At 44.4% G+C, this 115343-nt stretch carries 92 protein-coding genes, 2 pseudogenes and 1 other annotated feature (2 of these 95 running past the window's edge); of the genes and pseudogenes, 46 read left to right on the top strand and 48 right to left on the bottom strand.

Going from position 1 to position 115343, the window contains the following annotated elements; all coding sequences use genetic code 11:
- The 4 genes in view from pqiB to rlmKL are tightly spaced (at most 49 nt apart) and all read right to left on the bottom strand, a layout consistent with a single transcriptional unit that may run on beyond the window.
- A protein-coding gene (gene pqiB, locus Xbed_RS02170; RefSeq protein WP_086111303.1) for an intermembrane transport protein PqiB crosses the window boundary here: on the bottom strand, window positions 1-948 show its 5' portion. It extends 702 nt beyond the left edge of the window; 948 of the gene's 1650 nt are visible here — the first part of the coding sequence; the start codon lies at window positions 946-948; its stop codon lies off the left edge, out of view.
- 1 nt (window position 949) lies between these two features.
- Window positions 950-2218: a membrane integrity-associated transporter subunit PqiA gene (gene pqiA, locus Xbed_RS02165; RefSeq protein ID WP_086111302.1), complete on the bottom strand. Its 1269-nt coding sequence runs from the start codon at window positions 2216-2218 to the stop codon at window positions 950-952.
- A 49-nt stretch (window positions 2219-2267) separates the two neighbouring features.
- Complete coding sequence (locus Xbed_RS02160; RefSeq protein WP_086111301.1) at window positions 2268-4178, bottom strand: ABC transporter ATP-binding protein; 1911 nt, start codon at window positions 4176-4178, stop codon at window positions 2268-2270.
- Between the two features lie 4 nt (window positions 4179-4182).
- Complete coding sequence (gene rlmKL, locus Xbed_RS02155) at window positions 4183-6300, bottom strand: bifunctional 23S rRNA (guanine(2069)-N(7))-methyltransferase RlmK/23S rRNA (guanine(2445)-N(2))-methyltransferase RlmL (RefSeq protein WP_086111300.1); 2118 nt, start codon at window positions 6298-6300, stop codon at window positions 4183-4185.
- A 118-nt stretch (window positions 6301-6418) separates the two neighbouring features.
- On the opposite strand from rlmKL, the gene Xbed_RS02150 reads away from it, so the two are divergent.
- Window positions 6419-7531 carry a YcbX family protein gene (locus tag Xbed_RS02150; RefSeq protein WP_086111299.1) on the top strand — a complete coding sequence of 371 codons (1113 nt, stop codon included), beginning with the start codon at window positions 6419-6421 and terminating at the stop codon, window positions 7529-7531.
- A gap of 213 nt (window positions 7532-7744) precedes the next feature.
- Here Xbed_RS02150 and Xbed_RS02145 read toward each other — a convergent pair whose 3' ends face one another.
- The 3 genes from Xbed_RS02145 to pepN all read right to left on the bottom strand — a co-directional run bounded on the left by Xbed_RS02145 (window position 7745) and on the right by pepN (window position 12711).
- Window positions 7745-8296 carry a cell division protein ZapC gene (locus Xbed_RS02145; RefSeq protein ID WP_086111298.1) on the bottom strand — a complete coding sequence of 184 codons (552 nt, stop codon included), beginning with the start codon at window positions 8294-8296 and terminating at the stop codon, window positions 7745-7747.
- A 492-nt stretch (window positions 8297-8788) separates the two neighbouring features.
- The gene (gene pyrD, locus Xbed_RS02140) at window positions 8789-9799 is read right to left on the bottom strand and encodes a quinone-dependent dihydroorotate dehydrogenase (RefSeq protein ID WP_086111297.1); all 1011 of its coding nucleotides are present in this window, start codon (window positions 9797-9799) and stop codon (window positions 8789-8791) included.
- Window positions 9800-10092: 293 nt separating this feature from the next.
- Entirely contained in the window at window positions 10093-12711 is a 2619-nt protein-coding gene (pepN, locus tag Xbed_RS02135; protein WP_086111296.1) for an aminopeptidase N, read from the bottom strand.
- A gap of 339 nt (window positions 12712-13050) precedes the next feature.
- Between pepN and pncB the strand changes: the two genes are divergently transcribed.
- The 4 genes from pncB to Xbed_RS02115 all read left to right on the top strand — a co-directional run bounded on the left by pncB (window position 13051) and on the right by Xbed_RS02115 (window position 18756).
- The gene (gene pncB / locus Xbed_RS02130; RefSeq protein ID WP_086111295.1) at window positions 13051-14280 is read left to right on the top strand and encodes a nicotinate phosphoribosyltransferase; all 1230 of its coding nucleotides are present in this window, start codon (window positions 13051-13053) and stop codon (window positions 14278-14280) included.
- 207 nt (window positions 14281-14487) lie between these two features.
- The gene (gene asnS, locus Xbed_RS02125; RefSeq protein ID WP_086111294.1) at window positions 14488-15888 is read left to right on the top strand and encodes an asparagine--tRNA ligase; all 1401 of its coding nucleotides are present in this window, start codon (window positions 14488-14490) and stop codon (window positions 15886-15888) included.
- 307 nt (window positions 15889-16195) lie between these two features.
- Window positions 16196-17317 (top strand): porin, encoded by a 1122-nt coding sequence (locus Xbed_RS02120; protein ID WP_086111293.1) that lies wholly within the window; start codon window positions 16196-16198, stop codon window positions 17315-17317.
- Between the two features lie 248 nt (window positions 17318-17565).
- Window positions 17566-18756: an amino acid aminotransferase gene (locus tag Xbed_RS02115; protein WP_086111292.1), complete on the top strand. Its 1191-nt coding sequence runs from the start codon at window positions 17566-17568 to the stop codon at window positions 18754-18756.
- A gap of 137 nt (window positions 18757-18893) precedes the next feature.
- Here the strand turns inward: Xbed_RS02115 and Xbed_RS02110 are convergent, their stop codons facing one another.
- The 4 genes from Xbed_RS02110 to aphA all read right to left on the bottom strand — a co-directional run bounded on the left by Xbed_RS02110 (window position 18894) and on the right by aphA (window position 23228).
- The gene (locus Xbed_RS02110) at window positions 18894-19526 is read right to left on the bottom strand and encodes an MBL fold metallo-hydrolase (RefSeq protein WP_086111291.1); all 633 of its coding nucleotides are present in this window, start codon (window positions 19524-19526) and stop codon (window positions 18894-18896) included.
- 45 nt (window positions 19527-19571) lie between these two features.
- Window positions 19572-20120: a peptidoglycan L,D-endopeptidase MepK gene (gene mepK / locus Xbed_RS02105; protein WP_086111290.1), complete on the bottom strand. Its 549-nt coding sequence runs from the start codon at window positions 20118-20120 to the stop codon at window positions 19572-19574.
- A 415-nt stretch (window positions 20121-20535) separates the two neighbouring features.
- Window positions 20536-22257: a L,D-transpeptidase gene (ldtD, locus tag Xbed_RS02100; protein WP_086111289.1), complete on the bottom strand. Its 1722-nt coding sequence runs from the start codon at window positions 22255-22257 to the stop codon at window positions 20536-20538.
- 257 nt (window positions 22258-22514) lie between these two features.
- Window positions 22515-23228, bottom strand: a complete 714-nt coding sequence (gene aphA, locus Xbed_RS02095; protein ID WP_086111288.1) for an acid phosphatase AphA — start codon at window positions 23226-23228, stop codon at window positions 22515-22517.
- Window positions 23229-23474: 246 nt separating this feature from the next.
- Between aphA and Xbed_RS02090 the strand changes: the two are divergent.
- A pseudogene (locus tag Xbed_RS02090) lies at window positions 23475-23555 on the top strand (IS1 family transposase); the annotation flags it as partial.
- A gap of 61 nt (window positions 23556-23616) precedes the next feature.
- Here the strand turns inward: Xbed_RS02090 and Xbed_RS02085 are convergent.
- The 5 genes from Xbed_RS02085 to cmoM form a co-directional block, all read right to left on the bottom strand.
- Window positions 23617-24204 (bottom strand): GrpB family protein, encoded by a 588-nt coding sequence (locus Xbed_RS02085; protein ID WP_086111287.1) that lies wholly within the window; start codon window positions 24202-24204, stop codon window positions 23617-23619.
- Between the two features lie 149 nt (window positions 24205-24353).
- The gene (mukB, locus tag Xbed_RS02080) at window positions 24354-28817 is read right to left on the bottom strand and encodes a chromosome partition protein MukB (RefSeq protein WP_086111286.1); all 4464 of its coding nucleotides are present in this window, start codon (window positions 28815-28817) and stop codon (window positions 24354-24356) included.
- Window positions 28814-29536, bottom strand: a complete 723-nt coding sequence (gene mukE, locus Xbed_RS02075) for a chromosome partition protein MukE (RefSeq protein WP_086111285.1) — start codon at window positions 29534-29536, stop codon at window positions 28814-28816. Before mukE ends, mukB begins: the two co-directional genes overlap by 4 nt.
- Window positions 29517-30839: a chromosome partition protein MukF gene (gene mukF / locus Xbed_RS02070; RefSeq protein ID WP_086111284.1), complete on the bottom strand. Its 1323-nt coding sequence runs from the start codon at window positions 30837-30839 to the stop codon at window positions 29517-29519. The genes mukE and mukF overlap by 20 nt, the downstream gene beginning before the upstream one ends.
- Window positions 30836-31621 (bottom strand): tRNA uridine 5-oxyacetic acid(34) methyltransferase CmoM, encoded by a 786-nt coding sequence (cmoM, locus tag Xbed_RS02065; protein WP_086111283.1) that lies wholly within the window; start codon window positions 31619-31621, stop codon window positions 30836-30838. The genes mukF and cmoM overlap by 4 nt, the downstream gene beginning before the upstream one ends.
- Window positions 31622-31820: 199 nt before the next feature.
- Between cmoM and elyC the strand changes: the two genes are divergently transcribed.
- Complete coding sequence (elyC, locus tag Xbed_RS02060; protein ID WP_086111282.1) at window positions 31821-32669, top strand: envelope biogenesis factor ElyC; 849 nt, start codon at window positions 31821-31823, stop codon at window positions 32667-32669.
- Window positions 32670-32858: 189 nt separating this feature from the next.
- Here the strand turns inward: elyC and kdsB are convergent, their stop codons facing one another.
- The 5 genes from kdsB to Xbed_RS02035 form a co-directional block, all read right to left on the bottom strand.
- Window positions 32859-33608: a 3-deoxy-manno-octulosonate cytidylyltransferase gene (gene kdsB, locus Xbed_RS02055; RefSeq protein ID WP_086111281.1), complete on the bottom strand. Its 750-nt coding sequence runs from the start codon at window positions 33606-33608 to the stop codon at window positions 32859-32861.
- Window positions 33609-33611: 3 nt separating this feature from the next.
- Window positions 33612-33791: a Trm112 family protein gene (locus tag Xbed_RS02050; RefSeq protein WP_086111280.1), complete on the bottom strand. Its 180-nt coding sequence runs from the start codon at window positions 33789-33791 to the stop codon at window positions 33612-33614.
- Window positions 33792-33874: 83 nt separating this feature from the next.
- The gene (gene lpxK / locus Xbed_RS02045; protein ID WP_086111279.1) at window positions 33875-34855 is read right to left on the bottom strand and encodes a tetraacyldisaccharide 4'-kinase; all 981 of its coding nucleotides are present in this window, start codon (window positions 34853-34855) and stop codon (window positions 33875-33877) included.
- Between the two features lie 48 nt (window positions 34856-34903).
- The gene (gene msbA / locus Xbed_RS02040; RefSeq protein WP_086111346.1) at window positions 34904-36652 is read right to left on the bottom strand and encodes a lipid A ABC transporter ATP-binding protein/permease MsbA; all 1749 of its coding nucleotides are present in this window, start codon (window positions 36650-36652) and stop codon (window positions 34904-34906) included.
- 34 nt (window positions 36653-36686) lie between these two features.
- Window positions 36687-39047 (bottom strand): ComEC family protein, encoded by a 2361-nt coding sequence (locus tag Xbed_RS02035; protein ID WP_086111278.1) that lies wholly within the window; start codon window positions 39045-39047, stop codon window positions 36687-36689.
- 432 nt (window positions 39048-39479) lie between these two features.
- On the opposite strand from Xbed_RS02035, the gene movA reads away from it, so the two are divergent.
- From movA to Xbed_RS02015, 5 genes are all read left to right on the top strand, one after another.
- The gene (movA, locus tag Xbed_RS20805) at window positions 39480-39551 is read left to right on the top strand and encodes a methanobactin-like peptide MovA (protein ID WP_479688287.1); all 72 of its coding nucleotides are present in this window, start codon (window positions 39480-39482) and stop codon (window positions 39549-39551) included.
- 61 nt (window positions 39552-39612) lie between these two features.
- Window positions 39613-40716: a multinuclear nonheme iron-dependent oxidase gene (locus tag Xbed_RS02030; protein ID WP_086111277.1), complete on the top strand. Its 1104-nt coding sequence runs from the start codon at window positions 39613-39615 to the stop codon at window positions 40714-40716.
- Window positions 40700-41485, top strand: a complete 786-nt coding sequence (locus Xbed_RS02025) for a multinuclear nonheme iron-dependent oxidase (protein WP_167371856.1) — start codon at window positions 40700-40702, stop codon at window positions 41483-41485. Before Xbed_RS02030 ends, Xbed_RS02025 begins: the two co-directional genes overlap by 17 nt.
- Entirely contained in the window at window positions 41478-42020 is a 543-nt protein-coding gene (locus Xbed_RS02020) for a hypothetical protein (RefSeq protein WP_086111275.1), read from the top strand. The genes Xbed_RS02025 and Xbed_RS02020 overlap by 8 nt, the downstream gene beginning before the upstream one ends.
- Window positions 42010-43254, top strand: a complete 1245-nt coding sequence (locus Xbed_RS02015) for an MATE family efflux transporter (RefSeq protein WP_167371855.1) — start codon at window positions 42010-42012, stop codon at window positions 43252-43254. Before Xbed_RS02020 ends, Xbed_RS02015 begins: the two co-directional genes overlap by 11 nt.
- A 118-nt stretch (window positions 43255-43372) precedes the next feature.
- Here Xbed_RS02015 and ihfB read toward each other — a convergent pair whose 3' ends face one another.
- The 6 genes from ihfB to ansB form a co-directional block, all read right to left on the bottom strand.
- Window positions 43373-43663, bottom strand: coding sequence for an integration host factor subunit beta (ihfB, locus tag Xbed_RS02010; protein WP_038237207.1), 291 nt, complete (start codon window positions 43661-43663; stop codon window positions 43373-43375).
- Window positions 43664-43736: 73 nt separating this feature from the next.
- The gene (rpsA, locus tag Xbed_RS02005) at window positions 43737-45410 is read right to left on the bottom strand and encodes a 30S ribosomal protein S1 (RefSeq protein ID WP_086111273.1); all 1674 of its coding nucleotides are present in this window, start codon (window positions 45408-45410) and stop codon (window positions 43737-43739) included.
- Between the two features lie 194 nt (window positions 45411-45604).
- Window positions 45605-46291 carry a (d)CMP kinase gene (cmk, locus tag Xbed_RS02000; protein ID WP_086111272.1) on the bottom strand — a complete coding sequence of 229 codons (687 nt, stop codon included), beginning with the start codon at window positions 46289-46291 and terminating at the stop codon, window positions 45605-45607.
- A 145-nt stretch (window positions 46292-46436) separates the two neighbouring features.
- Window positions 46437-47753: a 3-phosphoshikimate 1-carboxyvinyltransferase gene (gene aroA, locus Xbed_RS01995; RefSeq protein WP_086111271.1), complete on the bottom strand. Its 1317-nt coding sequence runs from the start codon at window positions 47751-47753 to the stop codon at window positions 46437-46439.
- Window positions 47754-47859: 106 nt separating this feature from the next.
- On the bottom strand, window positions 47860-48948 hold the full coding sequence (gene serC, locus Xbed_RS01990) for a 3-phosphoserine/phosphohydroxythreonine transaminase (RefSeq protein WP_086111270.1): 1089 nt from the start codon (window positions 48946-48948) through the stop codon (window positions 47860-47862).
- Between the two features lie 368 nt (window positions 48949-49316).
- A complete protein-coding gene (ansB, locus tag Xbed_RS01985) occupies window positions 49317-50360 on the bottom strand; it encodes an L-asparaginase 2 (protein WP_086111269.1) in 1044 nt (347 codons plus the stop codon).
- A gap of 148 nt (window positions 50361-50508) precedes the next feature.
- Between ansB and ycaO the strand changes: the two genes are divergently transcribed.
- The 7 genes from ycaO (at window position 50509) to Xbed_RS01955 (ending at window position 58714) form a co-directional block, all read left to right on the top strand.
- Complete coding sequence (ycaO, locus tag Xbed_RS01980; protein ID WP_086111268.1) at window positions 50509-52269, top strand: 30S ribosomal protein S12 methylthiotransferase accessory factor YcaO; 1761 nt, start codon at window positions 50509-50511, stop codon at window positions 52267-52269.
- A 329-nt stretch (window positions 52270-52598) separates the two neighbouring features.
- Complete coding sequence (gene focA / locus Xbed_RS01975) at window positions 52599-53456, top strand: formate transporter FocA (RefSeq protein WP_086111267.1); 858 nt, start codon at window positions 52599-52601, stop codon at window positions 53454-53456.
- A gap of 55 nt (window positions 53457-53511) precedes the next feature.
- On the top strand, window positions 53512-55794 hold the full coding sequence (gene pflB / locus Xbed_RS01970) for a formate C-acetyltransferase (RefSeq protein ID WP_086111266.1): 2283 nt from the start codon (window positions 53512-53514) through the stop codon (window positions 55792-55794).
- A gap of 121 nt (window positions 55795-55915) precedes the next feature.
- Window positions 55916-56656, top strand: a complete 741-nt coding sequence (pflA, locus tag Xbed_RS01965) for a pyruvate formate lyase 1-activating protein (RefSeq protein WP_086111265.1) — start codon at window positions 55916-55918, stop codon at window positions 56654-56656.
- A 72-nt stretch (window positions 56657-56728) separates the two neighbouring features.
- On the top strand, window positions 56729-57031 hold the full coding sequence (locus Xbed_RS19940; RefSeq protein WP_208612172.1) for an endonuclease/exonuclease/phosphatase family protein: 303 nt from the start codon (window positions 56729-56731) through the stop codon (window positions 57029-57031).
- Between the two features lie 50 nt (window positions 57032-57081).
- On the top strand, window positions 57082-57318 hold the full coding sequence (locus tag Xbed_RS19935) for a hypothetical protein (RefSeq protein WP_208612171.1): 237 nt from the start codon (window positions 57082-57084) through the stop codon (window positions 57316-57318).
- A gap of 580 nt (window positions 57319-57898) precedes the next feature.
- Window positions 57899-58714: a BPSS1780 family membrane protein gene (locus tag Xbed_RS01955; protein WP_086111264.1), complete on the top strand. Its 816-nt coding sequence runs from the start codon at window positions 57899-57901 to the stop codon at window positions 58712-58714.
- Between the two features lie 99 nt (window positions 58715-58813).
- Here Xbed_RS01955 and serS read toward each other — a convergent pair whose 3' ends face one another.
- The 5 genes from serS to lrp form a co-directional block, all read right to left on the bottom strand.
- A complete protein-coding gene (serS, locus tag Xbed_RS01950) occupies window positions 58814-60103 on the bottom strand; it encodes a serine--tRNA ligase (RefSeq protein ID WP_086111263.1) in 1290 nt (429 codons plus the stop codon).
- A gap of 102 nt (window positions 60104-60205) precedes the next feature.
- Window positions 60206-61549, bottom strand: coding sequence for a replication-associated recombination protein A (locus tag Xbed_RS01945; RefSeq protein WP_086111262.1), 1344 nt, complete (start codon window positions 61547-61549; stop codon window positions 60206-60208).
- A gap of 7 nt (window positions 61550-61556) precedes the next feature.
- Complete coding sequence (gene lolA / locus Xbed_RS01940) at window positions 61557-62168, bottom strand: outer membrane lipoprotein periplasmic chaperone LolA (RefSeq protein ID WP_086111261.1); 612 nt, start codon at window positions 62166-62168, stop codon at window positions 61557-61559.
- A 131-nt stretch (window positions 62169-62299) separates the two neighbouring features.
- Window positions 62300-65671, bottom strand: a complete 3372-nt coding sequence (locus Xbed_RS01935) for a DNA translocase FtsK 4TM domain-containing protein (protein ID WP_086111260.1) — start codon at window positions 65669-65671, stop codon at window positions 62300-62302.
- A gap of 136 nt (window positions 65672-65807) precedes the next feature.
- Window positions 65808-66302: a leucine-responsive transcriptional regulator Lrp gene (gene lrp / locus Xbed_RS01930; RefSeq protein WP_004256338.1), complete on the bottom strand. Its 495-nt coding sequence runs from the start codon at window positions 66300-66302 to the stop codon at window positions 65808-65810.
- A 633-nt stretch (window positions 66303-66935) separates the two neighbouring features.
- Between lrp and trxB the strand changes: the two genes are divergently transcribed.
- The 5 genes from trxB (at window position 66936) to infA (ending at window position 72586) form a co-directional block, all read left to right on the top strand.
- Window positions 66936-67895: a thioredoxin-disulfide reductase gene (gene trxB / locus Xbed_RS01925; RefSeq protein WP_086111259.1), complete on the top strand. Its 960-nt coding sequence runs from the start codon at window positions 66936-66938 to the stop codon at window positions 67893-67895.
- A gap of 103 nt (window positions 67896-67998) precedes the next feature.
- Window positions 67999-69768 (top strand): heme ABC transporter permease/ATP-binding protein CydD, encoded by a 1770-nt coding sequence (cydD, locus tag Xbed_RS01920; RefSeq protein ID WP_086111258.1) that lies wholly within the window; start codon window positions 67999-68001, stop codon window positions 69766-69768.
- A gap of 2 nt (window positions 69769-69770) precedes the next feature.
- Complete coding sequence (gene cydC, locus Xbed_RS01915; RefSeq protein ID WP_086111257.1) at window positions 69771-71507, top strand: heme ABC transporter ATP-binding protein/permease CydC; 1737 nt, start codon at window positions 69771-69773, stop codon at window positions 71505-71507.
- Between the two features lie 14 nt (window positions 71508-71521).
- A complete protein-coding gene (aat, locus tag Xbed_RS01910; RefSeq protein WP_086111256.1) occupies window positions 71522-72211 on the top strand; it encodes a leucyl/phenylalanyl-tRNA--protein transferase in 690 nt (229 codons plus the stop codon).
- A 153-nt stretch (window positions 72212-72364) separates the two neighbouring features.
- Window positions 72365-72586: a translation initiation factor IF-1 gene (gene infA, locus Xbed_RS01905; RefSeq protein WP_086111255.1), complete on the top strand. Its 222-nt coding sequence runs from the start codon at window positions 72365-72367 to the stop codon at window positions 72584-72586.
- A gap of 93 nt (window positions 72587-72679) precedes the next feature.
- Here the strand turns inward: infA and clpA are convergent, their stop codons facing one another.
- Together clpA and clpS are read right to left on the bottom strand one after the other, a co-directional pair.
- Window positions 72680-74965 carry an ATP-dependent Clp protease ATP-binding subunit ClpA gene (gene clpA / locus Xbed_RS01900; RefSeq protein ID WP_086111254.1) on the bottom strand — a complete coding sequence of 762 codons (2286 nt, stop codon included), beginning with the start codon at window positions 74963-74965 and terminating at the stop codon, window positions 72680-72682.
- A 31-nt stretch (window positions 74966-74996) separates the two neighbouring features.
- Entirely contained in the window at window positions 74997-75317 is a 321-nt protein-coding gene (gene clpS, locus Xbed_RS01895) for an ATP-dependent Clp protease adapter ClpS (RefSeq protein ID WP_086111253.1), read from the bottom strand.
- Window positions 75318-75641: 324 nt separating this feature from the next.
- Between clpS and cspD the strand changes: the two genes are divergently transcribed.
- Window positions 75642-75863, top strand: a complete 222-nt coding sequence (gene cspD / locus Xbed_RS01890) for a cold shock-like protein CspD (protein ID WP_086111252.1) — start codon at window positions 75642-75644, stop codon at window positions 75861-75863.
- Between the two features lie 68 nt (window positions 75864-75931).
- On the opposite strand, the gene macB is transcribed toward cspD, so the two are convergent.
- Window positions 75932-77875 carry a macrolide ABC transporter ATP-binding protein/permease MacB gene (gene macB / locus Xbed_RS01885; RefSeq protein WP_086111251.1) on the bottom strand — a complete coding sequence of 648 codons (1944 nt, stop codon included), beginning with the start codon at window positions 77873-77875 and terminating at the stop codon, window positions 75932-75934.
- 2 nt (window positions 77876-77877) lie between these two features.
- Complete coding sequence (gene macA / locus Xbed_RS01880; RefSeq protein ID WP_086111250.1) at window positions 77878-78993, bottom strand: macrolide transporter subunit MacA; 1116 nt, start codon at window positions 78991-78993, stop codon at window positions 77878-77880.
- Window positions 78994-79350: 357 nt separating this feature from the next.
- Between macA and Xbed_RS01875 the strand changes: the two genes are divergently transcribed.
- The 5 genes from Xbed_RS01875 to artM all read left to right on the top strand — a co-directional run bounded on the left by Xbed_RS01875 (window position 79351) and on the right by artM (window position 83466).
- On the top strand, window positions 79351-80253 hold the full coding sequence (locus Xbed_RS01875; RefSeq protein WP_086111249.1) for a LysO family transporter: 903 nt from the start codon (window positions 79351-79353) through the stop codon (window positions 80251-80253).
- A gap of 194 nt (window positions 80254-80447) precedes the next feature.
- Window positions 80448-81176 carry an arginine ABC transporter ATP-binding protein ArtP gene (artP, locus tag Xbed_RS01870; RefSeq protein ID WP_086111248.1) on the top strand — a complete coding sequence of 243 codons (729 nt, stop codon included), beginning with the start codon at window positions 80448-80450 and terminating at the stop codon, window positions 81174-81176.
- 156 nt (window positions 81177-81332) lie between these two features.
- Window positions 81333-82070 carry an arginine ABC transporter substrate-binding protein gene (gene artJ, locus Xbed_RS01865; RefSeq protein WP_086111247.1) on the top strand — a complete coding sequence of 246 codons (738 nt, stop codon included), beginning with the start codon at window positions 81333-81335 and terminating at the stop codon, window positions 82068-82070.
- 11 nt (window positions 82071-82081) lie between these two features.
- Window positions 82082-82798, top strand: a complete 717-nt coding sequence (artQ, locus tag Xbed_RS01860; RefSeq protein ID WP_086111246.1) for an arginine ABC transporter permease ArtQ — start codon at window positions 82082-82084, stop codon at window positions 82796-82798.
- Window positions 82798-83466 (top strand): arginine ABC transporter permease ArtM, encoded by a 669-nt coding sequence (gene artM / locus Xbed_RS01855; RefSeq protein ID WP_086111245.1) that lies wholly within the window; start codon window positions 82798-82800, stop codon window positions 83464-83466. The genes artQ and artM overlap by 1 nt, the downstream gene beginning before the upstream one ends.
- Before the next feature lie 106 nt (window positions 83467-83572).
- Here artM and rlmC read toward each other — a convergent pair whose 3' ends face one another.
- The 3 genes from rlmC to Xbed_RS01840 form a co-directional block, all read right to left on the bottom strand.
- A complete protein-coding gene (gene rlmC / locus Xbed_RS01850) occupies window positions 83573-84706 on the bottom strand; it encodes a 23S rRNA (uracil(747)-C(5))-methyltransferase RlmC (protein WP_086111244.1) in 1134 nt (377 codons plus the stop codon).
- 23 nt (window positions 84707-84729) lie between these two features.
- Window positions 84730-85251, bottom strand: coding sequence for a type III secretion system chaperone family protein (locus tag Xbed_RS01845; RefSeq protein ID WP_086111243.1), 522 nt, complete (start codon window positions 85249-85251; stop codon window positions 84730-84732).
- Between the two features lie 89 nt (window positions 85252-85340).
- Entirely contained in the window at window positions 85341-85646 is a 306-nt protein-coding gene (locus Xbed_RS01840) for a YbjC family protein (protein WP_086111242.1), read from the bottom strand.
- Window positions 85647-85874: 228 nt separating this feature from the next.
- Here Xbed_RS01840 and Xbed_RS01830 point away from each other — a divergent pair, with 228 nt between their 5' ends.
- From Xbed_RS01830 to Xbed_RS01820, 3 genes are all read left to right on the top strand, one after another.
- Window positions 85875-86138 (top strand): GrxA family glutaredoxin, encoded by a 264-nt coding sequence (locus Xbed_RS01830; protein ID WP_086111240.1) that lies wholly within the window; start codon window positions 85875-85877, stop codon window positions 86136-86138.
- A 515-nt stretch (window positions 86139-86653) separates the two neighbouring features.
- A complete protein-coding gene (ybjG, locus tag Xbed_RS01825) occupies window positions 86654-87262 on the top strand; it encodes an undecaprenyl-diphosphate phosphatase (RefSeq protein ID WP_086111239.1) in 609 nt (202 codons plus the stop codon).
- 1024 nt (window positions 87263-88286) lie between these two features.
- The gene (locus tag Xbed_RS01820) at window positions 88287-89594 is read left to right on the top strand and encodes an HAAAP family serine/threonine permease (RefSeq protein WP_086111238.1); all 1308 of its coding nucleotides are present in this window, start codon (window positions 88287-88289) and stop codon (window positions 89592-89594) included.
- Between the two features lie 88 nt (window positions 89595-89682).
- Here Xbed_RS01820 and Xbed_RS01815 read toward each other — a convergent pair whose 3' ends face one another.
- A complete protein-coding gene (locus tag Xbed_RS01815) occupies window positions 89683-90888 on the bottom strand; it encodes a serine hydrolase (protein WP_422641358.1) in 1206 nt (401 codons plus the stop codon).
- A gap of 311 nt (window positions 90889-91199) precedes the next feature.
- Between Xbed_RS01815 and Xbed_RS01810 the strand changes: the two genes are divergently transcribed.
- A complete protein-coding gene (locus Xbed_RS01810) occupies window positions 91200-91820 on the top strand; it encodes a glutathione S-transferase family protein (RefSeq protein ID WP_086111237.1) in 621 nt (206 codons plus the stop codon).
- A 3-nt stretch (window positions 91821-91823) separates the two neighbouring features.
- Here the strand turns inward: Xbed_RS01810 and Xbed_RS01805 are convergent, their stop codons facing one another.
- The gene (locus tag Xbed_RS01805; RefSeq protein ID WP_167371858.1) at window positions 91824-92654 is read right to left on the bottom strand and encodes an SDR family oxidoreductase; all 831 of its coding nucleotides are present in this window, start codon (window positions 92652-92654) and stop codon (window positions 91824-91826) included.
- Between the two features lie 277 nt (window positions 92655-92931).
- Between Xbed_RS01805 and hisL the strand changes: the two genes are divergently transcribed.
- The 9 genes and pseudogenes from hisL (at window position 92932) to hisIE (ending at window position 100298) form a co-directional block, all read left to right on the top strand.
- Entirely contained in the window at window positions 92932-92979 is a 48-nt protein-coding gene (gene hisL / locus Xbed_RS19320) for a his operon leader peptide (protein ID WP_139837445.1), read from the top strand.
- Window positions 92955-93077 (top strand) — a sequence feature (His leader region). It overlaps the preceding gene by 25 nt.
- A gap of 57 nt (window positions 93078-93134) precedes the next feature.
- Window positions 93135-94034: an ATP phosphoribosyltransferase gene (hisG, locus tag Xbed_RS01795; RefSeq protein WP_086111234.1), complete on the top strand. Its 900-nt coding sequence runs from the start codon at window positions 93135-93137 to the stop codon at window positions 94032-94034.
- Window positions 94035-94039: 5 nt separating this feature from the next.
- Window positions 94040-95344: pseudogene (gene hisD, locus Xbed_RS01790) on the top strand (histidinol dehydrogenase); the annotation flags it as partial.
- Entirely contained in the window at window positions 95324-96493 is a 1170-nt protein-coding gene (gene hisC / locus Xbed_RS01785; RefSeq protein WP_339373807.1) for a histidinol-phosphate transaminase, read from the top strand. The pseudogene hisD and the gene hisC, both read left to right, overlap by 21 nt.
- On the top strand, window positions 96490-97557 hold the full coding sequence (gene hisB, locus Xbed_RS01780; RefSeq protein ID WP_086111233.1) for a bifunctional histidinol-phosphatase/imidazoleglycerol-phosphate dehydratase HisB: 1068 nt from the start codon (window positions 96490-96492) through the stop codon (window positions 97555-97557). Before hisC ends, hisB begins: the two co-directional genes overlap by 4 nt.
- Before the next feature lie 24 nt (window positions 97558-97581).
- On the top strand, window positions 97582-98169 hold the full coding sequence (gene hisH, locus Xbed_RS01775) for an imidazole glycerol phosphate synthase subunit HisH (RefSeq protein WP_086111232.1): 588 nt from the start codon (window positions 97582-97584) through the stop codon (window positions 98167-98169).
- 4 nt (window positions 98170-98173) lie between these two features.
- Window positions 98174-98911 (top strand): 1-(5-phosphoribosyl)-5-[(5-phosphoribosylamino)methylideneamino]imidazole-4-carboxamide isomerase, encoded by a 738-nt coding sequence (hisA, locus tag Xbed_RS01770; protein ID WP_086111231.1) that lies wholly within the window; start codon window positions 98174-98176, stop codon window positions 98909-98911.
- Window positions 98893-99669: an imidazole glycerol phosphate synthase subunit HisF gene (gene hisF, locus Xbed_RS01765; protein WP_086111230.1), complete on the top strand. Its 777-nt coding sequence runs from the start codon at window positions 98893-98895 to the stop codon at window positions 99667-99669. The genes hisA and hisF overlap by 19 nt, the downstream gene beginning before the upstream one ends.
- Entirely contained in the window at window positions 99663-100298 is a 636-nt protein-coding gene (hisIE, locus tag Xbed_RS01760) for a bifunctional phosphoribosyl-AMP cyclohydrolase/phosphoribosyl-ATP diphosphatase HisIE (protein ID WP_086111229.1), read from the top strand. The genes hisF and hisIE overlap by 7 nt, the downstream gene beginning before the upstream one ends.
- 197 nt (window positions 100299-100495) lie before the next feature.
- Here hisIE and Xbed_RS01755 read toward each other — a convergent pair whose 3' ends face one another.
- Window positions 100496-101578, bottom strand: a complete 1083-nt coding sequence (locus tag Xbed_RS01755; RefSeq protein ID WP_086111228.1) for a methyltransferase domain-containing protein — start codon at window positions 101576-101578, stop codon at window positions 100496-100498.
- 84 nt (window positions 101579-101662) lie between these two features.
- Window positions 101663-102667, bottom strand: a complete 1005-nt coding sequence (locus Xbed_RS01750; protein ID WP_086111227.1) for a permease — start codon at window positions 102665-102667, stop codon at window positions 101663-101665.
- A gap of 120 nt (window positions 102668-102787) precedes the next feature.
- Here Xbed_RS01750 and Xbed_RS01745 point away from each other — a divergent pair, with 120 nt between their 5' ends.
- Window positions 102788-103075 (top strand): ArsR/SmtB family transcription factor, encoded by a 288-nt coding sequence (locus Xbed_RS01745; RefSeq protein ID WP_086111226.1) that lies wholly within the window; start codon window positions 102788-102790, stop codon window positions 103073-103075.
- A gap of 235 nt (window positions 103076-103310) precedes the next feature.
- Here Xbed_RS01745 and yiaY read toward each other — a convergent pair whose 3' ends face one another.
- Both yiaY and gndA read right to left on the bottom strand, forming a co-directional pair.
- Complete coding sequence (gene yiaY, locus Xbed_RS01740; protein WP_086111225.1) at window positions 103311-104462, bottom strand: L-threonine dehydrogenase; 1152 nt, start codon at window positions 104460-104462, stop codon at window positions 103311-103313.
- Window positions 104463-105117: 655 nt separating this feature from the next.
- A complete protein-coding gene (gndA, locus tag Xbed_RS01735; protein ID WP_086111224.1) occupies window positions 105118-106524 on the bottom strand; it encodes an NADP-dependent phosphogluconate dehydrogenase in 1407 nt (468 codons plus the stop codon).
- Window positions 106525-106844: 320 nt separating this feature from the next.
- Between gndA and Xbed_RS01730 the strand changes: the two genes are divergently transcribed.
- Entirely contained in the window at window positions 106845-108425 is a 1581-nt protein-coding gene (locus Xbed_RS01730) for a TerC family protein (RefSeq protein ID WP_086111223.1), read from the top strand.
- Window positions 108426-108677: 252 nt separating this feature from the next.
- Window positions 108678-112610 (top strand): phage tail protein, encoded by a 3933-nt coding sequence (locus Xbed_RS20090; RefSeq protein WP_244182385.1) that lies wholly within the window; start codon window positions 108678-108680, stop codon window positions 112608-112610.
- A 113-nt stretch (window positions 112611-112723) separates the two neighbouring features.
- Here Xbed_RS20090 and asmA read toward each other — a convergent pair whose 3' ends face one another.
- The 3 genes from asmA to udk form a co-directional block, all read right to left on the bottom strand.
- The gene (gene asmA, locus Xbed_RS01720) at window positions 112724-114592 is read right to left on the bottom strand and encodes an outer membrane assembly protein AsmA (protein ID WP_086111222.1); all 1869 of its coding nucleotides are present in this window, start codon (window positions 114590-114592) and stop codon (window positions 112724-112726) included.
- Window positions 114593-114691: 99 nt separating this feature from the next.
- Entirely contained in the window at window positions 114692-115273 is a 582-nt protein-coding gene (gene dcd / locus Xbed_RS01715; RefSeq protein WP_086111221.1) for a dCTP deaminase, read from the bottom strand.
- 47 nt (window positions 115274-115320) lie between these two features.
- Window positions 115321-115343, bottom strand: partial view of a uridine kinase gene (gene udk / locus Xbed_RS01710; protein WP_086111220.1) — the 3' portion only. Its footprint extends 619 nt past the window's final position; the window shows 23 of its 642 coding nt (coding positions 620-642); the start codon falls outside the window, past its right edge; the stop codon is at window positions 115321-115323.

The following is a 115343-nucleotide window of genomic DNA, read 5'->3' as shown; positions in this document are numbered from 1 at the left end:
CCCAACCCTGATACCACGAAATTCGACCGGTGCCCCCACCTGCAAACCTCGTACTGAGTCAGAGAAAAATAATAAAAAGCCTTTATACTCGGTATAAAGTGAATTTTGGATACTCTTCTCACTATCATAAAGTTTGAAAACTTCTTTTTCTTTTACCGGGTTACCCAATCCCCAACCTTTCGGTACATCAAAACTCACACCACCACCAAATAAGGTTGATAATGAGGCAACTTCAACCCGTAGTCCTTGTGATGACATGTCAAAAGCGATACCACTGTCTTTCCAAAACCTGACGTTGGTTGTCAGTAGACCGTCGTAAGGTGAATTAACGAAAATTTGGTAGCGAACCAACCGGGATTCCGGATCAAAAGTGCCGGCTTCAACCGATCCCACACGATATCCGCGAAATAACACCGGATCGCCGGGAGAGAGTTGCCCTGCTTTTTCACTCATCAGTACAATACGAATACCTTTCGCATCCGGGGAAGCTAGGGGTGGTGAATCCAGCAATGAAAATTGCCGTTCTTCACTACCTTGTGTACCCGGTTGCAATTCAATAAATACACCCGACAATAATGTACTCAGGCCAGAAACCCCCTCACGCCCAACCTGAGGTTTGACCACCCAGAATGCGGTGTCTGTATGTAAAAGCCGCTCCATGCCATCATTCAGACGAGCTTTAATAATGACCTGTCCCAAGTTATCACTTAGTGAAACTTTTTCGACAACGCCAATGTCAACGCTGCGGCTTTTGATTTTCGTTTTTCCCGCTTCAATACCTTCAGCGTTGGATGTGAACAGTATCACTTCCGGTCCTTGGTGACTAAAATGGTAAAACAGTATCCAGGCCCCGATAAGCACAGTGATAACGGGGACTATCCATATAGGTGACCAACTCTTGAGTTTGCTGATCCTGGCCTGAGCCAGATCTTCTTCTTTATCCGTCACCTTACGACTCCTCATGGTTATGTAACGCAAATTGACTATTGGCTTTGTCCCAAGTTAAACGCGGATCGAATGTCATTGACGCAAACATCGTCAAGATAACCACCAGAGCAAACAACACGGCTCCGATAGCAGGATAGATACTCATGAATTGTCCCATGCGAACCAGTGCCGAGAGTACGGCAATAACGAACACATCAATCATTGACCAACGCCCCACAAATTCCACCATTTCGTAAATAAAATGCATCGTTTCGGAATCATGGTGACGTTGACTTTTGGCATCCCAGCACAACCAACTGATGGCCAGCATTTTCAGTATAGGCACCATGATGCTGGCAATAAAAATCACCATTGCCACAGGGTAAGAGCCTGAGCTCCAAAGTAAAATAACACCTTCCAGGATATTGGAATTAATGTGGTTTCCCAATGCCTGTGTGACCATGATCGGTAAAACATTCGCCGGAATATACAGTATGGCTGATGTCATCAGCAGCGCCATGGTGCATTGAAGGCTATGGCGACGACGGGCATGTCCCGTTGTGTGGCAACGAGGGCATTCGGATTGCCGGGCAGGCAAAATGGCAGTACAGCATTGACACAATCTGACACCTTGCACCAAACCCGGTTTGCCGGCCTGTACAGGCCGGCAAACTTTAGGCGCGGGTTCTATTTCATTCCAAAACCAGTGCCGGTCAAGGCATTGAAAAGCCCTGACCTGAAATAAACAGAAAAGACAATAAGGCAGGAAACTCAAGCCAATGTTAACTTCGCCATATGCCATCAGCTTCACAAAGCTCACCAGCACTCCCGCGAGGAAAATTTCTGCCATGCACCAGGTTTTCATCTTGAACAAAATGCGCGCCAGTTCTATTTTCAAACGACGCGCCATCTTGACGTGCTGGCACAGGAGGATAATCGCCACCATGCAAAATGTCGGGACAAGCTGCACAAAGATCAGGAAAAACACGGCCATGCTTGAGTAGTCTTCGCTATACATCACCTTGGGGATTTGGGGCAGTGTGATTTCACTGACCATCCCCGCGACACTCATGCTGACAAAAGGAAACAGGCAAGCAAGCAAGAGCATCACTAATGCGCTTATTGCATAACCTGTTGGCTGGTTGCGTGGCTCTTTCCACTTTGCTGTCAGCACCGTGTCACACCGGGGGCAAACCGCCTTTTTCCCTTGTTCCAAATCAGGCACAGCCACCAGCATGTCACACTGGGGACAAAGAACCAGCTTGTCATGCTGATGGTTATTGGAACACAAAGTTTTTCTCCTTAAGCAAAGCCTACAAGGTTATTTTATGCAGCCGCCATTATCCATTTTTCATCATTTCTAATTCCTGCCAGCGATCGAACGTTTTTTCCAATTCTTGCTCTTTATTGGCCAGTTCAATCAGAATGTTTTGTGTAATTTCGTGAGATTGGTTGAAGAATTCAGGGTCACTGACCTGAGATTGCAATTTCTCTATTTCTTCTTCTAACTTTTCCAATAATGAGGGTAGTTGCTCTAACTCACGCAGTAAATGGTAACTTATCTTATTATTCGCCTTTTTAGACGTCTCTTTCGGTTTTACGGCCTTAGTTTCAGTATTTGCTTTCTTCTCTGAGACCTGACGCAGTGAAACGGTTTGTGATCGTTGCTGCTGGGCATCGTAATAACCCCCGACATAATTGTTGATTTCACCGTTACCTTCAAAAATCCAGCATTCGGTGACTGAGTTATCAACAAATTGACGATCATGGCTCACCAAAATCACGGTTCCGGTATAACTATCAACCAGTTCTTCAAGTAATTCCAATGTTTCAACATCAAGATCGTTGGTCGGTTCATCGAGAATCAGCAAGTTGCTTGGTTTCAGAAATAAGCGTGCCAGTAACAGACGGTTGCGTTCGCCACCGGAAAGCGCTCGCACAGGCGTCATTGCCCGTTTGGGATGAAAAAGAAAATCTTGTAAATAACCCAGTACATGGCGGGAGCGTCCGTTAACCGTCACTTCCTGTTTACCACCCGCAAGGTTATCCATGACCGTTTGATCCGGATCCAATGCCACACGATGCTGATCAAAGTAGGCAACTTCAAGTTTTGTCCCGCAGTGAATGCGCCCACTTTCTGCCGACAAATCTCCCAACATCAGCTTCAATAGTGTGGTTTTGCCACAACCGTTTGGCCCCACCAACGCAATTTTGTCGCCACGCTGAACCTGAGCCGAGAAATTTTTGACCAATGTCTTATCACCAATCCGGTAATTGACATTTTCCATTTCAAACACGATCTTACCGGAGCGTGTCGCTTCTTCGACCTGCATTTTTGCCGTGCCCATCACATTGCGGCGTTCAGAACGCTCTGTACGCAGGGCTTTCAATGCCCTAACCCGCCCTTCATTACGGGTGCGTCGTGCTTTAATGCCCTGACGGATCCACACTTCTTCCTGCGCCAGTTTTTTGTCAAATTCGGCATTTTGCATCTCTTCAACCCGCAACGCTTCTTCTTTGCCTTCCAGATACTTATCATAGTTTCCCGGCCATGATGCCAGTTTTCCACGATCCAGATCGATGATGCGGGTTGCCATATTGCGAATGAATGACCGATCATGGGAAATAAAAACCAGACTCCCATTAAAATCTTTCAGGAAATTTTCCAACCACTCGATGGTATCAATATCAAGGTGGTTAGTCGGTTCATCCAGAAACAGCACCCTTGGCGAACAGACCAGTGCCCTACCCAAAGCCGCCTTGCGCAACCAGCCCCCGGACAGTGAAGAAAGTTTTGCTTCTGCGGGTAAGGACAATTGTTTCAAGACATCACTAATCCGGCTATCCAGTGACCACAGGCCCTGGATATCCAACACTTCTTGTAATTCTGCAAGATGGTTGAGATTTTTTTCGCTGGGATCAGTTTCCACCAAATGTGAAACATGATGGAACGCTTTAATGTATTCAGCCTGCTCTTTTACCCCTTCGGCAACAAAATCAAAGACCGTACCTTCTACGTCACGGGGAGGATCTTGCTGTAAGCGCGCAACAATCAGATCCTGCTCATAAATGACCTGACCATCGTCCAAGGGTTGCTCTTTTGCCAGCACGCGCAATAACGTTGATTTTCCCGCACCATTGCGCCCGACCAGGCAAACTCTTTCGTTTTCTTCTATATGCAGTTCAGCATAATCCAACAACGGTGCATCACTGAAAGATAACCAGGCACCGGATAAGCTAATCAATGACATAATATTATTTTTCCTCGCCAACGTGATGTAGCAACCAGCAATTATGAATCTGGCGGTTACGGGCAAAATCCTGAGATAACGTTTTTTCTGTTATTTCTTCTGCAACCAAGCCTAATTTCTCCAATTCGGCAAGATCCATTTTGAAACCCCGTTTATTATTGGAAAACATCAACGTCCCACCCCGACGCAACAGATGTTTTAATTGCTTCATTAATTCAATGTGGTCGCGCTGAACATCAAAAGAGTCTTCCATTCGTTTGGAATTGGAAAATGTTGGGGGATCAATAAAGATCACATCAAATTGTTCACGGGATTGAGCCAACCATCCCAAACAATCCGCCTGAATGAGACGATGCTGACGTCCGGTTAAGCCGTTTGCCTGTAAATTTTTTTCTGCCCATTCAAGGTAAGTGCGGGACATGTCTACCGTGGTTGTCGAACGTGCTCCGCCCAACCCTGCATGCACTGTCGCTGAACCGGTATAGGCAAACAAATTGAGAAAATCCTTGCCTTGGCTCATTTCACCCAATTTCCGGCGGGCAATACGGTGATCAAGAAATAATCCCGTATCCAGATAATCGGTCAAGTTAACCCAAAATTTCGCCCCATATTCATTAACCAAAAAGAACTCTTTCTTTTCAGCCATTTTTTCATATTGGCTATTGCCTTTCTGACGTTGGCGGGTTTTCAGGATCAACTGGCTGGAGGACAGGCCAAGTACATTCATTGTTGCGCTGATGACATCAAATAAACGTTGGCGTGCTTTATTGGCATCGACAGTTTTAGGTGGCGCGTATTCTTGAACAATGACTTTATCCGCATAGCGATCAACAGCAACATTGTATTCCGGTAAATCCGCATCATATAACCGATAGCAATCAATACCCTGCTGTTTGGCCCATTTACTGAGCTTTTTCTCATTTTTACGTAACCGGTTTGCGTAATCCTCAGCGATACCCAGATCCAAAGACTGAGGTTTATCTGATAACTGATAGTTTTTCTGGACACAATCCAGCGGGCCATTTTTCGCCTTGAACTCACGTTCTGCCCGCAATTGCAGGCAACTCAACAGTTCTGGCGAAGCACTGAACAGTGATAAGCGCCAGCCGGGGAAGCGGCTTTTCATCACGCGGCCAAAGACACTATGCAATGCAATCAAAGCCGGTTCACTTTCAAGGCGTTCGCCATAAGGCGGGTTGCTGAGTATCGTTCCCGTCACCCCTTCTGGCAATGGGTTTTCCAGTTTGCTGGCATCGCCCTGCTGGAACTGAATCAGTTGGGCGACTCCCGCCCTGCGCGCATTTGAACGCGCCATATCCATGACCCGACGATCAATATCCGTTCCAAAGAAACGGGACGTGGTTTCCTGTAACCCCTTACGGAAACGCACCTGTGCTTCAGTGGTCATTTCACGCCAGAGGGTTTCATCGAATTTCAACCATGATGTGAATCCCCAATATTTACGGTGTAAACCCGGTGCACAATCGGTCGCCATCATAGCGGCTTCAATTAACAATGTGCCTGAACCGCACATGGGATCAACCATTGGCGTTCCCGCATTCCAGCCAGAACGCAAAATAATCGCGGCCGCCAGGCTCTCTTTCAGTGGGGCTTGCCCAGCCAGGTCACGGTAGCCACGGATGTGCAGACTATCGCCACTCAAGTCGAGTGAAACCGTGGCTTTTTCTTTATTTAAGAAGACATTAACACGGATATCGGGTTGTTGTTTCGCCACATCAGGGCGTTGATTTATTTTACGGACAAAACTGTCAACAATGGCATCTTTAACTTTCAGTGCGCCATATTGTGTATTTCTGATCTCTTCATTGGTGCCGCTGAAATGCACAGCAAACGTGCTATTGACCGAAAACACTTCACTCCAATCAATGGCCTGGACACCAAGATACAGGTCTAAATCGCTATAAACTTTGAACTCATTAAGTGGCTTCATGATGCGGGATGCCAATCTGCTCCACAGCAGACTTTTATACATCACCCGATCATCGCCCTGAAAATGAACCCCACCCTGGGCAATCTTACAGGAGTGCGCTCCCAGCATTTCCAGTTCGTTCTTTAACAGTTCTTCCAGTCCACGTGCCGTGCTGGCAAAGAGAGAGTTCATTTTATTAATCACCACATAAGTTCACTACAAAAAAATTGTGGCACATTATAGCCAATACCGACGACATGTCATAAAGTTGCTTACACAATTAAAAATAAAGATATTCTGGAGATAATCGGTGATAACCCTGTCGCGACTCTATACCCATCCCGTCAAGTCTATGCGTGGATTGCAACTTTCACATGCCCTTGTCAATGAAAGTGGCCTGACATTTGATCGCAATTTCATGATCACCACGCCGGACGGCACGTTTATCACCGGCCGCCAATATCCACAAATGTTGCTATTTACACCAACGATGCTCCACAACGGCCTATATCTACGGGCACCCAATGGAGACAGTGCAACCGTGCTTTATGCTGATTTTAAAGAAGCACGTTTACCCACCGAAGTCTGGGGCAATCATTTTACTGCCTTGGTTGCCCCTGAACCGATAAACGTTTGGTTGAGTGGTTTTTTTGAGACCCCCGTACAACTTCGTTGGCTCAGTGAAGAATTAACCCGACGCGTGAAAAAATTCCCCGATGTTTCTTTATCATTCGCGGATGGCTATCCCTATTTAATTATCAATGAAGCCTCTTTTCATGCTTTGCAACAACGCTGTCCTGCCAGTATTAAAATAGAGCAGTTTCGTGCCAATATCATTGTGACAGGTGCCGCGCCCTTTGAAGAAGACCGTTGGAAAATCATCCAAATCGGCGAGGTTATTTTCGATCTTCCCAAACCCTGCAGCCGGTGTATTCTGACAACCGTCAGCCCGGAAAAAGGTCGTAAAAATCCGCAAGGCGAGCCACTGGCAACATTACAATCTTTCAGAACGGCTAAGGATAAGAATGATGTTGATTTTGGACAGAATGCCATTGCCCGGCATAGTGGCATTATTCGTGTTGGCGATCGTGTCACCATTTTGGAAAAGAAAACACCGCGTGAATATGGCAGCGGTGAACAAGCGAATGATTTAAATATACAGAAAGTGGTTGAACACGCTATTTCTATTGAATTCAATGGGCAGTGTTTTATTGGAAATAATCAACAAATAATTCTAGAGCAGCTAGAGAATCAAGGTATTCGGGTGCCTTATTCATGCCGTGCTGGAATTTGTGGTTCTTGCGAGTTATCCCTGATTGAAGGTGATGTGCAACCATTAAAATCGACATCCATTAAAAGCGACGGAAAAATTCTGGCATGTAGCTGTATCCCCAAAAGTGATTTAGTTATTGAATTAAATTAATCATTAATAATATAGAAATTATATTTGTCCTTAAATCAGGCAGTATGGTTCAAATCATCTGTCTGATTTTCTATCTTTATCTTGTTAATTTTATCTTAAAATTTCAGAAGAGATAATTTTCTGCCAGAAAAAGCATTCAGGTAAATAACGTTATCAATGTCCCTGATAGGATATGATCAGTTGAGTTATGGGGGCCGCGTCTTGGTGAGGTGATTAAATCGCCCTGTCATATTCCGACATCGGGGTTGATTTAATATAAGGCAATAAGCGATCATTCATGACCTTAATGGAGTCACAGAAACTCATCACACGATCACCCAATTCTAATTTTTGTTGCGCCAATAAGCATAGGCTGGCGTTGTCACCCACTTCTGCCACCATAAATAGGGCATCGGCCCCGCCATCCTGTAAACGAAGCTGAACAATTTCACCCTGTTCTGGTTTTTCTACTACAGAAAAATGGGAAAAATACCAGCTTTTAGGCATTTGTGGTTTCATAAAGCGGAACGCGACCACACCATTCAGGGCTAACTCTGCTCTGAGTGCGGGTGCAATATTAATGTGGCGGGAATGTTCTTCGAAAGCATAATAAAGTGCGGCATCATCGACAGAAAAAGATATATCTTCCAGTGTCATTGCATAATCGGTCAACATTTTGGCAGGGAAACGGGAACGAAAAACCATGCCATTAGCGAGATCGAGCATAACGCGACTATGCTCAGAGTCGAAATACCAGCGCCACTGATCATCTGGTCTAATTTTCATTGATTACCCTTTTATACCCGTCATACTTCAAGTTGCCTCTTTGTTGGCTGCACTCACTCACCCCGGTCACATAGTTAGCTATGCTCCCGGGGATTCGCTCCCTTGCCGCCGCGATGCAACTCGAATTATTTTGGGTATATACCCTTCGTCTTTCAAGTTGCAGCTTTGTTGGCGGCGTTCACTCACCCCAGTCACCGTTCTTATAAACATAGAGTTATCTATGCTCCCGGGGATGACTGAGAGGCTCCTGCCTCTCACCGGAGGCCAGCCTTTGGCTGGGCAAATTCGTTCCCGACGAATTTGTCGCTCCCTTGCCGTCGCACTGCATCTTGAAATCCATTGTGTATATGCTCAAAATAGCTTTTTTAGTTAAAACAAACACCATTATCGAAATGAAAAATCGATAGAAATGATAAAAATTTAATCTGTCAGACAAAATATAGACGAGTTGGGGTCAGAAATAAACCCCCAACCCCAAATTGCGGCAAATATTCAGATATGATTAACGATATCTTTGATTAGTTTTGGCCCTTTATAGATAAAACCAGAATATATTTGAATCAATGAAGCACCCGCTTCCATTTTTTCTCTGGCAGCAACCAGTGAATCAATTCCACCCACTCCGATAATCGGTATTTCACCTTTTAATTCTTGAGAAAGGCGTCGAATAATTTCTGTACTGGGTAATTGAACCGGGCGACCGCTTAGCCCCCCTGCTTGCTGACAGTGATTCAACCCTGTGATAATTTTTCTATCCAGCGTGGTATTTGTTGCGATAACACCATCAATATGATGGCGCATTAAACTATCAGCAATTTTTATTAATTCTTCTTCTGAAAGATCAGGCGAAATTTTTACAGCAACCGGAACATATTTTTGGAACTTCTGTTGCAGTTCACTTTGTTTATTTTTTATCGCAGATAAGAGATCATCCAGCGCGTCACCATACTGTAAAGTTCTCAGGCCCGGCGTATTAGGGGAAGAAATATTAATCGTGATATAACCCGCATAAGGATAAACTTTATCCATGCAAATTAAATAATCGTCTTTTCCATTCTCTACCGGGGTATCTTTATTTTTACCAATATTGATCCCGATAATTCCGTCGTATTTTGCCCGTTTAACATTTTCAACCAGATTATCTACACCAAGGTTATTAAATCCCATCCGGTTGATAATCCCTTCCGCTTCAACCACACGAAATAACCTTGGTTTATCATTTCCTGCTTGTGGGCGTGGGGTCACGGTACCAATTTCAACCGAACCAAATCCCATCGCACCAAACGCATCAATGCAATCGCCGTTTTTATCAAGGCCAGCGGCTAAACCAAGTGGATTTTTGAAGGACAACCCCATGCAGGTAACGGGTTTAGTGGCAACTGACTGGCGGATGAGAAATTCGAAAGGCGTGCCAGAGATACGTTTGAGCTGGCGGAAAGTCAGTTCATGTGCCTGTTCAGGATCAAACTGGAACAATGCCTTCCGTACTAGAGAATAAAACATTTAAATTAACCTACTGTTTTTATGATTTTTTCACGAGAGAATTGTCAGTTGTACATTTTGAGTCATGCACAATCCCATACCTATATCATTGCTGCGTTGTTGTAACGGGAAGAGCGCGCTAATTTACCATTATATGAATAAACAAAAAAGCCCCGCTATGGGCGAAATACACCCCCTTTACCTTCTGACTTCGTTTATCTGGATATTGATATGGAGAGAAAATCTTAAAGAAGAGATCTCCTCCGGCGAATCCCGGAGGAGATGCGACCTATTTATATCGGCTTTCTTTAATATCAGCTTTCGAGTGCCTTGGTAATTTTCTCGAATAGGTCACCAGATAAGTTTTCCAACCCTTTCAACTGTTCCAGTGCCGCACGCATCAAGGCTTGGCGTTTCTCATCATAACGTTTCAGACGAATCAATGGATTAATCAAACTGGAAGCCACTTGAGGATTTCGGCTGTTCAGATCCGTCAGCACTTCCACCAAGAATTGATAACCACTGCCATTTTCGGCATGAAACGCCACCGGATTACTGGTGAAGAATGTTCTCAATAGCGAATAAACCCGGTTTGGATTACTCAGGCTGAAAGAGCGATGCTTCATCAGGTCACGTACTTTATCAAGCGCATCAAAGGCGGGATTGATGGCCTGCAACCTGAACCATTTATCCATGACCAAACCATTCTGATGCCAGCGTTGATCAAATTCATCCATTAATTGATAGCTGCAAGGCAATTCAGCAGACACCGACGCAGACAAGGCAGCGATGCTATCCGTCATGTTATCAGCCTGATAATATTGTGCCGCCACTACTTTATCGGCCAACTCTTTGTCATTAATAAAGGCTAAATAGTAGAGGCAGGTATTGCGCAGGTCGCGTTTCGCAATATCCTGATGATCCACACGGTATGCACCGGTATGAAGGCTGTGATAAACCGCAGTAAACTCATCCGCCATCTCATTAGCCAGCGTCCGCTTCATGGCATCAAGAACATCATGGATAGCTTTTGGATCGACGAGAGTAAACAGCTCTGCCATTTCATTTTCAGATGGCAGGGTCAGGATCAAGGCAGCCAAGGCCGGATCGATCTCTTTATCCAGCAATACAGCCCGGAAAGCATCAATGACATGCATTGGCAATTCCAGTGGCTGGGATTTTTGGTTGCGGGCAACATTCAGCTTCACATAATTGGTGAGCAGTGCCTGCGCTGCATCCCAACGAGAGAACTCATTGCGTGCATGTTTCATCAGGAATGAAAGCTGCTCGTCACGGTATGGATAATCCAATTTCACTGGTGCAGAAAACTCACGCAGTAAAGAAGGAACAGGCACAGAAGGCACATCATCAAAGACAAATGCCTGCTCTGCATTGATGACATTCAAGACATGATGCACTGGCTGGCCATCACGACGCAGCGGGATCACTCGCCCATGCTCATCATAAAGCTCAATGTCCAGAGGAATGTGCAGGGGTTGTTTTTCTTTCTGATCTGCTGTTGGAGGCGTCATTTGGCTGACGTGCAGAATATATTGCTGTTTCTCTGCATCATATTCGTCACGGACAGTCAGTACCGGTGTCCCTGATTGGCTATACCAGCGGCGGAATAGCGTCAAATCCACATTTGACGCATCTTCCATCGCCTGGACAAAATCATCACAGGTTGCCGCACTGCCATCGTGACGGTGGATATAAAGCTGCATCCCTGCCTGAAATTGTTCTTCGCCCAATAAAGTATGGATCATCCGGATCACTTCCGAGCCTTTTTGATAGACCGTCATCGTATAGAAGTTATTCATCTCCATCACCTGATCGGGACGGATAGGATGCGCCATCGGGCTGGCATCTTCAGCAAACTGTGCAGCACGCATGCCACGCACATTATTGATGCGGTTAACCGGACGTGAACCTAAGTCAGAGCTGAATTCCTGATCACGGAATACGGTCAATCCTTCTTTCAGGCTTAACTGGAACCAGTCACGGCAGGTAATGCGGTTTCCTGTCCAGTTGTGGAAATATTCATGCCCAATCACCGCTTCAATGTCAAGATAGTCTGTGTCCGTTGCGGTTTCCGTTTTTGCCAGCACATATTTGGAGTTGAAGATGTTCAGCCCTTTGTTTTCCATCGCCCCCATATTGAAGAAATCAACGGCGACGATCATATAGATGTCAAGGTCATATTCCAGGCCAAAGCGGGTTTCATCCCATTTCATCGAATTTTTCAACGAAGTCATGGCCCAGTCAGCACGATCCAAATTGCCCCGGTCAACAAACAGTTCCAGAGCAACTTCACGGCCACTGCGGGTCACAAAGGTGTCACGCAGGAGATCAAAATCCCCCGCAACCAATGCGAACAGGTAAGCCGGTTTTGGGAATGGGTCCTGCCATTTCACCCAATGCCGTCCATCTTTCAGCTCTCCCTGATCAATGCGGTTACCATTGGAGAGCAAGAATGGGTATTTGGATTTATCCGCCGTAATGCGAGTGGTAAAACAAGCCAGAACATCCGGGCGATCCAAATAATAAGTGATATGACGGAACCCCTCAGCCTCACATTGGGTACACAAGGCATCTCCAGACACATACAGCCCTTCAAGTGCTGTATTGGCTGACGGGCTGATTTCATTCACAATCTTCAAAGTAAACTGGGCGGGTAACTGTTCAATCAGTAACTTACCCTCCTGTTCATGATAATGCGCCCACGCTTTATCATCTATATAGATGCCTTTTAACGTGAGGTTTTCTCCATCCAGCACCAGTGGGGTTATGTCATTAGCCTGACGCTTTACCTGACTGATTGCCGTCACCGTCGTTTTATCTGCATCCAACTCAAAATCGAGATCAATGTCGGTCATTGTGTAATCTGGTGCTTTATAATCCAGACGGTGTTTTACGAGTCGCTGTTGTGTCATAGGGAACCTTTTCCATTACTTTTAACAGGCATGTTTAATCGATATAGTTCTGCCATAGAGCCGCCCTCCTTTCAATCAATAAGTCTCTTTTTTGGGATGTTAATGACTTATTAAATAAAGGTATAAATGATGTAGTCAGCATATTAGTACTTTCGTGCGAATTGTCATCTCATCTCTCATTTAACATGATATTATCTATAAATGGATTAACCTTAATCGTTAGGTTCGGGAAAATATATGCAGCTATATAGCTTCAATAACCCAATAATCACGGTATACTCTCCCGACTTTATCGATTTAGCAGACACGAATACGCTCCGCGAGGATGCCTGACGCGCCATGACTTTAGACGCTACCCCGATTATCACATCACTGCTTGATACTGATGCTTATAAATTTCATATGCAGCAAGCAGTGTACCACCATTACAACAATATTCCTGTTGTCGCAGAATTCCGTTGCCGTGGTGATGAACTGCTCGGAGAATACGCCGAGACGTTGCGCCATCAAATTAATATGATGGCGGATTTAACCTTGACGGAACGTGAAGCCGATTATCTCTCCCGCCTTCCGTTCTTTAAACAGGACTACCTGAATTGGATCAAAACATTCCGCTTTGATCCTGAACAAGTCGACGTTTCTGTGACCCATCAAGGGCAATTGACCATCCGCATTTCCGGCTTATGGCGTGAAGTGATCCTATGGGAAGTCCCTTTACTTGCCCTCATCAGCGAATTAGTTCATCGCCACCGCTCACCTGAAATAACCCCCGCAGACGCCGTTATTCAGCTTAAAAAACTCATTGAGCTGTTCCATAAAGATGCGGCGGAAGAAAATATCGACCTGTCCGGCTTTAAATTAATGGATTTTGGTACTCGTCGTCGTTTTTCACACGCAGTGCAATATGCGATTGTCAATGAACTGAAACACAACTTCCCTTATTTGGTCGGAACCAGTAATTATCAACTGGCAGAACAACTTGATCTCCCTCCGCTCGGCACACAAGCCCATGAATGGTTCCAGGCACATCAACAGATCAGTCCGGAGCTTGCCACCAGCCAGCGGGCAGCGCTGCAAACATGGCTGAACGAGTATCCAAATCAGTTGGGCATCGCCCTGACAGATTGCATTACAATGGATGCTTTCCTGCGCGATTTCGACAAACCCTTGGCGACCGCTTACCAAGGTCTGCGCCATGATTCCGGTGATCCGATTGAATGGGGTGAAAAAGCCATTGCACACTACCAATCATTGGATATCGATCCCATGACGAAAACGCTGATATTCTCTGACAGTTTGGACTTGCAAAAAGCGCTGGCGCTGTATCGCCATTTCCATAAGAGGATCAACGTGATTTTCGGTATTGGTACACGGCTGACCTGCAATATTCCGGGAGTAAAGCCCCTGAATATTGTGATCAAACTCATCGAATGTAATGGCAAACCGGTCGCAAAACTTTCCGATAGCCCCGGCAAAACCATCTGTGAAGATGATGAGTTTGTCGATAGGTTACGTCGGGCTTTTGACATCCCCTTTCCCTACATAGAGAAAAGAGCAAAAGCGGTATAATCCGGTCGGTAACCCCTTGCGTAATCGGTTTCATGCTGGTTACGCAAGAAAAAACAACTTTTCCCCTTATTTCCTCGCTAAGACGCGCAATTTCTTCTTGTTTCCTGAGATATGACAAGTAAGATAGACGATCTGCCCCTTATGGGGGGGCATTTGTGGTAAATCTATCTAATTATCTAATTCACTAATAAAAGAAGAGAGAAATTTATGAGCGTAGCGCCTGTAGTCGATGTACTGCAAGGCCGTGTTCCGGTTGACAGCGAAGTCACCGTTCGCGGTTGGATACGTACAAGGAGAGATTCTAAAGCTGGTATCTCGTTCCTCGCCGTCTATGACGGTTCCTGCTTTAATCCATTACAGGCCGTCGTTAATAATAATTTACCTAATTATCAGGATGAAGTCCTGCATTTAACCACAGGCTGTTCTGTAGAAATCACCGGGACGGTGGTTGAATCCCAAGGCAAAGGCCAGGCTTTTGAACTGCAAGCCACTAAAGTCGTTGTCGTTGGCATGGTGGATGATCCAGATACTTATCCGATGGCGGCCAAACGCCACAGTATCGAATACCTGCGTGAAGTGGCCCACCTTCGTCCACGCACGAATTTGATCGGTGCCGTTGCCCGCGTTCGCCATACTCTGGCGCAAGCCCTGCATCGCTTTTTCCATGAACAAGGCTTCTTCTGGGTCTCATCCCCATTGATCACCGCATCCGATACAGAAGGTGCCGGCGAAATGTTCCGCGTTTCCACGTTGGACCTGCAAAACCTGCCACGCACAGATAAAGGCGAAGTGGATTTCAGCCAGGACTTCTTCGGCCGTGAAGCGTTCCTGACGGTATCGGGTCAGCTAAACGGTGAAGCCTATGCGTGTGCATTGAGCAACGTTTACACCTTCGGGCCAACTTTCCGGGCAGAAAACTCCAATACCAGCCGCCACTTGGCCGAGTTTTGGATGATTGAACCAGAAGTGGCGTTTGCCGATCTGAATGATATCGCCAAACTCTCCGAAGACATGCTGAAATATGTTTTCAAAGCGGCATTGGAAGAACGTGCCGATGATCTGGCTTTCTTTGCAGAGCGTGTTGATAGTGAAGTGATTAATCGTCTGGAAAAATTTGTCGATTCTGATTTCATCCAATTGGATTACACCGATGCGATCGAAATTCTGGAAAATTGTGGACAGAAATTTGAGAACCCGGTTTTCTGGGGCGTGGATTTGTCATCAGAGCATGAGCGCTATCTGGCCGAAAAACATTTCAACGCGCCCGTGATCATGAAGAACTATCCAAAAGACATCAAAGCCTTCTATATGCGCATGAACGAAGATGGTAAAACCGTTGCGGCGATGGATGTTCTGGCGCCGGGCATCGGTGAAATCATCGGTGGTTCGCAGCGTGAAGAGCGTCTGGATAGGTTGGATCAACGTATGGAAGAAATGGGCCTGAATAAAGAAGATTACTGGTGGTATCGTGATCTGCGTCGTTACGGCACCGTTCCTCATGCCGGTTTCGGTTTGGGCTTTGAGCGTTTGGTGGCTTATGTGACGGGTGTATCCAACGTTCGTGACGTTATCCCCTTCCCACGGACACCAAGAAATGCAAGTTTCTAATGAATCAGCTTAAGAAATAAGCTAAGAGCAATCCTCCGAAAAGCCAGCAAAAGCTGGCTTTTTTCATTTCATGGCGAAAAGCGTGTGAAAAAAGTTCCCTGATATTTACATTTTGTAACATCTATTTTCACTTTGTTACCCATTCTGCACTTTTGTAGCATCTTGAGGGTAGAAAAAAAACATTACCAATGGAACACTGGACGCCGATTAATAAGACACTCGATATCCACAAATAGTTCCAAAAATTTTTAGTGTTCTATTTCTGGCAGTGGCAGGTGTCTAAATAACACCAATGAGGGTAATAATAATGAAGCGCAATATTCTTGCAGTGGTAATCCCGGCTCTGTTGGCTGCTGGTACAGCAAACGCGGCTGAAATCTTTAACAAGGACAAAAACAAACTCGACCTGTACGGTAAAGTAGACGTTCGTCACCAAATCGCAGACGAAAGAAGCGGTGAAGACGGTGATGCTTCTTACGCACGTATCGGCGTTAAAGGTGAAACTCAGATCTCTGACCAACTGACCGGTTTCGGTCGTTGGGAATACAACCTGAAAGCTCACCAAGAAGAAGGTAAACAAGATACCGCTACTCGTCTGGCTTTCGCTGGTCTGAAATTCGCTAACTACGGTTCATTGGATTACGGTCGTAACTACGGCGTAAACTATGATGTTAGCTCATGGACTGACGTACTGCCAATCTTTGGTGGTGATTCCATGACTAAGACCGATAACTACATGACCGGTCGTGCTACCGGCCTGCTGACTTACCGTAACACCGATTTCTTCGGTCTGGTTGATGGTCTGACTTTTGCCGTTCAGTACCAAGGTCAAAACAGTGAGCGCACTAAAAACAAACGTGGCGGAACTACTGCAAACGGTGACGGTTACGGTTTGGCTACCACGTATAACGTAGGTTACGGTATCACTGTGGGTGGTTCTTATGCTAATTCCACTCGTGCAAACGGTGACTGGGATAAAAGTTATGCTCACGGCGAACGTGCTGAAGCGTGGAACATCGGTGCTAAATACGACGCTAACAACGTCTACCTGGCTGCAATGTACGGCGAAACCCGTAACATGACTAATGGCTCTGCAAACATCAAAATCGATGATGAATACTATCCAGCTAAAGGCGTTGCTAATAAAACCCAGAACATCGAAGTGGTTGCACAATACCTGTTCTCTGACTTAAACCTGAAACCATCTCTGGCTTACGTTCAATCCAAAGGTAAGGATCTGGGACGTAACGACGGTGCCAAAGGTTACAGCGCTGATCTGGTTAAATACGTTTCAGTAGGTACTTACTACTACTTTAACAAAAACCTGTCTACCTATGTTGATTACAAAATCAACCTGCTGGACAAAAATGAAGGTAAAGACACTGGTGCTCGCAACGTATTCGGTGTTGGTCTGACTTATCAGTTCTAATCACTGCTGATAAATTGTTTGGCGAAAAGCTAAACACCTTTATCGTAGAAAAAGCAGCGCTCCGGCGCTGCTTTTTACATTTTACCCCGCTGTTTTTTCAGGCTCTTTTTTTCACTCCGTAAACTACTTCACAAGATTTTATTCTTTTTGCTACAAGTGGTTGGCAAACTGATGCCTTAAGGTTACCCTGAGCAGCGTATAAGTTATTTTATTTTGGGCTTAACTCTCCGAGTCTTGGAATCAAAAAAATGTTTGAGAAAATCACAGCAGCGCCTGCCGACCCTATTCTTGGTTTAGCGGATAGCTTTAAAGCTGATCCACGAGACAATAAAATCAACTTGGGTATCGGAGTCTACAAAGACGAAACCGGTAAAACACCGGTCCTGACCACCGTCAAAAAAGCAGAAAAATTCCTGCTGGAAAACGAAACCACCAAAAATTATCTGGCAATTAGTGGATTACCTGAATTTGGCCGTGTTACTCAGGAACTGCTCTTCGGTAAAACCCACCCTATCGTAACGGATCAACGCGCCCGTACTGTACAAAGCCCAGGCGGAACCGGCGCACTGCGCATTGCCGCTGACTTTATTGCCAAACAGACCAGTGCAAAACGGGTCTGGATCAGCAACCCAACATGGCCAAACCATAAAGGCGTTTTCTCCAGCGCAGGTTTAGAGATCCGCGAATATAACTATTACGACGCAGAAAAACATGCCCTGAATTTCGAGGCGATGTTGGCGAGTCTGTCTGAAGCGCAAGCTGGCGATGTGGTTTTGCTGCACGGTTGCTGCCATAACCCGACCGGTATCGATCCCACGGCTGAACAGTGGCAAAAACTGGCGGATTTATCTGCGGCAAACGGCTGGCTGCCTGTGTTTGACTTTGCCTACCAAGGTTTTGCCAAAGGGCTGGATGAAGATGCAGAAGGCTTGCGTATCTTTACCCAAAACCACAATGAACTGATCGTTGCCAGCTCTTATTCCAAAAACTTTGGTCTGTACAACGAGCGTGTTGGTGCTTGCACCCTTGTTGCCGCTGACAGCGATACCGCAGAAAAGGCTTTCAGTCAGGCAAAATCCATTGTACGGACTAACTATTCCAACCCACCGGCACACGGTGCTTCCGTTGTGACGACAATTTTGTCCGACGACGAGCTGAAAGCAGAATGGGTTCAGGAATTGGCAACCATGCGTGAACGCATTCGACGTATGCGCCAACTGTTTGTCAATACCTTGCAGGAAAAAGGGGCGAAGCAAGATTTCAGCTTTATTATTACTCAAAACGGCATGTTCTCATTCAGCGGATTGACGAAAGAACAAGTTGATCGCCTGCGTGAAGAATATGGTATTTACGCAGTTAGCTCCGGTCGCATCAACGTAGCGGGTTTGACGCTGGAAAACATGGTTCCTCTGTGTGAAGCCATCGTTGCAGTGCTTTAATTTATCCCTGAGCTAATTTGTGAATGGAGACTAACTTGTAAATGAATAAGTAATCTCTATTCCCCAAAAAGCCGCTGAAAAAAAGCGGCTTTTATCTTCTTGCACTATTTTTGCGTTTCCGACAAAAATATTTTCAATCAATCTTGCAAGAATGGGTTAGTTTTCCGCTCGTGTCCCAATGTTGACATCGGCCCGTGGCCGGGAATAAATTGATAATCATCCCCTAACGGCAGAACTTTTTCCTTGATGGATTGAATCAGTGCATCATAATTTCCGCCGGGGAAATCAGTACGACCAATACTCCCCTTAAACAGCACATCACCCATTGAGATTAATTTATCAGCGTGGTTAGTCAGGATGATATGCCCCGGTGTATGCCCCGGACAATGTAAAACCGATAACGCCACATTGCCAACCTGCAACGTATCCCCTTCATCCAGCCAACGATCAGGTGTGAAAGACGGGCATGGCTCAACACCAAACATTTGGCATTGGATTTCCAAACCTTCTATCCAAAAAGCATCCCCCTTATGTGGCCCGTAAACAGGTACATCAAAATGGCTGGCGACTTCAACCGTCGCACCAACATGATCATAGTGACCATGTGTCAGCAAAATTTGGGTTAATTTCAGTTCACGACGCTCTATTTCAGCAATAAGTTGTTCGGCGTTACCGCCGGGATCGACAATCGCCGCTTCCTGAGTTTCTTCACACCAAATCAAAGTACAATTTTGCATCGCCATTGTGACGGGGATAATGTGGTATTTCATTATATTGTTTAACTCCACAATCAAGACTCATTGTTGGTAATAAGATTACCACGTCCTGACCGGGCCTGTATCAATATGAATAAAATTACTCTTTGGATAAAACCCTACCCCCCCTGCCCGCATTTTTAGTGCAGCCTTACGAATATGTGCGAGCTGAATACCATCAATGTGAAAATCCATGGCTTGCCCACGGGTATGATAACTCTGTTTTGCCACGCCACCGCTGGCCTGACGCAGCATGTTATTTGTCGTCAGGGAACGATAACCAGAAACAAGCTGAACAGACTTATTTATTCCCATCATCATCTGCAATAAATAAATTTGATCAAATAATTTGGGATCAATCAGTTTGACCTTATTTTGACGAAAATCGCGGAATAGATAATTCAGGCGAGCTAATTCTGGTTTGTTATAACTGTGCCCATCAAAAAATTCAGCTTTAAGTGTTTCTCCCGTATGCAGATTATCAAAACGTAAGATTCGAGGACGCGGAGTCATCAATGCAGCCAAAGCGGGTTGAGGCAATAAACCTAATCCCAACGCAGCCACACTAACACCGAGCCACTTTCGGCGATTGTGGTCAATTTTATTCATGGGTAATATGCCCTGCTATTCTATAAGATCTATTAATAAGTTATAAACTACATTAACAATTGAGTTTAACCAATTAATGAGACATCAACAAATAAAAAGTAGTTTCACTTATTTTTGTATATTACTGTAAATTCACCAGCCCATAATTGTGATCAATCTAACATAATTTAAATCACATTAAATATAAATAAAACTTTAATGATGTTATGTTTTGGAAAATGTCTTCCATATGAATCATGAAAATCTATCAATAACAGATAAAATCAGTTCATTCAGGAAGCCTGATAGTCCGAAAAAAACCGCAAAAATAATGAGTAATATAAAATAACGGTGAAGAGAATATTCCATTCTTCACCGTTTATAACATAGATATCAATGTCAAACTATGCCTTTATCAATGATCAATAGTGACTGATCATGATAAATCCTTTCTCGCAGCCAAAATCTTGGATAACCATTCAGAGGGTTGCCTGGCATTCATATCATAGCCGTAGATATCTGCCCGGTATTGTGGCACTCCTCCTTCATCAACCCACGCGGTTTGATAATAGAGAAAAACCGGGATTTTTTGGGGAATATTAACATACTTTGTTCCCCATGTTTTCAATGAACCTTTGACCTTATCTTTATTCCAACCGGCATCGCCTAACAACATATTCGCTAATTCAGGGGCTTTATTGACACGCACACAACCTGAACTGACCGCCCTCATTTCCCGACTAAAGGAAGCCTGATTTGGCGTATCATGTAAATAAATGGCTTCTGAATTTGGCATATTAAATTTGAAACGCCCCAATGAATTAGTTGGGCCAGGTGCTTGCCTTATACGATAAGGAAAATTATCCGGTGTGATTACCCCCCAATTAATTGATAAAGGGTCGATAACTTTGGCATCATTGCTCCAACTGGAAAAAACGGTATAACCACGAGTGCGGAAATAATTTGGATCACGCATCGCCCTTGGCGCAATATCTTTACGTGTCATGCTAGTCGGTACCGTCCAAGGCGGATTGATCACGACATTATTTAACTGGCTGCTCATGATGGGCGTTTTGCGACTGGGGCGTCCAACAACGACTTTAGAACTTAATACTTCTTTCCCATCTGAATAATAGAAAAGTGAGTAATTAGGAATATTAACCAAAATGCCGGTAGGAATATCTCCGGGAATAATCCGTAGTCTTTGTATATTTAATGCCATAATGCGGGCGCGCATTTGGGGTGTTGTATTTAACCATATTTTCGTGGATTGACCGATGACACCATCGGCTGACAACCCATGCAGGGTTTGAAAACGTTTTACTGCAGCAGTTAACTCTTTAGCGTAAATTTTATTATCAGATTTGATCGCGGAGGGTTCCAATGTTCCTGAGCGAACCAATATTTTTCTTAATGCAATAACACTTTCACTGCTTTGCCCAGGTCTTAACGTACCTTTCAACGAAAATTCAGTCCACGGCTGCTTGTCAGCCAATTGAGCCAACATTTCCTTGCGCATATTTTCATACATAGGATGATGGGGTGATAAGGCTGTAATATAAGTGAGAGTATCATGATTATTAATATGCTGCTGCCATTTATCAATTAAGTGGGCAGGAGGTAAATCAACTTTATAAGGCGTTTTGCTATATAACCATGAATCCCCTTTTTTCTTAACTCCGTTGATAAAATGGAGATAACCTAACATCGCATCAGATAAAATAATATCTCGTCCCATATCACTTAATTCAGGGGAATCAAGTTGTACTAGCCATTTTTCAAATTGGGGCTGAAAACCCGCCAATGATATTTCAAATAATTGACTTTCAAATTGTTGAATCGCTTTTTTATCTGTCCATAACAGTTTCATTTCATTGGCAGTATATAACGTTACCAAACGATCAAGAAATACCGGTTTTACCTGTTGTGGCAACCCATTTTGTAACTGCTTTCGATTTTCACCAATAGATTTTATCGGCGAGATAGGAATAGTCTGATCAGATGAAGCAAGCGAACCTTCTTTTTTTTGCTCCCCGGCCAATTGTTGCACATCACTTGATGCCTGGTCATTTTGTTGCGTTGCAAAGGTTCCCTCTGATACCGCCAGTGCGCTACAGATAAAAGAGACTTTCAGTAATCTTACCGAGTTCTTCGCCATAACAGTTCACCTCACCTTTTATGTATGCAGCTATCCAATGACTTATTCTAATGATCTGTCGTCCTATTTTATCAGAAAAGAATAGTAGTAATTATATACATAATTACCCCTTAAGATAGGGAGCCTATCTCATCGCACCCCGTCACACCAACCAAAAGAAAATGTTCACTATTAAAAATAGGTTCATACTAATCCTAAAAAAGAAAAAGGCACCTGCAAGTGCCTTTCGTTGGAAAATATTATCTTGAAATTTCAGACTAATACTCAGACTTAATGACCACTTCTTCGCCAAACCGACCCGCTTTAGGCAAAGGCTGATAGGAAGAATTTGATGCTCTTAAGATACGAATGCCACGGATATTCAGTTCACGCGCAGCAGCAATATCCGTATCTGCATCACCATAGTAGATCTTCAGTTTATGATTTTTCATCCAGCTCACTTTATCATTTTTATTGGGTTCGTCCCCGGCAAAAATAACCTTATGCATTTTATCCGCAGGAATATGTAAACCTTCTTGTATGTACTGGGTAACAGTTTCTGTTTTGGTTTTCGTGCGCCCGGTAATAAAATAGATATCATCACCCCGTTTCAAATGCATTTGAACTAATTCAATACCGATTTTTTTCGGCATACTGAATTTGTCCCATTCATTATTCATTTTTTCCCAGAATTCAGGTCGTTTTAAGTAGCTTTCATCATTGGGGGAATATTCCAATTTTCCCCGATAAAACCCCGGACTGGAAAACAGGACGGTATCATCAATATCAAATCCAACAGCCATTGGCGGTTGTCCTGCCAAACTCTTTGCAATCTGCTTCACTGACACCCAATGAATGGCCTGACGTTGAGCTAAATCTGCTACGGTTACCCCTGAATCAACCTGCTCAGGCATAAACATTTTGGCCTGCGCCACACCGTTTAGGCCAAAAGCGAGCGCAATCGCACTGAATACTAGCGTTACTTTACGCATTATTATTCCTTTATCACATTAATCATAACGGAACGGGATAATAAACATTATGACCACATTAAAATGAGACTTACTGCACAATTACTAAAGGTTATCATTCGAGAAGAAAGGATATTTATCTTTTCATCGCTAAATACAGTGAAAATATCTAATCATCTAATATTATTAATTAATATAATGAATTAACTCTAATTCTTTTCGCTTTAAATAATAAATGTAGCTGGATAATTTTCAATAATTCATCAAAAATGGATCGGCTATTCCAAATCGGAAGAAATACACAATAAAGTGATCGGAACTTTCATTGAGCATGAATACTACGTTTAATAAGTATTAAACCATTTAATACGAGACCAGAACAATAACCAATAATAACCTTCAAACATTATTACAACAATCCCCTGCTCTGAAATATGCGCTGATAAATTTCATGCACAATTTGCTCTTTTTTCTTATTGTAATCCATTACCTGATTGACATTATCTTTAGCCGTGATCTTCGCCGCCATATATCGTTCACAATCTTCAGGGTGTTTTCTAAGCCAGTCACGAAACCAAATATGCCGAATATGTTCGGGACAGTCAGGGCCAAAAATATGGAGATTGGTGCGGGGATTAGCCAGACGAAAGCATCGGTGCTGATAAAAGCTCGGTTCGCGAACCGTTAAATCATAACCAAGCCGTTCCAATGCCGGAACATATTTTTCTTCTTGAGTGGGATCTTCCACAATCAGATCAATATCAATAATTGGTTTGGCAGCAAGCCCTGGAACGGCCGTTGACCCAACATGCTCAATGTTCAGGGCAATATTGCCAAGCGCTTCTTTGATAGAGAAAGAAAGCTGTTGCCATGTGGCTACCCATTCAGGATTGTATTCCACGACGTCAATCACTTCTTCAGCCGGCTTACCATGCACCCAAGGATTTTCATCAGGATCCGACTCAGGGAAAAAGATAACGTCTTGAGTATTTATCATTAACTCACTCCTTAGTTTTCTATCTTTATTTCATACCGTCAATAAGGCCGTATTAAATAACTACCCGGAAGAATTTATCTCAATTGAGGAAGCCATATTTTTAAATATGGCTTCCTGTAAAGATATAAAGACATCACCCAACGAGGGGGCTATTCTTGCAATATCGCTTGTGTCTGTGTTTGTGGCTGTTCGGCAGCCGGAATATCTTGCCCGAAGCCTCGCAACCCAACAACATGGACATGTTCTTGATTATTGAAAATCTTCCGCACCAGTTTATAGGTTGTCCCTTTTTCCGGACTGATATTTTCCGGGGCCGCTATAATTAACTGCATCTGTAAGCGCTCACAGAGTTCAAACAGCGTTGCAATGGATTTTGCATCCAATCGGGCAGCTTCATCAAGGAACAGCAGTCGGCAAGGTGAAATATCTTTGCCCCGCAGGCGACGGGATTCCTCTTCCCAGCTCTGTACGACCATCACCAAGATGGACATCCCCGTACCGATAGCTTCCCCCGTAGAAAGCGCGCCACTTTCCGCTTTCAGCCAACCATCCGAACCCCGATTGACTTCAACATCCAATTCGAGGTAATTACGGTAATCCAGCAATTCCTCACCAATGGTTTGAGGCAGGCGCTGCCCCATATCAATCTGTGGGTTCAAACGCTGGTAAAGTTTCGCCATCGCTTCTGAGAAGGTCAAACGCTGGCTATTGAACAGGTCCTGATGTTGCTCCTGTTGTTCAGACAGAACCTCCAACAAGAGAGAATGGCTCTCACGCACGTTGACATTCAGGCGCACGCCGCCAACCTGCCCAAAGGAGACCGCCTGCAACCCTTGGTTCAGCATACGGATGCGATTCTGTTCACGCTGGATGGTCTTACGAATGATATTGGCCACACTTTTGGAGCTGATCGCCAATTTCTGTTCACGCGCGGTCAACTCTTCGGTCAGACGTGCCAGCTCAATTTCCATCTGTTCAATGGCATCAACCGGATCATCGGTTCGAATGATATCCTGACGAATGCGCTCACGCAGATGTTGATAAACCGCAACAAAAAATTGAATTTTACGTTCAGGGCGTTTCGGGTCCTCAGACAGGCGTAACGCATCACGCAAATGTTCATTATCAGCGACCGCCAGACGCAACGCCCCCAGCGCTTTATCCGACATTGAACGTAAATCATCCCCATCCATATAGGCCAATTCACGGCGATGCAAACGGCGCTCAACCCCATTATCTTTCACCATGCGCATCACCGCACACCAACCCGCCTTCGCAGAAACTACCTGTTCACGCTTCTGGTAATAATCACGCTCAGATTTGCGCAGTTTCTTCTGGAGGTTGTCCATTTCCGCTTCACAGAATGCGATTTGTTTCTCAAGCTGGTTGATGCGGGAACGGTTGGTACTCACGGCAGCATGAAGCTGATCACGGCGTTCACGAGCCCGGCTTTCTGCGTTGGCATCTGCCTGAGCACCAATATCTTTCATCTCCTGCTCAAGTTCTTTCAGCATATCCTGCTTGGTGTCATAAGAACTTTTCAGAGAGGCCAACACTTGGTTGAACTGGGCAAATTGTGACTGCTGCTGACGCAATTGTTCACGCGCACGACGGCGATCAGATTCGGCATGTTCAAGGCGCTGACGCAGTTTGTCATTCAGGTCAGCATTTTCGTTGAGCATTCCGGCCGAATCACTGTAACTGAAATGGGCACGGCGCTGTACGATTTCTGTCAGGGCAAAGGCTTGCTGCTTGGCTTTATTCTGGCTGTGTTTTGCTGTTTCATAATCTTTCTGCAATTGCTCATGCTGCTGTGGGTCGCTTTGCAAAACAGCAACCAACGGCTCAAGTTTCGTCAGTGTATTGCCATACTGTTGCAGGTATCGCGCGGCGTCCTGTGCTTCATTCATTTCTTCACGAACGGTTTCCACCCGGTCAATCAGCGTTTCATCCAGCAAGATCGCGATTTGTGGGATCAAACGATTCAATGCTGACAAACTTTCTTTTACCTGAACCAGTTTTTGCTGGTGCTGCTGGGTCTGAGTCTCAAATTGGGAAAGTTCACGCTCCAGCTCAATCCGACGCGGGTTCAGGCTGCGGATCTCCGCTTCCGGATCATCATCAAACGCAACAGCAAGGTGTTGGCCCACAAAACGGCTGAATGCTTGATGTGCACGCTGAATTTTCTGAACATCAAATGAGAGTGTCGCATAACGCTCGGCCAGCGTATCACGCTCAAGGCTGAGGGCTTCCAGACGATTTTCCCTTGCCGCCCGTCCAAACAACGGAACGTCAGGATAACGCGAGTAACGCCACTGACGTTCCGATGATTTCACCAGAACCGCCTTATCCTGCTCTTCGGAATGGAATACGCTGTCATCAAAAGACTGCGGATCACCTTCGATCAAATAGAGATCTTCCGGACAATCTTCCAATCCTTCCAGATGTGGGCGAACCAGTGAGAGGTCAGGCACCACGATCCCATGACGTGCCGGGCCATACAGCGCAGAGAAATAAGGTGCATCATCAAGGGTAATGTCGTCATAAATTTCTGATAGCAAAACACCACCGAAACGTTCCGCCAATGCAAGCAATCGCCCATCTTCTGCCCCGCTTGGCTGGTTCAGCCGCTCGATCTGCTTTTCCAGTTCGCGTTTCTGGGCGGCTACGTCGTCACGTTCAACCGTGATTTCACGCTCTTGCTCCAGCAACTGCTGCATGTATTCCGTCACATCATGACTACTTTCGAACGTTTCATTGCTTTGTTCACAAAGCTGGTTCAGTGCTTCTTGTGCGGCCAACCACACGGGTGCACGCGCAGTCAATCCCTGAATTTTCTGCTTGAGCTGTTCAAACTCCTGGCGCATTTGTATACGGCGTTCGCCGCTTTCATTGGCACTCAGGCTCAATGCTTCCAACCGGGCTTCTAATTCACTCTGTAACGTTTCTAAATCTTCCGCTTGATATTGTTGGTTATGACGCTTACAGAATTCTTCCAGCAAACGTGCTGCACTCTGCTGGCTGCTCAGACGTTGTTCCCATTCTGCCAATTGGATACGCAGCGGTTGAACGCGCTCAGCCAGATGGCGTTGGGATGGCCATTCACGCAATAATTCACGCGCTGTTTGCCATGCTTCACTGCGGCTCACTTCACCGACGATGTTTTTTACCAGTTGATAAGCCTGCTCGAACTGATGATGGGCCGCATCTGCGACACTCAGCTTCTGTTCCAGTGCCAGCAAGGTTTCTGTCGCTTGCTGTGCTTTGGCCTGATAGGTTTCCTGCCACTCGTCAGCATTTTCTATTGAGAGATCCGGAAGCTGGCAAAATTCACGGGCGCGCTCTAAGGCTTGCAGCGCCTGCTGATATTGAATCGCACGGGTTTGCTGGACATCCAAAGCCTGCTGGTAATCAGCAAGCTGACTTTTTAACTCATCAACTTCCTGTTCAGCCGCTTCAGAAACCGCTTCATATTCTGCCTGTTGCTCTTTCGCCTCTTCTACGACTTCACTTTGCTCTTCCAGCCGATAAGTCAACTCTTCAATATCTGATTGATAGCGATCGATTTTTTCCTGCTGACGCATCGCACTCTGAACCAGATTCAGATGATCGCTGGCCGCCTGATAATCCATTTCTAAGTCAGAAGAGGCACCACTTTGTTCTGCCAGTTCCCGTGCCATGTCAACATGGCGATATTGCTCTGCGACCAATTGGCGCCGACTGCCAAATAATTCACTGCGCAAAGCCAACGCTTCATCCAGATGGACACGGCGTTCATTGGCATGGCGCATATAATCCGCAGAAACATACGCCGTCGCTTCTGTGATGAGGTGCTTGAAAAGATCGCGGTCGGATTGGGTGACGCGGATGGCTTCCAAGGTGATGCGGTTTTCACGCAGCGCCGCTTCCATATCCTGAAACGCTTTTCTGACTCCGCTGTTTTCCGGCAATAAGTAATCACGCAATGAGCGGGTAATCGCGCTGGAGATCCCGCCATACAGCGAGGCTTCTATCAGGCGGTAAAACTTGCTGCGATCGCTCGATGAACGCAGACGCCGTGGGATGACACCCAAATCAAACATCAGGGAGTGGTAATCCGTAATCGAGTGAAACTGTTTGAACTGAACGCCTTCCATCTCATCAAGGCGCTCTTTCAGCTCATTTAAGGGCAGAACCCTTGCCTGACGTTCGTTGACATTCTCCGTCAATAACTGTGTCGGCAGAATAGAGGCCGGCACCCCCTGAATCATAAAGGGTTTGATATCCACTTTACGATCACGCCCGGCAACCTGCTGTAGGCGAACCCCGGCAATGATCCTTTGATGGCGGGAGTTCACAACATCCAGCGTAGAATAACAGACCCCGGCACGCAGTTTACCGTGCAGGCCCTTGTCACGTGAGCCGCTGGTTGCGCCTGCTTCAGTGGTATTGCGGAAGTGAAGTAACGTTAAATCCGGGATCAATGCGGTGACAAATGCCGCCATCGTGGTGGATTTACCCGCGCCATTACCACCGGATAACGTCGTCACAAGCTCGTCGAGATCAAACGTTCTGGCAAAAAAGCCATTCCAGTTAACTAACGTCAGTGAGCGAAATTTACCGCGTTCAATCATGACTGCTCATCCTCCGCACCTTCTGCTGAATGCCCTGGTGCTTCTTCATGTTCATTATCTTCCTGCGATGCTTCCCGCTCCACCGGCATGGCTTCACCGTCACGGATCATCCGTAATTGTGCCTCGCGTGGGTCGTCACCGCTGCGTACATCTGCACCAAAGCGGAATACGGCTTCGGTAATCATAAATTTATTGCTGTCATTTTGCAGGAAATACACCATGCCCAAACGGCGCAGGCGGTTCAGGGAGGTGCGCACTTTTTCCTGTAATTTCTGTTTGTCCAGATCAGACCCGGTCGAACGTTGGTTCACTAATTTCATCAGCCTATTTTCATCAGCCAGTGACAACAGTTCTTCATACATTTCTTGAGAAGTGAATATCCCCTGATTGGACAGGCGCTCCGGGCTAAGATAGAGATAGCACAAGATCTTACCGACCATCATGTCCAATTCAGACAAGACAGATCGCGGGATCAGCGTTGTTGAACGGGGACGCAGGTAGAAAAAACCTTCTGGTGCACGGATTAACTCAACGTTATAGCGCGCATAAAACATTTCCAGCTCTTCCTGAAAATCCATCAGAAAAGCATGATTATCAAGATCATCCATACTGATGTGGCGACCAGCACGAAGCTGGCTGTCTAACTCAGGGAAAAGGAGGTTGGATAATGCCTGAACCAGTTTAACTGGCATAAGTTGTTCAATATGTGTCGATGACATGTGCCTGCACCTTGGCTCCGTAATCATTAATCGCTAACCATTCCGCTGGCAACCCAGAGAAGTCCGCTTCTGCAACGCCCAATCTTACTGCTTGATCCACCAAGATACGCGCCACATCAAAATGGCGTTTACGTGGATATTGAGCAAGGTAGTCACGCAGGATGGCTCCTAAATCCAGAGGAAGTTTGGCCTGTTGGTAAACTGCCAGCGCCTGCTCAATCATTTCAGCCAATTGTTCGTTAATTTCACTGAACTCTTCGTATTCCATTTCTGGCGGTAATTCTCCCATGACCTCTTCGCTGCGCAGGGTCAGCTCTTCATCCCGCATATCCAGAAAACGATCGGCATTGGCGATGGTCAGTGTCCACGGGCTGTCAAGATAGTGTTGGATGGATTGGCGAAGACGCTGGGAAAAAATGCGGTTTTTATCCATATCGATGGCGGTTCGGATAAATTTGTGGACATGGCGGTCATAGCCTATCCATAAATCAATGGCCTGCTGTCCCCAACTGATAATGCGATCCAGTTTGCTTTGGAGATCAAAAATCAGTTTATCAACCAGATCAGAGCCACCGCTATCCATATTGGCATCCTGAATGCGCAATAGATTGGCCTGCAATTTGTCACCTGCGGCCTCCAGTGTATCCTGAAGTTCCCGCAGCGTGCCGGACGTTTCGGACAACAACTGCTCACAATTGGCAATGGCGACCTGCCAATCTTGATTGAGTAGTGCGGCAATATCGGTTTTTACGCTATTTTGCTGTTCATCCATCAAGCGCTGAGACATGTCAATGCTGTCAAAAATTTCAGCCACGGAATATTTAAGCGGGGCAAAGACATTACGATGCCAATGGAATTCATCTCCCCCTTCTTCCGCCGCCTCAGCCGCCCGATGCAATTCGTTGGCAACGATGGATAGCTGCATGGAGAGGCGCAACGTGGAAAATTCACGCTGGCGAATATAATAGTCGCTGATGCCAATCCCCAATGGCGTTAAACGATAGATCGCATTGCCATCAGCCAGCTCACTGGTAAAACGGTTCAGGAGCTTCTGACGAACCATATCGTTAATGGCATTATTCGCCCTGACGGATACCGCTTCAGAAGTCTGCTCAAAACCTTTGCACACTTCACGGAAAGCGTCCACCAGCTCTCCTTCACTCATTTCACCATCAAACCGCTCACCGTTTAATACCGCAATTGCCAGTAAAAAGGCCAACCGTTCTGGTGGCAACGAAATTGAAAAATCATTTTTTCTGGCCCAGGACACAAGTTCAGGAACAGTCTGGGAATATTCACTCATAATTCGCTCTTTAAGGTCGTCTTGCGTGCCATCACATGAATGTAGCGCCCCAGGCTGATATAGGGCTCCTGTCTGCAATAACGTTGTTCAAGTTCAAGCAACGCCGGAAAATCCGCGTTTTGTAATTGGCGACTTTGCAGGTAATCGTGAAAGACCCTTACGCCTGTTTTACCGATGATTTCCATCTTGAGTTCAGTCAGCCATTGATATACCTGTTCCGGTACTAATGGGTTCTGTGGCGATAAAGAACGTTTGCGGCGACGCTGAATATTGGGTGTTGCCAAATGGAAATTACCCAAGATGGCATTACGCATGACCAACCCATTAGCATTATAAAACATTAATGAGAGTGCACCACCGGGAGTTATGATATCTCCCAATGTTGCTATTGCCTCTTTTTGGTCGGTGATCCACTCCAATACCGCATGAAACAGGATCAGATCAACGGGCTGTTCAATATGTTGGTGAATTTCCTGTACTGAACTTTGGATAAATTGCATTTGGTGGAGAACACCCCGCTGTTGTGCGTTGTGTTTCGCCCGCTGGATCATCTCTTCGGATAAGTCACAAAGTATGACCTGATGACCTAATTCAGCCAATTGACAAGCCATATTCCCTTCACCGCCCCCGGCATCCAAAATGCGTAACGGGCGTTGAGGTAAATGGTTCAGCAATTCGTTAATATCCTGCCAGACGACGGCCTGCCTGATTTTACCTTTGGATGTGCCGTAAATATTACGCGAAAATTTGTCTGCAATATCATCGAAATTGCGATCCCGCATGAAAAACTGCCCCACTTATCATCTAAGTTTAATTTATCTATTGAGTCGTTATGCTATCTACTGCTATTTTTACTGCTGCTATTTTTACTGCTGCTATTTTTTGCTACTGTTATTTTGGCACAGTAATCATTTAATTAACTACTTTTAGACTTAAATTTGACCCTGTGCGGCTATAATTCAACCAAACAAAGGCCCCTCAATGCTATTCCTGCTAAAAAAATATATCGGCTCACTATTAATGCCTTTGCCGCTGATGATTATTGCCTCTTTCATCGCTCTGCTATTACTGTGGTTTACCCGTTGGCAAAAAACGGGAAAAACTATTTTATCACTGAGTTGGCTTACATTACTTTTATTTAGTTTACAGCCTATCGCGGACAAACTCTTACTTCCTGTTGAAGGGAAATATGTTCAACGCTATGAGCCTGACGTCACACTTGACACTAGCGCTGACACGACCTCTATTATCGCGCCCGTAAAATATATTGTCGTCCTCGGCGGCGGCTTTACTTATAACCCGCAATGGGCACCCAGTGCCAACCTGACCAACAATAGCTTACCCAGAGTTACGGAAGGCATTCGGTTATATCACCTTAACCCTGGCGCTAAAATGATTTTCACCGGTGGCAAAGGCGTCAATTCAATTAGCAGTGCAGAAGTTGCCGCTATGGTAGCACAATCGATGGGGATCCCTGTAGAAGACACAATAACATTGAAAAAACCTTTGGATACAGAAGAAGAAGCGGCTGAAGTGGAAAAAGTGGTCGGGCGACAATCTTTTATTCTTGTGACTTCCGCTAATCATATGGAACGATCACTGACGTTTTTTGAACAACGTGGCCTGCACCCAATCGCAGGTCCGGCCAATCAACTGGCTGTCACAACGCCGCTGTATCCGTGGGAAAAATATATTCCCTCTTCCTATTATTTTTCACATACGGAACGGGCCTGGTATGAAACATTAGGGCGTATCTGGCAAGCCATTAAGCCTGTAACTGCAGATATGGACACTGAAAAATCAGAAAATTCCCAGCACAAAAACAGTTAAAGAGTGATCAATCGGCAGAGAACTATCACCTGATCAAAAACTATCACCTGATCAAAAACTATCACCTGACCAAAAACTATCAGCTAACAAAAAAAGAGAATGCGGGATGGCGGCATTCTCTTTTAAATCAGATCCTCTTGGTGCTCACAGCCATTCACACCAACGTCAACCCAGAAAGAAATGGAGAGATCAGAGTGCGATAAAAACTTTTCTTACGGCGTCTAAATCTTCCGGTGTATCAACACCTGCGCCGGGTGCCTGTTCCGCCTTTGCCACATGAATTTTTTCACCATACCAAAGCACGCGTAATTGTTCGAGCATCTCGATATTTTCTAATGGACTTGGCGTCCATTGCACATAACGCCGGATAAATCCTGCCCGATACGCATAAATGCCAATGTGACGCAGGAAATTGTCCCCGATCGTCTCTTTTGATTGCATAAAGCGGTCACGTTCCCACGGAATGGTAGCGCGGGAGAAATAGAGTGCGTAACCTTGAGCATCCATAACCACTTTGACAGCATTCGGGTTGAAGGCTTCTTCCGCATCTTTGATTTGCACGGCAAGTGTTGCCATTCCGGCATCACAGCCAGCCAGATTATCAGCTACTTGCTTAATGATGGATTCTGGAATGAGGGGTTCATCCCCCTGAACATTGACAATGATTTCATTATCAGCAAATTGGTATTTATCGATAACCTCAGCCAAACGTTCCGTGCCTGAATGGTGATTTTCGCTTGTCATACAAGCCTCACCCCCTGCGGCCACCACGGCATCAAAAACGTCTTGATTATCTGTCGCCACAATGACCCGATCAGCACCAGAACGGACAGCCCGTTCCATAACACGCACAATCATTGGCTTGCCATGAATATCGGCCAATGGTTTTCCGGGCAGGCGAGTTGAAGAAAAACGCGCGGGAATGATAACGGTAAACATAGGTTATCTGCTTTCCTCTGTAGGCAAAGCCCGTGCTTCATTTTCCAGCAGCACAGGAATACCATCACGGACAGGAAAAGCGAGGCGGTCAAATTTGCAAATCAGTTCAAGGTTTTCTTTATCGTAACTAAACTTGCCATGACATACCGGACAAGCAATGATTTCGAGTAAACGGTGATCCATATATCCCCCAAGTGACGGGCCTTAAATTTAATGCGATCCAGAATACCACAAGCCATGTCTCACCGTTAACTCTGTTATTTTGTTTAATATTGCATTAATGCCTGAATCTCATTCAGGACTTTTTGCCCTTTATCCTCCGGCAAAACAGCGTATACGGGTAAATACCACCAGTTAGGCTGCGCGAATTCAAAACACTTCACAGCGTCTTTTTCTGTCATCAACAAATTTTGTTCACTATCTGCTAAAGCCAGTAGCTGAGATTTGTCATAAGATTGATGATCAGCAAAAGCATGGGTTGCCTGTAAGTCCGCACCCAATTGTTGCAATGTCGAAAAAAAACGCGGTGGGTGGCCAATCCCTGCCATCGCGATTCCGTTGGGAATTTCAGTGACTTTTCGCATTTCACCTGTCAGCAAATTAACCACAGATTCCCCTCTCAACGTCATCGGCAATTCACCCGCTTGCGCCGTTCCACCATTAACAATAATAGTATTAACGGTATTCAAGCGACCGGCCAATTCCCGCATCGGTCCGGCAGGTAGCCAACAGCCATTACCAAAACGGCGGACACCATCAATCACCACAATTTCATAATCACGCTGCAAGGCATAATGTTGAAGGCCATCATCCGTAATCACGATATCAACAGCGGCATGGGTCAATAATGCCTTAATCGCATCAGCGCGTTTTGGTGCAACCGCCACAGGCGCACCCGTGCGACGATGAATTAACACCGGTTCATCACCCGCTTGTGCCGTTGTCACTCCATTTGTAACCCGTAGAGGATAATGTTCCGATTTTCCACCATAGCCACGGGAAACAACGCCCACTCGATAGCCTTTTTGCTGCAACTGCTCTACCAGCCAAATAACAACCGGGGTTTTGCCATTTCCCCCCGCCGTCAAGTTACCGACCACCACAACCGGCACAGGCGCTTGCCATGAGCGGCTCAGCCCCACTTTATAGCTTAAACGACGTAAACCGCTTATCAGCCCATAAAGGGCTGATAACGGTAATAATGCGATGTAAAGCCATGAACGGCCCGACCATATCTTTTCAATCATGGTTTTTGATCATTATTTTCGATCATTATTTTCGATCATCGTTTTTAATCATTGACCAAACTGCATCCGATGTAATTGTGCATACGCACCTCCGCGTTGCAACAGGGTAGAATGATGACCTCTTTCTATGATATTGCCATCTTCAATGACGATGATTTCATCCGCATTTTCGATGGTAGAAAGACGGTGAGCAATCACCAGTGAAGTTCTGTTTTTCTGCAATTCATCGAGTGCAGCTTGAATTGCCCGTTCAGATTCAGTATCCAACGCTGAAGTGGCTTCATCCAGAATCAGGATCGGCGAATCACGCAATAACGCACGGGCAATAGCAATACGCTGGCGTTGACCACCGGAAAGCAAGACACCATTTTCACCTATCATGGTATCAAGACCATGATCCATTTTTTTGATAAAGTCCATTGCATAGGCCATTTCCGCCGCTCTTTCGATTTCTTCCCGACTGAATTGCCCTTCGCTGGCATAGGCTATGTTATTGGCAACCGTATCGTTAAACAGGTGCACATTTTGCGATACCAGTGCAATTTGATTGCGCAATGAGGCCAACGTATATTCACGCAGGTCATGACCATCCAAGCTAATTTCTCCCTCACTCACGTCATAAAAGCGAGTGAGGAGATTGGCAATTGTCGATTTACCTGACCCTGAACGCCCAACCAATGCGATCATTTTTCCTGCCGGAATGGTCATTGAGATCTTTTTCAGGGCAGGATGATCTTTGGTGGGATAACAGAAAGTGACATCACGGAATTCAATATTGCCTTTTGCCTTTTTGACTTCCAACTTACCGTCATCTTTTTCCTGTTCCATATCCAAGATAGTAAATAAGGTCTGACACGCAGCCATACCGCGTTGGAATTGAGCATTGACGTTAGTCAGGGACTTCAATGGACGCATCAGGGCAATCATGGAGGAAAACACAACGGTAATCTTCCCTGCTGTCAACGCCCCCATAATTTCAGGGAAACTGGCCGCATACAAGATAAATGCCAGTGCAAACGAAGCAATAAGCTGAATAATCGGGTCTGAAATCGAATCAGCAGAAACCATTTTCATGCCTTGTTGACGCATATGGTTGCTGACTTTATTGAAACGTTTGGTTTCAACTTGTTGACCGCCAAAAATTAAAACTTCCTTATGCCCTTTCAACATCTGTTCGGCGCTGGTTGTCACCATTCCCATGCTGCTCTGCATATTTTTACTGATATTACGAAAACGCACGGAAACAAGGCGAATCACACCCGCAACGATTGGCGCGATCACAATCAAAATGAGGGAAAGTTCCCAACTGTAATAGAACATCAGGATAAACAGGCCAATGATTGATGCCCCTTCCCTGACGACAGTCACCAACGCGCCAGAGGAAGAAGACGCAACCTGTTCTGAGTCATATGTGATACGAGAAAGCAAGGTTCCCGTGGATTGCTGGTCAAAAAAGGAAACGGGCATCCCCATCATATGGTTGAACAGGCGCCGACGCATCTGCATAACCACTTTACCGGATACCCAGGAGATGCAATAACTTGATACAAAACCAGATAGCCCACGCAACAGCATCAACCCAATAACAACTAGCGGCATCCATTTCAATACACTAAAGTCTGCCTTGCCAAATCCCTCATCCAGCAAAGGTTTCAACAAGGAGAGCATTAATGTATCACCGGCAGCATTAATAATTAGTGCAACCGCCGCAACTAACAGCCCGACCTTAAAAGGTGTAATGATCGGCCACAATCGGCGAAAGGTCTGCCAGGTAGAAAGGTCTTTATCATTCATTATTGAGTTACCAAACCAAAAGAAATAGCGGGTCATTCTACTCATGATCACCGCGAATACCAAACCACTGATGATACCACCGTGACACTATTTGTTGTCTATAACCTTCTAATTTAATGTGATCACGATAAAAATAACCCGTTATTTGACCGGAAACAGCCGTGCTATGCCACTCAACCCCAGTACTTTTATAACGTTGTTTCACTTTTGCGGAAGGCAATCTCCACGGGCTATAGCGTGCTACCGAAACCAAAGCATATTGAGGCATCACCTTACGTATAAACATCCCGCTAGAAGAGGTATTACTCCCATGATGGGGAACTTGCAGTATAGTGGCATTCAGATGCTTCTTCTCAAGCTCGGACAAACGATATTCCCCCTGCTTTTCTAAGTCTCCCGTTAATAATAGACTGTGACTGCCATCATCAATGCGGATCACACAAGATTGATTATTGCCAACAATCGCCGTTTTTTCCGGCGGCCAGAGAACGTTAAAAGTCAATCCCTGCCATGTCCATTGTTCACCACGGACACAAGGCAAGTGAGTACGACCCAACAAAGGGCTTCTCATTGGGACATCAGGATATTTTTCATTAAGATATTCTGCTCCTCCCATATGATCCAAATGGTCATGACTCAGGATGATTTGTTCTGGCGTTAATCGGTGCCAGCGCAAATAAGGCACAATCACCTTTTCTGCCATACTGCCCGTTTCCCAGCGATTACCGGTATCAAAGATGATCGCCTTTCCTCCCCTATCAATCACGACTGCCAGTCCATGACCGATATCCAGCATTGAAAAACGCCACTGATGCTCATCAGAACGTTTTGAATAACAAGCAATAATGCCAATAGAGACGCCCAACAGCCATTTATACGATTTCCACCACCCTAAACGCCAAATCACCACCAAAAACCAGCCCGCAAGTGTCATAACGACAGGATAATGCCCTGTTTCAATCCATGAATGCGTTAAAGCAGGTAGAGGCATTAAAGCAAGTGAAATACTGTAATCAACCAGTTGCCATAAAAACGGTTGGATAACCGGGAGAAAGAGACAAACGATCCCCAACATCACCAATGGCACAGATAAAAAAGAGACTATCGGAACAGCCCATAAATTAGCCGCCAATGATGCAATATTAACGCCCTGAAATAACAAAAGCTGCAACGGCAACAACATTAACATCATTCCCAACTGCATATGTAATCCACGCAGCCAGACCCATTTCCAGCCATGGCGCATTTTTTCTGGCAAAGGAATCCAGTGATACCAAAATAACAGCGCCATTACCGCAGTGAATGAAAGCCAGAAGCTGTCAGAGAGTATCGCCAAGGGATCAAAAAATAAGATCAGTGCCGCACTCCACAAAGCCCATTGCCATGAAAAACAAAACCGGCTTTTACAGCGTAAATAAACCCACAGGGTTAGCCCCAATATGGCGCGAATAGCAGGAATTCCCCAACCTGACAACCACCCGTAAAACATTGCCATTAACCAGCCCATCATTAATGGGAAACGAAATCCAATCCATTTTGCCGGAAAAAAGCATTGTGCCATCCTTGCAAAACTCCAGCCAAATAAACTGGCCATGGCAATATGTAACCCTGAAATTGCCATCAGATGTGCAATACCTGTTTGCTGTAATAGCTCTCGGGTCGATTTATCCAACCACGTTCGTTCACCAAACGAAAGCGCTAACGCGATACCAGCTTGTTTTAGCGGCTGAATTTCTGGTAACAATTTATTAATCACGTTTTGTCGCAGGCTACAGTTCTTATTAAGTGGTTTTGCCGCAATAATTTGACCATTCAACGGCTGACGGATAGACAGTGAATATCGTTGGTTATCATAACTACCCTGATTTAATTGGGCATGAACAGGCCGAAGTTTCATCGTCACCTGCCATTTCTGACCCGCACACAGCAATACCTGAGAGTTCCATGATACTGATGCGTATAGAGCTGGAAATATATATTTCCCATTACTTTCAATCAGTCTAATACGATAACGAACCTGTTTATTTTTATCCTGTTTAGCGGTTTCCCCGGTTTGACTTTCCAACGATACGCTATCAATAATAACTATTGCGCTGCGGGAAGTTTCGCTGAAATAAGTTATTTGCGTCAATATGTTATGAGCGTGCCAACATCCGAATATAAACACCCATAATCCTAATGCTATTAGTCGTATTGTTTTATAAGGAAGAAACCATAGGAAAAATGCCAGAAAAATCAGGTAGTGGATAATTTTTTGTTGCGGAAGTTCGGCAAGGAATAATAAGGGAAAAATTCCCAATACGATGGCTAATGCCGCCAAATTCAGACTGATAATCGGCGTCGGTTTTCGCCAAATAGCGAATAAATAAGTAAAGATAAATGAAATAGCCCTCTGCATCCTTTTATGCTCCTGCATCAAAACTCCATTCACACAGAGAAAACTATTTGATTTTCTATCCTGTTACCAGCCAGATGATGTTTATTTGGGAAAGGTTTCGCAAATTTATTTCAGAACAATAAACAGTTACACAGAAATGTGAAGGTTATCGCAAGTGGAAGAATAAATGTAATCAACCGAACTATCCGTGCTATTTTCAGCATAGTTTGAATAATGAATGGCTTACTACTCATAGATTGTGGATTTAAAAAACGCAAGCATAATATAAAATCGATAACACGTTGTTATAACTAAATTAAAAACATATTAAAAAAACACCAAAAATCACTTGAAAGTTAATGACTATTTGGATACATTTTGTTGTGGTTATTTTAACCAAAAGTCTTTAAATTACATTTCTACTATATATGAACCAATCTAGGAAATTAGACTATGAAAAATACAATTAAAGTTGTCGTTAAAGTTAAAGATAAAGAGAGCACTTGTGCTAGTTATAATAAATAGAATATAGGTACTAAATCCTCCCTAGATTAACTACGGGGAGGATTTATAAAGGAGATAAGAAATGATGAAGTTAGCATGCAGTTTTAATCCTGCATTTGAAAATAACGCATTGAAAATTCACAAAAATGTTAACCTCATGGAACTAGGTTTTTTGGCCTACAAAAAAATTTTTAAAGAAAAATCCAATTCTGTGCATTTCAATGATAATCTATCACTTTCTCTGCATGTTTCGAGATCACCTATTACCGAATGTATTTCACATCAAGATGCATTTATTCAAGAGAAATTAGTTCCTATAAAAGAAGATGTAAGGATCAAAAGCATAGGCTTTCATCTCTGTGGGGATCGATGTGAAAATATAGGTAAACTTGGGTTTTCATCACATTATAAAATGTCAAAAGAAAAAGAAAAAAATGCGATTAGATTCATAAAAAAAGCACAGGAGAATACAGGAAAAGAGATATGGATAGAAAACGCAAATTTCTATTCATCCTCACCGAAAGAAATTTACACTAATTGGAAAAGCTTCAACCGGATATTAGCTTTATCCGAAGCAAAAGCTATCATTGATTTATCCCACTTAATTATTGACTGCAAAAATAATGAAATATCTCCTGAATTATTAATAGGTTTCATTACTTGGGAAAAAGTGATTGAACTTCACCTCTCTGGGATTCATATTGGAAACGATGGAACATTACATGATGGCCATGGTAGTGCAGTACCTACAATGGTATGGGACATATTAAAACAAATTCTCGATTTAAATTTACTCAATAAGGATATTTATATTAACATTGAGCATAGTAATACAGAATGGAAACACAAACAATATATCTATGATAGAGATTTTTTGCTCTTAGAAGAAATAATTCATAACCTTAAAACAAATGAGACTAAAAATCTTAGTCCATTAAAGTATGCCAAAAATTACCTAAAAAAAATCATTAAAAGTGATATTGAAAATTTTTATGAAATTGTAGATCAACTTCACTTCAATGAATCTGAATTATTCAATGCTTGGTTCCATCATATTGAAAAAAAAGGATATCGCATTTCACTTTCTGAAGATGAAATGGATACGATCATTGCCAGTAAATCACAATATTTTATTCACTCATTTTCTGCATTCATTGAGGAGATACAATATGAAAATAGGAGTTAATTGGTCTGGTCAACGAGAATTACCTGTTTTGATAGAAATTTTAGAAAAAAATCACGTCGATTTCATTGAAATAATGATTGACAATTTTCTTAATACAAATCCGGATTCAATATTGAAAATTTTGAACGGAAGACGCTGTGCATTTCACATCATGAATTCACAATTTTTACATCGTTCTGAAATACATCTGTATGAAATAGCAAAATTAGTAAGAAAATTAGCAAAGGTTCTGAATCCTATTTATGTTTCTGATCATATTGGTCTATTCTTTATAGAAAATCAAGCAACATCACAAATGCTAGAAGTAAACTATGAGCGACATTTTAACTGGGTGAGTAATAAAATAACCTTGTGGCAATCAATGTTAGATACTTCATTATTTTTAGAAAATTACCCATCTGTGATCCTCCAAGAAAATTATCAATCATCATTCTATCATCGTTTAATAAATGAAACTAACTGCCAATTGCTCTTTGACATTTCAAACGCTGTAGTTGCTGAAAAAAATGGAAATGAATTAAAAGAAAACTGGTTTCCTCTATTATCTAATACACGGCACTATCACATTGCAGGTTTCGAGCCTTGCACCATAGGAAACTTTTTCAGAGACACACACAACACCTGTATTGATTTAGAATCTGAAAAATTTCTTGAACAAATTATACAATCTAATAATATTGAAACAATTTCTGTAGAGCGTGATGACAATTTCAATATATCAGATTGGTCTCAGGACATAAAATCAGTCAGTAGGTATTTTCATGCGTGAGATATTTTATAAATCTGTTATTCATCCTGCTAACAGTCATTCCATGAGTTCATTGGAAATACAATTCCGAGATTTAATCATTGATGCCTCTAGGTATCTGATAAAAAGCGTGTCTCCAGATATTATCCATCACTTTAACATTGATGATAATAATACTTATTATAAATTTGTTTCGTGGTGTTATAAACACCATGAACATACAGATTGGCGTATAGGTTTATCCCTGATTAAATATTTTAATAAAACTAATGTACCTGTAGGAATAAAAATAAAAGAAGAGTTATTATTTCTTTCTTGCTCACAATGGACATACATGAATAAATCAAAAAAAATAACGATCTTAATTTTATATGGCGAAATAAATAATAAATTATTCGGTGCAAAAAAATCAACGCAAGCAGACCAATTCCGTGAAGTCTTTTATATAGAAATAGATAAAAATAATTATCCTATTGGCAATCATGACTTCCTTTTATGGGAGCTTCAAGAAGATGATGACATTCCTAAATGTCCGGAGAATAAAAATGAACGGTGACTTTATTCCAAGAGCACTTATCATCTCATCAACCCGCTTTATTGCATTATCATTACCTCTCTGCGATATGATTATGTTGGGACATCAAGGAAATGAATACGTAAAAAATTTTTCTGTTGCAGCACAATTGAATCAGGTCTTTGTTATTTTATCAATTATGCTCAGTATTGGAATTAATATCGTGATGGGTAAATCTAAATATCAAGAACGAGAAAAATATATTCAGGGAATTTTAAGATATTCAATCTATCTTGCTATCTGTCTTTTCATTATCAGCCTAATCACCGCGCCCATTGTTCATCATAATATCGAGATCCTTAAAACATATCTTATTCTAAGCATTAGCATTTTTCCACTCTGTATTTCAATCTGTTTTTCTAATATATTAGAAACCATTAAATTAGAAAAAAAAGTACTCCTAATTACTCTATATAGTGCGGTCGCGAATCTTCTCTTGAATTATATTTTTATTAAATTAATTAATGATAGCACAATAGCCGTTGCAACATCAACTTGTCTTATCAGGTTATTCATACTACTACCTATGATCCATTTATTTTTAAAACAAAAGATAAAATTATCACCTAAAAAAGTAGAGGGGTTAAATCAGGAAATTTTAATATTAGGAAGAAGTAGTGCTGTGACCAGTCTCTGTTTCACTGGAGGTTTATCTCTTCTGGTTATCTATATTTCAAACAATATGAAAACAGAATATTCGTCATTTTTCGGTTTAACTCTCAATTTCATGAATACAATCTCTGTCATTTTTGTTGGAATGGCAATATCGTTGACCATCTCATTGACAAAAAATCATCATAACGTTAAAGCTGTTACCATTAGCTATCTTAAACAAGCTATGCTATATATTTTGACCTTCTCATTTTTATTTTATTTTATCTCCCCACTACTGCCTTACCTTTATTTGGGTCATGCAGATCAATTATTGACTCAGTATTTTATTTTATCGATGGGTGTCATTGCATTTGATGGAATAGCCCAAGCCTTTATTTCGACTCTGCGGGTATATGGTATGTCACAGATCCCACCATTATTCAGATTGTCATTAATATTTATTGGCATTCCATTGTCATTTATTTTCTCCATTGATGAAAACCCAATTGCCAATATTATTAAATTTATGATGTTAGGTAATCTACTGGCAAGTTTATTTTGTGTCCTTTATTTTGTTAAAAATTTCCCCCATATGAAAAAAGAAACCACGATTGAACAATAGTTGAATACCATTAGCCGAAATTAATTCAATATCACAAAGTCAGTTCAATCGCTAATTAGGAAAGAAAAAACGGCACCCTGAGGTGCCGTTAGTTTAATTAAGTAATAACTGATATCTGCTAGCTCTCGCCATAGATATTCACGCGGTCACGTAACTCTTTACCGGGTTTGAAGTGAGGAACGTATTTACCGTCCAACTCCACTTTGTCACCCGTTTTAGGGTTACGACCCACACGCGGAGCCCGGTAGTGAAGAGAAAAGCTGCCGAATCCGCGAACTTCAATACGTTCACCTGCGGCTAATGTTTCTGCCATATGATCAAGCATTTCTTTCACTGCATCTTCAACGGCCTTAGCCGGCATGTGAGATTGTTGCTCTGCAAGTCTTTCAATTAATTCAGACTTGGTCATAGTACCTCCCTAAACTACCGTATTCGGGTAATATTATCGTTTCCGAAATATTACCCGCCGTTATTGACTTAGATTATTCGCCTTTAGCTGCTTTGAAAGCTTCAGCCATTGCGTTGTTAGCGAAGTTAGTATCTTCTTGCTTGTTCACAGAAGCGATAGCATCTTTTTCATCAGCTTCGTCTTTTGCACGAACAGACAGGTTGATTACGCGGTTTTTGCGATCAACGCCAACATATTTAGCTTCAACTTCATCGCCAACGTTCAGAACTTGAGTTGCATCTTCAACGCGATCACGAGTGGCTTCTGATGCACGCAGGTAACCTTCAACGCCGTCAGCTAATTCAACTGTAGCACCTTTTGCATCAACAGCAGTGACTTTACCAGTAACAATTACACCTTTCTTGTTTACAGACAGGTAATTGTTGAATGGATCTTCTGCCAATTGTTTGATGCCCAGGGAGATGCGCTCACGCTCTGCATCAACTTGCAGAACTACAGCAGCAATTTCGTCGCCTTTTTTGTATTCACGAACTGCTTCTTCACCTGCAACGTTCCAGGAGATGTCAGACAGGTGAACCAGACCGTCGATGCCGCCGTCCAGACCGATGAAGATACCGAAGTCAGTGATAGACTTGATTTTGCCTTCAACACGGTCGTTTTTGTTGTGAGTCTCAGCAAATTGCTGCCAAGGGTTAGATTTACACTGTTTCAGACCCAGGGAGATACGACGACGTTCTTCATCGATATCCAGAACCATAACTTCCACAACATCACCCACGTTAACAACTTTGGATGGGTGGATGTTTTTGTTGGTCCAATCCATTTCTGAAACGTGTACCAGACCTTCAACGCCTTCTTCGATTTCAACGAAGCAGCCGTAGTCAGTCAGGTTAGTTACGCGACCAGTCAGTTTAGTACTTTCTGGATAACGTTTAGCAATTGCTACCCATGGATCTTCACCCAATTGTTTCAGACCCAGAGATACGCGAGTACGCTCACGGTCGAATTTCAGTACTTTAACTGTAATTTCATCGCCCACATTGACGATTTCGCTTGGGTGTTTAACACGTTTCCAAGCCATATCAGTAATGTGCAGCAGGCCATCAACGCCGCCCAGATCAACGAATGCACCGTAGTCAGTCAGGTTCTTAACGATACCTTTAACTTCCATGCCTTCTTGCAGGTTTTCCAGCAACTGATCACGTTCAGCACTGTTTTCTGATTCGATAACAGCACGACGGGAAACAACTACGTTGTTGCGTTTCTGATCCAGCTTGATGACTTTGAACTCAAGCTCTTTGCCTTCAAGGTGAGCAGTGTCACGAACTGGGCGAACGTCAACCAGTGAACCTGGCAGGAACGCACGGATACCGTTCAGTTCTACAGTGAATCCGCCTTTTACTTTGCCATTGATAACACCAGTGACAGTTTCAGCTTCTTCGTATGCTTTTTCCAGCATCAGCCATGCTTCGTGACGTTTTGCTTTTTCACGGGACAGGATAGTTTCACCGAAACCATCTTCTACCGCATCCAGAGCTACGTCGATTTCATCGCCAACTTGGATTTCCAGCTCGCCTTGAGCATTTTTGAATTGTTCTACAGGAATTGCAGATTCAGATTTCAGACCTGCATCAACCAATACAACGTCTTTATCGATAGCAACGACAACACCACGTACGATTGCACCTGGACGAGTTTCGATAGACTGTAGGGATTCTTCAAAGAGTTGAGCAAAAGATTCTGTCATGTTAATGATCTTCAAGGTTTTTAATTAACGTCCATTTAGCATCCGGCCGAATGGGGTTGTTTTACATACCTCGCAACTTTATCCCTGTTACAAGGTGTTTTGGTGTGCCAGCATATTTCACTACCCACACACCAGAATTCTATATACATCTTCTTGATACGCGACTGCAATAGCCTATTTGCGAAAATTAATACTTATGCTGGTATTTCCAGCATATTCTTCGCATAAGTCAGTGCCTTATTAATCACTTCTTCGATAGACATGCTGGTCGAATCTAAGATCAATGCATCTTGTGCAGGCACTAATGGCGCAGCCGCCCGATTGCGGTCACGGAAATCCCGTTCCTGTATTTCGGACAAAAGACGTTCAAACTTAACACTAAAACCTTTCTCCTGCAACTGTAACATGCGTCTACGGGCACGTTCTTCCGCGCTGGCATCGAGAAATATTTTCACTGGCGCATCAGGAAACACAACGGTTCCCATGTCACGGCCATCTGCAATCAGCCCAGGAGAGAGGCGGAAAGCCCGCTGACGGCGCAGGAGTGCTTCACGGACACGCGGGAATGTCGCTGCCTGTGAAGCGGTATTCCCGACAGTTTCGGTACGAATTTCATTGCTGACATCTTCACCTTCCAGAATGACCCGAAGTTTGCCATTTGCAGGCACAAAACGAACATCCAGATTTGCTGCCAGAGGAACCAGGGCGTCTTCCGACTGGATATCCACTTGATGGTGGATGGCAGCCAGTGCCAGCACACGATAAATGGCACCTGAATCAAGCAATTGCCAATTTAACGCTTCAGCCAATGCCTGGCAGAGCGTTCCCTTGCCAGCACCACTTGGCCCATCAACGGTTATTACAGGGGCTATCGCCGCCATCATCTTCCTCCTTTTCGCATAACATTCGCACAACAGACAGTTCATCTACCGAATGTGGTAATTGCTCAATTAACAAGCAATAAAAGTCTGTCTTATTATACGCACTCAGCCGATGAGCGAAACAGTATTCCTATCTATATTCCATCTATTTTGCCGATTGACTGAGCTTTCCAAGCTGATTGAAGTAATCGGGGAATGTTTTTGCCGTACAGCCCGGGTCAAGAATAGTGATCGGGGTATCCGAGAGTGCCACCAGCGAGAAACACATGGCAATCCGATGATCATTATAGGTTTCAATTTCAGCATGATTAAGTTTTTCTGGCGGTATAACCCGGATATAATCATGCCCTTCTTCGACTTCTGCCCCTATTTTGCGTAATTCCGTCGCCATTGCATTGAGCCGGTCGGTTTCCTTTACCCGCCAGTTATAGATATTGCGGATAACCGTTTCCCCCTGTGCAAACAGGGCCGTTGTTGCAATGGTCATGGCAGCGTCAGGGATCGCATTCATGTCCATATCAATGCCAGTCAAAGTACCGCGTTCACACTCAACAAAATCGTCACCCCAGCGAATCATTGCGCCCATCTTCGCCAATACATTGGCAAATTGGGTATCCCCTTGCAGACTATTTCTGCCAATGCCCGTGACACGAACTGTACCGCCTTTAATCGCGGCCGCCGCCAGAAAATAAGACGCCGATGAAGCATCGCCTTCGACTAAATACTGTCCCGGCGACAAATATTGCTGCTGGCCTTGAATGTAAAAAGTCTGATATTGGTGGTTGTTTACTGTCACACCGAAACTTTTCATCAGTGCCAGCGTGATATCAATATAGGGCTTAGAAACCAAATCCCCCTGGATATGGATTTCGGTATCGTTGTCTGCCAACGGTGCAGACATCAGCAAGGCGGTCAGAAATTGACTCGAAACACTGCCGTCTACGGTAATTTTCCCGCCGGAGAATCCGCCCTTGATAAGCAATGGCGGATAATTTTCCTGTTCAAGATAGACAATTTCCGCCCCACCTTGACGCAGTGCATCCACCAGATGACCAATTGGGCGCTCTTTCATTCGCGGCTCCCCGGTCAATACGATACTGTTATTTTCGCTGTTATCTTCCAAGCCATTATGACCGCCCAAACAAAGTGCCGCGGCCAATGGCCGCATTGCTGTACCTGCATTGCCTAAAAACAGTTCAAGCCCACTTTTGCCAGTAATGCGTCCTCCAATGCCATCGACTTCACAAATGGTGCGATCGGCGGACAGGCGATAGGAAATATCTAACGCAGTCAGAGCATTAAGCATGTGACGAATATCGTCACTATCCAATAAATTAGTGAGCCGGGTCGTTCCCTTGGCAAAGGCAGCGAGCAACAAAGCACGATTGGAAACACTCTTTGAGCCGGGTAGGTTAATTGTTCCATTGATACGGGAAATAGGTTGTAACGTCAGGGATTGCATAAAGAGAGGTGTCTCCGATCTTAACACGCTAATTTTTAATTTGGTTCGTAGGATAAATTGGGAATATGGGTATCGGGAGGGTTGATTCTCCCGATAACAAGAAACATTACGCGTTATGACCTTCAAAATCGGCCATAAACTCAACCAATGCGTTGACACCTTCATAAGTCATCGCATTATAAATGGAAGCACGGGCACCACCTGCCACTTTGTGTCCTTTCAACGCATGCAGCCCGTGGGCATAGGCTTCTTCCAAAAACTTACCATCCAGTGCCGGATTCGCTAACTGGAATGGGACGTTCATGATAGAGCGGTTTTGAGGCGCGACGCGGTTGATATACAAGTTGCTATTATCAATGGCATGATAGAGATGTTCTGCCTTGGCATGATTTCGTTTTCTGATTTCTTGTAATCCACCCTGCTCTTTCAACCACTTGAATACCATGCCAGACAGATACCATGCAAATGTGGGTGGTGTGTTGTACATAGAGTCGTATTGAACTTGTACGGTATAATCCAGAATGGATGGGGTATGTTTATGCGCTTTACCCAATAGGTCTTCGCGAATGATGACCACGGTGATCCCCGCCGGCCCGATATTTTTTTGCGCGCCGGCATAAATGACGCCATAACGGCTGACATCAATCGGCGCAGAAAGAATGGTCGAAGAGTAATCGGCAATCACAATTTTATCATCACCAAAATCAGGCTCTTCAAAAATGGCAACGCCCTCAATGGTTTCATTGGGGCAATAATGGATATAGGCGGCATCACTGCTCAAAGCCCATTCACTCATCGGCTTCACACGGGTTATACCGTCGGTTTCCAGCCTGATATCAATGACGTTTGGTGTGCAATATTTTTCTGCTTCTTTCGCTGCACATTCAGACCAATAGCCACTAACAATATAATCTGCGGTTGTTTTGTCACCCAGTAAATTCAGTGGCAGTGCTGAGAATTGTGCACGCGCCCCACCATGGCAAAAAAGCACTTTGTAATTCTCAGGTATCGCCAATAAATCCCGAAGATCTTTTTCTGCTTCAACGGTAACCGCGATGAATTCTTTGCTGCGGTGGCTGATTTCCATCACTGATGTTCCCAAACCACGCCAACTACAAAGTTCTTGTTCTGCACGGCGTAATACTTCCGCTGGTAACATGGCCGGACCCGCGCTGAAATTATATACCTGACTCATTAACCTCAACCTCACCCTATCAATGGATACAATAAAATCGGAAGTATTGGTTTTATCACTCCAGCCTTGTCGCTGCAATGGTTATCAGAAGATTATTGCGAACTATTCTGACGATGATTTTGTATCACTGACTGTTCAGCTATAATTTATCTCGCCAACTTTACTGGCAAACATAATTATCCTATTTAAAATTCATTCAAGAAAATATGAATATCACCCGAACTCATTTAATGTTCAATCACACCAATAAAACCACATAAATAAACTTCGATAGAATAATATCAAGATGTAAAAATAAATGTCCTATCTGGATAACAGAATATAAAAAGGCGCATTCAATGCGCCTTTTTATCATTGTTTATCAGGAATTAATACTTACTGTACATTTCCTGAATTTTTTCGATATCGGTGGTCTGAGTCAGAGCCAATTGCAGAAGCACACGCGCTTTCTGTGGGTTCAAACGCTCTGATGCCACAAATCCATATTTGCTGTCATTCACTTCAGCATTCTGGGTCGTGTAACCGAAAGGAATGCGGCTGGAGCGAACAACAACAACGCCATCTTTCGCCGCTTGGGTCAGCGTGTCCAAAATAGACTTATAGATGTTACCGTTACCTACACCTGCGCTGATAATGCCCTGATAGCCGTTTTCAACAAACGCTTTGGTTGGCAGATCAGAGGCATTGGAGTAGTTATAAACGATGCCGACTTTTGGCAGTTTATCCAGGTTACTCACATCAAAAGCCGCTTTGTTCGGTTTTACTGATGCGGCAGAATAGTAATTCACTTTGCCGTTATGAACAAAACCCTGAGCACCGGCATTGACCGCCTGAAACGCCTGAACTTCTGTTGTGCTCAATTTACCGATATCACGGCCATGGATCACAGAATCATTCATTGCCAGCAGCACGCCACGGTTTGCCGAATTTTTATCCGCAGCAACCACCACCGCGTTGTACAGGTTCAATGGGCCATCAGCACCCAGAGCCGTAGATGGACGCATCGCGCCAACCATCACGATAGGTTTTTGGCATTGCGTCGTCAAATCGAGGAAATAAGCCGTTTCTTCCATAGTATCAGTACCATGGGTGATAACGAAACCATCGGTTTTATCACAATCTGCATTAATTTTTTTCGCCAGAGTCAACCAAACCTGATCGTTCATATCCTGCGAACCAATACTGACAACTTGCTCGCCTTTCAGGTCAGCAATGTTTTTGATTGCCGGAACAGCATTCAGTAATGAGTCAATGCCTACTTTACCCGCAGTATAACTAGATTGGGTTGCAGATTCCCCACCCCCTGCAATTGTGCCACCGGTTGCCAACACAGTAATATTGGGTAAAGCAAAAGCAGAGCCACTGATGACAGCCAAAAAACTGGCTATTGCTGTTATTTTAGTCTTTTTCATTATTCAATCTCTTGTAAAAAAAGCTATTTTATTATGTAAACCAAGAATAAAAAACTCTAATTAACAATAATTTTTGGGAATTGATAGAGCGGATAAAAAAAACACCGTATGATATGTGGCTTTGAACATAAGATTGAAGTGAATCACGATGACGCAAACCTATATCCCAGGCAAAGATGCCGCGTTGGAAGACTCTATTAATCGTTTCCAGCATAAGCTGGAATCCCTCGGTTTTAATATTGAAGAAGCCTCATGGCTGAATCCTGTCCCAAATGTCTGGTCTGTGCATATCCGTGATCGTGACTGCCCTCTGTGTTTTACCAATGGTAAGGGCGCCAGCAAAAAAGCGGCATTGGCTTCTGCATTGGGCGAATATTTCGAGCGTCTATCGACAAACTATTTCTTTGCGGATTTTTACCTCGGCGAGGCTATTGCCAAAGGCGAGTTTGTCCATTACCCAAATGAAAAATGGTTCCCGGTACCGGAAGATGATTCTTTGCCAGCAGGTATTTTAGATGAGCGCCTGCATCGTTTTTATAATCCAGATAATGCGCTCTGTGCCAGCCAATTAATTGATTTGCAATCGGGTAATGAGGAGCGTGGGATCTGCGCCCTGCCGTTCACTCGTCAGTCAGATAACCAAGCTATTTATATCCCGATGAATATTATCGGGAATTTGTACGTTTCAAACGGCATGTCCGCCGGCAATACCATGAATGAAGCCCGTGTTCAGGGGCTGTCTGAAGTGTTCGAGCGTTATGTAAAAAACCGTATTATCGCAGAATGCATCAGCTTGCCTGAAATTCCGCAAAATGTCATGAACCGCTATCCCGGCGTGGTTGAAGCGGTCAGCAAGCTGCAGGAAGAAGGCTTCCCGCTCTATTGTTACGATGCCTCACTGGGCGGCCAATTCCCTGTCATTTGCGTCGTCCTGTTCAATCCGAATAATGGGACTTGTTTCGCATCCTTTGGTGCCCATCCTGATTTTGGCGTTGCACTGGAGCGTACCGTTACAGAACTGCTGCAAGGGCGCAGCCTGAAAGATCTGGATGTCTTTACTCCCCCCAGTTTCGATGATGAAGAAGTTTCTGAACATACTAATCTGGAAACGCATTTTATTGATTCAAGCGGTGCAATCAGTTGGGATCTTTTCAAACAGGATGCCGATTATGAATTTGCTGACTGGAGTTTCAGTGGCACGACAGAGGAAGAGTTCGCTACCCTGATGGGGATCTTCAATACCCTGGATGCTGATGTCTACATTGCTGATTATGAGCACCTTGGCGTTTATGCCTGCCGTATTCTGGTTCCCGGCATGTCTGATATCTATCCGGTTGAAGATTTACACATTGCCAATAATACAATGGGAACCCATCTGCGGGATGCGATTCTGGCGTTACCGAAAAGTCAATGGCAACCCGAAGAGTATCTGGCTTTCCTCGAACAATTAGATGATGAAGGGCTGGATGATTTCACCCGCGTTCGTGAGTTATTGGGGATTGCGGCAGGTAAAGATAACGGTTGGAGCAACCTGCGTATCGGTGAATTGAAATCTATGCTGGCACTGGCTGGTAACGATCTGGAACAAGCACTGATTTGGGTTGAATGGACACAAGATTTCAATGCCTCTGTCTTTACCGCTGAGAGAGCCAATTACTATCGTTGCCTGCAAACACTGCTGCTATTGACCCAAGAAGACGATCGCGAGCCAGAACAGTATTATCAGGCATTCGTTAAAATGTATGGTCAAGAGACTGTCGATGCCGCTTCTGCTGCCATTGCCGGAGAAAACGGTTTCTACGGTTTATGGCCTGTTGATGCAGAATTAAAAGCCTTCCCCGCACATCAAGCATTGTTGAATGCTTATGAAAAACTGCAAAAAGCTAAACGCGAGTTTTGGGCAAAATAAATAGACTGTTACATTAAAGTTTATTGATTATAAAAAGTAAAATACAGGTTAAATATAATTTATTTTGAAACAACAAATAAATGACAATTTAACCTGTTATTTTACTTTCATGCCTGAAACCGCCATAACCTTCCATATAAAATATTTTTATAAATTTTAAAAAATATTTTCCATTTATAAATCATTGTCTTAAATTAAATTAATCACATTTGGACGGCCATATTTGACCAAACTGTCGGGCTAACATGATCTATATCAAATTCTGGTCAATGCCCATTTGTTACTATCGAGGCGTGCTATAATTAACTAAGGATAAAGAGAGTGTTAGGATGAACACTGACAACCCTTTTAATTTATTTCCACCTGCTGTAATGGCACAAATCGCGGATGATAGTGGTGTATATAAAGTCAATAAACATCCCGCAGTGACTTATTTATCGGCAATCATGGCAGGTATGTTTATCTCCATTGCTTTTGTTTTTTATATTACGGCAACAACGGGAACCTCTTCCATTCCTTATGGATTGGCAAAATTAACCGGCGGGATCTGCTTTTCCCTTGGATTGATGCTGGTGGTTATCTGTGGTGTTGACCTCTTCACCTCCACGGTGTTAACGATCGTTTCAAAAGCAACCGGGCGCATTACTTGGTCGCAGATGTTTAAAAACTGGATTCATGTTTATATCGGTAACCTGATTGGCGCGTTATTTTTTGTCACCTTAATTTGGTTCTCAGGTCAATATACCGTTGCCAATGGTGCCTGGGGGCTGAATGTATTACAGACCGCAGATCATAAAATGCACCATACTTTTATTGAAGCCGTATGTTTGGGTATCTTAGCCAATTTGATGGTATGCCTTGCGGTTTGGATGAGTTATGCCGGGCGCAGCTTGATCGATAAATTATTCGCGTTGATCTTCCCAATTGGCATGTTTGTCGCCAGTAGCTTTGAGCACAGCATCGCCAACATGTTTCTAATTCCATTCGGGATCATCATCAAAAACTTTGCACCGAATGAATTCTGGGTAAAAGCGGGAGCCAGCCCCGAACAGTTTCCTCAGCTCACCATTGCAAACTTTATTACCGATAATCTGATCCCTGTCACGATAGGTAACATTATCGGTGGTGCGATATTAGTGGGGTTGGCTTATTGGTTTCTTTATTTACGTGGCAGCCAAAAGTATTAACTGTGCTTCCACGCCAGATTTATTAAAAGTTCCACTACTAGAAGGTAGAAGTATCATGTCCGAGTTAAATGAAAAATTTTCTGTAGCATGGCAAGGCTTTAACGAGGGTAGCTGGCAAAATGAAGTCAATGTTCGTGACTTCATCCAGAAAAACTATACTCCGTATGAAGGTGATGAAGCATTCCTTGCGGGCGCCACAAAAGCGACAGATATTTTGTGGGAAAAAGTCATGGAAGGGATCAAAATCGAAAACCGGACTCATGCACCGGTAGATTTTGATACTGATGTTGCGTCTACCATTACCTCTCATGATGCTGGTTATATTGAAAAAAATCTGGAACAAATCGTTGGTCTGCAAACTGAAGCCCCGCTGAAACGTGCCATTATCCCATTTGGTGGCATTAAAATGGTTGAAGGTTCTTGCAAAGCCTACAACCGCGATCTGGACCCAAAACTGAAACAGATTTTCACTGAATATCGCAAAACCCATAATCAGGGAGTATTCGATGTTTATACTCCGGATATCCTGAAATGCCGTAAATCTGGCGTGTTAACGGGTCTGCCAGATGCCTACGGCCGTGGACGCATCATCGGTGATTACCGTCGCGTTGCGCTGTACGGTATTGACTTCCTGCGTGATGACAAATATGCCCAATTCACTTCCCTGCAGGAAAAATTGGAAAACGGCGAAGATTTGGAACCCACTATCCGTCTGCGCGAGGAAATCGCTGAACAGCACCGCGCCTTGGGTCAAATCAAAGAGATGGCCGCTAAATATGGCTATGATATTTCCAAACCGGCCAGCAATGCCAAGGAAGCGGTACAATGGACTTACTTCGCTTATCTGGCCGCCGTTAAATCTCAAAACGGGGCTGCAATGTCTTTCGGCCGGGTTTCCAGTTTCCTGGATATCTACATCGAACGCGATATTCAGGCAGGCCAACTGACCGAACAACAAGCCCAAGAATTGATCGATCATCTGGTCATGAAACTGCGCATGGTGCGTTTCCTGCGTACCCCGGAATATGATGAACTGTTCTCTGGTGACCCAATCTGGGCAACCGAATCACTGGCAGGCATGGGTTTAGACGGTCGTACTCTGGTGACCAAAAACAGTTTCCGTTTCCTGAATACGCTGTACACCATGGGACCATCCCCAGAACCTAACATGACCATTCTGTGGTCTGAAAAGCTGCCAATCAGCTTCAAAAAATTCGCCGCAAAAGTGTCTATTGATACGTCATCCCTGCAATATGAAAATGATGATTTAATGCGCCCTGACTTCAACAGCGATGATTATGCTATCGCCTGCTGCGTCAGCCCAATGATCGTCGGTAAACAAATGCAGTTCTTCGGTGCCCGTGCCAACCTCGCAAAAACCATGTTGTATGCCATTAATGGCGGCGTGGATGAAAAAATGAAAATGCAGGTTGGCCCGAAAGAAGAGCCAATGAGAGATGCCGTGCTCGATTATGACAAGGTCATGGATCGTATGGATCACTTCATGGATTGGCTGGCAAAACAGTATGTCACTGCCCTGAACATCATCCACTATATGCATGACCGATACAGCTATGAAGCCGCATTAATGGCACTGCATGATCGTGATGTGCTCCGTACCATGGCATGTGGTATAGCGGGTCTGTCGGTGGCGGCTGATTCACTGTCTGCGATTAAATATGCGAAAGTTTCTCCCATCCGTGATGAAGAGGGTTTGGCGGTTGATTTCAACATTGAAGGTGAATACCCACAGTTCGGTAACAACGATCCCCGTGTTGATGATATCGCTTGTGATCTGGTTGAACGCTTCATGAAGAAAATCCAGAAACTGCAAACTTATCGCAATGCCGTTCCTACACAGTCTGTACTGACCATTACCTCAAACGTGGTTTATGGTAAAAAAACCGGTAATACGCCTGATGGGCGTCGCGCGGGGGCACCATTCGGGCCTGGCGCTAACCCAATGCACGGACGCGACCAAAAAGGCGCGGTGGCTTCACTGACTTCGGTGGCTAAACTGCCATTTGCCTATGCCAAAGATGGTATTTCATATACCTTCTCGATCGTGCCTAACGCACTGGGTAAAGATGACGCAGTCCGCAGGGCAAATCTGGCGGGCTTAATGGATGGTTATTTCCATCACGAAGCGGATATCGAAGGTGGTCAACATCTGAATGTCAACGTCATGAATCGTGAAATGCTGTTGGATGCAATGGAAAACCCTGAGAAATACCCTCAGCTAACCATTCGCGTATCCGGTTATGCTGTGCGTTTCAACTCGCTGACTAAAGAACAGCAGCGGGATGTTATCACCCGTACATTTACTCAAACAATGTAAAAATTCAGAATCTCGTTACCGCAACATGTCATTATTTCTTGATGAAATAAAATGACATACACTAAAGGCCCCACTATATTTGGGGCCTTTATTCGCTTGTCTGTTTTGGAGAAATCCTTTCATGTCCGTACTTGGCCATATCCACTCTTTTGAATCTTGCGGCACCGTTGATGGCCCGGGTATCCGTTTTATCGTGTTTTTCCAAGGTTGCCTGATGCGTTGCCTCTATTGCCATAACCGCGATACCTGGGATACTCATGGCGGAAAAACCGTGACGGTTGAAGAATTAATCAAGGAAGCAACAACCTATCGTCATTTTATGAATGCTTCTGGTGGTGGCGTCACCGCTTCTGGTGGTGAAGCGATCCTTCAGGCTGAATTTGTCCGCGACTGGTTCAGGGCTTGCCATGCAGAAGGCATTCACACCTGCTTAGATACCAATGGTTTTGTTCGTCGCTATGATCCGGTGATTGACGAGCTTCTGGATGCGACTGACCTGGTTATGCTGGATTTAAAACAGCTTGATGATAGCATTCACCAAAAATTGGTCGGCGTATCCAATCATCGGACTCTCGAATTTGCCCATTATCTGGCAAAACGCAATCAAAAAACCTGGCTCCGTTATGTTGTCGTTCCCGGTTGGTCGGATGACGATCAATCCGTTCATTTACTGGGTGAATTTACCAAGGATATGAAAAATATTGAGAAAATTGAATTATTACCTTATCACGAACTGGGTAAACATAAATGGATTGCCATGGGAGAAGAATATAAACTAGAAAGCGTCAAACCCCCATCAACAGAAACCATGGATAGGGTAAAAAACATTTTAAGCCGCTATGGGCATCATGTGATCTATTAGCTTCATTCTCTTCTTTTTTCTCTAACGGCTTCATTCATCAAGCCGTTTATCATTTTTGATAGAAACTGGCTTTTGATCACTTCGAGTCAGTTTCCTTCCATAAATATTTGGCAAGAAGGAAATGAAGTTAAAGGCGGTTATAAAGGTACCGTTAATGCCATTATTTTTACTCATCCTGACCTTATCGCATTGAGTGAAGTGCGTAACTATAATAATGTTGGTTTTACTAAAAGATTGGTCAAAGATCTTCATAAAAAAGGCTTGATCTATGATTCTTATCAATCAAAAAACGATGTCGGTATCCTTTCGCGTTACCCTATAATCAAACATGGTGATTTTGACCGACTTACTAAAGCATTAATTAAAATTAACTAAAATAAATGGCACTTATATCGCTTTTTATTCCTGCCATTTAGATTATAAACATGCGGCTAATTATGGCCGGAGATTTTAATGAACCATCTTTTATGGATTGGACAGAGAAAACCAAAGATCTTTTCGACCATAATGGTGCCGTAGTTTTCTGGACGAGTAGTAAGCTATTGGCTAGTGCCGATTACTTTGATACCTATCGAGTAAAGTATCCCGATCCGGTGGCTTATCCGGGCTTTACCTGGCCGGCAAATAACTTGAACGCCGATATCAACAAACTCGCAGGATAAATTTAAACAACCACAGGGAGTGTGGCCGACTGACCACAAAGGCATATTGACCACTTTTTATTTAACCCATGAATAACTGAATCCTTACTCCTTGCGGCGCAGGAGTAAGGGATTTTCAGGCGTTTCAGTACTCACTATTATAAAAAGACATTTAATTATAATTAATCGAGATTTATAGAAAAAATTCAAGCGAAAATGAAAACCCTACCATTGGATATGAGAAACGTAGCCATAACCCTAAACAGATACCTTATTTTAGGTATAAAATTTTAATCTGATAAATTCAAATTTTAATATCAAAAACAAAATCATTTACTTTATATCAAGATAAGTTGGTTGGTTTAACCAAAATGGGATCATCATAAGTAACAACAATATTCTTCAAGATACGCCGTAATACCAACAAAAACCCCATTAATCCATTGATAAGAATTACAATTAATACTTGTTGATTAATAATTTTTATATGATAATTCTGCCGTTTTCTCTAACAACTTTCTCTAACAATTAGTACCAACGGGATGAAAATAGAGAAAAATCAATTCAGAAATTACCACTCAATAAGATAAATCGGAAAAACATGGATATTCAAGATACTAATCTCGATTCAGGAGAAAAAAACGTTTCTCTGGCGAAAGAAAAAAGCACATTCATTCCTGGTGGGCGTTCAGTTGGAGCCGGAGCAGCAACCGAATGGATCGGCAGCGCATGGGGAATGTTTAAAGCCAATCCAATGAGATGGATACTGATCACGTTAATTTACATCGCTATTATAGCGATAACGGTGTTCATTCCTTTTCTCGGGATCTTTAGCATGTTATTTGGTCCAGTATTCGTTGCTGGCTTTATCGCTGCGGGTGAGAAACAAAGGACAACCGGTAATTTTGACATCGAGTTAATCTTTTACGGATTTAAAAATAAGCTCGGTTCACTCGTTGCGGTTGGAGCACTTTTCTTTGGTATATATCTGCTTGGCGTGATTGCGGCTATGATTGTTGGCGGTGCAGGTTTGTTCCAATTGATTTTATCAGGCCAAAGCTCAGACCCAGCACTATTGTTAGGGAGCCTGTCCACTTTATTCTTGTCCATCCTTATCCTATATTTTTTCATGACAGTTGGCCTGGCATTTAGCTGGTTTGCTCCGGCTCTGATTATCATCAATGATCTAAAATTTGGTGAAGCCGTATCAATGAGTTTGAGTGCTGTCAAGAAAAACCTCTTCGGTGGTTTTCTCTTCTTCTTATTAATGGGCATTATGATGTCTATTTCTGCAATTCCATTGGGCTTAGGTCTGTTTGTGATGATCCCTCTGTATATGGCAACCTATTATACGACTTATCGTAGCATTTTTTATACAACTGAATCCCAAGAGAGCAAATCTGACTTAATCAGTTAAGTATTCTCCAATCGATATTGATGCAAAAAACGCTTTGAACGTATTTATTCATAAAAAAAACGCCAAATAATGGCGTTTTTTTATTAAGAACAGAGGATATTAACCGATGTATTCCAACCCATTCATATAAGGGCGCAATACTGCCGGAATTTCAATGCGGCCATCGGCTTGCTGATAGTTTTCCATCACCGCCACCAGAGTACGACCTACCGCAAGACCAGAACCATTCAGTGTATGCACCAATTGGGTTTTCTTGTCATCTTTACTGCGGAAGCGGGCTTGCATACGGCGAGCCTGAAAATCCCATGTATTAGAGCAAGATGAGATTTCACGGTATGTATTCTGCGCCGGCAGCCAAACTTCCAGATCGTAAGTTTTCCTTGCGCCCGCACCCATGTCACCGGTACACAGCAACATCTTGCGATAAGGCAGGTTCAGTAACTGCAATACTTTTTCGGCATGTCCGGTCAATTCTTCCAGGGCATCCATGGATTTTTCAGGATGAACAATCTGCACCAGCTCAACTTTGTCAAATTGGTGCATACGAATTAAACCACGAGTATCACGACCATAAGAGCCTGCTTCAGAACGGAAGCAAGGGGTATGTGCCGTCATTTTCAGTGGTAACTCGCTTTCATCCAGAATTTCACCACGAACCAAGTTCGTAACAGGGACTTCCGCTGTTGGGATCAAGGCATAGTGGCTGCCAGATTCTTCTTCCAGCGGTCTGGTGTGAAACAGATCTTCACCAAACTTTGGCAATTGACCCGTACCGTACAGCGAATCATGGTTAACCAAGTAAGGAACATAAGTTTCCAGATAACCATGTTGTTCAGTATGCAGATCCAGCATGAACTGTGCGATAGCGCGATGCAGACGGGCGAGCTGACCTTTCATGACGACGAAGCGTGAACCCGTCAATTTTACCGCAGCGGCAAAATCAAGACCGCCAGTCAGTTCACCCAGTGAGACATGATCTTTGACCTCAAAATCATACTGGCGTGGTTCACCCCAACGGCTAATTTCCAGATTATCACTGTCATCTTTTCCATCAGGAGAAGCATCATCAGGGATATTCGGCATGCTTAATGCAAGAGTGCGGATTTCAGCCTGCAACGCTTCCAGTTCAGCTTTTGCTGAATCCAACTTTTCTCCCAACTGATTCACTTCCTGGCGCAGCGGTTCAATATCTTCACCACGGGCTTTCGCTGCACCAATAGATTTCGATCGGGAATTACGTTCTGCCTGCAGGGTTTCAGTTTCAACTTGTAAAACTTTGCGGCGCTCTTCTAATTTGCGCAGCATCTCCACATCAAGGGTATAACCCCTGCGAGCCAGTTTTTCGGCGACTGCGTCTAGCTCATTACGCAGTATATTTGGATCGAGCATGCTAGTCCTGTGCTTGTTGTTATTAATAAGTGTTTATTAATAAGAAGTTATTAATAAAAGTGGCGAAATCTATTGGATATAAACCTTACCGTATCAAAGAGATTAACGATAGCGTTTTATCAGGCTATTTTTATCCTGTTCTATTAACCAGTTTAATTTCTCTCCAATCTTACCTTCCAGCCCTCTGGTCGTCGGGTAATAATAACGTGTTTGTTGCATTTCCGACGGGAAATAGACCTCACCGGCAGCATAAGCATTCGCTTCATCATGGGCATAGCGGTAGGTTTCACCCAATCCCATCTCTTTCATCAGCTTAGTCGGCGCATTACGTAAATGAGCCGGTACATCATAATCAGGCTTGTCCTGCGCATCCGCCAGCGCTGCCTTGAATGCGGTATAAACCGCATTGCTTTTCGGTGCGCACGCGAGATAAACAATCGCCTGTGCAATCGCCCGTTCCCCTTCTGCCGCGCCCACTCGCGTAAAACAATCCCATGCAGCAATAGCGACCTGCATTCCGCGTGGATCAGCATTCCCCACATCTTCAGACGCAATGGCCAGTAACCGGCGGGCAACATAAAGCGGATCACCCCCTGCGGTAATAATCCGGGCGTACCAATAAAGCGCTGCATCCGGTGCTGAACCACGAACGGATTTATGCAAGGCGGAAATGAGATCGTAATAGCGATCACCTTGATTATCAAACCGTGCACTTCGCTCTCCGCTCACCTCTTTCAGCAATTCCGGTGTCAGAATTTTCTGCCCCTGCGCATTGGCTTCGGCCATGTCGGACATCATTTCCAGCAAGTTCAGTGAACGGCGGGCATCTCCTGCAACCAGCTCCGCTATCATCTGACGGGTATTGTCCTGTAGCAGAATATTTTGCCCACCCATGCCACGATCTTTGTCGTTCATGGCCTGTATAAGTACTTGCTCAATTTCTGCTGTCGAGAGTGACTTCAATAAGTAGACACGCGCCCGTGACAATAAAGAGGAGTTTAATTCGAAGGAAGGATTTTCAGTCGTCGCACCAATAAAGGTAATCGTCCCGTCTTCAATATGCGGTAAAAACGCATCCTGCTGGCTTTTGTTAAATCGATGGACTTCATCCACAAATAAGATAGTTCTGCGCCCGGCATGACGATTTTGACGTGCTTTTTCGATGGATTCACGAATTTCTTTAATGCCGGAGGTCACTGCCGAGATGCGTTCAATATCCGCTTGGGCATAATAACCAATAATTTCAGCCAGCGTTGTTTTTCCCGTTCCCGGCGGCCCCCATAAAATCATAGAATGGAGATGACCCGCCCGGATCGCCCTTGGCAACGGTTTTCCCTCGGCCAATAAATGTTGCTGACCAATATAATGATCTAATGTGACTGGCCGCATTCTTGCGGCCAGTGGCTGAAATTCATTCTGTGAAAAATCGAGTGAAAGGTTGTTCACTTAAACCTCACTGGCGTTGATCATCCAGCGTGACACCCTCTGGTACGGTAAATTTGAATTTTGCCGCATCCACATTCGTGTTTTGCTGCTCTTTCAATTGATAAGCACTTTTTTGCCCATCCTGTTCAACCGCTGTAAATTTCTGGATCGTTCCTTCTGGCGTCACGCTAATGGAAAAATGTTTTAAGTTGCCATTGGCATGGGTTGGAGTCAGCTCAAAATGATTACCGCTTTGCACAACGTTGTACTGTTTCCAATCCGCAGGGTCATTACGCGCAATTAACATGAATGGCGTATTTCCCGTTGCATCTTTTAACCAGTTTGCCGTCACCTGCTCAACAAAGGGATTATAGAACCACAAGGTATTACCATCAGAAACCAGAACACTCTCATCAGGTGACGTCATATGCCAGTTAAATAAATTAGGCCGTTTAATCCAAAGTTCGCCCTCTCCTTTTTGGATCGTTGAACCATCATTACTCGTGACGGTTTGGGTAAAGCTGGCATGAAAACTATTGACCTTTCCCAAACGCCCTTGCAGATCCTGAGTGGCATCAGCCCATGCAGAACCTACGCTCACACCCACCATCAGACAACCAATTAATATCAGTTTTTTCATGTGCGAGATACCTTCAATTTGTATTATTATCAGCTTCGATGGCCGATACCGCATTGTATTTTATACCCGTCTTTTTTCAAGTTGCCGCGTTGGTGGCGACAACTTGAAATCCATTGGGCATATCATTGTGATCAATGTTCGTGCGGCGGAGGGGCCAAAACTTCACGATTACCATTATGACCGGGCGCACTGACAATCTGTTGTGCTTCCATCTGTTCAACAATCCGGGCTGCCCGGTTATATCCGATGCGGAATTGGCGTTGCACACCCGAAATAGAGACTCGACGTTTTTCAATCACAAATTCAACCGCCTGGTCAAATAAGGGATCGAGTTCCTCATCACTATCAAACCCTGAACCACCTTCACCGTCTTCCCCACCCTTGATAATACTATCAATGTATTGAGGTCGACCACGGGCTTTCCAGTCATTAACCACTTCGTGAACTTCCTGATCGCGGACGAATGCTCCATGAACACGCACAGGAATGGAAGAGTTAGGTGCCAGATAAAGCATATCCCCCATGCCAAGTAATGATTCCGCCCCCCCTTGATCCAGAATGGTACGGGAGTCAATTTTACTGGACACAGTAAACGCAATGCGCGTCGGAATGTTCGCCTTAATCAACCCAGTAATAATATCAACAGAAGGACGCTGGGTTGCCAGCACTAAGTGAATACCTGCTGCACGCGCTTTCTGAGCCAAACGCGCAATCAGTTCTTCGACTTTCTTGCCGACGGTCATCATCAAGTCGGCAAACTCATCGACCATAACAACGATATAAGGTTCTTTTTTCAGCATAGGATGCGTTGCATCCATGCTGTCGCCCGGCTTCCAGAACGGATCAGGGATTGGACGCCCCATATTCTCCGCTTGTTTGATTTTGTCGTTATAACCGGCAAGATTACGCACCCCCAAAGCCGACATCAGTTTATAACGCCGCTCCATCTCATTCACACACCAACGCAATGCATTGGCGGCATCTTTCATATCGGTGACAACTTCAGTCAATAAGTGCGGAATGCCTTCATAAACCGATAATTCAAGCATTTTAGGGTCAATCATGATAAAGCGAACATCTTCGGGTTTCGCTTTATACAGGATACTGAGGATCATCGCGTTGACCCCGACGGATTTACCCGACCCGGTTGTCCCGGCAACGAGCAGGTGAGGCATTTTGCCCAAATCAGCGACAACCGGCTGCCCTGCAATATCCTTCCCAAGAACGATCGTCAATGGTGATGGATCATCACGGAATTTCTCACAGTCCAACACTTCCCGCAGGTAAACGGTCTGGCGTCTCTTATTGGGTAATTCCAGCCCAACGTAAGGTTGCCCGGGGATCACTTCAACGATACGAACGGCTACCGCAGAAAGTGAACGGGCAAGGTCGCGCGATAGATTGGAAATACGGGAAGCCTTAACGCCCGGTGCCAGATCCAATTCAAATCGTGTGATGACAGGGCCAGGAGAAAACCCAACAACATCGGCTTTGACACGATAATCATTCAAGCGCGCTTCTATCAGGCGAGAAGTTTGCTCAAGGGCAAACATATCAATGGGTTCTTCTTCCGCTGGCGGTTTCGCCAAAAGATCCAGAGAAGGCATCGGCGTCGTCGGTTTTGGCAAGGGTTGATCATTGCGCATCAGAAATGGATGGAACAGGCTATCTTGCTGCGGTTGCTGCGGTTGCTGCGGTTGCTGCGGTTGCTGCGGTTGCTGCGGTTGCTGCGCAAAAGTATGCTCAGTTTTTAATTCATGAGAAGCAAGGACGGGAGCTGTTTTTTTCTCCTGAACCGGTTGAATTGAGGGTTCTGTTGGCATCTCTGTTGACATCAATGCAGATTCCTCAGGTTGGCTGATTTGGTAACGCTCACGTTGCTGCTGCTCAAATGCTATCCGCAACGCTTCTTTCTGCGCTTCCTGTTCCTCTACGCTATTTTCCGTTCTGTTTTCCGTAAACGTAGCGACCTTTGGCTGTTCGTATATCGGCGTAGCTTGTTGCGGATCTTTGGTTTGTTGCGGATCTTTGTTTTCCGCTTCAAAATCTGAACCATAACGTTCACGTTGTTGCTCAAGGAATTGCTGACGCAATGCATCCTGCTGCTGTTCATACATTTGCTGTTCATCAGCTTCCGCAATCAGTTCATTTTGCTTTTCTTTTTCTTCCTTTTGCAGATGTTCCGCCAGACGATGAGACGGTACTTTAATACCATACAACTCCCGGCGTGTAGGTATTCTGACCGGGTTAGGACGCGGCATTTCAGGGCCAATACCTTGTTTAACCTGCGGGTTTTTCATTACAACAGTGGAGGTTGCAATCTCTGCCGCCGGATTTTTCAGATGGGTATTTTCATCAATAACCGCTGAAAGAGCGTCAGGTTCTGATGCTGTATCCAATTGATAATCTTTAGGTAATTCAAATGTATAATGAACAGGTTCCCGCTCTTCCGCTGACTTCGGCGTCAACGCATCCGGTGCGAGTGCTGACGGGATTTCCGCTGGCGATATGGTTGGTTGCGGCGAATGCCCACTGTTAAGTGAATCTTCAGCCGTTTCTGATAACACGGTCTTTTCTGAGTGAATAGGCTCCGGTGAATCACTTTCCCGAAGCGTTTCTACCTCTTCCATGACCGGCGTCTCGCTCTCTTCCATAACCGAAATAACCGGAATCGTTGAAGCCGCCGACAAGGCTGAATCTGCATTCGCTAATTCGACTACCGTTGGAGCCGTTAACAGTACATCATCCTCATCCGCTGTTTCAGTAGCAACGGGGGTTTTATCCACACCATTTTCATCAACATGCCCAGTCTGTTTCTGTTCCTCGGCAGGGCGTGCCGAAACGATGTTATCTTCCGGCTCATCATCGTCATATTCAGCGTCATTGCGGCCTCGGTTGACCACAAAACTTATGGTGCCCAAAATGAGTTCACCCATTTTTTCGGCAATCGTGAGCCATGACCAACCCGTAAACAGTGTGAATCCAACTGCCCAGATGCCAAGCAGGGCCAACGTTGCACCAAGGGTATTGAACCAAGGCAGGATCGCATTGCTAAACAAATTGCCGACGACTCCACCAGCAGCAAATTCATTCAAATCATCAATATTGAGTGCCGCCAGACCACATGAAGTCAGAACCAGAGCCAAAGCGCCAATGACACGTAGTGCGAGTGTGAAGAAATCTACATACTCTTGCCTATCTTTCTGACGGAAAGCATTCCAACACCCTAAAAGCATTAACGGTGGGACTGCATAGGCAAGAATACCCAATGCCGAAAACAGGATATCTGACAGCCAGGCACCCACGCTGCCACCCCAATTATAAATGGGCGCAAGCCATGAAGTTTGTGACCAGCCAGGATCGGATGGATTGAAGCTGACAAGTGCTACCATTAAGTACACTGCACACATGGCAATAACCAATAAAACAGCTTCCAACAGCCGGCGGCCGCTGCTTATTTTCTTTAATTTAACACGTTTGTCTTCTGTATATTCCTGGTTCAAGAAAGACGCTCCAGGTTTTCATGTTGATTAAACGGAACAACGCTGAGGGTAACTCAGCGTTGAAACTGTATACATAAACAGGAGTGTACCTAAGTTTTTCCTGTTTTGCATCTGTACGTATTAATTAAACAGAAGTTTAACGAGTCTTAATCACCAGACGATTACTCTGTTTAACTTCTTCCATAACAACATAAGTACGAGTATCGTTAACCCCCGGAAGACGCAGCAGGGTTTCACCGAGCAATTTACGATATGCGGACATATCGGGCACACGTGTTTTCAGCAAGTAGTCAAAATCACCAGAAACTAAATGACATTCTTGGATTTCTTCCAGTTTCTGGACAGCAGTATTAAACTGTTCAAATACATCTGCGGCGCCACGATTAAGCGTAATTTCAACGAATACCAGCAATGACGCATCCAAGTAATGAGGATTCAGCAAAGCGGTATAGCCAGAGATAAAGCCCTGACGCTCCAAGCGACGGACACGTTCCAGACAAGGTGTTGGTGATAAACCAACCCGCTTGGATAACTCCACGTTAGAAATACGGCCGTCTTTTTGCAACTCGTTAAGGATATTACGATCTATACGATCAAGATCTTTTCCCGGACGCTTCTTATTATCAATCATCTTATTGCTCTCTCTTTATATTCCTACACCCATAACATTTTCCCTATCTCTTTCAAGCCACTGAGCTGGAAAAGATGTCTTCAAAGGCTAAAGCTCAATCTATAACCAAGGTTTAAGGCCCACTGCAATCTCCCAGAATATGATTTTCTATAATCAATTGGTTAAAACATGACTACCAGAACACCACTTCCCAGAATATTCTCTCCTAAAACACGGTGTCTTTTAGAAAGCAGCTTAACGGCAATTTTTAATATTCTATGAGAAAATTACCTACTCCGATTTTTCTATTCTATAGAAACAATTGATTAGCGAGGTAGATAATTATCTCTTACACAGATGTTTTCGCAAATGCACAGCCGATTGTCAAAGTAAATGAGCAAAAACCAGAACAACCTACCAAACAAATTTTCGCTAAATCCTTTTAATAGCTCATTTCATGCCTTAAACGTATAAATGATGTTCAATTCAGAAGGTTAAACAATACCTTCTTACATTTCGATTACATCATAGTTACTATCTATCGGTAAAATCGTTAATAACATGAATATTTTATCTGATAATCGCTTTTTTTAACTTATTATTTCTCCTACAATCCCTAAATCCGCAATATGAGATAATGGAAATGAGGTATTCATGAGCACAGCCAAACACAGTAAACTTATTATTCTTGGCTCAGGTCCTGCTGGTTATACCGCTGCTGTTTATGCAGCCCGCGCTAATTTAAGTCCTGTTCTCATTACCGGGGTCGAAAAAGGCGGCCAATTAACGACCACGACTGAGGTTGAAAACTGGCCCGGTGATCCTGAAGGGCTGACTGGCCCAGGCTTGATGGAGCGTATGTTTCAGCACGCTGAAAAATTTCAAACAGAAATTATTTCTGACCACATTCAGAAAGTTGATTTTTCAAACAGGCCATTCCGTTTATATGGGGATGATCAGGAATATACTTGTGACGCTTTGATCATCGCAACTGGGGCTTCTGCCCGTTATCTCGGATTACCTTCCGAAGAAAATTTCAAAGGCCGTGGCGTATCTGCTTGTGCAACATGTGATGGTTTTTTCTATCGTCAACAGAAAGTGGCGGTCGTCGGTGGGGGGAATACGGCGGTTGAAGAAGCGCTGTATTTAGCAAACATTGCCTCTGAAGTGCATTTGATTCACCGCCGCGACACTTTCCGTTCAGAGAAGATCCTGATTGACCGCCTGATGGAAAAAGTCAAGAACGGCAATATCATCCTGCATACCGACCGAACCCTGGACGAAGTTCTGGGTGACGAAATGGGCGTTACACGTATCCGCATTCGCGATACGAAAAGTGACAATAGCGAAGAACTGGATGTGACGGGGGTTTTCATTGCCATCGGCCATAGCCCCAATACGGGCATCTTCGACGGTCAGCTTGAACTGGAGAACGGATATCTCAAAGTTCAATCTGGCTTACATGGCAATGCCACCCAAACGTCTATTCCAGGCATTTTTGCCGCTGGCGATGTTATGGATCACGTATATCGTCAGGCCATCACATCGGCGGGTACAGGTTGTATGGCCGCATTGGATGCTGAACGTTTCCTGGACGGATTGGCAACCCAATAATCCATTTTCCTTAGAAGCGCTATTTCGATAGCGCTTTTTGACAGGTAACATAAAGCCAATTTTGCTATTTCGTATCATCACCGGTTAACCAAAAGTTTTTCTTATGGACAAAACAAGACAATCTGAACTTGTTCGATGGCTAAGGCAACAAAGTGCCCCTGCCCGTCGGTGGCTTCGTCTATCCATGCTACTCGGCCTAATCAGTGGATTATTGATCATCTCTCAAACCTGGCTCTTAGCTGCCATCCTTCAAGCCCTGATTATAGACAATGCCCCCCGTGAAACACTTATCAATCCGTTTTTGATGCTGGCAGCGACCTTTACATTGCGGGCAATCGTCAATGCCATTCGGGAACGGGTAGGGTTCATCTGTGGTAAAGTTGTACGCCAGCAAATCCGTAATAGGGTATTGGATAAACTGGAGCAGCTAGGGCCGGTATGGGTGAAGGGAAAACCCGCAGGAAGCTGGGCGACCATTATTCTGGAGCAAATTGAAGATATGCAGGATTTTTATTCTCGCTATCTGCCCCAAATGGTGCTTGCTACCCTAATCCCGATTCTGATTCTGGTGACTATCTTTCCGGTTAATTGGGCCGCAGGATTAATCTTGCTTGTCACCGCTCCCTTGATTCCTCTGTTTATGGCTTTGGTAGGATTAGGTGCCGCAGATGCCAACCGACGGAATTTTGTTGCCCTCAACCGACTAAGCGGTAATTTTCTCGACCGTTTACGGGGGCTGGACACATTGCGCCTGTTCCATCGCGGGGAAGCTGAGGTTAAGCAGATCACTGAATCAACAGAAGATTTCCGTCACAGAACGATGGAAGTACTGCGCATGGCATTTCTGTCTTCCGCAGTATTGGAGTTTTTTGCCGCCGTTTCCATTGCCGTTGTTGCCGTCTATTTTGGTTTTTCCTATCTGGGAGAATTACACTTTGGCAGCTACGGAATGGGTGTTACGTTGTTTGCCGGCTTTCTCGCCCTGATCCTCGCCCCTGAGTTTTTTCAACCGTTGCGCGACTTGGGAACGTTTTATCATGCAAAAGCTCAGGCCGTCGGAGCGGCAGAATCCCTTTTCACCTTACTCAACAATGATGGCGAGCAGGCAACCATGGGCGGTGAAAAAAACCTGACAGATAAAGAACCCGTTACCATTGAAGCCTGTGAACTGGAAATTCTGTCCCACGATGGTCATCGCCTTGCCGGTCCTTTGACTTTTACGATGAATAAACACCAGCGAATTGCTTTGGTTGGAAAAAGTGGTGCCGGCAAAAGTTCATTGATCAATGTATTGCTGGGATTTCTCCCCTATCATGGCTCTCTGAAAATCAATGGCATTGAGCTACGTGAATTAAATCTCATCAAATGGCGTGAACATTTGAGTTGGGTGGGGCAAAACCCACATCTTCCAGAGCAAACTGTGCTCGATAATATTCGTCTTGGTCGATATGACGCCACACAAGAGCAAATCCATGATGTTATGGAAAGGGCTTATGTCAGTGAATTTGTTCAGCATCTGCCCGATGGGATCAATACGGTCGTCGGGGACAACGCTGCCCGCCTGTCTGTCGGGCAAGCCCAGCGTATTGCCGTGGCACGGGCATTATTAAATCCTTGCCAATTGCTGCTGTTGGATGAACCTGCCGCCAGCCTTGATGCCCATAGTGAACAGCGCGTGATGACGGTCTTAAATCAAGCCTCTCATCAGCAAACCACATTGCTGGTTACGCATTTGCTAGAAGAAACGCTGACATATGATCAGATTTGGGTAATGGAAAATGGATTACTGATTGAGAAAGGTGATTATCAGAGTTTAAGTCAGTCTCAAGGTGCATTTTCCCGTCTACTGTCTCACCGTAGTGTGGAGCTTTAATTATGCGTGTATTATTCCCATTTCTTGCACTCTATCGCCGCCATTGGTTTCTCATTGGCTTGGGATTGGTCTTGGCGATTGTGACTCTGCTCGCCAGTATCGGGCTACTGACACTTTCAGGTTGGTTCCTTGCCGGCACCGCCCTGGCCGGATTTGCGGGGTTATACACATTTAACTATATGTTGCCTGCGGCAGGGGTACGTGGTGCGGCCATTTTCCGCACGGCAGGTCGTTATGCTGAACGGCTTGTCAGCCACGATGCCACATTCCGTGTCTTGGCTCATTTACGTGTTTTTGCTTTTCAGAAAATTCTGCCCCTTTCCCCTGGGGGGATTGCCCGTTTCCGTCAAGGCGAATTGTTGAACAGACTGGTTGCCGATGTCGAAACCTTGGATCACCTCTATCTGCGAGTGCTTTCCCCTGTGCTTGCCGCATTTGTCGTGATTGCCGTATTGACGTTCGGCCTGGGATTCCTTGATATTGCGCTGGCCTATACCCTCGGTGGCATTATGTCAGGGCTGCTACTGATATTACCTTTTGTGTTTTTCCAGGCGGGAAAGCCTTATGGCAGAAATATCACGCTACAACGCGCTCAATACCGGACATTACTCACCAGCGCCTTGCAGGGGCAAGCTGAATTAACCGTGTTTGGCGCACTTAAGCGTTTTCGTCGATCCATGACCGAGGTTGAACATGATTGGCTGAAAAGCCAACAAAAACAGGCGGGTTTAACCGGGCTTTCACAAGCCATCATGATTTTTTCTACCGGCATGACCGTTACATTGATACTTTGGCTGGCTGCAGCAGGTGTGGGTGAACAGAGTCAACCCGGTGCGTTAATCGCTCTGTTTACCTTCTGCACCCTCGCTGCCTTTGAAGCCCTTGGGCCGGTCACCATAGCATTTCAACACATGGGACAAGTTATTGCGTCCGCAACTCGTGTTTCTCAGTTGATGCATCAAAAACCTGAGGTCACTTTTCCTGAGCGAGGGCCACAGGCAAATAACGCTCTCAGCCTTGAGATAAAAAATATTGATTTCACCTATCCCGGCCAGCCTCTGCCTGCACTGCAGGGTATTTCTTTATCTCTGGCATCAGGAGAACATATTGCTTTATTGGGAAAAACGGGATGTGGTAAATCGACACTGCTACAGTTGTTAACTCGCGCATGGGATGTCAATCATGGTGAAATTCAACTCAACCAGCACCCCATTTCCCACTATGATGAGGCAATGCTGCGCTCAATGGTGTCTGTCGTTCCCCAACGGATACATGTCTTCAGCCACACTTTACGTGAGAATCTGTTATTGGCGAAACCGGATGCCAGTGATGATGAATTAGAAACCGTATTGCAACAGGTGGGATTGGGGAACTTGCTAGACAATGATAAAAAGCTAAACTGTTGGATGGGTGAAGGCGGACGCCAGCTTTCCGGTGGAGAACAGCGCCGTTTGGGTATTGCCAGGGCGTTGTTACACAATGCGCCTTTAATGCTTCTGGATGAACCCACCGAAGGGCTGGATTCTGATACTGAACAGCAGATTTTGTCTCTGTTACACCGCAGTTGCCAGCACAAGACACTGATTATTGTTACCCATCGGTTAACTGGCTTGCAACATTTGGATCGAATCTGTGTGATGGATGGCGGACGTATTATTGAGCAAGGCACACATGACGTGCTACTTGCTCAACAGGGACGGTATTACCAATTTCATCAGCGACAGAGTTATCCTGAGTAGGAGTGGTTCATGTTATGTTGATAGCTCAACTCGATAACTCATGTGAATTTCCCCATCCGACCCATGCACTGGCTGAACCCAACGGTTTACTGGCATTTGGAGGAGATCTTAGTGCAGAACGCTTAAGAGTGGCGTATCATGAAGGTATTTTCCCGTGGTATTCGCCCAATGAGCCTCCTTTGTGGTGGTCTCCCAACCCCCGGGCAGTATTGATTCCCGGAGAATTGCATACGGGTCGGACATTGCGCCGTTTTATTCGCAAACATCCTTACCAAATTACGGTAAACTATGCTTTCAATGAAGTGATATATCATTGCGCACAACGACAGGAAGGGACTTGGATCGGGCCGGATGTTCAGCGAGGCTATCAAGCCCTGCATCAGGAAGGTTTGGCTCATTCAATAGAAGTTTGGCATGATAGTCAACTTGTGGGTGGCTTGTACGGTGTTTGTATAGGCACACTATTTTGCGGTGAATCGATGTTCAGCCGAATGGAAAATGCTTCCAAGTGTGCTTTTTTCGCTTTTTATCACCATTTTTTACATCATGGTGGCCGATTGTTTGACTGTCAGGTGTTAAATCACCATACAGAATCATTGGGCGCCAAAAATATTCCAAGGGAAGAATTTCTCCAGCATCTTTATCAATTGAGAGAGCGGTCATTACAATCAGGCTGCTGGTCTGTACAAACGCTGGATTTATAATCTTCACTTCGGATTCATGCTGTTCACGGTGGGAATGTCATTATCATCATGTGCGAAATGATGGTTTAAAATACGACATTCCTTTACATAATGATGGTTTTTCGGCATTATCTTGCCGATTAAAAACTATGGTTGTTACATTTAGAGGATTAGATGGCCAAAGAAGACAATAATTTTGAAATGCAAGGTACTGTGTTAGAGACACTGCCAAATACCGTGTTTCGTGTTGAATTAGATAACGGGCATATTGTCACTGCCCATATTTCAGGAAAAATGCGTAAGAACTATATCCGCATCCTGACTGGAGACAAGGTTACAGTTGAGCTAACTACATATGACCCGGAAAAAGGACGCATTACCTTCCGTAGCCGCTGATTAAAATACCTTTCAACACCACAGGAGATAATATATCTGTATCCACCTGTGGTGTGGTTTTAGGTTTTTATAACCCATTTCTTTATCACTAAATTACAATACTGCATCTTCTGATTTCTTTCTGTTCGATCTTTTGGCGTCCTTAAAATCATATTTTAACGCCTGTTTGGTTTTATCGAGCATAATGCTGACCGATCCTCCATTAACCAGAGAACCAAACAATAACTCATTCGCCAATGGTTTTTTGAGGTTATCCTGAATCACCCGAGCCATAGGACGTGCCCCCATCGCTTTATCGTAACCTTTGTTACACAGCCACTGACGGGCATCTGCACTGATTTCCAGAGAAACGCCCTTCTCATCCAATTGAGCTTGTAACTCAACGATGAATTTATCAACAACTTGCTGAATAACTTCAGAAGAGAGTGCATCAAACCAAATGATGCCATCAAGACGGTTGCGGAATTCAGGTGTGAAAGTCCGTTTAATCTCCTCCATTCCATCCGTGCTGTTATCTTGTTCAGTAAAACCAATGGATTTACGCTGTATCTCACGTACTCCTGCATTGGTTGTCATCACCAAAATAACATTGCGAAAATCCGCCTTGCGACCATTATTGTCGGTCAACGTACCATTATCCATAACCTGCAACAGTAAGTTAAATACATCAGGATGGGCTTTTTCAATCTCATCCAAAAGTAATACAGAATGTGGATGTTTAATAATTGCGTCGGTTAATAATCCCCCCTGATCATACCCCACATAACCCGGTGGTGCGCCGATTAAGCGACTGACAGTATGGCGTTCCATATATTCCGACATATCAAATCGCAATAATTTAACATTCAAAACCTTGGCGAGTTGGACGGTGACTTCTGTCTTACCCACCCCGGTAGGCCCCGCAAATAAGAATGAACCAACGGGTTTATATTCCTGACCTAACCCGGCACGGCTCATCTTGATGGCTTCCGTCAGGGCACCAATGGCCCGGTTTTGACCGAAAACCAGCATTTTCAAACGGTCATCCAGCGTTCTCAATACATCTTTATCACTGGCTGACACCGTTTTTTCTGGAATGCGGGCGATGCGAGCAACAACAGATTCGATATCAGAAACATTAATCGTCTTCTTGCGACGACTGGATGGAACTAATCTCGTCTTCGCTCCGGCCTCATCAATCACATCAATGGCTTTATCCGGCAAATGGCGATCAGTAATGTATTTCACCGATAACTCAACTGCGGCACGAATAGCTTTCGCCGTATAACGGACATCATGGTGTGCCTCATATTTAGCACGTAGTCCATTGATAATTTGTACCGTCTCCTCAGATGAAGGCTCAGTAATATCAATCTTCTGAAACCGGCGGGCCAAAGCCCGATCTTTTTCGAAGATATTGCTGAACTCATGGTAAGTCGTCGAACCAATTACCCGAATACGCCCGCTGGAAAGCAGGGGCTTAATGAGGTTAGCCGCATCCACTTGCCCGCCTGAAGCAGCACCTGCACCAATGATAGTATGGATTTCATCAATAAAGAGAATGCTTTTGCTATCTTGTTCTAAGGTTTTTAACAATGATTTGAAGCGCTTCTCAAAATCACCGCGATATTTTGTTCCGGCGAGCAGGGAACCGATATCCAGGGAGTAGATAGTGCAACCCTGCATCACTTCGGGAACATTATTTTGGACAATACGCCATGCAAGCCCTTCTGCAATAGCGGTTTTACCAACCCCAGACTCCCCGACAAACAGAGGATTGTTCTTACGACGGCGACACAGTACCTGAACGGTTCTTTCCAATTCATGCTGACGCCCGACAAGCGGATCAATTTGGCCTTTCTGGGCCAATTGATTCAGATTGGTGGTGAAATTCTCCAACCGATCTTCACTGATGACCTGTTCTTCCTGAACCGGATTGATACTGTGATGAGAATCATGATCAGATTCATCTTTGCGTGTGCCATGAGAAATAAAATTCACGACATCCAAACGGCTGACATCATGTTTACGCAGCAAATAAGCAGCTTGAGATTCCTGCTCACTAAAAATGGCAACTAAAACATTAGCCCCGGAAACGTCTGAACGCCCTGAAGACTGAACGTGAAATACTGCGCGCTGTAAAACACGCTGAAAACTTAATGTGGGTTGTGTATCCCTGTCATCATTTTCGGATAACAGGGGGGTGGTTTGGGTAATAAAACTTTCCAGTTCCTGGCGTAACAGCGCCAAATCGACTTTGCAAGCCTCCAGTGCTTCTCGCGCTGATGTGTTACTTAACAACGCCAGCAACAGGTGCTCCACAGTCATAAATTCATGTCTGTTATCCCTTGCTTTGGCAAAAGCAATGTTGAGACTAAGCTCCAGTTCTTGATTGAGCATAAGCACCTCCTCCTAAAATCAGTGAGCCAGATCAGACTTTTTCCAGCGTGCAAAGTAACGGATGCTCGTGCTCCTTAGCATACATGTTCACTTGCGCAGCTTTAGTTTCTGCGACCTCTGCCGTATAAATTCCGCAAACTGCTTTCCCTTTGTAATGGACATCCAGCATTAGTTGCGTTGCTTGTTCAACATCATAAGAAAAGAACTTTCGCAATACGTCAACCACAAACTCCATGGGTGTATAATCGTCATTGTTCAGAACAACCTTATACATTGATGGCGGTTGTAGTTTTTGTTTTGCATCATCCTTAATAAATTCTTCAACTTTCAAATCGTTATAAAACTCAGCCATTATTCTTCCACTGGGTATTCACTTTCCGCTGGATTTTAGTATGAACTCATTCATTCTACTGCTATATATTTTATCACTTCATAAAGCTCTCCGCTTCTTTCCCTTTGATTACCGAGTAAAGATTTCATCTAAAAATCGGATACCGTTATCTATATCAAACTTTAGCCATCTGAGACAGCTTGACGTTGTTGATCTGCTTGACGGCGTAATGAATTTCACTACAGTATATTTTATGAACACAGCACCCTGTCTGGGTGCTGGTTCATTTTCTGAAACTTTTAGTGATTCCTAAACCCGAAATCGTGATACGAGGGATAGAGAAGTATGGAAACAGGTATTGTTAAATGGTTCAATAATGCAAAGGGCTTTGGATTTATTTGCCCGGCCAGCGGGGGCGATGACATATTCGCTCACTATTCAACCATTCAAATGGATGGTTATAGGACGCTGAAAGCTGGGCAAAAAGTGAATTTCAGTGTTGATCAAGGTCCCAAAGGTAATCATGCCAGCCTTATTGTTCCTCTGGAAGATGGCTCTAAATCATAAAGAAGCATGACTCCATAAATTCGTAATTCCACGCCACAAATAAATAATGGGTTATTTGTGGCGTGCTATTATTCCCTGGCAAGCGCTTCTATGGGATCAAGACGGGCGGCATTTCGTGCCGGCAGAAAACCAAAGATGACCCCGATTGCCGTTGAGCAGCCAAAAGCGATGACAAATGCAACCGGATTATAAACAAAGTTCCATTTCGGTAATATCAATTGTCCAATCAACGATAAGCTATATGACAAGGTAATTCCCAGTATACCGCCCATCAGGCACACCATGACAGATTCGATAAGAAACTGCTGCATGATGTCACTGGCCCTTGCACCAACTGCCATGCGAATGCCAATCTCTCGGGTACGCTCTGTTACTGAAACCAGCATGATATTCATCACACCAATTCCCCCAACAATCAAGGATATTACCGCCACCAACGTTAAAAATATTTGTAATGTTCGCGTTGTTTTATCAATTGCCGCAATTGTTTTGTTTACATTGTAGGTATAAACGTCTTCCTTGCCATGGCGGAATGCCAATAGCTGTTTAAGTTTTGCTTCCGCTTCATTTGAAGAGTAACCCTCTTTCACTCTGACAACTATCGAATCTAAGAAACTTTTGTTTATCACACGGCTATTCATCGTACTGTACGGCAACCAAATCTGTAATCTATTGCCGCCATACAGACTTTCTCCCTTAGCAATGACACCAATCACTGTTAGGGGTATATTGGTCAAAAGCAGCTCTTTACCTATCACATCATTCTGATAAGGAAAGAATTTCTTACGTGTATGATCATCAATAATAACCACTTGGGCCTGGCGATGGATCATTTCTGGGGTAAAAGGCATACCTTGGGCAAACTTCATGGTATATACCTGAAAGAAATCACTTCCTACACCAGATACCTGTGCATCAGCATCAATATTACCTCGCCGCAAACGTCCGGTGTTCCATAACTCAGGAGAAACGGCCTGAATATAGGGTTGAGATTTTATTGCTGAAATGTCAGTCAGTTTCAGCGCTTGCCTATTCAAATCACTATCATCCGTGTCGCCAAAATTTCTTCCCGGATAAATTTTGATGGAATTCGTTTCAATGGACTTAATGTACGATAACACCATTGATTTTGCCGCATCGCCAAGCACTAAGATCGTGACAACAGAAGCAATGCCAATGATAATGCCAAGCATCGTTAGCAAAGTGCGCAGCTTATTGACGATCATGGCACGCCATGCCATCAATAATGCCTCATTAAAACGCCCCCAGATTTGTTGTACTGAAGAAGTCCTGACTCCCACAGAAGAAAGAGCCGTCGTTTGATTTTCAGAAGAGTGCGAATCGCTCATGATACGCCCATCTTTAATTTCAATCACTCTCTGAGCTTGTGCTGCAATATTCGGATCATGGGTAACAATAACAACCGTATGCCCTTGCTGACAAAGCTGCTTCAAAATATCCATCATTTCCTGACCAGAAACGCTGTCCAGCGCTCCTGTCGGCTCATCCGCAAGAATAACTTGACCACCATTCATCAATGCCCTGGCAATACTGACCCGCTGCTGCTGTCCCCCTGAAAGCTGATTTGACCGATAATGAATACGGTTTCCCAATCCAAGGCTTTTGAGCAACTCAATGGCACGCTCGCGGCGTTGTATTTTGGAAGCGCCTAAATAAATCGCCGGAATCTCAACATTTTGCTCGGCGGTTAAATGCGCCAGCAGATGATAGCGCTGGAAAATAAACCCAAAATACTCCCTACGTAATTCAGCCAGCTGGTTGCTATCTAAATCTTCGGTCTTTCTGCCCGCAATCCAATATTCTCCACTGCTGGGTTTATCCAGACAGCCTAATATATTCATCAGGGTAGACTTACCTGAACCGGAAGCCCCCACAATCGCAACCATTTCTCCAGCCTGAATGGATAACGAAATATTATCCAGAACATTAATTTGTTCTGCGCCAACAGAGTAACTACGACTAACACCTTTGAGTTCCAGTAACGTATTCATGATCATTCCTCTGCACTGCTATTGTGCCGATTTATGATCACGCGTTCATTTTCCTTCAATCCTGAGATAACCTGAACATTGATATCATTAAAGGCACCTATCGTAATTTCGCGGCTTTCCTCTTTTCCATTATTCAGGACATTGACCTCATATCGGGTAGGCGATATCTGTTTCCTCAAGTCTGAAATCGGGAGCATTAATACATTATGCAGAGACTGAAGCTCTATTTTCACTTGGGCAGTCATTTGCAAACGCAAAATATGTTCAGGGTTCGGTACTTCGAAGCGTGCATAATAGAAAATGGCGTTATTCACTGTTTGCGGAGCGGGCAAAATATCTTTTAATACACCGTGAAACTGTTTTTCTGGCGCACCCAGAATGGTGAATGATGCGTTTTGTCCTGCTTTGAGATTAATGACATCTGCTTCTGATATTTCTGTATTGATAATCATTGTATTGAGGTTTGCGATTGTCAGGATAGTCGGAGCCTGTTGTGCGGCAATGACCGTTTGCCCTTGAAATGTTTTTATCTCTGTCACAATCCCCTCGATGGGAGCGAGAATATTGGTATATTGCAAATTCGTTTCGGCCGTATCAAGTTTGGCTTTATTTTGCCTAAGTTGGGCGATAAAACTATCAACTCTCGTCGCCTTATACTGCATGTCTGTTATGCTGTCATCTAAGTCCTGATGAGATATGACCTGTGACTTAAATAAACGTTTAAATCGATCGGCTTTGAGTTGAGCCAACCTCAGCTCTATTTGTGCACCACGGAGATCGGCTTCCAGTGATTTTCTGGTTTCCTGCATTTCTATTACCGCATTCCTGGCTGTCTGTGGATCAATCGTTGCCAGTAATTGGCCTTTTTTAACCTTATCGCCCAATTTCACATACAGTTCTTCCAACTGCCCACTGACCTGAGCACCGACATCAACTTTACTGACCGCATCCAGTTTACCTATAGCCAGTACACTTCTTTCGAAGTTACCCCTGCTGACGGCATTGGTCTGGTATACCTCGGGCTTCGGCAGGTGGAAGAAATAGAACCCTACAGATGCGATAGCAATAAGGATAAGCACGATTGCAACCCGACGAGACTTAATAGAAAGAAGATTCATCAACACAATTCCACCATTAAAAAATACTATCTAATAACATCAATGTACTGTAAAGGACATCAACGAACTCTATCAACAAGACATTCCTGATAATATGACATTTTTAAAGCCGGGGATTTCTACACGCTCCAAAAACACAGATTTTCCCTTTTTCCATATCAGATTTACTTGATTTTATTTCTAATCACTGCGCCATTAGAGATCAAGAAATGCATTGAGTTTCAGTATGCTTCCCCTTATCCTATTTGTTATTTTGGTGTGATCACTTTGTTCCTACATAGTTATTAGCTCTTATGACTGGTTTCACTTATTAGAACTGGATAAAAAAACGTTTTTTATTGGATAAGGATGTGAATCATGTACTCAGGATTATTAATTATTCTTTTACCGTTAGCCCTAGGCTACCTTATTCATCTGAATAATAGATCGATGCTAACCCAGGTACATCGGCTACTCAATGTTATGGTTTATATCATTCTCGTTTTGATGGGCATCAACCTCGCCATACTGGACAATCTGGGCAGTAATTTGCTTTCTATCCTACTGTATGCGACGACGTTTTTCCTATGCACTTTCATTATTAATATACTCGTGCTTTTTCTTCTGGATAAGCGGGACCCGTGGATTGTTCCTCCACACAAGCAGGAAAAGCCCCCCTCTCGATTACATATGGCATTAGATTCCATCAAATTATGTGGCGCATTAATCTGTGGCTTTCTTATCGGGTTAACAAATTTGTCATGGTTCCAGTTTTCCGTTCGTGCCAGTGAAATTACTTTAGTTTTTTTACTCTTTTTGGTGGGTATTCAACTACGTAATAACGGCATGAGCTTAAGGCAAACATTGTTGAATCGCCGTGGCACGGTTATCGCCATCGTCGTTGCCATCAGTTCTTTGCTGGGTGGTGTACTGGCGGCATTTTTGCTGGGGTTGCCTGTCAAAACGGGGCTTGCCATTGCATCTGGATACGGTTGGTATTCCCTGTCGGGCATTTTAATTTCCGACGCTTTTGGGGCAGTACTCGGTAGCACCGCTTTTTTCAATGACTTAGCTCGCGAGCTGGCGTCAATTATTCTTATTCCCATGCTAATAAATCGCTATCGTTCAACCGCATTGGGTTTAACCGGAGCGGCCTCAATTGACTTTACCTTACCCATCTTGCAGCGCTGTGGTGGTGTCAGTATCGTGCCGGCAGCCATCGTGCATGGTTTTATATTGAGCTTAATGACCCCTTTGTTCATTGCATTTTTTACTCAATAACGCCCTTTTTTGGTCAGGCATAAAAATGGATTAAAAAAACTTTTCCGGTATAAAAAACAATCTAAAAAAATGCCTGTGCCTTGATGAGTTAAGCCTTTAATTTGATGAAAATAACAAATTTATGCAGATATTATTGCATAATTATTCTCTCAAGATTATCATCCCCACACCAACTAACTATTCATATTTTTCGCATGAACATTCAATTAAAAAACATAAATTGTTTCTATGGTATGCATCAGGCTCTGTTCGATATCGATTTTGAATGTACATCAGGGGAAACTGTGGTCCTGCTGGGGCCAAGCGGCGCTGGCAAAAGTTCATTGTTACGTGTCTTGAATCTGCTGGAAGTGCCTCGTTCTGGGCAACTCAATGTGGCATCTCATCAGTTTGATTTCAAACAGCAACCCAACCACAAAGAAATCCTGACATTGCGAAAAAAAGTGGGCATGGTCTTTCAACAATATAACCTCTGGCCACACTTAACCGTCATGGATAATTTGATTGAAGCACCTTGTCGAGTACTCAAGTTGTCGAAACAACAAGCACGGGAAAAAGCAACAAAACTCCTCTCCCGCCTCCGTTTGAATGCATTCTCCAGCCGTTTTCCACTGCATCTTTCTGGTGGTCAGCAACAACGTGTCGCCATAGCAAGGGCGTTAATGATGGAACCTCAAATCCTGTTGTTTGATGAACCCACCGCAGCGCTTGATCCGGAAATTACCGCTCAAGTTGTTGATATCATCAAAGAGCTGGCAGAAACCGGTATCACTCAGGTGATCGTCACTCACGAAGTGGAATTGGCGCGTAAAACAGCCAGTCAGGTGGTATATATGGAACAAGGACGCATTATCGAAAAAGGGGACGCCTCCCATTTTATGCAGCCCCGAACGGAAGCCTTTGCCCATTATTTGTCACACTGACATACCCAATTGAATTTATTCTGTACAATAGGTTTACGCGATTGCCCGGCTAATAACGTACTATCTGAAGAATTGAAGGCATATCGATAATCGGCTATAAAACAAACATCAATAACTATTAACAACCCCAACGTTCATGAACAACAGGATATGGCTATGAGAAAATTATTGTTTGCAGCCTTGTTAAGCGCACTGACCTTATCGGCAACCGCAGCAGAGAAAACCCCTCTCCGTTTTGCAACAGAAGCCACTTACCCGCCATTTGAATTTATTGATGCGAACAATAAAATTCAGGGATTCGATGTGGATTTGGCCAATGCCCTCTGCGCAAAGCTCAACACTGAGTGCACATTCACGAATCAATCTTTTGATAGTCTCATTCCCAGCCTGAAATTTCGCCGTTTTGATGCACTGATGGCGGGTATCGATATTACCCCGGATCGCCAAAAACAGGTTGATTTCACTCATACCTACTATGATAACTCCGCCATTTTCATTGCCATTAAAGGGAAGTTCGCCCACATCGCGGATCTCAAAGGCAAACAGGTCGGGATCCAGAACGGAACCACACACCAGAAATATTTGATGGAACAACATAAAGAGATCAAGACCGTGCCTTATGATAGCTATCAAAATGCGATCCTTGATCTGAAAAATGGCCGTATTGATGCCGTGTTTGGTGATACTGCGGTCGTTAATGAATGGCTGAAAAAGAATCAGGAATTAGCGACGGTGGGTGATAAAGTCACAGATAAAAACTACTTCGGTATCGGTCTGGGCATTGCCGTTCGCAAAGGTAATACTGAATTGCTGAACAAACTGAACAATGCACTGGCGGAAGCTAAACAAGATGGCTCTTATGACACTATCTATAAAAAATGGTTTGGACAATAAACTGAATCCCAATGAGTGAATTTCAATCTTTAATCAGCGCCGCCGGAGTTACCGTCGGCCTTGCCATCTCCTCACTTATCATTGGCTTGGTTCTGGCAATGCTTTTTGCCGCGTGGGAATCCATGCGCTGGAAGCCTATCGCTTTGTTAGGCTCCTGCTGGGTGACATTGATCCGAGGGCTGCCTGAAATTCTGGTCGTTCTCTTCATCTATTTTGGAAGTTCACAGCTTCTAATCACACTGTCAGAAGGTTTTGACATCAATCTTATTGTCTGGCAGTTCAAGATACAGATGGATATTGATAATTTTGATGTTAGCCCTTTCCTTTGTGGCGTTATCGCTCTTTCACTACTGTATTCCGCCTATGCTTCACAAACGCTGCGGGGAGCGTTGAAAGCCGTCCCGATAGGGCAATGGGAAGCGGGTCAAGCATTGGGACTCAGCCAAAGCCGCATTTTTTTTCGTCTGATTATGCCGCAGATGTGGCGTCATGCCCTACCCGGGCTGGGCAATCAATGGCTGGTTCTGCTGAAAGATACGGCCCTGGTTTCCCTGATCAGCGTTAATGACCTGATGCTACAAACGAAAAGCATCGCAACCCGAACACAGGAGCCATTCACATGGTATGTGATTGTCGCGGCTATTTATCTGGTCATTACACTGGTCAGCCAATATGTTCTCAAACGCCTTGAAATGCACACCACCCATTTTGAACGGAGTGCTTCATAATGTTTGAATATATCAAAGACATTTTACCGGGCCTGCAAACCAGCCTCAGCCTGACATTTACCGCATTATTGGCCGCATTTATGCTGTCTGTGGTCTTGACGATGATTCTGGCAATGAAATTGCCCATCCTCTCTCAATTGGCAAAAGGCTATATCACGCTATTTACCGGCACCCCTCTTCTCGTCCAGTTTTTTTTGATTTACTACGGGCCGGGGCAATTTCCCTCAATAAAAGAGTACCCGTGGTTATGGTATCTCATGTCAGAGCCGTGGATATGTGCAATGGTGACTCTGGCATTGAATAGTGCCGCCTACTCCACCCAACTGTTTTATGGTGCGGTAAGGGCAATTCCGGCTGGGCAATGGCAATCCTGTCAGGCGCTTGGTATGTCTAAAGCACATTCTATGCGCATTCTGCTACCTTATGCTTTTAAGCGGGCGCTTTCTTCCTATTCCAATGAAGTTGTGCTGATTTTCAAGAGCACGTCACTTGCCAGCACCATCACCTTATTGGATATCATGGGATATAGTCAGCTTCAATTCGGGCGCAGTTATGATGTCACTGTATTTGTTGCGGCAGGTCTTATTTACCTTTGTATCAATGGCCTTTTAACACTACTCATGCGTATGCTCGAACAACGAGCATTATCATTTGAGCAACGCAATTAATCACCGTTGATATTTAATATTCGGCATATGTTTGCCCCTCCTCGTGATAACTTATGGTTATCGCGAGGAGGGTTATATAAAATCAATATGATATAAAATCAATCAGTTAATTTACATCAAGAACCAACAAGGCCAATGTCTCATAATGTTCGGTATGAGGAAACATATCAAATAACTGTACTTTTTCTATGCGATATTGTTTGAGCATGGCGATATCTTTTGCCATCGTCTGCGCATTACAACTTGAATAGAGAACAAACTTAGGCGCCATTCGGCCAAGATATTCACACAGTTCTGCGCCAATGCCTCTACGCGGGGGATTGACCAGAACTAATTCAGGTAGTTGTGATTTATCAAGGGCAAAATGGGTAGAATCCAGCGCCTGAAATACCACATGTTCCAATCCGAGACTTTTAGCTGAACTTTTAGCACAATCAATCGCTTCAGCACTGATCTCAATCCCTGTCAGCCGGGTTTCTTTATCTGCACAGTGCAAACCAAAACCGCCTGCACCGCAAAACAGATCCCACATACTGCCGATATTTAATTCCCTGACCCAACGTCCTGCCGTTGCATACAGTTCAGAGGCAATATCCGGATTCGTCTGGAAAAAACTACGTGGACGAATATACAACGGGATATTGTTAAAGGTTTCCTTCAACATCTTGGATTTGGTGAAAATGATCTCTTTCTCGCCTTCCAGGATCGCCATATGAGTTGGTTGGATATTCGCGGAAATCACCGTCACTTGTGGCAATTGTTCCTGCAACCACGGTAATGCGCGCTCTAACTGAACCCGTTTTGTTTCTGAACGCAAAACAAAGCGCAGCATCATTTCACCATTGGCCCGGCTTTCCGTCAGAAGAATATATTTCAATTCTCCTTTCTTGCGTTCAACGTTATAGGGAACCAAACCAGCTTTAGCGATAAATATTTTTATTACATCAAATACGGGCTGAAAGTATTGTGGATACAATAGGCAACGACACAGATCCACCGTTCGTCCATCACGATGCAACATGCCCAGTAACGGGCGTTCAACACTACCGCTTACTACCATCTTGGCTTTATTACGAAACTCACTCGTCTTGCTGGTCACTGGCGGCAGCCAGTCTATTACTGATGTTTCCTGTAAAAGTTGTTTTAAATGTAGTTGTTTATCAGATAATTGCTGTGAATAAGCCTTATCAATCCACTGGCAGGAGTGACAATGCCCCTCGGTGTACTGCACACATTGCATTATAAAAACCGTATCAAAAAATATTAGTGCAAAGTAAAGGTCGATGTTTGCGTCGAAGCCAATGATTCTTCGTCTTCTACTTCCATCTCACTTTCCATATCACTTTCCATATCATGATTGACATAGAGAAGATTATTGCTATGAATTTCAAAAATCACATTAGCGATTTGTTCTTCACCCTGCTGCATAAAATGGGAAAACTGCGTGAAAGTCATACCCGCAGCAATCGGAAATGCCTGACAAACAATCAACTTAGGTAGATTTCCATCCTGAACATCCAGAAATGCCTTAACGGTAAGAGAGCTGGCATTAATCTGACTCAAATTGGCAACCAATGGAATGATCGCCGTGGGCCTGACTTCTGCCAGGGCAGAAAATAACACGACATCACCCAACAGATCGATTTTGGCATCAAACAGGCCATCGATATTCTGCATATGAGGCAAATGCAGGACTGAGTTTGAATCATTCTCAAAATAAGAGATTTTGAGCTGTTCAAGCCACGAGCGCAGTGTTGACAAATCGGGAATAACCATAGAATCCATCGAATTAACCTCATATGACCAAGAAGTTACACATGCTACCTTGGGGAAACGCCCTACTGAGTAGCAGAGTGACCAATAATTAACCTATTTTATTTTTCATCATCAGACAAAACCCGATGATTCTTATCTGCTTTCTTATGATCAATTCCCAAAAAGGAAAGATTATAGACCGCACGCCAGATAATATGGATAGCTGCGGGTATCAAGCAACCGATACCCAATAAGATCATAGCAATGCGCGCTTCTGTCGTCATTAATAAAGGTGATAGAATTATGCTATCAGTTATCGACAAATACGCCAGAACCAATAACCCTATTCCCAACACTTCCGACAAAATGACCCACTTTGGCATATCGGCCAATGAGCGCATCTCTTTTGATGGGTTGACTTTCATTCTTGACCTACTTTACCCGCCTGAAAAATTTACCAATCTGAAAAACAGCCGCTTTATCACGTCTCGTAAGACTATCATAGAGTAAGATTATCATACTTGAACCCCCGCCATCGGCAGGACTAATTACAGTAAAAGACAATTCCTGCTTTTTTTTGCTGACACTTACAGGCATAGTAATTCCAGAAGGCAATCAATAAAATAGATGATCATTATCACTAAGGAGTTTATATGTACACCGTCATTTTTGGCCGCCCGGGTTGCCCATACTGCGTTCGCGCCAAAGAACTCGCTGAAAAATTAAAAGCAGAGCGCGACGATTTTGATTACCGCTATGTTGATATCCAAGCTGAAAATATCACCAAAGCCGACTTATCAAAAACAGTAGGTAAACCGGTTGAGACAGTTCCTCAAATCTTCATTGATGAGAAACATATCGGTGGCTGCACTGACTTTGAGGCTTACGCTAAAGAAAATCTGGAACTCTACAAATAATAAGACACTAACCTGCCAGAAAAAAAGCCGCTATCCAGCCAAAGTTGTTTACCTTACTGGATAGCGGTAACCTTAGCCATACTTCCCCAAAAAAATTTCACCTCCCGATAAAAATTTTGCGATTTTTTTTCGATGATGCGAACTTTCATACCATAATGCAGTCTTAATTATTGCCACTGCTTTTCTTTGATGTCCCCATATTGAGGAGCCCGGTAGTCATCCACTTTGGTTAAAGACTATCGGGTTTTTTATTGTTTGTGTGTTGTCTACCCGTTTGTCGTCTGTAAAGCAAAATAGAGGTTATTTTTCGTTACTATCACCCACCGCTATATTATTTACTTATGTGGTTTCAACAATGATTAAATAAGATTATGAATTTATGTCATCCTATTGATGGTGTTGTACTATACCCGCTATCTTGAAATTCATTGGGTATATACAATTACTACTTTTAACCATAAGTTGATAAAATAGATTCATCATGTTACGTAAATATCGCGTTTGTGAGGCTTACTTTGCTAGAACGACTTAACCATAATTTATTTATTTTTATCAATGCAACGCCAGATTCATCACCAGCAATGATCTCGCTTGCGGTCTTTATCGCGAAATACTTAGTCTTTATTTTCCCCATCACCTTGGCTGTTTGCTGGCTTTGGGGTAAAGAAGAAGCCATCACACATCAACGCGCGGTTGTCAGTAAATCCTGCATTGCTTTTGCCTTTGGCATAACGGCATCCTATGTCATTGGAACATTCGCCCCACATGCCCGACCGTTCGTTGAAGGCTTTGGCTACAATTTCCTTTATCATGCCCCTACGGAATCTTTTCCCAGTAACCATGGCACAGCCGTATTCACTTTCGCATTAGCATTTATCTTCTGGCATCGAATTTGGTCAGGTTTATGCCTGATGGCGGTTGCCTGTGCCATTACCTGGTCTCGTGTTTATGTGGGTGTACACTGGCCGATTGATATGGTTGGGGCATTTTTAGTCAGTCTGTTGGGATGTGCTTTCTCCCAAATATTTTGGGGGTTGTACGGGGAATGCTTACAAAGCAAACTTATCCGTCTTTATCAATTCTGTTGTGCTTTCTTGATTCGAAAGGGATTGGTAAAAAATTAATCAAATCTCAATATATATTGAATAGATTGCAACTTGCAGTGCAACAATTGAAAAATGGAAGCATAAACATATCGCTGGAAATTCATGCTAACCATGAATTTCCAGCGGGTATTGACATTTTACATCCTAAATCTTAAATGCCACTCGATTCAGCTTAAACTCGGTAACCTTGATAAATATAAGGCTTTATTTTATTCAAATTATTTTTTAACATTTATGTTACTCGATATAACCTACTCAAATAGCAGAATAAAACCCTCCGTTATATTTAACAATATATAGCTATAAAATGATTACCATTTCTTCATAAACATAGCGTTAGTGGATAAACCTTATACACAACGGATGACTAAGAATGACCAAATCATTAATAAATAATCAATAAAAATGAAGTCGTAAACAAGGAAAATACATTATATTCAATGATGAAAGTGTTCTTATATTTTCCTTAAAAATCAATAAATTGATAATACGTCAATGTAAAATGAAAATTTATAAATAAGGACATTAACATCAATTATATCTATTTAAATCTGCATTAATCAAAAACAGAAAGCCTTGTTAATATGTAAATATTATTGAATGATAATAGGGGTAGATATGAGAATTTAAAACAAAAATAATGATATGCCATTTGCCAAGTCTTTCATCCTATTTTATTTAATATTTAATTAACACTCTGATAAAACTTGATAACATTTTCCCTTTTTTATATAAATCTTGCAATTGCGAGAGTGATCACGGTACATTTCACTGAAAATAACTATATTTTCCCTACCAAAAGTCAGGAGTTAAACTTTTTGATTTAGGCATCGAAAATACAGCGCAAGAGAGTTGCCGCCCCGGTGTTTCAAGTGAGCACATTTTGACCAAATTATTAATGTAGTAATAAAACGTTTAGATAAACATCAACATAATATCTGACAACTTATTATTCATATAAAAATTCAACTCGCGCATTTAATTAATGTGCGGGTTTAGCAGTTTTTAAATTTTACTTTACCGTGTTATTTCGGAGATATTTATGGACACATCTCAATCAGGTGTAATCGCATCCTCGGTTTCCAGTACAAGCGATCATGCTACCTGGCGTAAATCAGATACTGTATGGATGTTGGGATTATATGGCACAGCCATCGGCGCTGGTGTCTTGTTTCTTCCCATCAATGCTGGCATTGGTGGTTTGATCCCTCTCATCATCATGGCGATCCTCGCTCTTCCCATGACATTTTTTGCTCACCGTGGGATGTGTCGTTTTGTTTTATCCGGCAAAAGCAGTGGTGAAGATATCACCGGCGTGGTAGAAGAACATTTCGGTAAAGTGGCCGGCTTTCTGATCACTATCCTCTACTTCTTTGCTATTTACCCTATCCTGCTGGTTTACAGCGTTGCGCTGACCAACACGGTAGAAAGTTTTATCGTTAACCAGCTACAAATAGATGCCCCACCCCGCGCATTACTGGCACTCGTATTGCTTCTCGGTGTCATGAGCATTATTCGTTTCGGTGAGAAAACCATCGTCAAGGCCATGAGCGTACTGGTATTTCCATTCGTCACTGTTTTAATGCTGCTGGCCGTGTATCTGATCCCTCATTGGAACACCGCTATCTTCGATACCCTGTCGCTGGACAGCGCGATGTCTTCAACCAGTAGTAATGGCCTGCTGTTCACTCTGTGGCTGGCGATCCCTGTCATGGTTTTCTCTTTCAACCACTCTCCCATCATCTCTGCATTTGCGGTGGCAAAACGTGAAGAGTACGGTGAAAATGCAGAGAAAAAATGCTCACGTATTTTGGCCTATGCTCACATCATGATGGTTCTGACCGTCATGTTCTTCGTTTTCAGTTGCGTACTGAGCCTTTCACCTGAAAATCTGGCAGAAGCGAAAGCACAGAACATTACTATTCTGTCTTATCTGGCTAACCACTTCCGTGTACCTACCATTGAATACATTGCTCCACTCATCGCTTTCATTGCCATTACCAAATCTTTCCTCGGCCATTATCTGGGTGCGCGTGAAGGTTTCAACGGTATTATCAATAAGGCGCTGATCAACACGCAAGGAAAAACGCTTCAGCACAAAACGCTGAATCGTATCACTAGTGTATTCATGTTGATAAGTGCCTGGGCCGTGGCTACCTTGAACCCAAGTATCCTGAATATCATCGAATCACTGGGTGGGCCAATCATCGCCATGATCCTGTTCATCATGCCAATGTATGCTATCAGCAAAGTTCCAGCTATGCGCAAATATGCAGGTAAGACAAGCAATATCTTTGTTGTTTTAACCGGTTCAATTGCCATTTCTGCGGCTATCTATTCAGTCATGTAATCAACACTCAGGGGCTGCTTTCTTTGATGGCAGCCCTAAAAAATGCCAGCCAACCTTTCGGTGGCTGGCATTTTTTCATTGAAATCATTTAACTGAAAATCGAACTAAACCAGCCCGTCACGGTTTTTACAATGAAGTCCCACATCCGCCCCAAGAAACCACTTTCTTCTACGGCCTCTTTAACGACCAATGGACGTTGATCAATCACTTTATCATTCAGAATAAAATTCACGGTTCCCACGGCCTGATCCTTCGCCAATGGTGCGTCAAGGGATGTCTGATTCAGGGTAAAACTGGCTTTTAAGTTGCCTGACTGCCCGCGAGGAACCATCACCGCAGCATCTTTTTCTACTCCCAATGCCACCTCTGAACGAGTCCCATACCATACTTTTTCCGTCACCAGCGTATCACTGGCTTTTAGTGGGGTCGCCGATTCATAAAAACGAAATCCCCATGACAAAAGTTTTTCGCTGTCAGAAAAACGCATCCGATCACTAGGGGCCCCCAAAACGACCGAAATCAGACGCATTGATCCTTCCGTTGCCGATGCAACCAGATTATAGCCTGCACCGCTGGTGTGTCCGGTTTTCACCCCATCCACATTCATGCTTTTAATCCACAATAAACGGTTACGATTAGGCTGACGAATATTGTTAAACGTGAATTCTTTCTCTTTGTTCAGCGCATACTCTTCCGGCACATCACGGATCATGGCCTGACTTAAGAGTGCCATATCACGGGCGGTACTGTACTGCCCAGCCGCATCCAGACCATGGACAGTTTTAAAATGGGTGTTTGTCAATTCCAGTGTTTTTGAGTATTTATTCATTAAATCAACGAAAGCGTCCTGACTGCCAGCCACATAATCAGCAAGGGCAATACTGGCATCATTACCGGACTGGATCACAATACCACGGTTCAGATCAATAACCTTGACTCTGTCCCCGGGTTTCAAAAACATGAGGGATGAGCCTTTCAGTACTGGATTCCCCGTCGCCCAGGCATCTTTGCCCACGGTTACCATATCCTCTGTACCGATTTTCCCTGATTTGATCGCTTGCCCAATCACATAGCTGGTCATCATTTTGGTTAAACTTGCCGGATCTAACCGCTCATCCGCATTATTTGAGGCCAGAATTTTTCCGCTGGCATAATCCATCAATACATAGGCTTTCGCATCAATTTCAGGTGCGGCGGGTTCATCCATCGCATATACATTGACGCTCGCCAACCAAAAAACACTCAAGCCAACAGCAAAAGATTTTATTACCGGTGTCTGTCGTCTTTTTTTCATCATCATTCGCCCTTTTTCTTCACTATCCAACGTGTTCTTTACTATCCAACTTGGTATCAATGCCTTTTCATAAATAGTGACACACTGAAAATCCTGAAGATCCCTTACTCACCACAGGGCGGGGGAGTAAGGACGTGCCCTACCATTTTGAAATGTCATTGATACCGACAAAGTAAACATAAAAACTCTATTAATATAGGATGTTATAAGCGAAGACTCCAACCCAATAACGTAAAGATTTTCTTGTCATTGACCTGATTTTGTTATCATATTATCGATAATTCGGAATGACCTGACATAAGGAGAACACGATGCTAACCATCTGGGGTCGTAAGAACTCATCAAATGTGAAAAAAGTCCTTTGGTGTTTGGAAGAATTAAACGTGCCATATCAACAAATTGATGTTGGCGGGAAGTTTGGCAAACTTAACGAACCGGCATACCTGCGCATGAACCCGAATGCCGTGATCCCTTGTTTGCAGGAGGGCGATTTTATTTTATGGGAATCAAATGCGATTGTACGTTACATTGCAGCCAAATTCGGCAAAGATAGCCTTTACCCCGCCGATCTTCAAGAAAGAGCCAGCATTGAAAAATGGATGGATTGGGTCGGTTGCAATCTATTTCCTCCCATTAAACAGTTCATGATCAGTTTTATCAGAACACCAGAAGAGCAACGTGACCCGAAAATCATCAGCCAAACTTTAGCAGAAATTGCACAGTTACTGAAAATTGTCGATAACACACTCAGCAGCCAACCATACCTTTCCGGTGCCAAATTTGGCATGGCCGATATCGCGCTGGCCCCACTGGTGTATTTATGGTTAAACACCGGGATAACTCGCCCTTCTCTGCCAAACTTAGCGCGCTGGTATCAATGCCTGACCGAAAGACCGGCTTTTAAAAAGATTGTTATGATCGAAATCAGTTAATTATTAGCTCATTGGCATTCTACCGGGATCTGGGAACTGATACTCAAAACCCAGTTCTCGACAGATCCTGCTACCATCAACCACTTTACTTTCACTTTCCTGATGTTCCGGCTGTAAAAATTCTGGCGGTATTAAATCCAGTTGCTGGCTGACTAACGGATAAAATTCTGATCTTTTGGGATGGACCGGCGCACACAGATTATAAACATGCCCGCCTTTGGGTTGCCGGATCAAGAGCTTGATGGCGGAAATAACATCATCCTGATGAACCAGATTTACCGCATTTTCACCGCCCTCAATGGCCTTGCGCCCGGCAAGAAAACGCCCCGCATGTCGCCCGTTACCGACCAAGCCAGCCAAACGTAATATATCCACCGAAGTATTGGGTAGCTGGTGCAACCAATTCTCCAACTCAACCAATGCCTTTGCTGATTGTGTTTCAGGGGACAATGGTTGATCTTCATTAAGATAACCGGCAGATGAACCGTAAACGGACGTGGAACTGGTAAAAATAATGCGTGGAACCGCGTATGAAAGTGCCGTATCGACAATCAGTTGCACAGCTTTAACATACTCTCCACCCCCACCCGCGATACCACTAACAGGTAAAGTCAAAACCAGCACATCGACGGACATTAATTGTTCAAGATCATCCATTTCACAGACAATTTGAGGGGTCAATTTCAATGAGAGGCAATCCACACCACACATACATGCCGCTTCAACACCATCCGGCGTTGTTTTACTCCCAACGACCTGCAGGCCACTGCTTTGCAGTGCTTGTGCCAATGGCATCCCCAACCAGCCTAATCCGATAATGGAAACTTTTCTCACCATAACTCTCCCCAAGGCCGATATGATTTTGATTGCTAGACCAATATATGGCTATAACTAACATTAACCATATATTTCCCTAATAACAACCACGCTTATTTATTATAAAAAACAATTAATTAACAAAAAATAAATACCTTTGTTTAAAAAAAGTTTGCTTTTCATACATAAAATCGGATAGGTTAAACAGCAAGCAACCCATCCTTATAAAAATAGCACTGAACATAACATCGAACATCGATATCGAACAAACATAGACGCAGAGAGTTTTCATATTATGAACCGTATTCAATTCAGCCATCATCATCACCATCATCCTGACTAGTCTTTCAGGCTGCTGTGTGCTGGAAGACATTTAACCCGTCTTCCGGTGGCATGAATACGACAAAAAACCCCCGGAAGATTTTCCGGGGGTTTTTTGTTTCTGTTTTCTACGACTTTTAAATACTGACCGAATATTGAGATAGGGTGAAACACAACATGCTAGATAAAACACGCTTACGAATAGCCATTCAGAAATCAGGCCGCCTTAGTGACGATTCCAGAACATTACTGGCGCGCTGTGGGATCAAAATCAATTTACAGCAACAGCGCCTGATTGCATTCGCCGAAAATATGCCCATCGACATCCTGCGCGTCCGCGACGACGATATTCCCGGCCTGGTTATGGATGGCGTTGTCGATTTAGGCATTATCGGTGAAAACGTCCTTGAAGAAGAATTACTGACTCGTCGGGCACAGGGGGAAGATCCCCGTTATTTAACATTGCGCCGCCTCGATTTTGGTGATTGCCGCCTCTCCCTCGCCGCTTCCTTTGATTACGAATATACCGGGGTGGAATGTCTGCAAGACGCCCGTATCGCCACCTCTTACCCACACTTATTGAAACGTTATTTGGATCAAAAAGGCATACGTTTCAAATCCTGTCTCCTCAATGGCTCTGTCGAAGTTGCCCCCCGTGCCGGGCTAGCGGATGCCATTTGTGATTTAGTCTCAACCGGCGCGACGCTGGAAGCCAACGGATTACGGGAAGTGGACGTCATTTACCGTTCAAAAGCCTGCCTGATCCAACGTGACGGGGAGATGCCAGAGGCCAAACAACAGCTCATCGACAAACTTATGCTGCGCATTCAGGGCGTCATTCAGGCACGAGAATCCAAGTACATCATGCTGCACGCTCCCAGTGATAAGCTGGAAGAAATTATCTCCCTGTTGCCGGGAGCCGAACGCCCCACTATTTTGCCGCTTGCCGGTGCACAAAATCGCGTAGCGATGCACATGGTCAGTAGTGAAACACTGTTTTGGGAAACGATGGAAAAACTCAAGGCATTGGGCGCGAGTTCCATTCTTGTTCTGCCCATTGAGAAAATGATGGAGTGACTTTGATGAACGCTGATTTTAAAACCCTCATCCGCTGGCCAGAATGTTCCCCAGAGCAACAAAAAACGTTGCTGACACGCCCTGCGGTTGCGGCATCAGAAGATATTGCCGGCACGGTTAAACACATTCTGGAAACGGTAAAAACAGGGGGTGATCAGGCGCTACAAGATTTCAGCCTGCGCTTCGACAAAACAAGGGTTGAAACCATCCAGATTTCTGCCAGTGAAGTGGATTTAGCTGTCAATCGCCTGACACCAGAGATTAAACAGGCCATGAAACAGGCTATGGATAACATCCGCCAGTTCCACGAGGCTCAAAAGCCCGTCGAGATCGACGTCGAAACACTACCGGGCGTTCGTTGCCGGCAAATCACCCGCCCCATAGATTCAGTCGGACTCTATATTCCCGGCGGCTCGGCTCCCCTGCCTTCAACGGTATTAATGCTCGGCACGCCCGCCCATATTGCAGGTTGCCGTAAAGTCATCCTGTGCTCTCCCCCGCCCATTGCCGATGAAATTCTCTATGCGGCACAACTGTGTGGGATCACTGAAATTTTCCAGATTGGTGGGGCACAAGCCATTGCGGCAATGGCATTCGGCACCGACTCCGTTCCCAAAGTCGACAAAATCTTTGGCCCCGGCAACGCATGGGTCACAGAAGCCAAACGACAAATCAGTCAACGCATTGACGGCGCCGCCATTGACATGCCCGCAGGTCCATCAGAGGTACTGGTTATCGCTGATCACGGAGCCAACCCCGTATTTACCGCAGCAGACTTACTTTCTCAGGCGGAACACGGCCCCGACTCCCAAGTCATACTGGTCACTCCTGACGAAGACTTTGCTCAACAAGTCATCCGTGAAATTGAAATTCAGCTCTCGGTATTGCCACGCCAGCAAATAGCAATCCAAGCCCTGCAGTCCAGCCGGATCATCATTACAAAAGATCTCATCCAATGTGTGGAGATCAGCAACCAATACGGCCCGGAACATTTGATCATTCAAACCCGCCAGCCTGAACAATGGGTAGAACAGATTACCAGTGCCGGCTCCATTTTCCTTGGCGACTGGTCGCCGGAATCGGCAGGGGATTACGCTTCTGGCACCAATCATGTTCTGCCGACCTATGGCTATACTTCAACCTATTCCAGCCTCGGTCTGGCGGATTTTCTGAAGAGAATGACCGTGCAGAAACTCACCCCCCAAGGGTTAAGAAACCTCGCTCCCACGATCGAAACACTGGCACAGGCAGAGCAACTCATCGCACACAAAAATGCGGTGACATTACGCATGGCGGCTCTGAATAACTCAGACCTGAGATCACAAGGCCCAGGATCAATCATGAGTACCCTTTTTGATATCAATACACTGGCAAGAGAAAATGTTCGTCAACTCGTCCCCTATATGTCTGCCCGTCGTTTGGGGGGGAATGGGAATATTTGGCTAAATGCAAATGAATACCCCACCGCCCCCGATTTCCAACTGAGCGAAAAGACGCTCAATCGCTATCCTGAATGTCAACCGGCCTCGGTTATCCAACGCTATGCACATTACGCGGGCCTACAACCGGAACAAATCCTTGTCAGCCGTGGTGCGGATGAATCCATCGAACTGTTGATCCGGGTTTTTTGTGAACCCGGCCGTGATGCCGTCCTGTTTTGCCCGCCAACCTATGGCATGTACAGTGTTAGCGCAGAAACCTTCGGTGTAGAGCAAAAAAAGATCCCTGTCAGCGCCAACTGGCAACCCGATATTGCCGCCATCAAAAATAATCTGGATCGCGTCAAACTTATTTATATCTGTAGCCCCAACAACCCCACGGGCAACTTGGTTGAGCCTGCGGCATTGCGTCAACTCCTTGAACTCACCCGCAACCGGGCGATTGTTGCCATTGATGAAGCCTACATCGAATTTTGTCCGCAACACGCTGCCACCTATGCTACCACGCGTTGGCTGCAAGACTATCCTCATCTGGTTATTTTGCGAACCTTATCGAAGGCTTTTGCTTTGGCTGGATTACGCTGTGGATTTACGTTGGCTTCTGCCGATATCATCACGCTGATGCTAAAAGTGATTGCCCCTTACCCACTTGCCACACCTGTCGCGGATATCGCAGCTCAGGCGTTGACGGAAACGGGCATTCAGACCATGAGAAATCGGGTGGAAGAAATTGTCAGTAACCGGACTTATCTTCAGCAAGAACTCAGTAAATCGGTATTGGTTGAAAACGTATTTCCGAGCGAAACTAACTATATTTTAGTGAAATTCACCGATGCAGAAAGGGTATTCAAGACGTTATGGGATCAAGGGATCATCTTGCGTGATCAGCGAAAACAACCGGGATTGGAGCATTGCCTGCGCATAACCATTGGTAGCCGGAGCGAATGTGAACAGGTGGTCAGTGCCATCAATCTACTTTCCAGACAGACGCAACACATCAAGGAAACTGAAAATCCATGAGCCAGAAACTGCTTTTTATTGACCGTGATGGAACCCTGATTACTGAACCACCCAGCGATTATCAGGTCGATCGCCTTGATAAGCTGTTTTTCGAAGCCGGGGTGATCCCGGCCCTGCTATCGCTGCAAAAAGCAGGTTACAAACTGGTGATGGTCACTAATCAGGATGGACTGGGTACAGCCAGTTTTCCACAAGCGGATTTTGCGCCGCCGCATAGCCTGATGATGCAAGTTTTCACTTCACAAGGCATCCGGTTTGAAGACGTGTTGATCTGTCCACACAAACCCGAAGATAACTGCGATTGCCGCAAACCCAAGCTGGGTTTGGTAGAAAAATATCTGTCGGCAGAGGCCATTGATGCAGAAAACAGTTATGTCATCGGTGATCGGGAAACTGACTTGCAATTAGCCCAAAACATGGGCATTAAGGGCATTCGCTATCACCCCGCATCACGGGGCTGGTCAGCCATTTGTGCGGAGTTGACCCGCAAAGATCGTCATGCGCAGGTTGAGCGAAAAACCAAAGAAACCGCTATCAATATTGAAATTTGGCTGGATCGCGAAAGTGGCAGTTGTATCAACACCGGTGTTGGTTTCTTTGATCATATGCTGGATCAGATTGCAACCCACGGCGGATTCCGCATGAATATACACGTCAAGGGCGATCTCTATATTGATGATCACCACACCGTAGAAGATACCGGTTTGGCGCTGGGGGAAGCGTTGAAGCAAGCATTGGGGGATAAACGCGGCATTGCCCGTTTTGGCTTTACATTACCCATGGATGAATGCCTGGCCCGCTGTGCCTTAGATATTTCCGGTCGTCCGCACCTTGAATATAAAGCGGAGTTTAAACACCAGCGGGTCGGAGATTTAAGCACAGAAATGATCGAACATTTTTTCCGCTCCCTCTCCTACACCATGGGATGTACCTTGCACCTGAAAACCAAAGGCAAGAATGACCATCATCGGGCCGAAAGCCTGTTCAAAGTCTTCGGCCGGACATTGCGGCAAGCCATTCGCATAGAAGGCGATACCTTGCCCAGCTCCAAAGGTGTTTTATAAGGGAATGCAATAAAGGAAGTCATGATGAAGATTGTTATTCTGGATACAGGCTGTGCTAACCTCGCTTCTGTTGCTTATGCCATCCGCCGGTTAGGTTATGAACCCCTGATCAGCTCAGACGCCAATATCGTGCGTTCAGCCGATAAGCTGTTTCTGCCCGGTGTGGGTACGGCGACTGCGGCAATGGCCCAACTGGGGCAACGCCAATTAATCCCATTAATCAGTTCGCTGTCCCAACCCGTACTGGGCATTTGCCTCGGCATGCAATTATTGGCCGACATCAGTGCGGAAGGTAACATCCCCTTGCTCAAATTAATTGAAGCGCCCGTCGAAAAAATGGTGACCGCCGATCTGCCGTTGCCACATATGGGCTGGAACCAGGTGACGGCACAAAAAGGACATCCCCTGTTTCGTCATATTGCCGATCATGCCCGTTTCTATTTTGTTCATAGTTATGCATTGCCCATCGGGGAATATACGATTGCTCAAACGGCCTATGGCAAGACATTCAGCAGTGCCATTGCAAAAGACAATTTTTTTGGTGTGCAATTCCACCCTGAACGTTCAGGCGCAGCAGGCTCACAATTACTGAAAAACTTTTTGGAGATGTAACCGCATGATTATACCTGCATTAGATTTAATCGACGGCAACGTAGTGCGTTTGCATCAGGGGGATTACGATCAGCGTCGGGATTATGGCAACTCTCCACTTTCGCGCTTGCAACAATATGAGCGGGACGGTGCCAAGTTACTGCATTTAGTCGATCTTACCGGAGCCAAAGATCCCAGCAAACGTCAGCTCACCCTGTTGAAAAAGCTACTGGGTAAGCTGACGGTTCCGGTTCAAGTCGGTGGCGGCATTCGTTCAGAAAATGATGTCAAGGCACTGCTTGAAGCCGGTGCCAGCCGGGTTGTCATTGGCTCGACGGCAATTACTCAGCCTGAATCCGTCAAACAGTGGTTTCAACGATACGGGGCAGAATCGATTGTACTGGCTTTGGATGTCCGCATCAGTGCCGACGGGATTAAACAAGTTGCCATCAGTGGCTGGCAGGAAAACAGCCATGCCACTCTTGAGTCTGTCATTGAGCAATATCTTCCCGTCGGGCTAAAACAGGTGTTATGTACCGATATTTCCCGTGACGGTACATTAAACGGCACCAATATCGCGCTCTATCAAGAAATCAGCCAACAATATCCACACATCCAATTTCAGGCTTCTGGCGGTATTGGCAGCCTCGCCGATATTTCGCCTCTGCCTGCATCCGGGGTGGCGGGTGTGATTGTCGGGCGCGCATTACTGGAAGACAAATTTACCCTGACGGAGGCTATCCAATGTTGGCAAAACGCATAATTCCCTGTCTGGATGTCCGTGATGGGCAAGTCGTCAAGGGCATCCAATTCCGTAATCATGAAATTATCGGTGATATCGTGCCGCTCGCACAACGCTATGCCCAAGAAGGTGCGGATGAGTTGGTGTTTTACGATATCACCGCCTCTTCCGACGGGCGTGTCGTGGATAAAAGCTGGGTGGCAAAAGTGGCTGAAGTCATCGACATTCCTTTCTGTGTGGCAGGGGGGATTAAAACCGTCGAAGAAGCAGGGCAAATTTTATCGTTCGGGGCAGATAAAATTTCCATTAATTCCCCGGCACTTACCGATCCGAGTTTAATTAACCGGCTGGCTGAACGCTACGGAGTCCAGTGTGTCGTCGTCGGTATTGATACCTGGTTTGATGAGGAAACCAACACTTATCAGGTTTACCAGTTTACCGGTGATGAAAAGCGCACAACCGCAACCCACTGGCAGACATTGGATTGGGTTAAAGAAGTCCAACAGCGCGGTGCCGGTGAAATCGTGCTGAATATGATGAATCAGGATGGTGTCCGCAATGGTTATGATCTCACACAACTGCAACAGGTACGCGAAATCTGTTCGGTGCCACTGGTCGCCTCCGGCGGCGCGGGTGCACCAGAACATTTTCGGGATGCGTTTAAACTTGCCAATGTTGATGGTGCTTTAGCGGCCTCCGTTTTTCACAAACAAATCATCAATATTGGTGAACTTAAGCAATATCTGACTACACAGAACGTCGAGGTTAGAATATGTTGACAGCGCGACAATTAACCGCACAAGAGATCGAAAAACTGGATTGGAAAAAAGTGGATAACCTGATGCCCGTCATTGTCCAACATGCCATCTCCGGAACCGTCTTAATGATGGGTTACATGGATCAGGAAGCACTGAATGTCACCCTCAGTTCAGGCAAAGTGACCTTTTTTTCCCGTACCAAACAGCGGTTATGGACAAAAGGCGAAAGTTCCGGTCATTTTCTGAATCTGGTCAGTATTTATCCTGATTGTGATAACGATGCCCTGCTCGCTCTTGTGGACCCGATTGGCCCAACCTGCCATCAAGGTACTGAAAGCTGTTTTGCCTCAGTACAAACCGACTGGGGTTTCCTCTATCAGTTGGAGCAACTGCTGGCCAGCCGAAAAAATGCCTCACCGGACAGTTCCTATACCGCCCGTTTATATGCCAGTGGAACAAAACGCATCGCCCAGAAAGTGGGGGAAGAAGGTGTAGAAACCGCATTGGCAGCCACAGTGAATAACAGAGAAGAGTTAACCAACGAAGCCGCAGATTTAATTTATCACTTATTGGTTTTGCTACAGGATCAAGATCTCAACCTCAGCAATATCATTCACCAATTACGGCAACGGCATTCAGCCAAAGAGTGATTTTCGATACAGGAATAACAGCCACTTCTCCAAGCTATATGTACGAAGTGGCTTCTCACTGTTCTATTAGATAATCTTTTATCTCTGAGATGGGATATCACAACAATAATGTGGCTATTCAAGTTCTGCTACTCAAAACACCTAAGCAAATTGTCAACCCATTGTCAGTGATAATTAGAGAATCCTATTGACTCTATTTAGCAGCCACAACCACCTGGTGAGATTATGGGAACTTCAACTGAGACAGCAGAGTTGCTTGAAGCTGTTCCACAGTTAAAAATTCCATAATGTGTACGGCCTTCACCAATCACACTAAATAAGTTATGGTATCGGCTTTTGCAAATAATATCTGCTGTATTTCGACATATTGGTATCGCTTTCCCTGTTTCAAATACATGTTCTTGATCAAACATAAAGTGAGTCGGGGCATCAGGGAGATTACCTTTGTATATGGCGACTTGACCATAATCTTCACAACTATCTTCTAGATCAATCTTGAATAACCTGAGAGTCATTGAATACAATCTTGTACTCCCTAGTTTTTCCTCAATACATTTGTTGCGAATAGTCTTTAAATTGCTTGCAATAATTCGTATATCCCGAAAACCTGCATCACGCGCTATTCGCACAAAATCGCCATAATACAATACATCACCAATACATTCTCCAATCAGCAATGGATCATTTTTCAACGCTTGGGAGAGTCTGCGATCAGAGAAAATATCAGCAAAATAAATTTCTCCACCCGGTTTGAGCAACCGAACCATGCCCTGAAGCACATCAGATTTTGCAGCAGCTAAGTTAATGACACAATTGGAGACGATAACATCAACACTATTTGGCGGTAAATTGAGTCGATCCAAGGATTCAATATTGCCGTGTATAAAATGTACATTACTTTCGTTATAGCCATAGGCTTCCCGGTGATATTCGATGTAACTCTTGGCAAATTCAATTTGCTTAAGAGTCGTATCTACACCGATAACTTTTCCTTCTGGCCCTACCAGCTTAGATAAAATGAAACAATCTCGCCCACCACCACAACCTAAATCCAACACGGTTGATCCAGCCAGTAAAGGAGGAAAAGGCGCACCACAGCCATAAAAACGCTGCTGCACATCTGGATGGACTGCCTTTAGTATCGTTTTGATCTCATCAGAAGGTGGTTCATCTACAGTACAAACATTCGTTACCAAGTCTTCCTTGCTCGAAAGCGTTGTACCATAGTAATTTTGTACATTTTCAACTCGCTGAGACAATTGTTGTTCTTTGGTTTTCATCATCCTATTCCTCTAACAAAATTCAACCTTAGTCCTGACATAATTCTAATAACGATCGGCTTAATACGTTTATTTGGTAAACATTCAGAAAAATAGTAAGGCCACATAACCTGCGATCATGGCCATAGTAAGGATAACAGCGACAAAGGCCGCTAAGAGTTTAAATGTGAATAGGGAGCGTAATAAAATTAGCTCAGTCAGGCTGGCGCCAGCACTACCGATAATTAACGCCAGAATCGCTCCGGCACTGACCCCTTTCGTCATCAACGCGGCTGAAAGCGGTATCAAAGCTTCGGCGCGAAGATACAGGGGTACTCCAATGACAGCAGCAACTGGGATAGCAAACGGATTATCCGATCCAGCATATTTTTCAAGCAGACTGGTAGGAATATAGCCATAGATCACACTGCCTATTGCTATACCGATAAATAAATAAGGGAGTACATTCTTAAAATCGGCCCAAGCTTCCTGCCACAGACCGCTATACTTGCTTTTTGGACGAGCCGCTTGAGTGGTTTGGCTATCGCAGCAACCTGTAGATTGCGTGGTCATCTGGGTAGCGGAACAACAGGGAGCGGCCATTGATTCACGATTGTTTGATATCACTGGCTTAACGTTGCAACTACTCCCAGAAACTCCGCAACCAGATGTCTCTTCGTGGCGTACATAACGTTCAAATCCCAATATTTGTAGCAACCATCCGGCACCCAATGAGACCAGAAAGGCAGATAATACGTAAATAGCTGTTAGTGTCAGACCAAAAGTAGCAACAAACAAGACAACGATGATGGGGTTCAATAGCGGGGAAGAAAATAAAAATACCATCATTGGACCAAAACCAGCTTTAGCACGAATTAGCCCTTTCAACATAGGAATAGTCGAACAACTACAGAAAGGAGTGATAGATCCGAGAGCAGCAGCCAGAAAATAGCCCCTTTTCCGGTTAGAACTCAGTAACGCTTCTACCTTGGATGGAGGTATATGCCGCTGGAGAATACCAACCAACAAACTGATACCAATAAACAAGGCTGATAACTCTATGGCAAGGAAGACAAACATGTTTAGGGTTTCTTGTAATTGAGAAGACATACCAGATCCTTATATATCTATAATTCTAGTATTATGGAAACAATAAGGATGATAGATTGCCATTACAATTCCTGTCAAGTATATTTCTAGAAACATAGAATTTTGGGTTTAGAGACGCGTATGAAACATGAAGAAGTCGCAGCAAGTCTGGCTGAGCTGGGGAATTGTCACCGATTAGCTATATTCCGGTTTTTAGTTAAGGCTGGCCATAAGGGAGCCTCGGTAGGGGAAATTCAGAAAGCTTTGGATATTCCCCCTTCAACGCTGTCACATCATCTCAACCGTATGGTGAAGGTCGGACTCATCCGTCAAGAGAAATACAGCCGTACTATTGTATGTATACCTGAGTATCAGCACTTGGGAAATCTGATCAACTTCTTGCAAGAAGAATGTTGTGTAGGGATTTAGCTCGAACACTTCACCAAACAATCATATGGATTATGTAAAGCATAATGGTGATAGCAGAAGGCAATATTTTCATCCGGTATATGGAATAAAACCACAGTAAACCTGAGAGGAAGAACATGACATTTCGTTAAAAAATAGTTCAATCCACTGACAAATCCCGTAGAAAATAATGGCGCTTGTCAGTGGATCGTAATGTTACTAGGACATTCAGTGATTAAAATCACTATTCAATGAATCACATGGCAGCCTTAAAGATAGCGACAATTTCTTCATGCGAAGCCTGAATCGGGTTAGTGAAACCACAGGCATCTTTCAGCGCATTGGTTGCCAATGTGGGTAAATCTTCCTCTTTTACCTTCAATGAAGATAACCCCGCCGGAATATTGACATCCCGTGCCAATTCACTAATCGCCTGAATGCAGGCATCAGCGCCCTGCCCGTCGCTCAGATTGGCTACATCAACGCCCATCGCTACAGCAATATCCTTCAGGCGAGCCGCAGCAACTTGGGTATTGAATCGTTGTACATGTGGCAGTAAAACGGCATTACAAACACCATGAGGCAAGTCATAAAAACCACCTAATTGGTGCGCCATAGCATGGACATATCCCAAAGACGCATTATTGAATGCCATACCTGCCAAAAACTGGGCATAGGCCATATTTTCACGCGCTTCCACATCATGCCCCTCTTCAACGGCACGGCGTAAATTGCGGCTAATCATGGTCACCGCTTTTAGGGCACAGGCATCCGTGATAGGGTTCGCCGCCGTAGAAACATAAGCCTCAATAGCATGAGTCAAAGCGTCCATCCCTGTTGCGGCGGTCAGTCCTTTTGGCATCCCTGCCATCAGGACAGAATCATTGATTGATAAAATAGGCGTCACATGTTTATCCACAATCGCCATTTTGATATGACGTTCAACGTCTGTGATAATACAGAAGCGTGTCATTTCAGAAGCCGTGCCCGCAGTCGTATTGATGGCAATCAACGGTAACTGCGGTTTAGCGGAACGATCAACGCCTTCATAATCACGAATATCCCCACCGTTGGTCGCCACCAGTGCAATGCCTTTTGCACAGTCATGAGGTGAACCACCTCCTAAAGAGATCACGCAATCACAGTTATGCTGACGCAGAATTTTCAATCCATCCTCAACATTAATGGTTGTCGGGTTAGGATTCGTGCCATCATAAATTGCGCTTTTTATCCCTGCATCCGCCAGTAAAGCCTGTACTTTTCCAACAACACCAATCTCGTTTAGCACGCGGTCAGTGACAATCAACGCTTGTCTGTAGCCATAATTTCTTATTAATTCAACGGATTCAGTCATGCATCCCATACCGATTTTATTCACTGGCGGGATAAAGAAAGTTGATGCTGCCATTTGAAACTCCTTAGATTTTACTGGGTATCCCAAATTTCAATGCAAGAGAAATGAATGACAATGTGACATCTATCTGCCTGAGTCATTTTGACCAGAATCAATAATTGCCTATCTAAAGAAGAAAAAAATAGGCACACACTTTGACTTTGCGTTTATGTAAGAGAAAGCCGGACATCAGACTACCGTCGTATCTCTGCATCAAAATGGGTTGTATTGAGGAAAGTTGTCTTGCGGAAAGTTGCTTCTCAGAAAGTTGTTTTCCGAAAAATGACTTTTCGCAAAATGGTTGATTGGAGCCAGCTCTAAGAATATACCCAATAAGATAAAGATAACTTAAATAAAGTTTACATTTTGCTATAATTTAACCAGGTGATAATGGGCGATTATTATATGAATAATATTTTTGTTCTGGTAATACTCGGTCTGGTTATCTTCAGTCTCGCTGCATTTCTTTATTACCATGATACTGAGATAGCAAGCTGGTTAGAGAGGTTTGCACAACAGTTGCTCAAGTAGCAACGACCAAATTAACATTTTTCATTAAAAATTTTTCAGTTAAAACTTTTCATTTAAAACTTTTCGTTTAAAAAAACAGGGCGCTGAAAATTCAGCGCCCTGGTTCCTAACTTAGACATCTAATCAACATAGCTAATGGTTATTCCAGCCATTCCGTGTGGAACACGCCTTCTTTATCAGTACGTTTGTAAGTGTGCGCGCCAAAGTAATCGCGTTGAGCCTGAATCAAATTGGCAGGCAAAACGGCTGAACGATAGCTGTCGTAATAAGAAATGGCGGCTGAGAATGTCGGTGTTGGGATCCCATTCTGCACGCCATAAGAGATCACATCACGCAACGCTTGCTGATATTCATCGGCAATTTGCTTAAAGTAAGGTGCTAACAGCAAGTTGGCGATAGCCGGGTTTTCACGGTACGCATCGGTGATTTTTTGTAGGAATTGCGCGCGAATGATACAACCCGCACGGAAAATCTTGGCGATTTCCCCGTAGTTCAGATCCCAGCTATATTCATCCGAGGCCGCTTTCAGTTGTTGGAAACCTTGCGCATAGGAAACAATCTTACCCAGGTACAGGGCGCGGCGAACTTTCTCGATAAATTCAGCTTTATCACCATTGAATGGCTGTGCTTCTGGGCCAGACAACACCTTGGATGCGGCCACGCGCTGATCTTTCATGGAAGAGATATAACGTGCAAACACAGATTCCGTAATCAGTGTCACGGGAACACCCAGATCCAGCGAGCTTTGGCTAGTCCATTTGCCCGTACCTTTGTTTGCGGCTTCATCCAGAATCACGTCAACCAGATAGTTGCCTTCTTCATCTTTCTTACGGAAGATATCAGCCGTAATCTCGATCAAATAGCTGCTCAACTCGCCTTGGTTCCAATCACTGAACACGTCTGCCAGTTCCTGATTGCTCAGGTCCAGTGAATTTTTCAACAAGGAATAGGCTTCTGCAATGAGCTGCATATCACCATATTCAATACCATTGTGAACCATCTTCACATAATGGCCGGCACCGTCAGCACCGATATAGGTGATGCAAGGCTCGCCATCAACTTGGGCGGCAATTTCTTTCAGAATGGGTGCCACCAGCTCATAGGCTTCTTTCTGACCGCCAGGCATGATTGAAGGGCCTTTCAGTGCGCCCTCTTCGCCACCGGAAACCCCGGTACCGATAAAGTTAAAACCCTGAGCAGACAGCTCACGATTACGACGGATCGTATCCTGAAAATAGGTGTTGCCACCATCGATCAGAATGTCACCCTTATCCAAATGTGGCGTCAGTGATGCAATGGTTTTATCCGTCGCGTCACCCGCCTTAACCATCAACAGAATACGACGTGGCTTTTCCAGCGAATCGACAAATTCTTCAATGGAATAACTTGGAACTAACTTTTTCCCTGGATTTTCAGCAATAACTTCATCAGTTTTATCACTGGAGCGGTTAAAAATAGATACAGAGTAACCACGGCTTTCAATATTCAACGCCAGGTTGCGCCCCATTACCGCCATACCGACAACACCGATCTGCTGTTTGGACATGAATAACTCCCGTCTAATAATGACTTCTGCCCACCCAAGATGCAGTACGTCAATGCAATATGTCGTATGCGACACAATATGTCGTATGCAACACATGCCCGTATGCAACAAAACAGAAGTGGACAATTTTGTTAATGAGGCCACATGTTAACTCAGGAAGGGTCATAGGGGGTAGTTATTGGTGCAATCGATACCGTTGTGATGTTTGTTTGCTGAAAAAATTTCCAACTAAGATAAATCGACTATTGATATTTTGTGCTGCAGTATCCATTATTCAATAGTCGGCAGAAGCCGTCCTATTAAAAGGTAAAAAAAATTGTATGGAATGGATCGCTGATCCGACGATATGGGCTGGCTTAGCCACACTGATCGTTTTAGAAATTGTTCTCGGAATTGACAACTTAATATTTATTGCCATTTTGGCAGATAAACTTCCTGAAAAACATAGAGACAAAGCTCGCCTGACAGGGCTTTCCTGCGCCCTTGTCATGAGGATATTGCTGCTATTTGGCCTATCTTGGCTTATTTCCCTGACTAAGCCACTCATTACCCTATGGAACCATCCTTTCAGCGCCCGTGATTTAATTATGCTGATAGGCGGGATTTTCTTATTGTTCAAAGCGACAATGGAGTTGAATGAACGGTTGGAAGGGGAAACTCTGCATTCCGGTCAACAACGCAAGGGAGCCAACTTCTGGGCGGTTGTCGTGCAGATTATTGTCTTGGATGCGGTATTCTCACTGGATTCCGTTATCACTGCCGTGGGCATGGTCGATCACATCGGTATCATGGTTGCCGCTGTTATCATCGCCATGGTCCTGATGATATGGGCCAGTAAGCCGCTGACAAAATTCGTCAATGCACACCCCACCATCGTTATCCTCTGCCTCAGCTTTTTGTTGATGATCGGTTTCAGCCTGGTTGCAGAAGGTTTTGGCTATCGCATTCCGAAAGGCTATCTCTATGCTGCCATCGGTTTCTCCATCATGATTGAAGCATTGAATCAGTTTGCCCAGTTCAATCGCCGCAAGTTCTTGAGCGCTTCCCGTTCCCTGCGTGAAAGAACAGCGGAGGCCGTTCTTCACATTCTGAATGGCAAACGTGAAAATGCGACGCTGGATAATCATGCTTCCGACCTGATAGCGGATCATACGGATAACAAAGAGGTCTTTGAACCGCAGGAACGCCAGATGATTGCCCGCGTTCTCAGCATGGCACAACGCACTGTCAGCAGTATCATGACGTCACGCCATGATGTGATTTATCTTGATGTTCATGCTCCCGCGGAAAAATTGACCCTGTTGCTGGAACAAAAACCCCACACGCGAATTGTCGTTACGGATGAAAAAACCGGTGATGAGCCGCTCGGCGTGGTGCATGTGATTGATATTCTTAATCAACAACTGATTCACCATACCTTTGATTTACGGCAGTTAGTACAACAACCGTTAATCTTCCCGGAATCCCTTTCTTTGCTGCAGGCATTGGAACAATTCCGTCAGGCACAAACGCATTTTGCCTTTGTCGTCGATGAATTTGGTTCTGTTGAAGGTGTGGTCACGGTAACCGATGTGATGGAAACCATTACCGGTAACTTGCCTGTGGGTAGCGGAGAGCTCGATGCCCGCCATGATATTCAGGTCATGGAAGAAGGGTATTGGGTCGCCAATGGGTTTATGCCACTGGAAGATCTGGTCCTTTACGTGCCACTGCCATTGGATGAAAAACGCGAATACCAAACTCTGGCAGGTCTGCTGATGGAGCACCTGCAACATATTCCACAACAAGGTGAACAGTTACAGATTGGCGATTATCTGTTTGAACCGTTGGAAATCACCAGCCACCGTATCCATAAAGTCAAAATTACTTCATTGAAAGTGGAAGAAGAAACAGAGTCATAACACGCCATTCTAAGGTGACATTATTCATTACTGAGGAAAACCGGCATAAGGCCGGTTTTTTTTATTCCTATAAGTTTTATCAGATTGGTTCAATTTTTAGGCTATTTGCTTGTAATTTCCCTAAGTACAATTGACCCCATTCAAAGGTAGTTGGCAATACATCTATACCCAATGAATTTCAAGATGCAGCCAACAAAGCGGCAACTTGAAGTATGACGGATATATTAATTGTTAATGAAATGAGGGGTTAATATGAGTACAAAATATTTTGCATTACTGACAGATGCAGGTACGAACAAACTAGAACAAGCCTCTTCATCGGGTAATAAACTTGAGATTACCCATATGGCGGTCGGAGATGGTGGTGGCAACTTACCCACTCCCGATGCCGGCCAATCCAAACTGATTAATGAAAAGCATCGTGCTGAAATTGATGCCTTGACCATTGATCCCAAAAACCCGAACCAAATTATCGCCGAACAGGTACTCCCTGAAGGCGGAGGCGATTGGTGGGTTCGTGAAATGGGTCTGTTTGATAAAAACGGGACACTGATAGCAGTAGGAAACTGCGCCGATATCTATAAATCGGAATCTCAGGAACAGGCCGTTCGCATGGCTTTGACGGTTGACGACGATAACCTGACAGATTTGATCAGTGGGTTGGTTTCCAGCCTGGCGACGCGCAAATTTGTCAAAGAGAGAATCAAAGAACATACCAAAAGCCGCGAACACCCTGACGCAACTTTAAAAGAGAAAGGATTAATTGCGTTGAGTAATGCGGTAAACAGCGACAGTGAAGCTCATGCAGCAACACCAAAAGCAGTCAAGGCGGCATACGAATTGGCCCGTCAAGCCAATGAATTAACCAATCAAACCAATGAAACCGTTAATTCAATTATTTCGACCAATAGATATGTGCCATCAACACGTAAAATCAATGGAAAACAGCTTTCCAAAGATATTGAACTGACTGCGGCGGATGTCAGGGCCTACGACAAGCTCCAGACCGATTCCCTTGTCGATGAAGCCAAGAAATTGGCTAATACCGCCAGTGATACCGCAAACACCAAAGTTCCATTGGCGCGTAAGATTAATGGCAAAGAGCTGGTGACAGATATCACCCTTACCGCGCTTGATGTGAATGCTTACAGCAGGCAGGACACCGACAGGCTGATCGAAACTGTTGATAAATCGGCCAACACGGCTAATCAGAATGCCATCGCGGCCCTTAAACAAGCGGAAAATAATGTCCCGCAAACTCGCAAGATCAACAACAAGGAGCTGATAACCGATATCCAACTGACTGCGGAGGATATCGATACCTATGACAGGAAGGAGATTGAGGATCGGATCAACATCGTTCAGCAATCCGCTGACAAGGCCAGTAAAGAAGCCAATAACGCCGCTCAACAAACTGAAACTAAAGTCCCATTAACCCGCAAAATCAATGACAAAGAGCTGTCAACCGATATTGAATTAAATGCGGCTGATGTGGGTACATACACCAAGGCGGAAATTGATGGTCATATCAGCCAGGTCAATATACTGGCAGAAAACGCCAATAATACCGCCAATACCGCGATTCAACATGCTGATACCAAAGTTCCATTAGCCCGCAAAATCAATGGCAAAGAGCTGTTATCTGACATTGAATTACACTCAGTTGATGTCGGTGCCTACGGTAAAGAAGAAACGGATGGCATTATCAAAGATGTCAGAATACAGATCGATAATGTCAATAATTTGGCTGAACAAGCCAATAGTAATGCGGCAGCAGCCATTACAGATGCGGGCACCAAAGTTCCATTAGCCCGCAAGATCAATGGCAAAGAGCTGTCAGCAGATATTGAACTGACTGCGGCGGATATTGGCACTTACAATAAAGTGGAAATCGATGCTCGTATCGATGAAGTTGATAAACTGGCGGAAACCGCCAATCACACCGCCAATACCGCGATTCAAAACGCTGATAACAGAGTCCCACTCGCCCGCAGGATCAATGGCAAAGAGCTGTCAGCGGACATTGAACTGACTGCGGCGGATGTTGGCACTTACGATAAAGTGGAAATCGATGATCGTATCGGCAAGGTGAATACTCTGGCGGAAACCGCCAATACCCATGCCACTGCCGCCATTGATACCGCAAACACCAAAGTCCCGCTCACCCGCAAGATTAACGGCAAAGAGCTGTCAGCAGATATTGAACTAGTTGCATCTGATATTGATGCCTATAACAAGGGGGAAGCAGACGCCCAGATCAAGGAAGTCAGAACCCTGGCTGAACACGCCGATCAACTCGCGGACGCGGCAGCTAAAAATGCAGACGGCAGAGTGCCACTGGCCCGCAAAGTGAATGGCAAAGAGCTGTCAGCGGACATTGAACTGATTGCGGCGGATGTTGGCACTTACGATAAAGTGGAAATCGATGATCGTATCGGCAAGGTGAATACTCTGGCGGAAACCGCCAATACCCATGCCACTGCCGCCATTGATACCGCAAACACCAAAGTCCCGCTCACCCGCAAGATTAACGACAAAGAGTTGTCAGCAGATATTGAACTGGCTGCATCAGATGTCCATGCCTATAACAAGAAGGAAACTGATGACTTTATCAGCGGCGTCAAGGCACAAATCGACGACGTGCAACAATTGGCTGACACCGCCAATGATCATGCCAAGGCAGCCACTGAAAAAGCTGACAACAGAGTGCCATTAACCCGCAAGGTCAATGGCAAAGAGCTGGCCGCCGACATTCTACTGACTGCGGCTGACATCGACGCCTACAACAAAGAGGAAACCGACGCCCATATCAAAGATGTCAGGGTTCTGGCGGATACTGCCAGTCAGAATGCGAATGATGCCCTTCAAAGCGCTGGCAACAAAGTGCCGCTCACCCGTAAAGTCAATGGCAAGGAGCTGTTAACTGACATTGAGCTGAATGCGGCTGATATCGGGACTTATAACCAAGCAGAAATCGATGATCGTATCGGCATCGTGGATAAACTTGCTGATACCGCCAATAAAACCGCGAATTCGGCGATTCAAAATGCTGACAGCAGAGTGCCATTAACCCGTAAAGTGAACGGTCAGGAACTGTCAGTCGATATCCAACTGACTGCGGCGGATATTGGTACTTACAACAAGGTAGAAATCAGTGAGAATATTGGTAAGGTGGAAAAACTCGCTGATACCGCCAATAAGACCGCGAATTCGGCAATGCAAAATGCTGAAGGCAGGGTGCCATCAACCCGTAAAGTGAATGGCAGAGAGCTATCAACCGATATTGCACTCACCGCAACTGACGTCGATACCTATAACAAGGCCGATATCAACATCCTTATTGATGAAGTTAAAGAACTGGCAAACAATGCCAATAATAATACGGATAACAAAGTTCCATTAACGCGAACGGTGAATGGCAAGGCCCTGCTATCAGATATTAAGCTGACAGCATCGGATATAAATGCCTATACCAAAGGAGAGGTAGACAGTCGCGTTGAAGAGATTAAGGAGCTGGCAAATACCGCCAATAACAATGCGGATGGCCGAGTCCCGCTTACACGCACAGTCAATGGCAAGGCCCTGTTATCCGATATTAAACTTACCGCCTCTGATGTAGGGGCTTATAGCAGAGCCGACGTCGATACTCGCATTAGCAAAGTTGACACATTGGCGAATAATGCCAATACCCTCGCGATAGCAGCCAAAGCTGACGCTGAGAACCGACTGGAGAAAAGTAAGAACGGGGCTGATATCCCGGACAAACAGGCTTTTGTCAGAAACTTAGGCTTGGGTGAACTGGTTGGATTAGATATTGAGTCACGTCGGGTTGAGGACAAACACACCATCATCAAGCTGGGTGAAATATTCTTGCTAAACGGGCAGGTAAGCGGTAGTGAACCCATTGGTGAGTTTAATTCATCCGTCATCAATGGCGTGACTTACTATACCCACTTCTACAAAATCAAACTGCCCACGACGTTGCCAAACGGCATTATCTCGTGCCAGGCCAATATTGTCGGCGATAATTTTGACAATCAGCACCCCGGTTATCTGGCTGATGTCAAAACACAAAGAGATAATCCAGATGGGGTCGGATTGTCTAAGGATACCGTCACCCTATCCGTGACAACGCCACAAACAGGCTGGGTGCCGAACTTCTATTATCAGGTTGTAGGGTATTAGTTGTAAGGTATTAGTTGTAAGGTATTAGTTGTAAAGTATCCACAGAAAAAACATAAATCAGGTGATCGCTGAGGCGATCACCTATTATCATTAGCGGCACATCATTATTAACGCTATTTTTTATTCAGAAGATCCCCTAGTTTCTTAAGGTCTTCATTATTGCGATTATTTTCGAGCCACTCTTTGATGGATTTTTTGACCTTTTGCTGTAATTCATCACGCAACACAGGTTCCACATTCAACGTATATTGCAGATTATCCCAGTCGCCATAAACCCGCAGAGGAATGCTTAATTTCGCCAGACGACGTACCAATTCGTTCTGCTTACCCCATCCATCGGTCAATTGCACCCACAATGAAACATCACAACTCTGTTTCAGTAAATTAGCCTTTCCCTGCCCCTGAATATTGAGTATGCCGGAAGTCGCTACAAGTTCATTGATCTTCACTTCACCGCGATCCAATTGGGCTTTCACTGACATCTTTTTTGCTTCAGTAAAATCATCAGTATTCGTAGGTTGGCTGACTTGATCGGTTGCCCGTGCAAAAGATTGCTGAATAAGTTGAGGAATGTTCAACCCTTTCAGGCGCACGTTTTCCACATCAATATTCAAATCGCCCTGCCAGTAATGGGAAACGGCATATTCATCATACCCTTGCCCCAAAAGATCCCCATTGACATTAAGCTGGCCGCTGAATGTTGGCGGTAAGGCCAAGAAGGTTAACAACGGCTGCAATTCAATTTTCTGCAACCGTGGTTTTGTCTGCAATTTGGCAGGAGCCACCGTGGCATCAATCGTGGTCGGAAGCGCAAAATGCCCACCAAATACATTGCCGCTTAAGGTTGTGATGTTCGCCATGCCATTGTCATTCACGGCTTTCAAGTCAAAATTATCAATATTCATGCCCTGATAAATGAACTTACCTGCAGTCAATGAAATATCAGCACCAAATCCCCGCAAAAACGCAAGATCATAATTGGATAGTGGCGATACTGACGTCGCAATCACCGGTTTTGATGAATTATTTTCAATCCGATAATCCTGTTTTGCCTGTGGGGTGTTTTTCGGTAACAGACCCCCGCCCAACAGATTGTCCAGATTCAATGTTGTCGAAGTCAGATTGATGGAGTATTGCGGCTGATCTTTCAAAGCGGCTGTAATATCACCTTTCAGCTCGCTCTCATCATTCATGGTCAGCGCTATTTTTTGCAATGATATTAATTCAGGCGAAGCCTGATATTTCACTGTGGCACTGCCTGTCCCCTGAATACCTGCGGAGGGTAAACCAATGCCTTTCAATTGGTATTCGAAAGCATTAATGTCAGCCGACATTTTCTGTGGATAACCGGAGATATCCACTGAGGCCCCCAGTTCAAATGCCAATTCTTGCTGATTTTGATTAATATTACTGCTGAGATTGAGGTCAACACGAGTGGGATCACGACGTTCCAACAGTAAATTCATCCCACGAACATTGAGCTGGGAATGGTGACCGGCTTGCCAGATCAACAAACTATCCACGATTTTGATTCTGGCAATATCCAGCTTCCAAGCCTGACTTCCTGTCGCTACCGGATAGTGAATATCACTTTCTGGCGCAATCGGCGCCTGCAGCCGTTGTTGCGGCTGGCTATCCGGTGTAAACCGCAATACCGCGCCTTTCAGCATCACTTCCTTAACAGAAAGTTGATGAGACAACAGCGGCAACAGTTCCACATCCAAGCGCATGTTTTCTGCCACAATGGCAGGTTTTTGGGCATTCTGAGCGGTCAATGATACCTGTCCGGTCAGAATGCTCAATTTTGGCCAGACATGCCAGCGCAAATCATCCTGCAACACGAGCTGGTAACCACTCTTCTTTTGTACCTGTTTGACTATATAGTCCCGGAAGTCATTGGGGTTAACCAGCATAACCAGCGTCGTTAAACCAGCAACAATGACTACCAACAAAATAATGAGCGTCGTCAACAATCTTTTCATGACTTCCCCAGTCCCATGTCCACAAGATGACTCTTTTTCACCAGAAGGTGATTTTTCACCAAAGGGCTATTTTTCACCAAAGAGCTTTACCAGAAAAGATTAATCCTCACTGATTCGGCTGCCTACGGCTCCTTGCTGATTTTTATATTTCGCATCCTGACGTCGGTTATAAGGCCGTTCAGCCGATCCCGAAAGCGGTTCAAAGCTCAATGCACCTATGACCATCCCAGGTCGTAAAGCCAAAGGCAGTTTGCCTGAATTATAGAACTCCAGCACAATTTGCCCTTGCCAACCCGGATCGATGCGGTGCGCAGTGACATGCACCATCAGGCCAAGACGTGCCAGAGATGAACGACCATCTAACCAACCGACTAAATTATCAGGCAATGTGACAGATTCCAGCGTTACCGCCAACGCCAATTCACCGGGATGAAGGAAGAAGGCTTCCTCATCCGGTAAAATAATCTCATCGCTCATGACACGATCAAGCGCCTCATTGACCTGAGCCTTAGGACCACTCAAATCAATGTAGGCAGCCGTATGACCACGAAAAACGCGAAACTGATTCCCAAGGCGCACATCAGCAGTTGCCCCGTTAATACGTTCAACAGGGGGACGAGGGGTAATTACCAGCTTACCTTCATCTAGCCATTTAATAATGTCACGGTCACAGAGTCGCATTATTTCCTCTCAAATACGATGATGTTTATGAATGCCTGAACAGCAGATTATTCGTAAAATTGGCCTATCT

It is taken from the genome of Xenorhabdus beddingii, assembly GCF_002127545.1.
GTDB lineage: Bacteria > Pseudomonadota > Gammaproteobacteria > Enterobacterales > Enterobacteriaceae > Xenorhabdus > Xenorhabdus beddingii.
This window is presented reverse-complemented; position numbering and strand designations above follow the sequence as displayed.

Excerpts from the sequence above, each read along its gene's own strand:
- Xbed_RS02160 (WP_086111301.1), bottom strand. The coding sequence starts at position 4,178 with ATGTCATTGATTAGCTTATCCGGTGCCTGGTTATCTTTCAGTGATGCA.
- rlmKL (WP_086111300.1), bottom strand. The coding sequence starts at position 6,300 with ATGAACTCTCTCTTTGCCAGCACGGCACGTGGACTGGAAGAACTGTTA.
- Xbed_RS02145 (WP_086111298.1), bottom strand. The coding sequence starts at position 8,296 with ATGAAAATTAGACCAGATGATCAGTGGCGCTGGTATTTCGACTCTGAG.
- pyrD (WP_086111297.1), bottom strand. The coding sequence starts at position 9,799 with ATGTTTTATTCTCTAGTACGGAAGGCATTGTTCCAGTTTGATCCTGAA.
- pepN (WP_086111296.1), bottom strand. The coding sequence starts at position 12,711 with ATGACACAACAGCGACTCGTAAAACACCGTCTGGATTATAAAGCACCA.
- pncB (WP_086111295.1), top strand. The coding sequence starts at position 13,051 with ATGACTTTAGACGCTACCCCGATTATCACATCACTGCTTGATACTGAT.
- asnS (WP_086111294.1), top strand. The coding sequence starts at position 14,488 with ATGAGCGTAGCGCCTGTAGTCGATGTACTGCAAGGCCGTGTTCCGGTT.
- Xbed_RS02120 (WP_086111293.1), top strand. The coding sequence starts at position 16,196 with ATGAAGCGCAATATTCTTGCAGTGGTAATCCCGGCTCTGTTGGCTGCT.
- Xbed_RS02115 (WP_086111292.1), top strand. The coding sequence starts at position 17,566 with ATGTTTGAGAAAATCACAGCAGCGCCTGCCGACCCTATTCTTGGTTTA.
- Xbed_RS02110 (WP_086111291.1), bottom strand. The coding sequence starts at position 19,526 with ATGAAATACCACATTATCCCCGTCACAATGGCGATGCAAAATTGTACT.
- mepK (WP_086111290.1), bottom strand. The coding sequence starts at position 20,120 with ATGAATAAAATTGACCACAATCGCCGAAAGTGGCTCGGTGTTAGTGTG.
- ldtD (WP_086111289.1), bottom strand. The coding sequence starts at position 22,257 with ATGGCGAAGAACTCGGTAAGATTACTGAAAGTCTCTTTTATCTGTAGC.
- aphA (WP_086111288.1), bottom strand. The coding sequence starts at position 23,228 with ATGCGTAAAGTAACGCTAGTATTCAGTGCGATTGCGCTCGCTTTTGGC.
- Xbed_RS02085 (WP_086111287.1), bottom strand. The coding sequence starts at position 24,204 with ATGATAAATACTCAAGACGTTATCTTTTTCCCTGAGTCGGATCCTGAT.
- mukB (WP_086111286.1), bottom strand. The coding sequence starts at position 28,817 with ATGATTGAACGCGGTAAATTTCGCTCACTGACGTTAGTTAACTGGAAT.
- mukE (WP_086111285.1), bottom strand. The coding sequence starts at position 29,536 with ATGTCATCGACACATATTGAACAACTTATGCCAGTTAAACTGGTTCAG.
- mukF (WP_086111284.1), bottom strand. The coding sequence starts at position 30,839 with ATGAGTGAATATTCCCAGACTGTTCCTGAACTTGTGTCCTGGGCCAGA.
- cmoM (WP_086111283.1), bottom strand. The coding sequence starts at position 31,621 with ATGCGGGATCGCAATTTCGATGATATTGCAGACAAATTTTCGCGTAAT.
- elyC (WP_086111282.1), top strand. The coding sequence starts at position 31,821 with ATGCTATTCCTGCTAAAAAAATATATCGGCTCACTATTAATGCCTTTG.
- kdsB (WP_086111281.1), bottom strand. The coding sequence starts at position 33,608 with ATGTTTACCGTTATCATTCCCGCGCGTTTTTCTTCAACTCGCCTGCCC.
- Xbed_RS02050 (WP_086111280.1), bottom strand. The coding sequence starts at position 33,791 with ATGGATCACCGTTTACTCGAAATCATTGCTTGTCCGGTATGTCATGGC.
- lpxK (WP_086111279.1), bottom strand. The coding sequence starts at position 34,855 with ATGATTGAAAAGATATGGTCGGGCCGTTCATGGCTTTACATCGCATTA.
- Xbed_RS02035 (WP_086111278.1), bottom strand. The coding sequence starts at position 39,047 with ATGCAGAGGGCTATTTCATTTATCTTTACTTATTTATTCGCTATTTGG.
- Xbed_RS02030 (WP_086111277.1), top strand. The coding sequence starts at position 39,613 with ATGATGAAGTTAGCATGCAGTTTTAATCCTGCATTTGAAAATAACGCA.
- Xbed_RS02025 (WP_167371856.1), top strand. The coding sequence starts at position 40,700 with ATGAAAATAGGAGTTAATTGGTCTGGTCAACGAGAATTACCTGTTTTG.
- Xbed_RS02020 (WP_086111275.1), top strand. The coding sequence starts at position 41,478 with ATGCGTGAGATATTTTATAAATCTGTTATTCATCCTGCTAACAGTCAT.
- Xbed_RS02015 (WP_167371855.1), top strand. The coding sequence starts at position 42,010 with ATGAACGGTGACTTTATTCCAAGAGCACTTATCATCTCATCAACCCGC.
- ihfB (WP_038237207.1), bottom strand. The coding sequence starts at position 43,663 with ATGACCAAGTCTGAATTAATTGAAAGACTTGCAGAGCAACAATCTCAC.
- rpsA (WP_086111273.1), bottom strand. The coding sequence starts at position 45,410 with ATGACAGAATCTTTTGCTCAACTCTTTGAAGAATCCCTACAGTCTATC.
- cmk (WP_086111272.1), bottom strand. The coding sequence starts at position 46,291 with ATGGCGGCGATAGCCCCTGTAATAACCGTTGATGGGCCAAGTGGTGCT.
- aroA (WP_086111271.1), bottom strand. The coding sequence starts at position 47,753 with ATGCAATCCCTGACGTTACAACCTATTTCCCGTATCAATGGAACAATT.
- serC (WP_086111270.1), bottom strand. The coding sequence starts at position 48,948 with ATGAGTCAGGTATATAATTTCAGCGCGGGTCCGGCCATGTTACCAGCG.
- ansB (WP_086111269.1), bottom strand. The coding sequence starts at position 50,360 with ATGAAAAAGACTAAAATAACAGCAATAGCCAGTTTTTTGGCTGTCATC.
- ycaO (WP_086111268.1), top strand. The coding sequence starts at position 50,509 with ATGACGCAAACCTATATCCCAGGCAAAGATGCCGCGTTGGAAGACTCT.
- focA (WP_086111267.1), top strand. The coding sequence starts at position 52,599 with ATGAACACTGACAACCCTTTTAATTTATTTCCACCTGCTGTAATGGCA.
- pflB (WP_086111266.1), top strand. The coding sequence starts at position 53,512 with ATGTCCGAGTTAAATGAAAAATTTTCTGTAGCATGGCAAGGCTTTAAC.
- pflA (WP_086111265.1), top strand. The coding sequence starts at position 55,916 with ATGTCCGTACTTGGCCATATCCACTCTTTTGAATCTTGCGGCACCGTT.
- Xbed_RS19935 (WP_208612171.1), top strand. The coding sequence starts at position 57,082 with ATGCGGCTAATTATGGCCGGAGATTTTAATGAACCATCTTTTATGGAT.
- Xbed_RS01955 (WP_086111264.1), top strand. The coding sequence starts at position 57,899 with ATGGATATTCAAGATACTAATCTCGATTCAGGAGAAAAAAACGTTTCT.
- serS (WP_086111263.1), bottom strand. The coding sequence starts at position 60,103 with ATGCTCGATCCAAATATACTGCGTAATGAGCTAGACGCAGTCGCCGAA.
- lolA (WP_086111261.1), bottom strand. The coding sequence starts at position 62,168 with ATGAAAAAACTGATATTAATTGGTTGTCTGATGGTGGGTGTGAGCGTA.
- lrp (WP_004256338.1), bottom strand. The coding sequence starts at position 66,302 with ATGATTGATAATAAGAAGCGTCCGGGAAAAGATCTTGATCGTATAGAT.
- trxB (WP_086111259.1), top strand. The coding sequence starts at position 66,936 with ATGAGCACAGCCAAACACAGTAAACTTATTATTCTTGGCTCAGGTCCT.
- cydD (WP_086111258.1), top strand. The coding sequence starts at position 67,999 with ATGGACAAAACAAGACAATCTGAACTTGTTCGATGGCTAAGGCAACAA.
- cydC (WP_086111257.1), top strand. The coding sequence starts at position 69,771 with ATGCGTGTATTATTCCCATTTCTTGCACTCTATCGCCGCCATTGGTTT.
- aat (WP_086111256.1), top strand. The coding sequence starts at position 71,522 with ATGTTGATAGCTCAACTCGATAACTCATGTGAATTTCCCCATCCGACC.
- infA (WP_086111255.1), top strand. The coding sequence starts at position 72,365 with ATGGCCAAAGAAGACAATAATTTTGAAATGCAAGGTACTGTGTTAGAG.
- clpA (WP_086111254.1), bottom strand. The coding sequence starts at position 74,965 with ATGCTCAATCAAGAACTGGAGCTTAGTCTCAACATTGCTTTTGCCAAA.
- clpS (WP_086111253.1), bottom strand. The coding sequence starts at position 75,317 with ATGGCTGAGTTTTATAACGATTTGAAAGTTGAAGAATTTATTAAGGAT.
- cspD (WP_086111252.1), top strand. The coding sequence starts at position 75,642 with ATGGAAACAGGTATTGTTAAATGGTTCAATAATGCAAAGGGCTTTGGA.
- macB (WP_086111251.1), bottom strand. The coding sequence starts at position 77,875 with ATGAATACGTTACTGGAACTCAAAGGTGTTAGTCGTAGTTACTCTGTT.
- macA (WP_086111250.1), bottom strand. The coding sequence starts at position 78,993 with ATGAATCTTCTTTCTATTAAGTCTCGTCGGGTTGCAATCGTGCTTATC.
- Xbed_RS01875 (WP_086111249.1), top strand. The coding sequence starts at position 79,351 with ATGTACTCAGGATTATTAATTATTCTTTTACCGTTAGCCCTAGGCTAC.
- artP (WP_086111248.1), top strand. The coding sequence starts at position 80,448 with ATGAACATTCAATTAAAAAACATAAATTGTTTCTATGGTATGCATCAG.
- artJ (WP_086111247.1), top strand. The coding sequence starts at position 81,333 with ATGAGAAAATTATTGTTTGCAGCCTTGTTAAGCGCACTGACCTTATCG.
- artQ (WP_086111246.1), top strand. The coding sequence starts at position 82,082 with ATGAGTGAATTTCAATCTTTAATCAGCGCCGCCGGAGTTACCGTCGGC.
- artM (WP_086111245.1), top strand. The coding sequence starts at position 82,798 with ATGTTTGAATATATCAAAGACATTTTACCGGGCCTGCAAACCAGCCTC.
- rlmC (WP_086111244.1), bottom strand. The coding sequence starts at position 84,706 with ATGCAATGTGTGCAGTACACCGAGGGGCATTGTCACTCCTGCCAGTGG.
- Xbed_RS01845 (WP_086111243.1), bottom strand. The coding sequence starts at position 85,251 with ATGGATTCTATGGTTATTCCCGATTTGTCAACACTGCGCTCGTGGCTT.
- Xbed_RS01840 (WP_086111242.1), bottom strand. The coding sequence starts at position 85,646 with ATGAAAGTCAACCCATCAAAAGAGATGCGCTCATTGGCCGATATGCCA.
- Xbed_RS01830 (WP_086111240.1), top strand. The coding sequence starts at position 85,875 with ATGTACACCGTCATTTTTGGCCGCCCGGGTTGCCCATACTGCGTTCGC.
- Xbed_RS01820 (WP_086111238.1), top strand. The coding sequence starts at position 88,287 with ATGGACACATCTCAATCAGGTGTAATCGCATCCTCGGTTTCCAGTACA.
- Xbed_RS01815 (WP_422641358.1), bottom strand. The coding sequence starts at position 90,888 with ATGAAAAAAAGACGACAGACACCGGTAATAAAATCTTTTGCTGTTGGC.
- Xbed_RS01810 (WP_086111237.1), top strand. The coding sequence starts at position 91,200 with ATGCTAACCATCTGGGGTCGTAAGAACTCATCAAATGTGAAAAAAGTC.
- hisG (WP_086111234.1), top strand. The coding sequence starts at position 93,135 with ATGCTAGATAAAACACGCTTACGAATAGCCATTCAGAAATCAGGCCGC.
- hisC (WP_339373807.1), top strand. The coding sequence starts at position 95,324 with ATGGCGGCTCTGAATAACTCAGACCTGAGATCACAAGGCCCAGGATCA.
- hisB (WP_086111233.1), top strand. The coding sequence starts at position 96,490 with ATGAGCCAGAAACTGCTTTTTATTGACCGTGATGGAACCCTGATTACT.
- hisH (WP_086111232.1), top strand. The coding sequence starts at position 97,582 with ATGAAGATTGTTATTCTGGATACAGGCTGTGCTAACCTCGCTTCTGTT.
- hisA (WP_086111231.1), top strand. The coding sequence starts at position 98,174 with ATGATTATACCTGCATTAGATTTAATCGACGGCAACGTAGTGCGTTTG.
- hisF (WP_086111230.1), top strand. The coding sequence starts at position 98,893 with ATGTTGGCAAAACGCATAATTCCCTGTCTGGATGTCCGTGATGGGCAA.
- hisIE (WP_086111229.1), top strand. The coding sequence starts at position 99,663 with ATGTTGACAGCGCGACAATTAACCGCACAAGAGATCGAAAAACTGGAT.
- Xbed_RS01755 (WP_086111228.1), bottom strand. The coding sequence starts at position 101,578 with ATGAAAACCAAAGAACAACAATTGTCTCAGCGAGTTGAAAATGTACAA.
- Xbed_RS01750 (WP_086111227.1), bottom strand. The coding sequence starts at position 102,667 with ATGTCTTCTCAATTACAAGAAACCCTAAACATGTTTGTCTTCCTTGCC.
- Xbed_RS01745 (WP_086111226.1), top strand. The coding sequence starts at position 102,788 with ATGAAACATGAAGAAGTCGCAGCAAGTCTGGCTGAGCTGGGGAATTGT.
- yiaY (WP_086111225.1), bottom strand. The coding sequence starts at position 104,462 with ATGGCAGCATCAACTTTCTTTATCCCGCCAGTGAATAAAATCGGTATG.
- gndA (WP_086111224.1), bottom strand. The coding sequence starts at position 106,524 with ATGTCCAAACAGCAGATCGGTGTTGTCGGTATGGCGGTAATGGGGCGC.
- Xbed_RS01730 (WP_086111223.1), top strand. The coding sequence starts at position 106,845 with ATGGAATGGATCGCTGATCCGACGATATGGGCTGGCTTAGCCACACTG.
- Xbed_RS20090 (WP_244182385.1), top strand. The coding sequence starts at position 108,678 with ATGAGTACAAAATATTTTGCATTACTGACAGATGCAGGTACGAACAAA.
- asmA (WP_086111222.1), bottom strand. The coding sequence starts at position 114,592 with ATGAAAAGATTGTTGACGACGCTCATTATTTTGTTGGTAGTCATTGTT.
- dcd (WP_086111221.1), bottom strand. The coding sequence starts at position 115,273 with ATGCGACTCTGTGACCGTGACATTATTAAATGGCTAGATGAAGGTAAG.